The 115343-nt window shown below is 72.2% G+C and carries 97 protein-coding genes, 1 tRNA gene and 3 pseudogenes (1 of these 101 running past the window's edge); 45 read left to right on the top strand and 56 right to left on the bottom strand.

Annotated elements, in window-relative coordinates; translation table 11 throughout:
- Both OO47_RS18925 and dapA read left to right on the top strand, forming a co-directional pair.
- Positions 1–847, top strand: the final stretch of a protein-coding gene (locus OO47_RS18925; RefSeq protein WP_030205095.1) for an endonuclease/exonuclease/phosphatase family protein. Its footprint begins 989 nt before the window's first position; only the last 847 of its 1836 coding nucleotides appear in the window; its start codon lies off the left edge, out of view; the stop codon is at positions 845–847.
- Between the two features lie 140 nt (positions 848–987).
- Positions 988–1881, top strand: a complete 894-nt coding sequence (gene dapA, locus OO47_RS18920; protein ID WP_030205097.1) for a 4-hydroxy-tetrahydrodipicolinate synthase — start codon at positions 988–990, stop codon at positions 1879–1881.
- On the opposite strand, the gene OO47_RS18915 is transcribed toward dapA, so the two are convergent.
- Entirely contained in the window at positions 1860–2069 is a 210-nt protein-coding gene (locus OO47_RS18915; RefSeq protein WP_030205100.1) for a hypothetical protein, read from the bottom strand. The two genes, dapA and OO47_RS18915, sit on opposite strands and share 22 nt — an antisense overlap.
- Positions 2070–2464: 395 nt before the next feature.
- Between OO47_RS18915 and OO47_RS33430 the strand changes: the two genes are divergently transcribed.
- On the top strand, positions 2465–3625 hold the full coding sequence (locus OO47_RS33430; protein WP_234323225.1) for an outer membrane protein assembly factor BamB family protein: 1161 nt from the start codon (positions 2465–2467) through the stop codon (positions 3623–3625).
- A gap of 38 nt (positions 3626–3663) precedes the next feature.
- On the opposite strand, the gene dapD is transcribed toward OO47_RS33430, so the two are convergent.
- Genes dapD through OO47_RS18895 form a run of 3 tightly spaced genes read right to left on the bottom strand, consistent with a single transcriptional unit; the run spans position 3664 to position 5629 of the window.
- Positions 3664–4647: a 2,3,4,5-tetrahydropyridine-2,6-dicarboxylate N-succinyltransferase gene (dapD, locus tag OO47_RS18905; RefSeq protein WP_030205103.1), complete on the bottom strand. Its 984-nt coding sequence runs from the start codon at positions 4645–4647 to the stop codon at positions 3664–3666.
- A gap of 44 nt (positions 4648–4691) precedes the next feature.
- Positions 4692–5309, bottom strand: coding sequence for a TetR/AcrR family transcriptional regulator (locus OO47_RS18900; protein ID WP_078489733.1), 618 nt, complete (start codon positions 5307–5309; stop codon positions 4692–4694).
- Positions 5309–5629, bottom strand: a complete 321-nt coding sequence (locus OO47_RS18895) for a DMT family transporter (RefSeq protein WP_030205107.1) — start codon at positions 5627–5629, stop codon at positions 5309–5311. Before OO47_RS18895 ends, OO47_RS18900 begins: the two co-directional genes overlap by 1 nt.
- 107 nt (positions 5630–5736) lie before the next feature.
- Here OO47_RS18895 and OO47_RS18890 point away from each other — a divergent pair, with 107 nt between their 5' ends.
- A complete protein-coding gene (locus OO47_RS18890; RefSeq protein ID WP_030205108.1) occupies positions 5737–6789 on the top strand; it encodes a hypothetical protein in 1053 nt (350 codons plus the stop codon).
- A gap of 40 nt (positions 6790–6829) precedes the next feature.
- On the opposite strand, the gene OO47_RS18885 is transcribed toward OO47_RS18890, so the two are convergent.
- The 9 genes from OO47_RS18885 to OO47_RS18845 are packed head-to-tail and all read right to left on the bottom strand — an operon-like array spanning position 6830 to position 13792.
- Positions 6830–7195 carry a VOC family protein gene (locus tag OO47_RS18885; protein ID WP_030205110.1) on the bottom strand — a complete coding sequence of 122 codons (366 nt, stop codon included), beginning with the start codon at positions 7193–7195 and terminating at the stop codon, positions 6830–6832.
- Positions 7196–7243: 48 nt separating this feature from the next.
- Positions 7244–7582 (bottom strand): metal-sulfur cluster assembly factor, encoded by a 339-nt coding sequence (locus tag OO47_RS18880; RefSeq protein ID WP_030205112.1) that lies wholly within the window; start codon positions 7580–7582, stop codon positions 7244–7246.
- Positions 7579–8049, bottom strand: coding sequence for a Fe-S cluster assembly sulfur transfer protein SufU (gene sufU, locus OO47_RS18875; protein WP_030205114.1), 471 nt, complete (start codon positions 8047–8049; stop codon positions 7579–7581). Before sufU ends, OO47_RS18880 begins: the two co-directional genes overlap by 4 nt.
- A 9-nt stretch (positions 8050–8058) precedes the next feature.
- Positions 8059–9327 carry a cysteine desulfurase gene (locus OO47_RS18870; RefSeq protein ID WP_030205117.1) on the bottom strand — a complete coding sequence of 423 codons (1269 nt, stop codon included), beginning with the start codon at positions 9325–9327 and terminating at the stop codon, positions 8059–8061.
- A complete protein-coding gene (gene sufC, locus OO47_RS18865; protein ID WP_030205120.1) occupies positions 9324–10088 on the bottom strand; it encodes a Fe-S cluster assembly ATPase SufC in 765 nt (254 codons plus the stop codon). The genes OO47_RS18870 and sufC overlap by 4 nt, the downstream gene beginning before the upstream one ends.
- Before the next feature lie 7 nt (positions 10089–10095).
- Entirely contained in the window at positions 10096–10413 is a 318-nt protein-coding gene (locus OO47_RS18860; RefSeq protein ID WP_030205123.1) for a bifunctional 3-phenylpropionate/cinnamic acid dioxygenase ferredoxin subunit, read from the bottom strand.
- The gene (gene sufD, locus OO47_RS18855; RefSeq protein WP_030205127.1) at positions 10413–11594 is read right to left on the bottom strand and encodes a Fe-S cluster assembly protein SufD; all 1182 of its coding nucleotides are present in this window, start codon (positions 11592–11594) and stop codon (positions 10413–10415) included. The genes OO47_RS18860 and sufD overlap by 1 nt, the downstream gene beginning before the upstream one ends.
- 60 nt (positions 11595–11654) lie before the next feature.
- Positions 11655–13070: a Fe-S cluster assembly protein SufB gene (sufB, locus tag OO47_RS18850; protein ID WP_030205130.1), complete on the bottom strand. Its 1416-nt coding sequence runs from the start codon at positions 13068–13070 to the stop codon at positions 11655–11657.
- A complete protein-coding gene (locus OO47_RS18845) occupies positions 13067–13792 on the bottom strand; it encodes a helix-turn-helix transcriptional regulator (protein ID WP_030205132.1) in 726 nt (241 codons plus the stop codon). The genes sufB and OO47_RS18845 overlap by 4 nt, the downstream gene beginning before the upstream one ends.
- 180 nt (positions 13793–13972) lie before the next feature.
- Between OO47_RS18845 and OO47_RS18840 the strand changes: the two genes are divergently transcribed.
- The 3 genes from OO47_RS18840 to OO47_RS18830 all read left to right on the top strand — a co-directional run bounded on the left by OO47_RS18840 (position 13973) and on the right by OO47_RS18830 (position 17010).
- Positions 13973–14899 carry an ABC transporter ATP-binding protein gene (locus tag OO47_RS18840; RefSeq protein WP_030205134.1) on the top strand — a complete coding sequence of 309 codons (927 nt, stop codon included), beginning with the start codon at positions 13973–13975 and terminating at the stop codon, positions 14897–14899.
- 272 nt (positions 14900–15171) lie between these two features.
- Positions 15172–15960: an ABC transporter permease gene (locus OO47_RS18835; RefSeq protein WP_030205137.1), complete on the top strand. Its 789-nt coding sequence runs from the start codon at positions 15172–15174 to the stop codon at positions 15958–15960.
- Between the two features lie 90 nt (positions 15961–16050).
- Positions 16051–17010, top strand: coding sequence for a COX15/CtaA family protein (locus tag OO47_RS18830; RefSeq protein WP_030205140.1), 960 nt, complete (start codon positions 16051–16053; stop codon positions 17008–17010).
- Between the two features lie 131 nt (positions 17011–17141).
- Here the strand turns inward: OO47_RS18830 and OO47_RS18825 are convergent, their stop codons facing one another.
- Complete coding sequence (locus OO47_RS18825) at positions 17142–17486, bottom strand: hypothetical protein (RefSeq protein WP_030205143.1); 345 nt, start codon at positions 17484–17486, stop codon at positions 17142–17144.
- 97 nt (positions 17487–17583) lie between these two features.
- Positions 17584–18531 (bottom strand): heme o synthase, encoded by a 948-nt coding sequence (locus tag OO47_RS18820; protein WP_030205146.1) that lies wholly within the window; start codon positions 18529–18531, stop codon positions 17584–17586.
- Positions 18532–18875: 344 nt separating this feature from the next.
- Between OO47_RS18820 and tkt the strand changes: the two genes are divergently transcribed.
- Genes tkt through pgl form a run of 5 tightly spaced genes read left to right on the top strand, consistent with a single transcriptional unit; the run spans position 18876 to position 25510 of the window.
- Positions 18876–20963, top strand: coding sequence for a transketolase (gene tkt, locus OO47_RS18815; RefSeq protein WP_030205148.1), 2088 nt, complete (start codon positions 18876–18878; stop codon positions 20961–20963).
- 36 nt (positions 20964–20999) lie between these two features.
- A complete protein-coding gene (gene tal / locus OO47_RS18810) occupies positions 21000–22118 on the top strand; it encodes a transaldolase (protein WP_030205152.1) in 1119 nt (372 codons plus the stop codon).
- Between the two features lie 4 nt (positions 22119–22122).
- Positions 22123–23655, top strand: a complete 1533-nt coding sequence (gene zwf / locus OO47_RS18805) for a glucose-6-phosphate dehydrogenase (RefSeq protein ID WP_030205155.1) — start codon at positions 22123–22125, stop codon at positions 23653–23655.
- Positions 23652–24734: a glucose-6-phosphate dehydrogenase assembly protein OpcA gene (opcA, locus tag OO47_RS18800; RefSeq protein WP_030205157.1), complete on the top strand. Its 1083-nt coding sequence runs from the start codon at positions 23652–23654 to the stop codon at positions 24732–24734. Before zwf ends, opcA begins: the two co-directional genes overlap by 4 nt.
- Positions 24731–25510, top strand: coding sequence for a 6-phosphogluconolactonase (gene pgl / locus OO47_RS18795; protein WP_030205158.1), 780 nt, complete (start codon positions 24731–24733; stop codon positions 25508–25510). Before opcA ends, pgl begins: the two co-directional genes overlap by 4 nt.
- Positions 25511–25544: 34 nt before the next feature.
- On the opposite strand, the gene OO47_RS18790 is transcribed toward pgl, so the two are convergent.
- The 16 genes from OO47_RS18790 to OO47_RS18715 form a co-directional block, all read right to left on the bottom strand.
- Entirely contained in the window at positions 25545–27038 is a 1494-nt protein-coding gene (locus OO47_RS18790; protein WP_051736398.1) for a PH domain-containing protein, read from the bottom strand.
- Between the two features lie 273 nt (positions 27039–27311).
- On the bottom strand, positions 27312–27812 hold the full coding sequence (locus OO47_RS18785; protein ID WP_030205164.1) for a PH domain-containing protein: 501 nt from the start codon (positions 27810–27812) through the stop codon (positions 27312–27314).
- Positions 27813–27816: 4 nt separating this feature from the next.
- Positions 27817–29478, bottom strand: coding sequence for a glucose-6-phosphate isomerase (pgi, locus tag OO47_RS18780; protein ID WP_399614957.1), 1662 nt, complete (start codon positions 29476–29478; stop codon positions 27817–27819).
- A gap of 45 nt (positions 29479–29523) precedes the next feature.
- Positions 29524–30738: an MFS transporter gene (locus OO47_RS18775; protein ID WP_030205169.1), complete on the bottom strand. Its 1215-nt coding sequence runs from the start codon at positions 30736–30738 to the stop codon at positions 29524–29526.
- A gap of 151 nt (positions 30739–30889) precedes the next feature.
- Complete coding sequence (locus tag OO47_RS18770; protein ID WP_003957010.1) at positions 30890–31225, bottom strand: RNA polymerase-binding protein RbpA; 336 nt, start codon at positions 31223–31225, stop codon at positions 30890–30892.
- Between the two features lie 77 nt (positions 31226–31302).
- On the bottom strand, positions 31303–31533 hold the full coding sequence (secG, locus tag OO47_RS18765; RefSeq protein ID WP_030205174.1) for a preprotein translocase subunit SecG: 231 nt from the start codon (positions 31531–31533) through the stop codon (positions 31303–31305).
- A gap of 97 nt (positions 31534–31630) precedes the next feature.
- Positions 31631–32407 (bottom strand): triose-phosphate isomerase, encoded by a 777-nt coding sequence (tpiA, locus tag OO47_RS18760; RefSeq protein ID WP_030205177.1) that lies wholly within the window; start codon positions 32405–32407, stop codon positions 31631–31633.
- Between the two features lie 7 nt (positions 32408–32414).
- Positions 32415–33626 (bottom strand): phosphoglycerate kinase, encoded by a 1212-nt coding sequence (locus OO47_RS18755; protein ID WP_030205180.1) that lies wholly within the window; start codon positions 33624–33626, stop codon positions 32415–32417.
- Positions 33627–33732: 106 nt separating this feature from the next.
- Complete coding sequence (gene gap / locus OO47_RS18750) at positions 33733–34743, bottom strand: type I glyceraldehyde-3-phosphate dehydrogenase (protein WP_030205182.1); 1011 nt, start codon at positions 34741–34743, stop codon at positions 33733–33735.
- Positions 34744–34983: 240 nt separating this feature from the next.
- Complete coding sequence (locus tag OO47_RS18745) at positions 34984–37932, bottom strand: M14 family metallopeptidase (protein WP_030205185.1); 2949 nt, start codon at positions 37930–37932, stop codon at positions 34984–34986.
- Positions 37933–38153: 221 nt separating this feature from the next.
- Positions 38154–39143, bottom strand: coding sequence for a DNA-binding protein WhiA (gene whiA, locus OO47_RS18740; RefSeq protein ID WP_030205188.1), 990 nt, complete (start codon positions 39141–39143; stop codon positions 38154–38156).
- Complete coding sequence (locus OO47_RS18735) at positions 39134–40159, bottom strand: gluconeogenesis factor YvcK family protein (RefSeq protein WP_030205190.1); 1026 nt, start codon at positions 40157–40159, stop codon at positions 39134–39136. Before OO47_RS18735 ends, whiA begins: the two co-directional genes overlap by 10 nt.
- On the bottom strand, positions 40156–41064 hold the full coding sequence (gene rapZ, locus OO47_RS18730; RefSeq protein ID WP_030205192.1) for an RNase adapter RapZ: 909 nt from the start codon (positions 41062–41064) through the stop codon (positions 40156–40158). Before rapZ ends, OO47_RS18735 begins: the two co-directional genes overlap by 4 nt.
- Complete coding sequence (gene uvrC / locus OO47_RS18725; protein ID WP_167345312.1) at positions 41061–43163, bottom strand: excinuclease ABC subunit UvrC; 2103 nt, start codon at positions 43161–43163, stop codon at positions 41061–41063. The genes rapZ and uvrC overlap by 4 nt, the downstream gene beginning before the upstream one ends.
- 143 nt (positions 43164–43306) lie before the next feature.
- On the bottom strand, positions 43307–44224 hold the full coding sequence (locus OO47_RS18720) for a hypothetical protein (RefSeq protein ID WP_407696321.1): 918 nt from the start codon (positions 44222–44224) through the stop codon (positions 43307–43309).
- Positions 44221–44823, bottom strand: a complete 603-nt coding sequence (locus tag OO47_RS18715; RefSeq protein ID WP_030205199.1) for a papain-like cysteine protease family protein — start codon at positions 44821–44823, stop codon at positions 44221–44223. Before OO47_RS18715 ends, OO47_RS18720 begins: the two co-directional genes overlap by 4 nt.
- Before the next feature lie 225 nt (positions 44824–45048).
- On the opposite strand from OO47_RS18715, the gene OO47_RS18710 reads away from it, so the two are divergent.
- On the top strand, positions 45049–45978 hold the full coding sequence (locus OO47_RS18710; protein ID WP_030205200.1) for a hypothetical protein: 930 nt from the start codon (positions 45049–45051) through the stop codon (positions 45976–45978).
- 17 nt (positions 45979–45995) lie between these two features.
- On the opposite strand, the gene OO47_RS18705 is transcribed toward OO47_RS18710, so the two are convergent.
- Both OO47_RS18705 and uvrA read right to left on the bottom strand, forming a co-directional pair.
- Positions 45996–46439 (bottom strand): Rieske (2Fe-2S) protein, encoded by a 444-nt coding sequence (locus OO47_RS18705; RefSeq protein WP_030205202.1) that lies wholly within the window; start codon positions 46437–46439, stop codon positions 45996–45998.
- Positions 46440–46799: 360 nt separating this feature from the next.
- Positions 46800–49832, bottom strand: a complete 3033-nt coding sequence (gene uvrA, locus OO47_RS18700) for an excinuclease ABC subunit UvrA (protein ID WP_030205205.1) — start codon at positions 49830–49832, stop codon at positions 46800–46802.
- Positions 49833–49997: 165 nt separating this feature from the next.
- On the opposite strand from uvrA, the gene OO47_RS18695 reads away from it, so the two are divergent.
- The 5 genes and pseudogenes from OO47_RS18695 (at position 49998) to OO47_RS18675 (ending at position 53775) form a co-directional block, all read left to right on the top strand.
- A complete protein-coding gene (locus OO47_RS18695; RefSeq protein WP_030205216.1) occupies positions 49998–50699 on the top strand; it encodes a maleylpyruvate isomerase family mycothiol-dependent enzyme in 702 nt (233 codons plus the stop codon).
- A gap of 9 nt (positions 50700–50708) precedes the next feature.
- Positions 50709–51362 carry an MBL fold metallo-hydrolase gene (locus OO47_RS18690; RefSeq protein WP_030205218.1) on the top strand — a complete coding sequence of 218 codons (654 nt, stop codon included), beginning with the start codon at positions 50709–50711 and terminating at the stop codon, positions 51360–51362.
- A 237-nt stretch (positions 51363–51599) separates the two neighbouring features.
- Positions 51600–51899: a DUF6342 family protein gene (locus tag OO47_RS18685; protein ID WP_030205221.1), complete on the top strand. Its 300-nt coding sequence runs from the start codon at positions 51600–51602 to the stop codon at positions 51897–51899.
- A gap of 262 nt (positions 51900–52161) precedes the next feature.
- Positions 52162–52362 (top strand): annotated as a pseudogene (locus OO47_RS35180) (MBL fold metallo-hydrolase); the annotation flags it as partial.
- 132 nt (positions 52363–52494) lie between these two features.
- Positions 52495–53775 (top strand): MFS transporter, encoded by a 1281-nt coding sequence (locus OO47_RS18675; RefSeq protein ID WP_030205224.1) that lies wholly within the window; start codon positions 52495–52497, stop codon positions 53773–53775.
- A gap of 83 nt (positions 53776–53858) precedes the next feature.
- On the opposite strand, the gene OO47_RS18670 is transcribed toward OO47_RS18675, so the two are convergent.
- From OO47_RS18670 to OO47_RS18650, 5 genes are all read right to left on the bottom strand, one after another.
- Positions 53859–54866 carry a TerC family protein gene (locus OO47_RS18670; RefSeq protein ID WP_030205227.1) on the bottom strand — a complete coding sequence of 336 codons (1008 nt, stop codon included), beginning with the start codon at positions 54864–54866 and terminating at the stop codon, positions 53859–53861.
- A 233-nt stretch (positions 54867–55099) separates the two neighbouring features.
- Complete coding sequence (locus tag OO47_RS18665) at positions 55100–57193, bottom strand: TerD family protein (protein WP_030205229.1); 2094 nt, start codon at positions 57191–57193, stop codon at positions 55100–55102.
- A gap of 165 nt (positions 57194–57358) precedes the next feature.
- Complete coding sequence (locus tag OO47_RS18660; protein ID WP_030205232.1) at positions 57359–57937, bottom strand: TerD family protein; 579 nt, start codon at positions 57935–57937, stop codon at positions 57359–57361.
- 139 nt (positions 57938–58076) lie between these two features.
- Positions 58077–60206, bottom strand: a complete 2130-nt coding sequence (gene uvrB / locus OO47_RS18655; RefSeq protein WP_030205235.1) for an excinuclease ABC subunit UvrB — start codon at positions 60204–60206, stop codon at positions 58077–58079.
- A 71-nt stretch (positions 60207–60277) separates the two neighbouring features.
- On the bottom strand, positions 60278–61183 hold the full coding sequence (locus tag OO47_RS18650; RefSeq protein ID WP_030205240.1) for an MHYT domain-containing protein: 906 nt from the start codon (positions 61181–61183) through the stop codon (positions 60278–60280).
- A 229-nt stretch (positions 61184–61412) separates the two neighbouring features.
- Here OO47_RS18650 and OO47_RS18645 point away from each other — a divergent pair, with 229 nt between their 5' ends.
- Together OO47_RS18645 and OO47_RS18640 are read left to right on the top strand one after the other, a co-directional pair.
- Positions 61413–62003 carry a methylated-DNA--[protein]-cysteine S-methyltransferase gene (locus OO47_RS18645; protein ID WP_078489740.1) on the top strand — a complete coding sequence of 197 codons (591 nt, stop codon included), beginning with the start codon at positions 61413–61415 and terminating at the stop codon, positions 62001–62003.
- Positions 62004–62183: 180 nt separating this feature from the next.
- Entirely contained in the window at positions 62184–63512 is a 1329-nt protein-coding gene (locus OO47_RS18640; protein ID WP_030205245.1) for an MFS transporter, read from the top strand.
- Between the two features lie 146 nt (positions 63513–63658).
- On the opposite strand, the gene OO47_RS18635 is transcribed toward OO47_RS18640, so the two are convergent.
- Positions 63659–64015 (bottom strand): cupin domain-containing protein, encoded by a 357-nt coding sequence (locus OO47_RS18635; protein WP_030205248.1) that lies wholly within the window; start codon positions 64013–64015, stop codon positions 63659–63661.
- Between the two features lie 264 nt (positions 64016–64279).
- Here OO47_RS18635 and OO47_RS18630 point away from each other — a divergent pair.
- Both OO47_RS18630 and OO47_RS18625 read left to right on the top strand, forming a co-directional pair.
- Positions 64280–65182: pseudogene (locus OO47_RS18630) on the top strand (pseudouridine-5'-phosphate glycosidase); the annotation flags it as partial.
- A 161-nt stretch (positions 65183–65343) separates the two neighbouring features.
- Entirely contained in the window at positions 65344–66270 is a 927-nt protein-coding gene (locus OO47_RS18625) for a carbohydrate kinase family protein (RefSeq protein WP_030205254.1), read from the top strand.
- 21 nt (positions 66271–66291) lie between these two features.
- Here the strand turns inward: OO47_RS18625 and OO47_RS18620 are convergent, their stop codons facing one another.
- Together OO47_RS18620 and OO47_RS34040 are read right to left on the bottom strand one after the other, a co-directional pair.
- Positions 66292–66927: a nucleoside/nucleotide kinase family protein gene (locus OO47_RS18620; protein ID WP_030205256.1), complete on the bottom strand. Its 636-nt coding sequence runs from the start codon at positions 66925–66927 to the stop codon at positions 66292–66294.
- A 4-nt stretch (positions 66928–66931) separates the two neighbouring features.
- Positions 66932–67405, bottom strand: coding sequence for a hypothetical protein (locus OO47_RS34040; RefSeq protein WP_051715139.1), 474 nt, complete (start codon positions 67403–67405; stop codon positions 66932–66934).
- A gap of 43 nt (positions 67406–67448) precedes the next feature.
- Here OO47_RS34040 and OO47_RS18610 point away from each other — a divergent pair, with 43 nt between their 5' ends.
- Positions 67449–68201: an SDR family NAD(P)-dependent oxidoreductase gene (locus OO47_RS18610; RefSeq protein WP_030205259.1), complete on the top strand. Its 753-nt coding sequence runs from the start codon at positions 67449–67451 to the stop codon at positions 68199–68201.
- A gap of 48 nt (positions 68202–68249) precedes the next feature.
- Complete coding sequence (locus OO47_RS18605) at positions 68250–68606, top strand: MerR family transcriptional regulator (RefSeq protein ID WP_030205261.1); 357 nt, start codon at positions 68250–68252, stop codon at positions 68604–68606.
- Here the strand turns inward: OO47_RS18605 and OO47_RS18600 are convergent.
- The gene (locus OO47_RS18600; protein ID WP_234323224.1) at positions 68596–69318 is read right to left on the bottom strand and encodes a winged helix-turn-helix transcriptional regulator; all 723 of its coding nucleotides are present in this window, start codon (positions 69316–69318) and stop codon (positions 68596–68598) included. The genes OO47_RS18605 and OO47_RS18600 overlap by 11 nt on opposite strands.
- Before the next feature lie 100 nt (positions 69319–69418).
- On the opposite strand from OO47_RS18600, the gene OO47_RS18595 reads away from it, so the two are divergent.
- The 3 genes from OO47_RS18595 to OO47_RS18585 all read left to right on the top strand — a co-directional run bounded on the left by OO47_RS18595 (position 69419) and on the right by OO47_RS18585 (position 71893).
- Positions 69419–70630, top strand: a complete 1212-nt coding sequence (locus OO47_RS18595) for a pyridoxal phosphate-dependent aminotransferase (protein ID WP_030205265.1) — start codon at positions 69419–69421, stop codon at positions 70628–70630.
- Positions 70631–70733: 103 nt separating this feature from the next.
- Positions 70734–71192, top strand: a complete 459-nt coding sequence (locus OO47_RS18590; RefSeq protein WP_030205267.1) for a hypothetical protein — start codon at positions 70734–70736, stop codon at positions 71190–71192.
- Positions 71193–71215: 23 nt separating this feature from the next.
- Positions 71216–71893, top strand: coding sequence for a DUF2293 domain-containing protein (locus OO47_RS18585; protein WP_030205269.1), 678 nt, complete (start codon positions 71216–71218; stop codon positions 71891–71893).
- A gap of 47 nt (positions 71894–71940) precedes the next feature.
- Here the strand turns inward: OO47_RS18585 and OO47_RS38610 are convergent, their stop codons facing one another.
- The 3 genes from OO47_RS38610 to OO47_RS18570 all read right to left on the bottom strand — a co-directional run bounded on the left by OO47_RS38610 (position 71941) and on the right by OO47_RS18570 (position 77036).
- Positions 71941–72744 (bottom strand): chaplin, encoded by an 804-nt coding sequence (locus OO47_RS38610; RefSeq protein WP_030205271.1) that lies wholly within the window; start codon positions 72742–72744, stop codon positions 71941–71943.
- A gap of 162 nt (positions 72745–72906) precedes the next feature.
- Positions 72907–74175 carry an SWIM zinc finger family protein gene (locus tag OO47_RS18575; RefSeq protein ID WP_030205272.1) on the bottom strand — a complete coding sequence of 423 codons (1269 nt, stop codon included), beginning with the start codon at positions 74173–74175 and terminating at the stop codon, positions 72907–72909.
- On the bottom strand, positions 74172–77036 hold the full coding sequence (locus tag OO47_RS18570) for a DEAD/DEAH box helicase (RefSeq protein WP_030205273.1): 2865 nt from the start codon (positions 77034–77036) through the stop codon (positions 74172–74174). Before OO47_RS18570 ends, OO47_RS18575 begins: the two co-directional genes overlap by 4 nt.
- Before the next feature lie 261 nt (positions 77037–77297).
- Between OO47_RS18570 and OO47_RS18565 the strand changes: the two genes are divergently transcribed.
- Together OO47_RS18565 and OO47_RS18560 are read left to right on the top strand one after the other, a co-directional pair.
- A complete protein-coding gene (locus OO47_RS18565) occupies positions 77298–77633 on the top strand; it encodes a hypothetical protein (RefSeq protein ID WP_030205276.1) in 336 nt (111 codons plus the stop codon).
- Positions 77634–77725: 92 nt separating this feature from the next.
- Complete coding sequence (locus OO47_RS18560; protein ID WP_030205277.1) at positions 77726–77995, top strand: DUF6343 family protein; 270 nt, start codon at positions 77726–77728, stop codon at positions 77993–77995.
- Positions 77996–78040: 45 nt separating this feature from the next.
- On the opposite strand, the gene OO47_RS18555 is transcribed toward OO47_RS18560, so the two are convergent.
- The 4 genes from OO47_RS18555 to rpsA all read right to left on the bottom strand — a co-directional run bounded on the left by OO47_RS18555 (position 78041) and on the right by rpsA (position 82007).
- The gene (locus OO47_RS18555) at positions 78041–78409 is read right to left on the bottom strand and encodes a tetratricopeptide repeat protein (protein WP_030205279.1); all 369 of its coding nucleotides are present in this window, start codon (positions 78407–78409) and stop codon (positions 78041–78043) included.
- A 79-nt stretch (positions 78410–78488) separates the two neighbouring features.
- A complete protein-coding gene (coaE, locus tag OO47_RS18550) occupies positions 78489–79091 on the bottom strand; it encodes a dephospho-CoA kinase (RefSeq protein ID WP_030205282.1) in 603 nt (200 codons plus the stop codon).
- A gap of 31 nt (positions 79092–79122) precedes the next feature.
- Complete coding sequence (locus OO47_RS18545) at positions 79123–80061, bottom strand: PAC2 family protein (protein WP_030205285.1); 939 nt, start codon at positions 80059–80061, stop codon at positions 79123–79125.
- Between the two features lie 443 nt (positions 80062–80504).
- A complete protein-coding gene (gene rpsA / locus OO47_RS18540) occupies positions 80505–82007 on the bottom strand; it encodes a 30S ribosomal protein S1 (RefSeq protein WP_030205288.1) in 1503 nt (500 codons plus the stop codon).
- A 346-nt stretch (positions 82008–82353) separates the two neighbouring features.
- Here rpsA and OO47_RS18535 point away from each other — a divergent pair, with 346 nt between their 5' ends.
- Positions 82354–83193 carry a class I SAM-dependent methyltransferase gene (locus tag OO47_RS18535; protein WP_030205290.1) on the top strand — a complete coding sequence of 280 codons (840 nt, stop codon included), beginning with the start codon at positions 82354–82356 and terminating at the stop codon, positions 83191–83193.
- A 129-nt stretch (positions 83194–83322) separates the two neighbouring features.
- Positions 83323–85947, top strand: a complete 2625-nt coding sequence (gene hrpB, locus OO47_RS18530; RefSeq protein ID WP_030205293.1) for an ATP-dependent helicase HrpB — start codon at positions 83323–83325, stop codon at positions 85945–85947.
- 200 nt (positions 85948–86147) lie between these two features.
- On the opposite strand, the gene OO47_RS18525 is transcribed toward hrpB, so the two are convergent.
- Positions 86148–88016, bottom strand: a complete 1869-nt coding sequence (locus OO47_RS18525) for a lytic transglycosylase domain-containing protein (RefSeq protein ID WP_078489729.1) — start codon at positions 88014–88016, stop codon at positions 86148–86150.
- Between the two features lie 258 nt (positions 88017–88274).
- Here OO47_RS18525 and OO47_RS35175 point away from each other — a divergent pair, with 258 nt between their 5' ends.
- Positions 88275–89186 (top strand): DUF4184 family protein, encoded by a 912-nt coding sequence (locus OO47_RS35175; RefSeq protein ID WP_051715140.1) that lies wholly within the window; start codon positions 88275–88277, stop codon positions 89184–89186.
- Positions 89187–89445: 259 nt separating this feature from the next.
- On the opposite strand, the pseudogene OO47_RS37865 reads toward OO47_RS35175, so the two are convergent.
- Together OO47_RS37865 and polA are read right to left on the bottom strand one after the other, a co-directional pair.
- A pseudogene (locus OO47_RS37865) lies at positions 89446–89784 on the bottom strand (serine hydrolase); the annotation flags it as partial.
- Between the two features lie 623 nt (positions 89785–90407).
- Entirely contained in the window at positions 90408–93119 is a 2712-nt protein-coding gene (polA, locus tag OO47_RS18505) for a DNA polymerase I (RefSeq protein WP_030205310.1), read from the bottom strand.
- Between the two features lie 122 nt (positions 93120–93241).
- Between polA and OO47_RS18500 the strand changes: the two genes are divergently transcribed.
- The 7 genes from OO47_RS18500 to OO47_RS18470 all read left to right on the top strand — a co-directional run bounded on the left by OO47_RS18500 (position 93242) and on the right by OO47_RS18470 (position 102527).
- Entirely contained in the window at positions 93242–95524 is a 2283-nt protein-coding gene (locus tag OO47_RS18500) for an FdhF/YdeP family oxidoreductase (protein WP_030205313.1), read from the top strand.
- A 114-nt stretch (positions 95525–95638) separates the two neighbouring features.
- Positions 95639–96130, top strand: coding sequence for a PaaI family thioesterase (locus OO47_RS18495; protein WP_030205315.1), 492 nt, complete (start codon positions 95639–95641; stop codon positions 96128–96130).
- Positions 96131–96666: 536 nt separating this feature from the next.
- Positions 96667–97905 carry a branched-chain amino acid ABC transporter substrate-binding protein gene (locus OO47_RS18490; protein ID WP_030205318.1) on the top strand — a complete coding sequence of 413 codons (1239 nt, stop codon included), beginning with the start codon at positions 96667–96669 and terminating at the stop codon, positions 97903–97905.
- Between the two features lie 106 nt (positions 97906–98011).
- Positions 98012–98941, top strand: a complete 930-nt coding sequence (locus OO47_RS18485; protein WP_030205321.1) for a branched-chain amino acid ABC transporter permease — start codon at positions 98012–98014, stop codon at positions 98939–98941.
- A gap of 5 nt (positions 98942–98946) precedes the next feature.
- Positions 98947–100779, top strand: a complete 1833-nt coding sequence (locus OO47_RS18480) for a branched-chain amino acid ABC transporter permease (protein ID WP_030205324.1) — start codon at positions 98947–98949, stop codon at positions 100777–100779.
- Between the two features lie 3 nt (positions 100780–100782).
- Positions 100783–101814, top strand: a complete 1032-nt coding sequence (locus OO47_RS18475) for an ABC transporter ATP-binding protein (RefSeq protein ID WP_033209552.1) — start codon at positions 100783–100785, stop codon at positions 101812–101814.
- Entirely contained in the window at positions 101811–102527 is a 717-nt protein-coding gene (locus OO47_RS18470) for an ABC transporter ATP-binding protein (RefSeq protein ID WP_030205326.1), read from the top strand. Before OO47_RS18475 ends, OO47_RS18470 begins: the two co-directional genes overlap by 4 nt.
- Before the next feature lie 81 nt (positions 102528–102608).
- Here OO47_RS18470 and OO47_RS18465 read toward each other — a convergent pair whose 3' ends face one another.
- The gene (locus OO47_RS18465; RefSeq protein ID WP_030205329.1) at positions 102609–103268 is read right to left on the bottom strand and encodes an ANTAR domain-containing response regulator; all 660 of its coding nucleotides are present in this window, start codon (positions 103266–103268) and stop codon (positions 102609–102611) included.
- A gap of 100 nt (positions 103269–103368) precedes the next feature.
- Here OO47_RS18465 and OO47_RS18460 point away from each other — a divergent pair.
- The 5 genes from OO47_RS18460 (at position 103369) to OO47_RS18440 (ending at position 109528) form a co-directional block, all read left to right on the top strand.
- A tRNA-Leu gene (locus tag OO47_RS18460) sits at positions 103369–103441 on the top strand.
- Positions 103442–103550: 109 nt separating this feature from the next.
- Positions 103551–104330 carry a helix-turn-helix domain-containing protein gene (locus OO47_RS18455; protein WP_030205333.1) on the top strand — a complete coding sequence of 260 codons (780 nt, stop codon included), beginning with the start codon at positions 103551–103553 and terminating at the stop codon, positions 104328–104330.
- Positions 104331–104657: 327 nt separating this feature from the next.
- Positions 104658–106838 carry a transglycosylase domain-containing protein gene (locus OO47_RS18450; RefSeq protein WP_033209599.1) on the top strand — a complete coding sequence of 727 codons (2181 nt, stop codon included), beginning with the start codon at positions 104658–104660 and terminating at the stop codon, positions 106836–106838.
- A 54-nt stretch (positions 106839–106892) separates the two neighbouring features.
- Positions 106893–108179 carry a polysaccharide deacetylase family protein gene (locus OO47_RS18445; RefSeq protein WP_033209548.1) on the top strand — a complete coding sequence of 429 codons (1287 nt, stop codon included), beginning with the start codon at positions 106893–106895 and terminating at the stop codon, positions 108177–108179.
- 170 nt (positions 108180–108349) lie between these two features.
- A complete protein-coding gene (locus OO47_RS18440) occupies positions 108350–109528 on the top strand; it encodes an amidase domain-containing protein (RefSeq protein WP_030205337.1) in 1179 nt (392 codons plus the stop codon).
- 81 nt (positions 109529–109609) lie between these two features.
- Here OO47_RS18440 and OO47_RS18435 read toward each other — a convergent pair whose 3' ends face one another.
- Together OO47_RS18435 and pyk are read right to left on the bottom strand one after the other, a co-directional pair.
- The gene (locus OO47_RS18435) at positions 109610–110371 is read right to left on the bottom strand and encodes an isocitrate lyase/PEP mutase family protein (RefSeq protein WP_030205339.1); all 762 of its coding nucleotides are present in this window, start codon (positions 110369–110371) and stop codon (positions 109610–109612) included.
- 48 nt (positions 110372–110419) lie between these two features.
- Positions 110420–111847: a pyruvate kinase gene (pyk, locus tag OO47_RS18430; protein ID WP_030205341.1), complete on the bottom strand. Its 1428-nt coding sequence runs from the start codon at positions 111845–111847 to the stop codon at positions 110420–110422.
- 271 nt (positions 111848–112118) lie between these two features.
- On the opposite strand from pyk, the gene OO47_RS18425 reads away from it, so the two are divergent.
- Positions 112119–113927, top strand: a complete 1809-nt coding sequence (locus OO47_RS18425) for a bifunctional metallophosphatase/5'-nucleotidase (protein WP_030205344.1) — start codon at positions 112119–112121, stop codon at positions 113925–113927.
- Positions 113928–113935: 8 nt separating this feature from the next.
- On the opposite strand, the gene OO47_RS18420 is transcribed toward OO47_RS18425, so the two are convergent.
- Positions 113936–115343, bottom strand: a 1408-nt coding sequence (locus OO47_RS18420; protein WP_033209544.1) for a lysine N(6)-hydroxylase/L-ornithine N(5)-oxygenase family protein, incomplete at its 5' end; no start/stop codon positions are given.

The raw sequence follows: 115343 nt of genomic DNA, 5'->3' as shown, positions 1-115343 counted from the left end.
CGCGAAGGCGGTCGTGGAGAACCTCGCTTCGCCGGACGTCGTCGCCCTGGAGGAGATCCAGGACGACAACGGCGCCAAGAACGACGGCACGGTGGGCGCGGGTCAGACGGTGAAGAAGTTCACCGACGCGATCGTGGCGGCCGGCGGCCCGGCGTACGAGTGGCGCTCGGTCGACCCGGAGAACAACAAGGACGGCGGCGAGCCCGGCGGCAACATCCGTCAGGTCTTCCTCTTCAACCCCGCGCGGGTCTCCTTCACGGACCGCCCGGGCGGCGACGCCACCACCGCGACCGGCGTCACCGGCCGCAAGGGGCACGCGGCGCTGACCGTCTCCCCCGGCCGGATCGACCCGGCGAACGCGGCCTGGGCGGACAGCCGCAAGCCGCTCGCGGGCGAGTTCGTCTTCCGGGGCCGTACGGTCTTCGTGATCGCCAACCACTTCGGCTCGAAGGGCGGGGACGAGTCGATCGTCTCCCACCACCAGCCGCCGAACCGTTCCTCCGAGGCGAAGCGCCTGCTCCAGGCCCAGGCCGTCAACGGCTTCGTGAAGCAGCTCCTCGCGGTCGAGAAGCAGGCCGACGTGCTGGTGGTCGGCGACATCAACGACTTCGAGTTCTCCGGCACCACGAAGGCGCTGACGGACGGCGGCGCGCTGTACCCGGCGGTGAAGTCGCTGCCGCGCGGCGAGCGCTACTCGTACGTCTACCAGGGCAACAGCCAGGTCCTCGACCAGATCCTGACCAGCCCGGGAATCCGCCGCTTCGCGTACGACAGCGTCCACATCAACGCGGAGTTCGCCGACCAGGACAGCGACCACGACCCGCAGGTCCTGCGCTTCCGCCCGTAAGCGTCTCCCGCACCCCGAGCCGCACCCCCGCGCCGCACCCCGGCGCGGGGGTGCGGAACCCCACCCTTCAGCAGCCCTTACCTTTCCGCCCAAGAAGATCTAAGTGGACCTTCAGCGTCCACCCCGCCCAGACTTCCGGCATGACCACCGCACCGCCTTTCGGCCGCGCGCTCTGCGCGATGATCACCCCGTTCGCGCCCGGCGGCGCGCTCGACCTCGACGCGGCGGGCGCCCTCGCCGTCCGGCTCGTGACGGAGGGCTGCGACGGCCTCGTCCTCAACGGGACCACCGGCGAGTCCCCGACCACCACCGACGCCGAGAAGACCGCGCTCGTCCGCGCCGTCCGGGAGGCCGTCGGCCCCGGCCCCTCGGTCCTCGCGGGCGTCGGCACCGCCGACACCGCGCACACCGCCGGGCTGGCCCGCGCGGCCGAGGAGGCGGGCGCGGACGGGCTGCTCGTCGTCACCCCGTACTACAGCCGCCCTCCGCAGGAGGCCGTCGAGGCGCACTTCCTGAAGGTGGCGGACGCGACCGGTCTGCCGGTGATGGTCTACGACATCCCCGGCCGCACCGGGACCCGCGTCGAGCCCGCGACGATGCGGCGGCTCGCCGCGCACCCGCGGATCACGGCGGTGAAGGACTGCGCGTACGACCTGCTGGGCTCGGCCCGGCTGATCGCGGAGACCGGCCTCGCGTACTACTCGGGCTCCGAGGAGCTGAACCTGCCGCTGTACGCGGTGGGCGGCGCCGGCTACGTCAGTACGGTGGCGAACGTGGCGCCCCGTCAGCTGCGGGCGGTGCTCGACGCCTTCGACGCGGGCGACACCGCCGGGGCGGCCCGGCTCAACGCCCGGCTGCTGCCGCTCGTCGAGCGGATGACGGCCTCGGGCCTGCCGGGCACGGTGACCGCGAAGGCCCTCCTCGGCGGCCCGCTCCGGGAGCCGCTGCTGCCCGCCGACCGGGAGACGGCCGACGGGCTGCGCGCGCTCCACGAGGAGCTGCTGCGACCGGCTCAGGCGGAGTCGGCGCTGTAGGTCCTCCCGAGGATCGCCGCGTGCTCCAGGACGTCCTCCAGGGGGTCGTCGATCTGGCCCGTGGAGACGAGCGAGACGTGCGGACCGTTGTGCGAGTGGAGGTGCGTCTCGTCCGCCGCCGCCGACCCGGCGGTCAGCAGGACCGCCGTCGCCGCGAACACCCCGGTGGCCATGGCCCTCGTCCTCATGTCGACTCCTCGCCTCGTCTGCGTAAGGGGCCCTGCGCCCCGCCCTGATAACGCAGCGTCACCGAATCGGTTGCCGCCCCCGTCACGCGGGTGTTGCCGTGTGACGGGGACTTCACGGCGGTGTCCGGAGTTCCACGGCCCCGTCCCCGTCGCGTACCGCCCCGGGGCGGCGCCTGGTCCCCCGGTCAGCCCGGGCCCGCTCCGGGCGCCGGACGGTCACCCGGCCGTGGGACGACGGAGGGCCCTGGAGCGACAGAGCGGGGAAGGGGAGCGGACGCATGCCGATACGTGGGGGGCGCGGCCGGGACGACGGCCGGGGAGCGCGGGCCGCCCCGCGGGCACCTGGTCCGGCTGGCGGGGACCGGTCTCGGCCTGGCGGTGCTCGGCGCGGGCGCGTGGGGCTGCGGCCCGGCGGAGGAGCCCGCCGCCGACGCCACCGCGCCCGGCGGGAACGGGAAGGACCCGTCGGCCGGCGAGGGCGCTCCGGGGACGCCTTCACCACCCCGCCGCCCGGCACCGCCCCGCGCCCGCTGTGGCAGGACGGCGCCGCGCTCGGGGCGCTCGGCGCGATGGACGCGCCGGCCGTCTCCGGGGACGTGGTCATGGTCTCCGGCGATCCGCTGACGGGCCGCTCCCTCACCACCGGCAAGCGGCTCCGGTCCCGCGAGAAGGCCGCCGTGCCGGGCGCGAAGCTGCTGGTCGCCGGCGGCGCGCTGTACCTGGCCAGTGTCCGGTACGACGGGGACGTGGTCGGCCTCGACCCGGCCACCGGCGAGGAGACCTGGCGCAGCGGGCTCGGCGGGAAGAAGTACGCGCAGCCCCGCACGATCGCCGTCGACGAGCGGCGGGTCTACGTCCTCGCCGGCATCCTGGAGGCGGATCACGGCGTCGAGGACGACGTGATCGCGGCCCTCGACATCTCCTCCGGCAAGGTGGTCCGGCAGGAGCGGCGCGACCGGGGCACCCAGGAGTTCGGCATCACCGCCGCCGTCTCCGGCCGCCGCCTCGTCCACACGGACTTCCGGGAGAACGTGACGGTCCGCGACACCGCCACGGGCCGGCAGGTGTGGACGAAGAAGATCGGCCGCTCCAACGGCGAGCGGATCGCCGTCCACGGGGACCTGGTGGTCGTCGCCGACGGCGGGCGGCTGCGCGCCTTCGCCCTGGCCGACGGCGCGGAGCGCTGGTCGCCGGCCGGCGACGAGTCGTACGTACGCTTCCACGGCCCGGCCGTCCTGGACGGGGTGCTCCACGTCTCCGACCCGGCCCGCGTCCTGCGGGCGGTGGACCCGTCGACCGGCAGGGAGCGCCGGCGCGACGAGGAGCTCCTGGAGGTCGCGCACCCCTGGCAGTTCGTCGGGGCCGGCGGGAACCTCCACGCGGCGACGGAGCTCGACCCCGAGGGCGGGATCCTCGCCTTCGACGCCCGGGACGGCAGGCTGCGCCGGACGTACGACGACGGCACGGGCGCGCTCGACAAGTGGTACGTGGCGGCCTCGGGCAAGCGCCTCGTGGCCCTCCGCGGAAAGCGGCTGACCGCCCTGCCGGCCATCTGACGACGGACGGACGAGGGCGGCCGCTCGCTCACGGGGCCTCAGTTGTGGCTGTGCAGGATCTCGTTGAGGCCGCCCCAGACCGCGTTGTTCGGGCGGGCCTCGACGGCGCCGGTGACCGAGTTGCGGCGGAAGAGGATGTTCGAGGCGCCGGAGAGGTCGCGGGCCTTGACGATCTCGCCGTCGGGCATCGTGACCCGGGTGCCGGCCGTGACGTACAGGCCGGCCTCGACGACGCACTCGTCGCCGAGGGCGATGCCGACGCCCGCCTCGGCGCCGATCAGGCAGCGCTCACCGATGGAGATGACGACGTTGCCGCCGCCGGAGAGGGTGCCCATGGTGGAGGCGCCGCCGCCGATGTCGGAGCCGTCGCCGACGACGACGCCGGCGGAGATGCGGCCCTCGACCATGGAGGTGCCGAGGGTGCCGGCGTTGAAGTTGACGAATCCCTCGTGCATGACGGTGGTGCCGGCGGCGAGGTGGGCGCCGAGGCGGACGCGGTCGGCGTCGGCGATCCGGACCCCGGCGGGCGCGACGTAGTCGGTCATGCGGGGGAACTTGTCGATCGAGGTCACCTGGAGGTGCAGGCCCTCGGCGCGCGCGTTGAGCCGGACCTTCTCGACGTCCTCGACGGCGACCGGGCCGAGCGAGGTCCAGGCGACGTTGGCGAGGAGGCCGAAGAGGCCGTCCAGGCTCTGGCCGTGCGGCTTGACCAGGCGGTGGCTGAGCAGGTGCAGACGCAGGTACGCGTCGTGGGCGTCGAGCGGCTTCTCGTCCAGCGAGGCGACGACGGTGCGGACGGCGACCACCTCGACGCCCCGGCGGGCGTCCACGCCGAGGGCCTTGGCGGCGCCCTCGCCGAGGGCGTTGACGGCCGCGTCGGGGTCGAGCCGCTCGGTGCCGGCGGGGCCGGGCGCGTCGGTCAGCTCGGGGGCGGGGAACCAGGTGTCGAGGACGGTGCCGTCGCCGGCGATGGTGGCGAGGCCGGCGGCGACGGCGCCGGTGGTGCGAGGAGCAGTGGTCATGACGGAAAACCTAACCGGCGGGCCCCCGCCCGGGCCAACCGGTCTCAGGTGTCGGTCGGGCGCGCCGTCGGTTCGGACGAGCCGTGACGAGGGGGTTTCGGTGCTTCGTCCGGGGCGCCGGGGCGCAGGACGCGGCCCAGCATCGCGCGCGCGTACTCCTCGTCGTACTCCCCGTCGGTGAGCAGGACCTGGAGGCAGACGCCGTCCACGAGGGCGACCAGGGCGCGGGCGGTGGCGGGGTCGGTGCGGTGGGCCAGGGCGGCGGTGGCGGCCTCGGTCCACTCGGCGGCGACCGGGCGCAGGGCGGGGCGGCGCAGGGCGGCGAGGTAGAGCTCGTACTCCAGCTCCACGCCGGTGCGTTCGCCGCCCAGCCACTCCCCCAGGAAGCGGGCGAGGACGGCGGCGAGGTCGGCGTCCGGGCCCAGGAGGGCGGACCGCTCGCGGAGTCGGCACCCGAAGTTCTCGTTGGCCCTGCGGAGCGCCGCGACGAGGAGTTCGTCGAGGGAGGCGAAGTGGTACGTGGTGGAGCCCAGCGGCACGTCCGCCTCGGCGGCCACCGCGCGGTGGCTCAGCCCGGCGATGCCGGAGCGTCCGACGACCCGGAGGGCCGCGTCCACGAGGCGGTCGCGGCGGTCGGGGTCGTGGCGGCGGGGGCGGGCCATCAGTGGGCGCCGCCGAGGTTGAGGACGGCGACCCCGGCGACGATGAGGAGGATCCCGGCGACCTTGGCGAGGCTGAGGGCCTCGCCGAGGAAGAGGACGCCGATGGCGGCGATGGCGGTGGTGCCGACGCCGGACCAGATGGCGTACGCGGTGCCGACCTGGAGCGTCTTGAGCGCCTGCGCCAGGAGCGCGAAGGCGACCAGGTAGCCGACGCCGGTGACGAGCGAGGGCCAGAGCCTGCTGAAGCCGTCGCTGTACTTCATCGAGGTGGTGGCGAGGATCTCCGCCGCTATGGCGCCCGCCAGCAGTCCGTAACCCATGCGTACGAGCGTACACATCGTTGCGTACGTCCGTACACATCGATGCGTACGGACGCACGTACCGTTCCGTACGGGTGTTCGGGATGCCGACCGATACGGTGTCGCCCATGACCTATCCCACGGGGCCCTACGGCTACGGCCACACTCCCCCGCCCCCACCGCCGAAGCCCGGCGTGATACCCCTGCGGCCGCTCGCCCTCAGCGAGGTCCTGACGGCCGCCTTCGCCACCCTCGGACGCCACTGGAAGCAGCTCGTGGGCGTCACGGGCGCCGCCTACGGCTTCGCCCTCCTGCTGGTGGGCGCGGTGTTCGGCGTCGGCTACCTGTTCGTCGCGGACCACGTGCCGCGCGTGTTCGACCTGCGGGAGGGCCAGGAGGCGTCGCCGGACGACCTCGTCCCGGTGATGGTCGCCTTCGGCTGCGCCTGGCTGGTCGCGGTGCTCGGGATGCTGGTCGCGACCGCCGTGGTGTCGGCGGCGGTGCCCGTCGTCATCCAGGAGGCGGTCGTGGGCGGTCGGCTCACGTTCGGGACCGTGTGGGGGCGCGCGTGGGCGCGGACGCCCGCGGTCCTCGGCACGCTCCTGCTGACCACGCTGATCGTGCTGGTGCCGTTCCTGCTCGTCATCGGCGTGTTCGCCGCCCTGATGACCCTGCTGATCGCCAACGACGCGGGCCCGGCCGCGACGCTGCTGCTGTTTCCGCTCCTCGTCCTGATCCTCCTCCCGCTCGGCACCTGGTTCTGGGTGAAGCTCGCCTTCGCCCCGACGGTGACGGTGATGGAGCGCCAGGGCCCCATGGCCTCCCTGCGGCGCTCCTGGCACCTGGTGACCGGCGCCTGGTGGCGGACCTTCGGCGGTCTGCTGGTGGCCTTCGTGCTCACGAGCGTCGTCAGCCTGGTGTTCCAGCAGGTGCTCGGCGTGCTGGCGGCCGCGCCCCTGTCCCTCCACGACGGCCCGGCGCCGGAGTCGGCCGGGGAGGTCCTCGCCCTGGTCGCGCCGATGCTGATCGTCATGATCGTCGGATCGCTGATCGCCCAGGTGTTCGCCGCGCTCTTCCCGCCGCTGGTGTCCGGACTGCTCTACGTCGACCAGCGCATCCGCCGGGAGAACCTGGCGCCGGCGCTCGCCCTGACGGCGGAGGCACGGGCGTACGGCTCCTGACGACCCGACAGGAACTGCACGCCGGCGGAACCCGGTCCGCTCAGTCCGTGAGCGACCGCTTCGGCCGCAGCACGCAGAACTCGTTGCCCTCGGGGTCGGCGAGGGTCGTCCAGGTCGCGTCCTCGCCCTGCCCGACGTCGATCCGGGTGGCCCCGAGGGCGAGGATCCGCTCCACCTCGGCGTCCCGGTCGTCGGGCGTCAGGTCGATGTGCAGCCGGTTCTTGACCGTCTTGGACTCGGGCACGGGCAGGAAGCACATCCCGGGCAGGGCGTGCTCGTCGGCCCCGATCACGACCTCGTGCGCGTCCTCGTAGAGGACCTTCCAGTCCAGGACCCCGGCCCAGAAGCGGGCCTGGGCGGAGATGTCGTGCGCGTCGACGGCGAGGTGGTACATGCGAACGGCCATGCTCCCCATCCTGTCGGGGGAGCACGGCCGTTCGCGCGAAGAGCCCGCTCAGACGTTGAAGCCGAGCGCGCGCAGCTGCTCGCGCCCGTCGTCCGTGATCTTCTCCGGACCCCACGGCGGCATCCAGACCCAGTTGATCTTCAGCTCGCTGACGATGCCGTCCGTCGCGGACTTCGCCTGGTCCTCGATCACGTCGGTCAGCGGGCAGGCCGCCGACGTCAGGGTCATGTCCAGCGTCGCGACGTTGGAGTCGTCGATGTGGATGCCGTAGATCAGGCCCAGGTTGACGACGTCGATGCCCAGCTCGGGGTCGACGACGTCGTACAGCGCCTCGCGGACTTCTTCTTCGGAGGCCGGCTTCATGGTGGCCCCGGCGTTCTCGGTCATGCCGACTTCCTCTCGGACTTCTCGTCGCCCCCCAGTGCCTGGGCGGTCGCGTCCTTCCACGCCATCCAGCTCAGCAGGGCGCACTTCACCCGGGCGGGGTACTTGGAGACCCCGGCGAACGCGACCGCGTCCTCCAGGACCTCCTCCATCGCGTCGTCCGGCTCGATCCGGCCCTTGGACTGCATCAGCTCCAGGAAGGTGTCCTGGATCCGCTGCGCCTCGGCCAGCTCCTTGCCGACGAGCAGCTCGTTGAGGACGGAGGCCGAGGCCTGGCTGATGGAGCAGCCCTGTCCCTCGTACGACACGTCCTCGACGCGCGAGCCGTCGTACTTCACGCGGAGCGTGATCTCGTCGCCGCACGTCGGGTTGACGTGGTGCACCTCGGCGTCGCCGTCCCGCAGACCGCGCCCGTGCGGGTGCTTGTAGTGGTCCAGGATGACGTCCTGGTACATCGAATCCAGCTTCACGAGCGTCCCCTAGCCGAAGAAGTTCCGTACGTGCTCCAGTCCCTCGACCAGGGCGTCGACCTCGGCCGGAGTGGAGTACAGATAGAACGACGCCCGCGTGGTCGCGGGAATTCCGTAGCGGAGGCAGACCGGCCGCGCGCAGTGGTGGCCGACCCGGACCGCGATGCCCTGCTCGTCGAGGACCTGGCCCACGTCGTGCGGGTGGATGTCGCCGAGCGTGAAGGAGATCGCCGCGCCGCGGTCCTCGGCCGTGGTGGGACCGATGATCCGCAGGTCCGGGACCTCCTGGAGGCGCCGGACGGCGTACTCGGTGATCGCGTGCTCGTGGCGCTGGATGTTCTCCATGCCGATCGCCGACAGGTAGTCCACGGCCGCGCCGAGGCCGACGGCCTGCGCGATCGGGGGCGTGCCCGCCTCGAACTTGTGCGGGGCCGGCGCGTACGTCGAGGAGTGCATCGAGACGGTCTCGATCATCTCGCCGCCGCCGAGGAAGGGCGGCAGGTCCTCCAGGAGCTCCTGCCGTCCCCACAGCACGCCGATGCCGGTCGGACCGCACATCTTGTGGCCGGTGAAGGCCACGAAGTCGGCCTGGAGCGCCTGCACGTCCAGGACCATGTGCGGGGCCGCCTGGGAGGCGTCGATGCAGACGAGCGCACCGACCTCCTGGGCGCGGCGGATGATCGTCTCGACCGGGTTGAACGTGCCGAGCAGGTTCGAGACCAGGGTGAAGGAGACGATCTTCGTCTTCTCGGTGATGACCTCTTCGATGTTCGAGAGGTCGAGGCGCCCGTCGTCGGTGAGGCCGAACCACTTCAGCTTCGCGCCCGTGCGCTGCGAGAGCAGCTGCCACGGCACGATGTTGGAGTGGTGCTCCATCTCCGTGATGGCGATCTCGGTCTCGTGGTCCACGCGGTAGGGCTCGTCGGCCCAGCCCAGCATGTTGGCCACGAGGTTGAGCGACTCGGAGGCGTTCTTGGTGAAGATCACCTCGTCGCGGCTCGGCGCGTTGACGAAGGCCGCGACCTTGTCACGGGCGCCCTCGTAGAGCGCCGTCGCCTCCTCGGCGACCGTGTAGACGCCGCGGTGGACATTGGCGTTGTGGCGCTCGTAGTACGTGTTGAGCGCGTCGAGCACCTGCCGCGGCTTCTGCGAGGTCGCCGCGGAGTCGAGGTACACGATCTTCTTGCCGTCGTGGACCGTGCGATCCAGGAGGGGGAAGTCCTTGCGGATCGCCTCGGTGTCGAGGAGGCCGGAGAGCCCCTGATGGGCAGAAGTCACGCGGACGCGCCACCCTTCACGTACTTGTCGTAGCCCTCGTTCTCCAGCTGGTCGGCGAGCTCGGCGCCACCGGACTCGGCGATGCGGCCGTTCGCGAACACGTGGACGAAGTCAGGCTTGATGTAGCGCAGGATGCGCGTGTAGTGGGTGATCAGCAGGGTGCCGACCTCGCCGGTCCCGCGGACGCGGTTGACGCCCTCGGAGACGATGCGGAGGGCGTCGACGTCGAGGCCGGAGTCGGTCTCGTCGAGGATCGCGATCTTCGGCTTGAGGAGCTCCAGCTGGAGGATCTCGTGGCGCTTCTTCTCACCGCCGGAGAAGCCCTCGTTGACGTTGCGCTCGGCGAAGGACGGGTCCATCTGGAGCTCCGCCATGGCCTCCTTGACCTCCTTCACCCAGGTGCGCAGCTTGGGCGCCTCGCCGCGGACGGCGGTGGCGGAGGTGCGCAGGAAGTTGGAGACCGAGACGCCGGGGACCTCGACCGGGTACTGCATGGCCAGGAAGACGCCGGCGCGGGCGCGCTCGTCGACCGACATCTCCAGGACGTCCTCGCCGTCGAGGGTGACGGTGCCGCCGGTGACCGTGTACTTCGGGTGGCCGGCCAGCGAGTACGCCAGGGTCGACTTGCCGGAGCCGTTGGGGCCCATGACGGCGTGGGTCTCGCCCTGCTTGATGGTCAGGTCGACGCCCTTGAGGATCTCGCGGGGGCCGTTCTCCGCCTCGACGGAGACGTGCAGGTCGTGGATTTCAAGCGTAGCCATGGGTGACTCAGGACTCCTGGGTGACGGAGACGAGCACATCGTCCCCTTCGATCTTTACGGGGTATACGGGGACGGGGCGCGTCGCGGGAAGGCCGGAGGGCTTGCCGGTGCGCAGGTCGAAGCTGGAGCCGTGCAGCCAGCACTCGATGGCGCAGTCCTCGACCTCGCCCTCCGAGAGGGAGACGTTCGCGTGCGAGCAGATGTCGTTGATCGCGAACACCTCGCCCTCGGTGTGCACGACCGACACCGGCGTGCCGTCGACCTCGACCCGCTTGGGGGTGTCGGTCTCCAGCTCGCTCAGCGCGCAGACTCGGACGAAGGCCATCAGACGGAGGCCTCCAGCTCGGCCTCGATCTTGGCGATCAGGCGCTCCTGGACGTCGGGCAGGCCGATCTGCTGGACCAGCTCGGCGAAGAAGCCGCGGACGACGAGGCGGCGGGCCTCGGTCTCCGGGATGCCGCGGGCCATCAGGTAGAAGAGCTGCTCGTCGTCGAAGCGGCCGGTGGCGGAGGCGTGACCGGCGCCGGCGATCTCGCCGGTCTCGATCTCCAGGTTCGGCACGGAGTCGACCCGGGCGCCGTCCGTGAGGACCAGGTTCCGGTTCAGCTCGTACGTGTCGGTGCCCTCGGCGGCGGCCTGGATGAGCACGTCGCCGATCCAGACGGCGTGCGCGCCCTCGCCCTGCAGCGCGCCCTTGTAGGCCACGTTGGACTTGCAGTGCGGGGTGTTGTGGTCGACCAGGAGGCGGTGCTCCTGGTGCTGGCCCGCGTCGGTGAAGTACAGGCCGAAGAGCTCGGCCTCGCCGCCGGGGGCCGCGTACGCCACGCGCGGGTGGATGCGGACGACGTCGCCGCCGAAGGTGACGACGACCGACTTGAAGGAGGCGTCGCGGCCGACGAGCGCGTTGTGCTGGGCGACGTGGACGGCCTTCTCGTCCCAGTCCTGGACGGAGACGACGGTGAGCTTGGCGCCGTCGCCGAGGACGTAGTCGACGTTGGCGGCGAGGACGGCGTCACCGGTGTGGTCGATGACCACGACGGCCTCGGCGAAGGCGCCGAGCTCGATCACCTGGTGGCCGAAGGCGGTGCCGCCCCGGCCGTGCACGGCGATGCGGATCGGCTCGGTGAGGACGGCGTCCTTGGCGACGGTGACGACCGAGGCCTTCTCGAACGAGGAGTACGCCTGGGCGGCGACCCGGTCGACGGGCTTGCCCGCCTTGCCGAGGCGCTCGTCGTCGCGGCCGACGGTCTCGACGGTGACGCCCTCGGGGGCCTCGATGTCGACCTTGACGCCCTCGCCCGAGGCGACGGCGGTGCCGTCGTGCAGGCCGCGCAGGCGCTCCAGCGGGGTGAACCGCCACTCCTCCTCGCGGCCGTGCGGGACGGGGAAGTCCGCGACGTCGAAGGACGGGGGCGCGCTCATGCGCGTGGCGACGGTGGACTCGGCGGCCACCGCGATCGAGCCGGCGGTGGTGGATCCCGCCGGGATGTTCTGAGCCTCAGCCATGGCTGTCGTGTTGCTCTCTTCCTGCGTACGTGGAAACGGTCGCTGCTGGTGCGGCGGGTCTTAGCCGACCGCGCCTTCCATCTGCAGCTCGATCAGCCGGTTGAGCTCCAGGGCGTACTCCATCGGGAGCTCCTTGGCGATGGGCTCGACGAAGCCGCGGACGATCATCGCCATGGCCTCGAACTCGGTCAGGCCGCGGCTCATCAGGTAGAAGAGCTGGTCCTCGGAGACCTTGGAGACGGTGGCCTCGTGGCCCATGGAGACGTCGTCCTCGCGCACGTCCACGTAGGGGTACGTGTCGGAGCGGGAGATGGTGTCGACGAGCAGCGCGTCGCAGAGCACGTTGGACTTGGCGCCCGGGGCACCCTCGCCGATCTCGATGAGACCGCGGTAGGAGGTGCGGCCGCCGCCTCGCGCCACCGACTTGGAGACGATGTTGGAGGAGGTGTTCGGGGCCATGTGGACCATCTTGGCGCCGGCGTCCTGGTGCTGGCCCTCGCCCGCGAAGGCGATGGACAGGGTCTCGCCCTTGGCGTGCTCGCCCATGAGGTAGACGGCCGGGTACTTCATGGTGACCTTGGAGCCGATGTTGCCGTCGACCCACTCCATGGTGGCGCCCTCGTAGGCGACGGCGCGCTTGGTCACCAGGTTGTAGACGTTGTTCGACCAGTTCTGGATGGTCGTGTAGCGGCAGCGGCCGCCCTTCTTCACGACGATCTCGACCACGGCGCTGTGCAGCGAGTCCGAGGAGTAGATCGGGGCGGTGCAGCCCTCGACGTAGTGGACGTAGGCGTCCTCGTCGACGATGATCAGCGTCCGCTCGAACTGGCCCATGTTCTCCGTGTTGATGCGGAAGTAGGCCTGGAGCGGGATCTCGACGTGCACGCCCTTCGGCACGTAGATGAAGGAGCCGCCGGACCACACGGCCGTGTTCAGGGAGGCGAACTTGTTGTCGCCGACCGGGATGACGGTGCCGAAGTACTCCTTGAAGAGCTCCTCGTGCTCCTTCAGGGCGGTGTCGGTGTCGACGAAGATCACGCCCTGCTCCTCCAGGTCCTCGCGGATCTGGTGGTAGACGACCTCGGACTCGTACTGGGCGGCGACGCCGGCGACGAGGCGCTGCTTCTCCGCCTCGGGGATGCCGAGCTTGTCGTACGTGTTCTTGATGTCCTCCGGCAGGTCCTCCCAGGACTCGGCCTGCTTCTCGGTGGACCGCACGAAGTACTTGATGTTGTCGAAGTCGATGCCGGAGAGGTCGGAGCCCCAGGTCGGCATGGGCTTCTTGTCGAAGAGCCGCAGACCCTTGAGACGCAGCTTCAGCATCCACTCGGGCTCGTTCTTCTTCGCGGAGATGTCGCGGACGACGTCTTCGTTCAGACCGCGCTTGGCGGCGGCACCGGCCGCGTCCGAGTCGGCCCAGCCGTACTCGTACCGACCCAGGCCCTCAAGCTCGGGGTGGCTGATCTCGGTGGTCATGCGGGGTTCCTCCCGGCCGTACGTGCGGATGCTGATTCGGTGGTCTGTGGTGTGCCGTGCGGGATGAACGTGGTGCAGACGCCGTCACCATGCGCGATGGTGGCCAGACGCTGGACGTGCGTTCCCAGGAGGCGGGAGAAGAACTCCGTCTCCGCCTCGCACAGCTGCGGGTACTGCTCGGCGACGTGGGCGACCGGGCAGTGGTGCTGGCAGAGCTGCTCGCCGACCGGCGCGTTCCGCGCAGTGGCAGCGTACCCGTCCGCGGTGAGGGCCTTGGCGAGCGCCTCGGTCCGCCGCGCGGGCTCGGCCGCCTCGACGGCCTCGCGGTACGCCCGGCCCTGGCTCTCGATCCGGTCCCGGGCGAAGGCGGCGACGGCCTCCTCGCCCCCGGCGTTGCGCTCGATCCAGCGAAGCGCCTCGACGGCGAGGGAGTCGTACGACTGGTCGAAGGCGTCCCGGCCGCAGTCGGTCAGCGCGAAGACCTTCGCGGGGCGGCCGCGGCCGCGGTTGCCGTAGACGCGCTTCTCGCGCGCCTCGACGACGTTCTCCGCGACCAGCGAGTCGAGGTGGCGGCGGACGGCGGCCTGGGTGAGGCCGAGCCGTTCGGCCAGGTCGGCGACGGTCGACGGCCCGTGGTCGAGGATTGACCGCGCGACCCGGTTGCGCGTGGAGCGCTCCCGGGTAGCGAGTTCCTCCACCGGAGCCGCTCCCACGTTTTTCACAACACCATTGTTGCGTAATTAATCCAGGAGTGACAAGCCGCGCCCGGAGGGCGGACGGTGCCGTGCGTCACTCAGGTAAGCCTTACCTGACCTGCGGAAACGATCATTCGTGGGATGAATTCGACCACTCTTCGGGACCCGCGGCCGGAGGACCCCCGGGCGCTCTCTAGACTTCCGGACATGCGAGAAGAGTCCGTCGTCCAGGTCCGCGGCCTGGTCAAGCGGTACGGGGACAAGACCGCCGTCGACGGCCTCGACCTCGACGTGCGGGCCGGCACCGTCACCGCCGTCCTCGGCCCCAACGGGGCCGGCAAGACCACCACGATCGAGACCTGCGAGGGCTACCGCAGGCCCGACGGCGGCACCGTCCGGGTCCTCGGCCTCGACCCGGTCGCCGACGCGGCCGCCCTGCGCCCCCGGATCGGCGTCATGCTCCAGTCCGGCGGCGTCTACTCCGGCGCCCGCGCCGGCGAGATGCTCCGCCACACGGCGAAGCTGCACGCCCACCCGCTGGACGTGGACGCCCTGATCGAGCGCCTCGGCCTCGGCTCCTGCGGCCGTACGACCTACCGGCGCCTCTCCGGCGGCCAGCAGCAGCGTCTCGCGCTCGCCATGGCCGTCGTCGGCCGCCCCGAGCTGGTCTTCCTGGACGAGCCCACCGCCGGGCTCGACCCGCAGGCCCGGCGCGCCACCTGGGACCTGGTCCGCGAGCTGCGCGCCGACGGGGTGACCACGGTCCTCACCACGCACTTCATGCAGGAGGCGGAGGAGCTGGCCGACGACGTCGCCATCGTCGACGCCGGCCGGATCGCCGTCCAGGGCAGCCCCGAGGAGCTGTGCCGCGGCGGCGCCGAGAACACCCTGCGCTTCACCGGCCGCCCCGGGCTCGACCTGGGCTCCCTGCTCAAGGCGCTCCCGGACGGCACGGCCGCGGCGGAGACCCTGCCGGGCACGTACCGGATCACCGGCGACGTCGATCCGCAGCTCCTCGCCACGGTCACCAGCTGGTGCGCCCAGAACGGCGTGATGCCGGACGGGATCTCGGTCGAGCGGCACACCCTCGAAGACGTTTTTCTTGAGCTCACCGGCAAGGAGCTGAGGCCATGAAGCGGACCACCGACGAGATCAGCCGGGGGTCCGGGGGTCGCCCCCCGGGTCGGCACAGCCTTGAGCTCACCGGCAAGGAGCTGAGGTCATGAAGCGGACCACCGACGAGACCTGCCGGGGGTCCGGGGGTCGCCCCCCGGGACGGCACAGCCTTGAGCTCACCGGCAAGGAGCTGAGGTCATGAAGCGGACCACCGACGAGACCTGCCGGGGGTCCGGGGGTCACCCCCCGGGCCGGCACAGCCTTGAGCTCACCGGCAAGGAGCTGAGGTCATGAACACGGGGACCCCCCTCCCGACGTCCGCCGGCACCTACTCCCCCCGGCCCGGCGCCGCCCCCGTCGGGCGGATGATCGCCGCGCAGACCGCCCTGGAGACCAGGATGCTGCTGCGCAACGGCGAGCAGCTGCTCCTGACGGTGATCATCCCCTCACTGCTCCTGGTGCTGTTCTCCACCGTCGACGTGGTCGACACCGGGGCCGGGAAGCCCGTCGACTTCCTCGCCCCCGGCGTCCTCGCGCTCGCCGTGATGTCCACCGCCTTCACCGGCCAGGCCATCGCGACCGGTTTCGAGCGCCGGTACGGGGTGCTCAAGCGCCTGGGGGCCTCACCGCTCCCCCGCTGGGCCCTGCTGACGGCCAAGACGCTCTCCGTCCTGGTCACCGAGGTCCTCCAGGTCGCGCTCCTGACGACGATCGCGCTCGCCCTCGGCTGGTCCCCGCACGGAAACCCGCTCTCGGTGCTGCTGCTCCTGGTCCTCGGCACGGCCGCCTTCTCCGGCCTCGGCCTGCTGATGGCCGGCACGCTGCGGGCCGAGGCCACCCTGGCCGCCGCCAACCTGGTCTTCCTGCTGCTCCTGGTGGGCGGCGGGGTGATCGTGCCCCTGGAGAAGTTCGGCGCCGCGGGCGACGTGCTCGCCCTGCTGCCGATCGCGGCCCTCTCGGACGGCCTGCGGGACGTCCTCCAGGGCGGGGCGCCGATGCCGTGGGGCGACGCGCTGGTCCTCGCGGTCTGGGCGGTCCTGGGCCTGGGGGCGGCAGCGAAGTTCTTCCGCTGGGAGTGACCCGCCCCGGGGAGTAACCGTAAGGTTCCGTTCGGCCACATACGCCCCCCTCGTGAAAGCGCGCACAAGCGCCGTCCTACGATAGGGCCCGTGCTGAACCCCCTCGCCTCCATCGCCCGGCGCTGGACCCCGTCCCCCCGGACGCTCCGGCGCGCCGCGCTCTCCGCCGTCGTGATGAGCGTGCTCATCATCGTCACGGGCGGCGCGGTCCGGCTGACCGGTTCCGGCCTCGGCTGCGACACCTGGCCCAAGTGCACGGACGACAGCCTCTTCGCCACGCCCGAGCAGGGCCTCCACGGCGCCATCGAGTTCGGCAACCGGCTGCTGACGTACGTCCTGTCGGCCGCCGTCGGCTGGTCCATCGTCGCCGTGCGCTCGGTCAAGCCGCGCCGGCGGGGCCTCACCCGGCTCGCCTGGTTCCAGTTCTGGATCGTGCTGAGCAACGCCGTCCTCGGCGGCATCACGGTGTGGATGGGCCTCAACCCGTGGACGGTCGCCGGCCACTTCCTCGCCGCGAACGCGCTCCTCACGGTCGCCGTCGTCACCTGGCACCGGACCGGCGAGGGCGACGCCGCCCCCCGCCCGCGCGTGCCCCGCCCGGTCCGCAGGCTGTCCTGGACGATCGTGATCACCTCGGGCCTGCTGATCGCGCTCGGCACCACCGTGACCGGCTCCGGCAAGCACGCCGGCGACAGCAGCGACGTCCCGCGCATGCCCTGGGACTGGACGAACGCCGCGCACCTGCACGCCATCGCCGCCTGGATCGTCTGCGCGCTCGCGATCGCGATGTGGCTGGTCCTGCGCGCGGTGGACGCCCCGGACGACACCAGGGCCCGCGCCCGCGACCTGCTGGTCGTGCTGCTCCTCCAGGGCGGCATCGGCTACGTCCAGTACTTCACCGGGGTCCCCGAGCTCCTGGTCGGCGCCCACATGCTCGGCTCCTCGCTGATGTGGATCGCGGTCGTGCGGCTCGCCCTGAGCATGCGCGAGCGCCCGCTGGACACGCCGGCGATCCCGGCCCAGGCGGACCCGGAGCTCGCGAAGGCCTGAGGCTCCCCCGTACGCGCACGCAGAAGGGCCCACCGGTTCCCGCGAACCGGTGGGCCCTTTCGTACGCGCGCGCGTACGGGCGCGTACCTGTGCCCGGACGCGTACCTGTGCTCACGTAAGCGTCCGCCGCTTCAGCGGTCGGAGGGGCCGCCGATCTGGATGCCCGCCATCCGGGACCACTCGTACGGACCGGTGACGACCTTCGCGGCGAACTCGCCGTCGAACTCCTCGTGGAGCGTCAGGCCGGCCTTCTCGGCCGCCCGCTCGGCGATCGCGTACGTCGGGGCGACCAGGTCGCCCCAGAGGCCGTCCGTGCCGACGAGGACGATCCGGGTGCCCGCCTGGCCGATGTGCTCCAGGTGTCCCTCGGAGCCGCCGTGCTCCTCGGCAAAGGCCCGGATCTGCTTGGTGAGCCGGGCGACCCTGCGCTCGTCCTTCTTCGTGTCTGCCTTCGTATCTGCCTGCGTGTCTGCCATGGCAAGGATGCTACCGACGGGTAGATCGAACGGCGACGGCCGGGCCGCGTGGCGTTTCCCACGCGGCCCGGCCGTCGGCCGAGCGGTCCTGCGGAGGTCAGCGGAGGAAGGGGTCCACCGCGACCGCGACGAAGAGCAGCGAGACGTAGGTGATGGACCAGTGGAAGAGGCGCATCTCCTTGAGCTTGGCGCCCGTCGCGCCCTCCTTGGCCCGGTTGAGCAGCCCGTGCGCCTCCCAGAGCCACCAGCCGCCGGTCAGCAGCGCCACGGCCGTGTAGAACCAGCCCGTGTAGCCCAGCGGGGTGAGGAGCAGCGAGACGGCGACCATGACCCAGCTGTAGGCCACGATCTGCTTGGCGACGACCTTGTTGGAGGCGATCACCGGGAGCATGGGGACGCCCACGCGCGCGTAGTCGTCCTTGACCTTCATCGACAGCGGCCAGTAGTGCGGCGGCGTCCAGAAGAAGATCACCATGAAGAGGACGACGGCGGCCCAGGACATCGAGTTCGTGACCGAGGACCAGCCGATGAGGACGGGCATGCAGCCGGCGATGCCGCCCCAGACGATGTTCTGCGCGGTCCGCCGCTTCAGGATCATCGTGTAGACGACCACGTAGAAGAGGAGCGCGCCGAGCGAGAGCCAGGCGGAGAGCCAGTTGACCAGCAGGCCGAACCAGAGGGTGGAGACCACCGCGAGGGTGAGGCCGAAGACCAGGCCCTCGCGCGGCGAGACCATGCCGGTGACCAGCGGACGCTGGGACGTGCGGTCCATCAGGGCGTCGATGTCGCGGTCGATGTACATGTTCAGCGCGTTCGCGCCGCCCGCCGACAGGTAGCCGCCGAAGCAGGTGGCGAGCACCAGCCAGAGGTTCGGCACGCCCTGCTCGGCGAGGAACATCACCGGGACGGTCGTGATGAGCAGCAGCTCGATGATCCGCGGCTTGGTCAGCGCCACGAATGCCTTGACGCGGGCCCCGAACGGCCGATGGCCCCCCGGGCTGGGAGTCAAGACGACCCCTGCGGGTCGGGACTCGACGGCCGTCACGCACACCCCTGACAGAGAAATCCCAGCAAGCTCCCCGGATGAAAGCGGGGTGAAGCTTGCGCGTACCACGCCACTCTAGACGTTGCCCAGACGCCGATCTTCGCGGGGGTGGGGTCGTGTTGAAGGGGTACGCCCCCAAGGGTGGGGTCGTGTCGAAGGGGCACGTCCCACGCGGTGGACCCGTTCGGGAGGCGAAGTCCCACGGCCACCGGCAGTCTTGCCGTGTGCGCTCATTTGAGGGGCATGAGCACGAAAAGAGGGCCGTCCGACGGGGGTAGGCTCGACACCGCCGGTACACCCTCAGTCACCGGCTTCAGACATGTGGAGAGGAGCCCTGACCCAGGGTGAGCACTAAGCCGACCACCACAGACCTCGAGTGGACCGAATTGGACCAGCGGGCCGTAGACACCGCCCGCGTCCTGGCCGCGGACGCCGTACAGAAGGTCGGCAACGGCCATCCCGGTACGGCGATGAGCCTGGCGCCCGTCGCGTACACCCTCTTCCAGAAGGTGATGCGCCACGACCCGGCCGACCCCGAGTGGGTCGGGCGCGACCGGTTCGTGCTCTCGGCCGGCCACTCGTCCCTGACCCTCTACACCCAGCTCTACCTGGGTGGCTTCGGTCTCGAACTGGACGATCTGAAGGCCTTCCGCACCTGGGGTTCGAAGACCCCCGGTCACCCGGAGTACGGTCACACCGCCGCGGTGGAGACGACCACGGGCCCGCTGGGCCAGGGCGTCGCCAACGCGGTGGGCATGGCGATGGCCGCCCGCTTCGAGCGCGGCCTGTTCGACCCGGAGGCGCCGGCCGGCACCTCGCCGTTCGACCACCGCGTCTACGCGATCGCCGGTGACGGCTGCCTCCAGGAGGGCATCTCCGCCGAGGCGTCCTCGCTGGCCGGCCACCAGAAGCTCGGCAACCTGATCCTGCTGTGGGACGACAACCACATCTCGATCGAGGGCGACACCGAGACGGCCGTCTCCGAGGACACGCTCAAGCGGTACGAGGCGTACGGCTGGCACGTGCAGCGGGTCGAGCCGCAGGCCAACGGCGACCTGGACCCGGCCGGGCTCTACGCGGCGATCCGCGCCGCCGAGGCCGAGACCGAGCGCCCCTCGTTCATCGCGATGCGCTCGATCATCGCCTGGCCCGCGCCGAACGCGCAGAACACCGAGGCCGCCCACGGCTCGGCGCTCGGCGACGAGGAGGTCGCGGCCACCAAGCGCGTCCTGGGCTTCGACCCGGAGAAGACCTTCGAGGTCTCCGACGAGGTCATCGCGCACACCCGCGCGCTGGGCGAGCGGGGCCGCGAGGCGCGCGTGGAGTGGGAGAAGCAGCTCTCGGAGTGGCGTACGGCCAACCCGGAGCGCGCGGCGGAGTTCGACCGCATCCAGGCCAACGAGCTGCCCGCGGGCTGGGCGGAGAAGCTGCCGGTCTTCGAGCCGGGCAAGGGCGTGGCCACCCGTGCCGCCTCGGGCCAGGTCCTCAAGGCGCTCGGCGCGGTCATCCCCGAGCTGTGGGGCGGCTCGGCCGACCTCGCCGGCTCGAACAACACGACGATCGACAAGGACTCGTCGTTCCTGCCCGAGGGCAACCCGCTGCCGGAGGCCGACCCGTACGGCCGCACGATCCACTTCGGCATCCGCGAGCACGCGATGGCCGCGGAGATGAACGGCATCGCGCTGCACGGCAACACGCGCATCTACGGCGGCACCTTCCTGGTGTTCTCCGACTACATGCGCAACGCGGTGCGCCTCTCCGCCCTGATGCACCTGCCGGTCACCTACGTCTGGACCCACGACTCGATCGGTCTGGGCGAGGACGGTCCGACGCACCAGCCGGTGGAGCACCTGGCCTCGCTGCGCGCGATCCCGGGCCTGAACCTGGTCCGCCCGGCCGACGCCAACGAGACGGCCCTGGCCTGGCGCGAGATCATGCAGCGCCACACCAAGGTCTACGGCAAGGGCGCCCCGCACGGTCTGGCGCTCACCCGCCAGGGCGTGCCGACGTACGCGCCGAACGAGGACACGGTCAAGGGCGGCTACGTGCTGTTCGACGCCGAAGGCGGCGAGGCGGAGGTGGTGCTGATCGCGACCGGCTCCGAGGTGCACCTGGCCGTCGAGGCCCGCGAGCAGCTCCAGGCCGCCGGCACGCCCACCCGGGTGGTGTCGATGCCGTCGGTGGAGTGGTTCGAGGAGCAGGACCAGGCGTACAAGGACTCCGTCCTGCCGCCGTCGGTCAAGGCGCGGGTCGCGGTCGAGGCCGGCATCGGCCTGACCTGGCACCGTTACGTCGGTGACGCCGGCCGGATCGTCTCCCTGGAGCACTTCGGCGCCTCCGCGGACGCGAAGGTCCTCTTCCGCGAGTTCGGCTTCACGCCCGAGGCGATCGTCGCCGCCGCGCGGGAATCGATCGACGCCGCCGCGCGCTGACCCCGATACGTACGACTTATTGGAGATGCAACTCTCATGACAGACGCACTCAAGCGCCTCTCCGACGAAGGCGTCGCGATCTGGCTGGACGACCTCTCGCGCCAGCGGATCACCTCCGGCAACCTGGCGGAGCTGATCGACCAGAGCCACGTGGTCGGGGTCACCACCAACCCGTCGATCTTCCAGAAGGCGATCTCCGAGGGCCACGGCTACGACCAGCAGGTCTCCGACCTCGCGGCCCGCCGGGTGACCGTCGAGGAGGCCATCCGGATGATCACGACGGCGGACGTCCGCGACGCCGCCGACATCCTGCGCCCGGTCTTCGACGCGACCGACGGCCAGGACGGCCGGGTCTCCATCGAGGTCGACCCCCGCCTGGCCCACGACACCAAGGCCACGGTCGCCGAGGCCAAGCAGCTGGCCTGGCTGGTGGACCGCCCGAACACGCTGATCAAGATCCCGGCCACCGAGGCGGGTCTGCCGGCCATCACCGAGGTCATCGGCCTGGGCATCAGCGTCAACGTGACGCTGATCTTCTCGCTGGAGCGCTACCGCCTGGTCATGGACGCCTACCTGGCGGGCCTGGAGAAGGCCCGCGAGCGGGGCCTGGACCTGGCGAAGATCCACTCGGTGGCCTCCTTCTTCGTCTCCCGCGTGGACACGGAGATCGACAAGCGCCTGGACGGCATCGGCACCGACGAGGCCAAGGCGCTCAAGGGCAAGGCCGCCCTGGCCAACGCCCGCCTGGCCTACGAGGCGTACGAGGAGGTCTTCTCCTCCGAGCGCTGGGCCGCCCTGGACAAGGCGCACGCCAACAAGCAGCGTCCGCTGTGGGCCTCGACCGGCGTGAAGGACCCGGCGTACAAGGACACCCTGTACGTGGTGGACCTGGTCGCCCCCGGCACGGTCAACACCATGCCCGAGGCCACCCTGGAGGCCACCGCCGACCACGGCGAGGTCACCGGCAACACCGTCGAGGGCACGTACGACGACTCCCGCGCGGTCCTCCAGGCCGTCGCGAAGCTGGGCATCGGCTACGACGAGGTCGTCCAGCTCCTGGAGGACGAGGGCGTCCAGAAGTTCGAGGCGTCCTGGAACGACCTGCTCACGTCCACCGAGGCGGAGCTGAAGCGCCTCGCACCTTCGGAGGCGTAACACCTTGAGCGCAGCACACGGAGCCAACCCGCTCCGTGACGCCGCAGACCGACGGCTCCCGCGCATCGCGGGGCCGTCGGGTCTGGTGATCTTCGGCGTCACGGGCGATTTGTCCCGAAAGAAGCTGATGCCCGCCGTCTACGACCTGGCCAACCGCGGCCTGCTGCCGCCGGGCTTCTCGCTCGTCGGCTTCGCCCGGCGCGAGTGGCAGGACGAGGACTTCGCGCAGGAGGTCTACGAGGCCGTCAAGCAGCACTCACGCACCCCCTTCCGCGAGGAGGTGTGGCAGCAGCTGATCCAGGGCATGCGGTTCGTCCAGGGCGACTTCGACGACGACGAGGCCTTCGAGCAGCTCAAGACCACCGTCGAGGAGCTGGACAAGGCCCAGGGCACCGGCGGCAACTTCGCCTTCTACCTGTCGGTCCCGCCGAAGTTCTTCCCCAAGGTCGTCCAGCAGCTCAAGAAGCACGGGCTCGCCGACCAGAAGGACGGCTCCTGGCGCCGCGCGGTCATCGAGAAGCCCTTCGGGCACGACCTGGCCTCCGCCAAGGAGCTCAACGAGGTCGTCCACGAGGTCTTCCCGCCGCACGAGGTCTTCCGGATCGACCACTACCTCGGCAAGGAGACCGTCCAGAACATCCTGGCGCTCCGCTTCGCCAACACCCTCTTCGAGCCGATCTGGAACCGGTCGTACGTCGACCACGTGCAGATCACCATGGCCGAGGACATCGGCATCGGCGGCCGCGCCGGCTACTACGACGGCATCGGCGCCGCCCGCGACGTCATCCAGAACCACCTGCTCCAGCTGCTCGCGCTGACCGCCATGGAGGAGCCCGCCTCCTTCGACGCCGACGCGCTGGCCGCCGAGAAGACCAAGGTCCTCGGCGCGGTGAAGCTGCCCAGGGACCTGGGCGCCTCCACGGTCCGCGGCCAGTACGCGGCCGGGTGGCAGGGCGGCGAGAAGGCCGTCGGCTACCTCCAGGAAGACGGCATCGACCCGCAGTCGAAGACCGACACCTACGCGGCCGTGAAGCTGGAGATCGACAACCGCCGCTGGGCGGGCGTCCCCTTCTACCTGCGCACCGGCAAGCGCCTGGGCCGCCGCGTCACCGAGATCGCGGTCGTCTTCCAGCGCGCCCCGCACTCCCCCTTCGACCACACCGCGACCGAGGAGCTCGGCCGCAACGCCATCGTCATCCGGGTGCAGCCGGACGAGGGCGTGACGGTGCGGTTCGGCTCCAAGGTGCCCGGCACGCAGATGGAGATCCGGGACGTGTCGATGGACTTCGCGTACGGCGAGTCCTTCACGGAGTCCAGCCCGGAGGCGTACGAGCGGCTCATCCTCGACGTCCTGCTCGGCGACTCGAACCTCTTCCCGCGCGTGGAGGAGGTCGAGCTGTCCTGGAAGATCCTCGACCCGATCGAGAGGTTCTGGGACGAGCACGGCAAGCCCGCGCAGTACCAGTCCGGGACCTGGGGTCCGGTCGAGGCGGACGAGATGCTCGCACGAGACGGCAGGAGCTGGCGCCGGCCATGAAGACCGACCTGACGGACACCACGTCCTCCAAGATCAACAAGGCGCTGGTGCTCGGGCGGCGGGCGATCGGCGCGCCGGCCGTCGGCATGGTGCTCACCCTCGTCATCGTCACCGACGAGGAGAACGCCTACGACGCGCTGAAGGCGGCCAACGAGGCGTCCCGCGAGCACCCCTCGCGGACCCTCGTCGTCATCAAGAGGGTCTCGCGCTCGCCGCGGGACCGTGCCAAGGCGCGGCTCGACGCCGAGGTCCGCCTCGGCGCCGACGCCAGCGCCGGCGAGACGGTGGTGCTCCGGCTGTACGGCGAGGTCGTCGACCACGCCCAGTCGGTGGTGCTGCCGCTGCTGCTCCCCGACGCCCCGGTCGTCGTCTGGTGGCCGGTGGACGCGCCGACCGACCCGGCGAAGGACCCGCTGGGCGCGCTCGCCCAGCGCCGGGTGACCGACACGTACTCCGCCGAGCAGCCCATCGAGGAGCTGACGGCGCGGGCGGAGACGTACACCCCGGGCGACACGGACCTGTCGTGGACCCGGATCACCCCGTGGCGTTCGATGCTGGCCGCCGCGCTCGACCAGGTCGTCTGCCGGGTCTCCGCCGCCGAGGTGGAGGGCGAGGAGTTCAACCCGAGCGTCGAACTGCTCGCGATGTGGGTGGCGGACCGGCTGAAGGTGCCGGTGCGGCGCTCGAAGTCGGCGGGGCCCGGCCTCACCTCCGTACGCCTGGAGACCGACTGCGGGCCGATCGTGCTCGACCGGCCGGACGGGTCGCTCGCCACGCTCTCCATCGAGGGGCAGCCGGACCGGGGAGTGGCGCTCAAGCGCCGCGACACGGCCGAGCTGATCGCGGAGGAGCTGCGCCGGCTCGACCCGGACGACACCTACGCGGCGGCGCTGAAGTTCGGCGTCGGGCGGCTCGACGAGCGGGCGGCGGTCACGGCGCCCGAGCCGGAGGAGGAGGTGGAGGCCGCCGTGGTGGAGACCGCGCCGGAGACCTCCCCCGACGCCTCCCCCGCCGAGGAGGAGCCCGCCGCCAAGCCGGCGGCGAAGAAGGCCCCGGCCAGGAAGGCGGCGGCCAAGTGAGCGCCCCGCAGCTGGTCGTCCACCGCGACAAGGAGCTGATGGCACAGGCCGCCGCGGCCCGGCTGATCACCCGGATCGTGGACGCCCAGGCCTCCCGGGGCTCCGCCTCGGTGGTGCTGACCGGCGGGCGCAACGGCAACGGGCTGCTCGCGGCCCTCGGTGCGGCGCCCGCGCGGGACGCGGTCGACTGGTCGCGGCTCGACCTGTGGTGGGGCGACGAGCGGTACCTGCCGGACGGGGATCCGGAGCGGAACGTCACCCAGGCCCGCGAGGCGCTGCTCGACCGGGTGCCGCTGGACCCCGCGCGGGTGCACGCGATGCCCGCCTCCGACGGGCCGTACGGCGACGACGTCGAGGCCGCCGCCGCTGCCTACGCGGAGGAGTTGGCCGCCGCGGCCGGTCCCGGCGACGGCGGGGTGCCCGCCTTCGACGTGCTGATGCTGGGCGTCGGCCCGGACACGCACGTGGCCTCGCTCTTCCCGGAGCTGCCCGCCGTGCGCGAGACCGGGCGGACGGTGGTCGGGGTGCGTGGCGCGCCGAAGCCGCCGCCGGTCCGGATCTCGCTGACGCTCCCGGCGATCCGGGCGGCGCAGGAGGTCTGGCTGCTCGCGGCCGGCGAGGACAAGGCGAAGGCGGCGGCGCTCGCGCTGTCGGGCGCGGGCGAGGTGCAGGCCCCGGCGGCCGGCGCGCGCGGTCGCTCGCGCACGCTGTGGCTGCTGGACTCGGCGGCGGCATCGGAGCTGCCGCGGAGCCTGTATCCGCCGGCCACGGCCTGATCCTCGCCGGTCGGTACGGCCCCGGAGGCCCGGTTCATCCCTCGGTGGACCGGGCCTCCGGCGTTTCCCGGTTCTCCGGCGCGTCCACGGGCTGCTCCAGGAAGGGCGTGAGGAGCCCCGGTACGGCCTCGGCGGCGAAGGCCAGGCCCTGGCTCCGGCCGGCGTCGAGGATCGCGTACGCGCCCGATCCGGCCGCCGTCGTGACGGTCAGGGTGAGGAGGCCGGCGCGGCGCTGGAAGTACGACTGCTTGACCGTCCAGCCGATGACGCCGGAGCGCTGGAGGGCGACCGTGGTCCGCCGGACCGTGCCCGAACGGGTCACCAGGTACGCCCCGCTGACGGCGTGTCCGAGGTTCCGGTGGGCGTCGCGGGCGAGGAGCAGGGCGAGCGGGGTGAGGACGGCGGTCCAGCCGGCCGCCACGTACAGCAGGACCGGGGTGAGCAGGAGGCCGAGGAGGGCGAGGAGCGCGGCGGGGGCCAGGACGCTCCACAGGGCCCAGCGGATCCGCCGGTTCCGGGCGGCCCGGGGGTGGGGGGCGAGCGGCGTGCCGGTGGGCGGTCCGGGCTCGCGCAGGACCTGGGCGGCGACCCGGTCGGCGAGCGGGCGGGGGACGGCCGGCATCAGGTTCTTGAGGTCGCCGTGCTTGTCCTCGTCCTTCTCGGCGAGGCCGGTGGCGACGGCGTCGACGCGGGCCGCCCCGAAGAGGCGCACGCCGAGCGGTTCGACCAGTTCGACGCCGCGCAGCCGCCGCTCCTCGATGGAGACCGAGCGGGCGGTGAGCAGGCCCCGGGTGACGCGCAGGGTGCCGCCGGGCTCGCGCTCCAGGCGGTAGTTCCACCACATCTCGATCCAGAGGCCGAGGGCCCCGACGGCCCCGACGGCGGTGGCGGCGAGGACCAGCCAGAGGATCATCCAGGGGATCGCGACGGAGCTGAAGCGCTCCCCTATCCAGTCGATGACCTCGCCCTGGGCGCCGAACCACTCGCTGACCTGCATGACCGCTCCGGCGGCGGCGCCGCCGATGGCGGGGGCGACGAAGGAGACGGGGGCGTAGCGGATCCAGCGCGGGTCGAGGGCGGCGAGGGCGCCGTCGTGGCGGGGGTCCTCGGGCGCGGCGGCGCGGGCGAGGAGTTCGCGGCGGAGCCGTTCGCCCTCGGCGCGGGCGACCAGCTCCAGTTCGAGGGCGGCGTCGCCGCCGCTCCGCTCGCCGGTCCCGATGCGGACCTTGACCAGTCCGAGGAGGCGCTGGAGGGGGTTGGCGGTGAGGTCGACGCTGCGGATGCGCTCGCGGGCCAGGGAGCGGCGCTTGAGGTGGAGCAGGCCGGTGTGGAGGTCGACCCGGTCGGGGCCGACGCGGTAGCGGGTGCGGCGCAGCCGGACCCGGTCGGCGCCGGTGCCGCCGAGGAGCAGGAGGAGGGCTCCGGCGAGGACCCAGGAGAGGGCCTGCCAGAGCGGCCGGGAGCCGGCGAGGCCGAGGGCGACGGGGAGCCCGGCGCCGCCGGCCACGCCGCACAGGACGGCAGGCATCGGGCCGCAGCCGCTCCCCTTCGGAGACGTCGGGCCGTCGCGGCTCCCCTTCGGGCGTGCCGGAGCGCCACAGCTCTCCTTCGGAGACGTCGGGCCGTCGCCATTCCGTCTCGGGGACGTCGGTCCGCCGCTCTCCCCCGGTCGCGGCGGGTCGTTGGGGCTCGTCCTCCGGCGCGTCGCGGCGCCGCCGCTCTCCTTCCGGCGCGTCGGGCCGCCGCGGCTCTCCCCCCGGCGCCTCGGGCCGCCGTCCCTCGGTCCCGGGTGCCGGCTCGCTCATGTGGCGTCCCCGGGGGTGGCCTGGGTGACGGCGGTCAGCCGTTCGGCAAGGTCGGCGGCCCGTTCGTGGTCCAGGCCCTCGATCCGGACCGCGCCCGCGGAGGAGGCGGTGGTCACGGTGACCGTGGCCAGCCGGAAGTACTGCTCCAGGGGGCCGCGCGAGGTGTCGACGGTCTGGATCCGGGACATCGGGGCGATCCGCCACTCCTGCCAGAGGGCCCCGGTGCGCACGTAGACGGCCTCGTCGGTGACCTCCCAGCGGTGCACCCGGAACCACCAGGCGGGGAGGAACGCGGCACAGGCCAGGCCCGCGGCCGCCACGGCCCCGGCCGCGACGAGCAGCCAGGCCCTGGCGGGTCCGACGAGCGCGCCGAGGACGGCGAGGACCACCACCGGTACGGCGGTGGTCACCAGGAGCTGGGTCCGCCACCAGGTGACGGCCCGCCCGTCCACGGCGTTCCTCGGCGGTCGCAGCCGCACCGCGTCCTCCCCCCTCATGCCCCTACCGTCCGCGCAGCGAGCGGTAGGCGGCGACGAGGCCGGCGGTCGAGCTGTCGAGCCCGTCCGCGCCCTCCCCGGTCGTCAGGACCGGCTCGATCCGCTTGGCGAGTACCTTGCCGAGTTCGACGCCCCACTGGTCGAAGGAGTCGATGTTCCAGATCGCGCCCTGGACGAAGACCTTGTGCTCGTAGAGCGCGATCAGCTGTCCGAGGACGGACGGGGTGAGCGCGTCGGCGAGGATCGTGGTCGTGGGGTGGTCGCCCCGGAAGGTCTTGTGCGGGACGAGCTCCTCGGGGACGCCCTCGGCCCGTACCTCCTCGGGCGTCTTGCCGAAGGCGAGCGCCTGCGTCTGGGCGAAGAAGTTGGCCATGAGCAGGTCGTGCTGGGCGACCAGGCCGGGCTCCAGGTCGTCCACGGGCCGGGCGAAGCCGATGAAGTCGGCCGGGATCAGCTTGGTGCCCTGGTGGATCAACTGGTAGTACGCGTGCTGGCCGTTGGTGCCGGGGGTGCCCCAGACCACGGGCCCGGTCTGCCAGTCGACCCGGTTCCCCTCCCGGTCCACCGACTTGCCGTTGGACTCCATGTCGAGCTGCTGGAGGTAGGCGGTGAACTTCGACAGGTAGTGGGAGTACGGCAGGACGGCGTGCGACTGGGCGTCGAAGAAGTTGCCGTACCAGACGCCGAGGAGGCCGAGGAGCAGGGGCGCGTTCTCCTCGGGCGGGGCGGTGCGGAAGTGTTCGTCGACGAGGTGGAAGCCGTCGAGCATCTCGCGGAAGCGCTCCGGACCGATGGCGATCATCAGGGAGAGGCCGATGGCGGAGTCGTAGGAGTAGCGGCCGCCGACCCAGTCCCAGAACTCGAACATGTTCGCGGTGTCGATGCCGAACTCCTCGACCTTCTCCGCGTTGGTCGACAGGGCCACGAAGTGCTTGGCCACGGCCTCCTGGCCGGCGTCGAGGCCGGTGAGGAGCCAGTCGCGGGCGGAGGTGGCGTTGGTGATGGTCTCGATGGTGGTGAAGGTCTTCGAGGCCACGACGAACAGGGTCTCGGCGGGGTCGAGGTCGTGCACGGCCTCGTGGAGGTCGGCGCCGTCGACGTTGGAGACGAAACGGAGCGTCAGGTCCCGCCGGGTGTAGGAGCGCAGGACCTCGTGGGCCATGGCGGGGCCGAGGTCGGAGCCGCCGATGCCGATGTTCACGACGTTCCTGACCGGCCTGCCGGTGTGGCCGGTCCACTCGCCCGCGCGGACCTTGTCGGCGAAGTCGCCCATCCGGTCGAGGACGGCGTGGACGCCGGGGACGACGTTCTCCCCGTCGACCTCGATCACGGCGTCGCGGGGGGCGCGCAGCGCGGTGTGGAGGACCGCCCGGTCCTCGGTGGTGTTGATCTTCTCGCCGCGGAACATGGCGTCGCGCAGCTCGGCCACGCCGGTGGCGGCGGCCAGCTCACGCAACAGGGTCAGCGTCTCGCCGGTGACGAGGTGCTTGGAGTAGTCCAGGTAGAGGTCGCCGACCCTCAGGGTGAGGTCGGTGCCGCGCGTCGGGTCGGCGGCGAACAGCTCGCGCAGGTGGGGCTCGCCCAGCTGCTCGCGGTGCTTACCGAGGGCCGCCCACTCGGGCAGCCGGTTGAGCCTCGTGCGTCCTTCGCCAGTCATCTCGGACATCGCCCTCTTCTTCTTCGTACGTATCTGCCCCGCTGCCCCTCCAACCTAATTGATCAGGGGGGCGAGTGACGCGACGGCGAGCGCGAACAGCGCCGCGCTGACGAGGAGGGGGGCGTGCGGCCCCCAGCCGGCGGCCGCGGCGCCGCCGAGGAGGGCGCCCAGGGGGGCGCCGGCGACGGCGAGGGTGCGGAAGGCGGCGGCGACGCGGCCGAGCATGCCGTCGGGGGATCTCTCCTGCGTGAGGGTGGTCAGCTGCACGTTCCACACCATCCCCATGAGGCCGAAGACCGCCAGGGCCCCGATCGACGCCGCGAGCAGGGGCACCGTCCCCGCCAGGACCAGGCAGCCGGTCTGGACGGTCCCGGCGAGGAGGACCGCGCGCACGCGTCCGGTCCGCTCGGCGATCCGCCGGGCGAGGAACCCGCCGGCGACGCCGCCGGCCGCGTAGGCGGTGAGCGCGGCCGCGTATCCGCCGTTCCCCGCGCGCAGGCCGTCGGTGACGTGGACGACGAGGGTGGCGAGGAGGACGCCCATGCCGATGTTGCAGAGGGTCGTGGCGGCGCAGAGCCACCGCAGGGTCCGGTCGGCGCGCAGGGCGGCGATCCCCTCGGCGGTCTCGGCGCGGAGGGTGGATCCGGCGGGGCGGGGCGGCCGCTCGGGTGCTCCGGTCCGCAGCGAGGCGACGAGGAGCGCGGCCAGGACGTAGGTGGCGGCGTTGGCCCCGTACGGCACGGCGGGTCCGGCGAGGAGCAGGGCGGGCACCAGGGGTGCGGCGAGGAGGCCGCCCGCGAACTGCTGACCGGTCATCAGGCGCGCGTTGGCCGAGGCCAGGGCACCGGTGGGGACGACGGCGGGGAGCAGGGCGGTGGCGGCGTTGTCGAAGAGGGTCTGCAGGGTGGTGAGGGCGAAGGCGAGGACGAGCAGCAGGGCGATCCCGGCGTGTCCGAGCGCGACGGCGACGGCGAAGGCGCCCATGAGGGCGGCGCGGACGAGGTCGACGGCCCTCATGGCCCGCCGCTGGTCGACGCGGTCGGCGACGGCTCCGCCGAGGAGTCCGAAAAGCAGCCAGGGCAGGAAGCCGCAGGCGGTGACGGAGGCGATGAGCAGGGGGTCGTCGGTGAGCGAGGCGGCGAGCAGGGGCAGTGCGGCGGTGCGCAGGGAGTCGCCGAAGCGGGAGACCACGGCGGCCGCCCACAGACGTCCGAAGCCGCCCCGCCAGGCGGGCGAGGTCCCGCCGCCCACTGCCACCGTCGTCGCCATGCCGCCCCCTCGGTCCGGTTCTTCCCCGTCCGACCGACGGTAGGGGGTGCCACTGACAAAGGCGCCGGGGCGGTGGACGGGACGGCGAACGGGCCCGGCCCGCGAATCGAGTTCGCGGGCCGGGCCCGTCCGTCACACCGTCACGCCGTGCTCAGATCTCGCCGCGCAGCTTGGCGAGGGCTTCGGCGAGGATCGCCTCGCCGTCCGCGTCGCTGCGCCGCTCGCGCACGTAGGCGAGATGGGTCTTGTACGGCTCCGTGCGCGGCGGGTCCGGCGGGTTGTCGCGGTCCTGGCCGGCCGGGAAGCCGCAGCGCGGGCAGTCCCAGGTGTCGGGGACCTGTGCGTCGCTGGCGAAGCTCGGCTGTGTCTCGTGCCCGTTCGAGCACCAGAAGGAGATGCGGAGGCGCGGCGCCGACTCGCCCCGCTCGGCCTCGCCCATCGGCCCCGCTCCGACCCGGCTTCCCCGGATCGCGTTGCCACTTGCCACGGTCGTAACTCCCTGCGTGATGGTGCTCGAAGATGCCCCAGTCTACGTAAGGCCCAACGCGCGTCCAGTGATTGGAGTTACCCGTCCAACTTCATCAGCAGACCGAGCACCACAATGCAGGCGAACCAGAGCAGACCGACCACGACGGTGATGCGGTCCAGGTTGCGCTCGGCGACCGAGGAGCCGCCGACGGAGGACTGCATGCCGCCACCGAACATGTCGGAGAGGCCGCCACCCTTCCCCTTGTGCATCAGCACGAGCAGCATCAGCAGCGCGCTGAAGACGATCAGGGCGATCGAGAACCCCATAACCACGGCTGGACCAACTTCCTCGGACTTATACGGACGGGGGCCGGGCGCCTGCCCGACCCCCGCAAGGGTACGACGTAACTCCGCTACCGCATACTCACTGGTCGCGGAAGCGGACGATCTTGACGAACTCGTCGGCGTCCAGCGCGGCGCCGCCCACCAGGGCTCCGTCGACGTCCGGCTGCGCCATGATCGCGGCGACGTTCCCGGACTTGACCGAGCCGCCGTACTGGATGCGGACCTTGTCGGCCAGCTCCCGGGAGTACAGCTCGGCGAGGCGGCCGCGGATCGCCCCGCAGACCTCCTGGGCGTCCTCGGGGGTGGCGACCTCGCCGGTGCCGATGGCCCACACCGGCTCGTACGCGATCACGATCGTCTCGGCCTGCTCGGCCGGGACGTCCTTGAGGCCGCCGTCGAGCTGGGCGAGGGTGTGCTCGACCTGCCGTCCGGCCTTGCGGACGTCCAGGCCCTCGCCGACGCAGAGGATCGGGGTGATGCCGTGCTTGAAGGCGGCCTTCACCTTGGCGTTGCAGACCTCGTCGTCCTCGGCGTGGTACTGGCGGCGCTCGGAGTGGCCGACGGCCACGAAGGCGGCCTTCAGCTTGGAGAGCATGAGGCCGGAGATCTCGCCGGTGTAGGCGCCGGAGTCGTGCGCCGAGATGTCCTGGGCGCCGTACTTGATCTTCAGCTTGTCGCCGTCGACCAGGGTCTGGACGGACCGCAGGTCGGTGAAGGGGACCAGGACGGCGACCTCGACCGCGTCGTAGTCCTTGTCGGTGAGGGCGAAGGCGAGCTTCTGGACGTGGGCGATGGCCTCCAGGTGGTTGAGGTTCATCTTCCAGTTGCCCGCCATCAGCGGGGTGCGGGTGCTCATAAGGGGGTCAGTCCTCCAGTGCGGCGAGGCCGGGAAGCGTCTTGCCCTCGAGGTATTCGAGGGAGGCGCCGCCGCCGGTCGAGATGTGTCCGAACGCGTTCTCGTCGAAGCCCAGGGTGCGGACCGCGGCGGCGGAGTCGCCGCCGCCGACCACGGTGAAGGCCGGGGAGTCGACGAGCGCCTGGGCGACGGCCTTGGTGCCCTCGGCGTAGTCGGGGTGCTCGAAGACGCCCATCGGGCCGTTCCAGAAGACGGTGGCCGCGTCGGCGAGCTTCGAGGCGTAGAGCTTGCGGGTCTCGGGGCCGATGTCGAGGCCCTCCTCGTCCGCCGGGATGGCGTCCGCGGCGACCGTGGTGGGGTTCGCCGGAGCCTTGGTCTTCAGGTCCGGGAACTCGCGCGAGACCAGGACGTCGACGGGGAGGACGAACTCCACGCCGCGCTCCTTCGCGCGGGCCAGATACTCCTGGACCGCCGGGACCTGGTCCTCCTGGAGCAGGGAGATGCCGACCTCGTGGCCCTGGGCCTTGAGGAAGGTGTACGCCATGCCGCCGCCGATGAGGATGCGGTCGGCCTTCTCCAGGAGGTGGTCGATCACGCCGAGCTTGTCGGAGACCTTGGCGCCGCCGAGGGCGACCACGTACGGCCGCTGCACGTCCTCGGTCAGCTTCTTCAGGACGCCGACCTCGGTGGCGATGAGGTGGCCCGCGGCGTGCGGGATGCGCGCCGGGAGGTCGTAGACCGAGGCGTGCTTGCGGTGCACGGCACCGAAGCCGTCGCCGACGTAGAGGTCGGCGAGGGCGGCGAGACGGTCCGCGAAGGCGCCGCGCTCGGCGTCGTCCTTGGAGGTCTCACCGGGGTTGAAGCGCAGGTTCTCCAGGACGGCCACCTGGCCGTCCCCCAGGCCCGCGACGGTCTCGGTGGCGGAGTCGCCGACCGTGTCGGTCGCGAACGCCACGTCGGCGCCGAGCAGTTCACCGAGGCGCGCGGCGGCCGGGGCGAGCGAGAACGCCGGGTCCGGGGCGCCCTTGGGGCGGCCCAGGTGCGAGGCGACCACGACGCGGGCGCCGGCGTCGGCGAGCGCCTTGACCGTGGGGACGACGGCGCGGATGCGTCCGTCGTCGGTGATGGTGGTGCCGTCGAGCGGCACGTTGAGGTCGGCGCGGACGAACACCCGCTTGCCTTCGACGCCCTCGTGGAGAAGCTCGTCGATCGTCTTCATCTGTTAACTGACTCCTTGGTACGCGGTGGAGCACACGAACAGGGCTCGCGCAGCGCGGCGTTGCGCTGCCCGAGCCCTGCTCACCATCGAAGGTCCGCCCTGAAGCTTAGAGCTGACCGCCGACGAAGGCGGTGAGGTCGACGAGACGGTTGGAGTAGCCCCACTCGTTGTCGTACCAGCCGAGGATCTTGACCGACTTGCCGTCCTGGACCATCGTCAGGGAGGCGTCGAAGGTGCAGGACGCCGGGTCGCCCACGATGTCGGAGGAGACGATCGGGTCCTCGGTGTAGAAGAGCACGCCCTTGAGGTCGCCGTCCTCGGCGGCCTTCTTGAACGCGGCGTTGACCTCGTCCTTGGTGACCTCGCGGTCCAGGGTGACGACCAGGTCCGTGGCGGAGCCGGTCGGGACCGGGACGCGCATGGCGATGCCGTCGAGCTTGCCCTTGAGCTGCGGGAGGACCAGGGCGGTGGCCTTGGCGGCACCGGTCGTGGTCGGGATGATGTTCTCCGCGGCGGCGCGGGCGCGGCGCAGGTCCTTGTGCGGGAAGTCCAGGATGCGCTGGTCGTTGGTGTACGCGTGGACCGTGGTCATCAGGCCCTTGACGATGCCGAAGTTCTCGTTGAGGACCTTGGCCATCGGCGCCACGCAGTTGGTGGTGCAGGAGGCGTTCGAGATGACGTGGTGGTTCGCCGGGTCGTACTTGTCCTGGTTGACGCCCATCACGATGGTGATGTCCTCGTCGCTGGCCGGAGCCGAGATGAGGACCTTCTTGGCGCCGCCGGCGAGGTGCTTCTCGGCGTCGGCCTTCTTGGTGAAGATGCCCGTCGACTCGATGACGATGTCGACGCCCAGCTCGCCCCAGGGGAGGTCGGCCGGGTTGCGCTCGGACAGCACCTTGATGGTGTGGCCGTCGACGGTGATGGTGTCCTCGGTGTGGGTCACCTCGGCCTTGAGGCGGCCCAGGATGGTGTCGTACTTCAGCAGGTGGGCCGTGGTCGCGGTGTCACCCAGGTCGTTGACAGCCACGATCTCGATGTCGGCACCCTGCTCAAGGAGCGCGCGGAAGTAGTTCCGGCCGATGCGGCCAAAGCCGTTGATGCCTACGCGGATCGTCACGAACCGATCTCCTCGTTAGGTACGCCGGTGTTGTTCGACGCCGGCGAGATTTTTGTTTTTGGGATGTCCCCGACCGCTTACGACCCTACCTCCCCGGGGCCGCCGGAGTGACATCGGCCGCATCCGCACGAGCTCGGAAAGTGAGGGAAAACGGTCGGCGGCCCGTACCTACCAGCGGGTAAGGGCCGCCTTGAACCGTTTGTCCCGACTACTCTCCGTTAAACGGTCGAGGTGCCCCCCTCAGCGGTGGAGGGCCTTGAGGGCGCGGCCGAGGAGCCGTGCCCGTTCCGCCGTGCCGGGCACGTGCTCCAGGCCGAAGCCGAGGAGGACGGTGTCCCGGGTGGTGACCGCCGCCTGCGAGTGGAAGAGGGCGGCGGAGCGCGTCCAGTCGGAGCCGTTGCCGGGGCTGCCGGCCGGGGCGCCGGGCGTGGACCAGGCGCCGAGGGAGGTCTCGAAGCCCTCGGCCTCGGTGGTGGTCCCGGTGACGAGCCGGACGTCGTCGACGAACGCGCCCGTCTCGCCCGTACCGGGGTCGGAGACGTACGAGAGGGAGACCTCGACCTTCCCGCCCGCCCAGGCGCTCAGGTCGACGGAGGCCTGGCGCCAGCCGTTGGAGGGGCCGGTGAAGGCGTTCCAGGAGCCGGTGGCGCCGGTGGGCGCGCAGCCGTCCTCGCCGACGGTGAGGTAGTGGGCGAGGAAGGGGTGGCCGCGGACGTAGTAGCCCTCGCCGCAGTCGGCCGGGGGCTCGGTGGAGGTGCCGCCGTTGGTGTCGGGCAGGGTGGTCCAGTCGTCCCGGCCGACGGTGTGGGCCTCGACGACGAGGTTGTCGTAGCCGGGCTCGGTGTCGTGGCTGACCTGGAAGTCCAGGCGGGGCTTCGCGGACGCCGGGACGCCGGTGAGGTCGATGGTCCTGCTGAGCCGGGCCCAGGTGCCGTCGGCGTGCTTCACCGCCGCGAAGGCGGTGCCCTCGGCGGGCTCGAAGGGGGTGCGGACGCCCGGGTAGTCGCCGGCGGAGGCGCTGCTCGCGAACTGCGGGAAGTCCTTCGGCTTCAGGATGTCGGAGGTGACGGTGTACGCGCCGGCGTCGTCCAGCGGGTTGCCCGGGGCCGCGCCGAGACCGGCCCGTACGCCTCCGAAGGCGCCCGCGCCGGCGAAGGCGGACGGGTCCTTCAGGCCGGCGCGGTGGTGGGCGCCGAGGTAGTACTGGGCGAAGTCGTTGGTCTCGGCCGCGCCGACCCGGGTGAGCCCGCCGGCCTTCTCCCCGGCGTTGACCAGCTTGCCGCCCTCGTTGAGGTAGGAGCGGACGGCGAGCTCGGCGCCCCCGGAGGGGCGCTGGGCGCCGGTGTACCAGACGACGGCGTCGAAGTGGGAGAGGACGCCGAGGGCGTCCGGGGCGCCCTGGACGGCGACGTCCCAGACGGCGGCCCTCCGGCCGTTGTCCGCGAGCGCCTTCACGTAGGCGGCGGTGTGGCGTCCGGCGGTGGTGCCGCCCTCGTCGGCGAGGACGAGGACGTCGCCGCGGGCCCGTTCGGCCACCTCGTAGGTGAAGGGGGCGGAGGCGGTGGCGCGGCCCTCGCGGGTGCGGGCGGTGAACCGGACCTCGACGGAGTCGCCGGGCCGGGCGCCCCCGACCTCGGCGCGGTACTCGTCGAAGTAGAGGTTGTCCTCGCCGCCGTAGGTCTCGCCGCCCTTCCAGGCACGGAGTTCCTCGCGGTGGACGCGGCCGCCGTTGATCCGGTATTCGAGCGTCTTGCCGCGCAGCGACTTGCGGGCGGTGACGGCGACCTCCTGCTCCCCGCCGCGGGCGTAGGAGGTGGCGAAGGCCTTCGGGGTGAAGTCGGGGGCCTCGACGCCGACCGGGGAGACGGGCCGGTCCGGGCGGGCGGAGGACTCGGCGACGGCGAGCGCGAAGGGCACGTTCTTGGCGAACTCCGCCCGGATCAGCTTCTCGTCGTCGGGGAAGGTGAAGACGGAGGCGCAGTCGGCCGGGTTCCAGGCGTCGTTCGGGTCGACCCGGGAGGCGGTGGCGCAGGTGGACATCTCCGGGGTGAACATCTGCATGCCGTTGACGTTGGCGGCGTGACCGTCGGCCTCGCCGTTGGTGGTGTACAGCTCGGAGGAGACCTGCGGCCGGTAGCCGGGCACGGCGGAGTTCTCCGGGGTGCCGGCGAGGGCCCTGAGGGCCACGTCGTCGGGGGTGTCGGTGGCGACCTGCCAGCCGACGCCGTACAGCAGGAGCTGGGCGGCGGAGTGGTAGTTGATGCCGTACGCGAAGCCGATGCGCTTCTGGAAGGCGTCGACGGCCCTGGTCTCGGGCTCCGACATGGGGCCCTTGCCGCGGAAGGTCTCGTCGGCCGGGTCGGGGGACGAGCCCTCGTTGTCGTGGCCCCACTTGTAGGCGAAGTTGCGGTTGAGGTCGACGCCGTCACCGGGGCCGGTCCGCCCGTCGCCGTCGTTGTCGCGGAGGTTCTTGCGCCACTGGCGGTTGGCGGGGTCGGCGTGGGTGTGGTCGTAGCCGTCCGGGTTGGCGGAGAGCACGAACCACAGCTCGGTGGTGTCGACGATCCGGGTGATCCGCTCGTCCTTGCCGTAGCCGTCGAGGTAGTGGTGCATCAGCCGCCGGGTCATCTCGGGGGTGATCCACTCGCGCGCGTGCTGGTTGGACATGTAGAGCGTGGCGGGCTTCGACCCGTCCCCGGCGCGCCGGGCGCCCTTGCTGACCTTGAGGGCGAGGATGTCCTGCCCCTTGAGGGTCTTGCCGATCGAGACGACCTTGGTGAGTCCGGGGTGGGTCCGGGCGGTGTCCAGGATCTCCTGCTTGAGACCGCCGGGGCCGCCGTACGGGCGGAAGACGCCGTCGCCGGCGGCGGCGACCCGCTTCTCGGCCCGGTCCGACAGGGCGTGCTCGGCGAGCTCGACGCCCCGGCCGCGCAGCTGTCCGGCCTGGTCGCCGGTGAGGAAGAGCTCGACCGTGGCGGTGCCCTTCGCGGGCACCCGCTCGGTCAGCTCGTGGGCGTCGGCCCCGGCTTCGAGGAGGAGCGGAACCTGCTCCTTGGTGACCTCGGCGTGCCATACGGAGAGGGCGTCGGCGTTCCGGTCGTCCGGCCGCGCTCCGGCGACGGGCGCCGCCGCGGCTCCGGCGATCAGCAGTGAAGCCGCGGCGAGGATCGATCCCGCTCTGCGTCTCATGGGCTCCCCTTGGTGTCGGGTGTCGTCCGTCTCGAAGGTGAACAGGTCTCGCGGGTGGGACGGGTCTCACGGAAGAACAGACGACAGACTCATCGGCGCCCGGAGGGGCGTCAAGGGTGCCTCCCGGCGCGTCGCGCACGCCGGGAAAGGAAACTGCCGGTGCGTCAGAAACGCACCGGCAGTGAAGGGTTGACCGGAAATCGATCAGGATCCGCCCGGGCTCAGCCGACCAGGCTGTCGTCCAGCTCCTCGGTGAGGTTGGACTCGGTCCCGGGGATGCCCAGGTCCTGCGCCCGCTTGTCGGCCATGGCGAGCAGCCGGCGGATCCGGCCGGCCACCGCGTCCTTGGTCAGCGGCGGGTCGGCGAGCGCGCCCAGCTCCTCCAGGGAGGCCTGCTTGTGCTCCATGCGGAGCCGGCCGGCGGCGGCGAGGTGCTCGGGCACCTCCTCGCCCAGGATCTCCAGGGCGCGCTGCACCCGGGCCCCGGCGGCGACCGCGGCGCGGGCCGAGCGGCGCAGGTTGGCGTCGTCGAAGTTGGCCAGACGGTTGGCGGTGGCGCGGACCTCGCGCCGCATCCGCCGCTCCTCCCAGGCGAGCACCGACTCGTGCGCGCCGAGCCGGGTGAGCAGGGCGCCGATCGCGTCGCCGTCGCGGACGACGACCCGGTCCACGCCCCGTACCTCGCGGGCCTTCGCCGCGATGGAGAGCCGGCGGGCGGCGCCGACCAGGGCGAGGGCGGCCTCCGGGCCCGGGCAGGTGACCTCCAGGGAGGAGGACCGGCCGGGCTCGGTCAGCGAGCCGTGCGCGAGGAAGGCCCCGCGCCAGGCGGCCTCCGCGTCGCAGGTCGCGCCGGAGACCACCTGCGGGGGGAGGCCCCGGATGGGGCGGCCCCGGCCGTCCACCAGACCCGTCTGGCGGGCGAGCTGGTCGCCCCCGGCCACCACCCGCACCACGAAGCGCGAGCCGCGCCGCAGTCCGCCGGGGGCCATCACGATCAGTTCGGAGCTGTGCCCGAAGATCTCCAGGATGTCCCGCTTGAGGCGGCGGGCCGCCATCGCGGTGTCGAGCTCCGCCTCGATCACGATGCGTCCGCTCACCAGGTGCAGCCCGCCCGCGAACCGCAGGATCGACGAGACCTCTGCCTTCCTGCAGCAGGTCCGGGTGACGGGGAGCCGGGAGATCTCGTCCTTCACCGCTGCCGTCATCGCCATGGGCCGATCCTTCCATGCATCCGAAAAATACGGTCGTACGCGGCGGCCAGCAGCTCCGGGTCGTGCTTCGCGGAGCCGTCGGGCCGGGCGACCGGCGCCAGCTCGACCGCGGCGCCGAACCGCTTGGCGGCGTCGGCGAGGGAGTCGCGGTCGGGCACGGCGGCCTCGTCGGCCAGCACCACGTCCAGGGCGAGTTTAGGGGCGTGTCGCCCCAAAACCTCCAAATGACGCTGCGGGGAGAAGCCGTCGGTTTCTCCGGGCTGCGGCGCGAGGTTCAGGGAGAGCACCTTCCGGGCCTTGGTCTCGGCGAGGGCGTCGAGGAGTTCGGGGACCAGGAGGTGCGGGATCACCGAGGAGAACCAGGAGCCGGGCCCCAGGACGACCCAGTCGGCGTCCAGGACGGCGGCGACGGCCTCGGGGACGGCCGGCGGGTCGTTCGGCACGAGGTGCACGGACTGCACCTCGCCGGGGGTGAGCGCCACGGTCGCCTGGCCGGCCACGGTGTCCACGTCGTCCGGCCGCTCCGGGTCGTGGCCCTTGACCAGGGCCTGGAGCTCCAGGGGCACGGCGGACATGGGCAGCACCCGGCCCTGGGCGCCGAGCAGCAGGCCCACCAGGTCGAGGGCCTGCACGGGGTCGCCGAGCTGCTCCCAGAGGGCGACGATCAGCAGGTTGCCGACGGCGTGCCCGTTGATCTCGCCCTTGGACTGGAAGCGGTGCTGGATGACCCGGGCCCAGGTCTGGCCCCAGTCGTCGTCGCCGCAGAGCGCGGCGAGCGCCTTGCGCAGGTCCCCGGGAGGGAGTACGCCCAGCTCCTCGCGGAGCCGGCCGCTGGAGCCGCCGTCGTCGGCGACGGTGACGACGGCGGTGAGGTCGCCGGTGATCCGGCGGAGGGCGGCGAGGGAGGCCGAGAGGCCCATGCCCCCGCCCAGCGCGACGACCTTCGGCTGGGCGCCGCGTCTGCGGAGCGTGCGCCGCACCGTGAGGGTGGAGGCACGCCGGCGGTACGGCTTCACTCGCGCCCCATGTCCCGGTGCACGACGACGGTCTCGACCCCTTCGGCGGCGAGGCGGGCGGCGAGGCGCTCGGCGGTGGCCACCGAGCGGTGCTTGCCGCCCGTGCAGCCGACGGCGATCGTCACGTACCGCTTGCCCTCGCGGCGGTAGCCCGCGGCGATCAGCTGGAGCAGCTCGGTGTAGCGGTCCAGGAACTCCTTGGCGCCGGGCTGGTTGTAGACGTAGTTCGACACCTCCTCGTTGAGGCCGGTGAAGGGGCGCAGCTCGGGGACCCAGTGCGGGTTCGGCAGGAAGCGCATGTCCACGACGAGGTCGGCGTCGACGGGGAGGCCGTACTTGAAGCCGAAGGACATCACGGTGGCCCGCAGCTCGGGCTCCTCGTCGCCGGCGAACTGGGCGTCCATCTTGGCGCGCAGCTCGTGGACGTTGAGGCTGGAGGTGTCGATCACCAGGTCGGCGTCGCCGCGCAGCTCGCGCAGCAGGTCGCGCTCGGCGGCGATGCCGTCGGTGATGCGGCCGTCGCCCTGGAGCGGGTGGGGCCTGCGGACCGACTCGAAGCGCCGGACCAGGGCCTCGTCGGAGGACTCCAGGAAGACGATCCGGCGGGTGACCTGCTTGGCGTCGAGGTCGGCGAGGGACTCCCGCAGGTTGTCGAAGAACTGCCGGCCGCGGACGTCCACGACGACGGCGATCCGGGCGACGTTGCCCTGGGAGCGGGCGCCGAGCTCCACCATGGTGGGGATCAGCGCGGGCGGCAGGTTGTCCACGACGAACCAGCCGAGGTCCTCCAGACACTTCGCCGCGGTGGACCGGCCGGCCCCCGACATGCCGGAGATGATCACCAGCTCGGGGATGGCCGCCTCGGCGCCGTTGTCGCCGGGGGTCTCCTTGGTGCCCGTACTCACGTGTCCTGCTCCGTCTTCTCGGTGGTGCTCGTCGTGCCGTGCGCGCGCGGCCGTGCCGTGACGTCCGCGTCGTCCTCCATGATCTCCCCCGTCGCCGTGTCGACGGCGGGGGCGGGGGCCGGCGGGGCGGGAGCCGCGTCGTCCTCCATGATCTCCCCCGTCGCCGTGTTCACGGCGGGGGCGGCGGGGGTCGCCCGGGCCAGGGCCACGACGACCGCCTCCGCGGTCTTCCGGCCCATGCCGGGGACCTCGCAGATCTGCTCGATTGTCGCCTGCCGGAGCCGCTTCACCGAGCCGAAGTGCTTGATCAGGGCCTGTTTCCGGGTCTCCCCGAGGCCGGGGACGGCGTCGAGGGGCCCGGTCCTGAGGCGTTTCGTCCGCTTGGACCGCTGGTAGCGGATGGCGAAGTCGTGAGCCGTGTCACGCACCCGCTGGAGAAGGTACAGGCCCTCGCTGGAGCGGGGCAGCACCACCGGGTCGTCGTCGCCGGGCAGCCAGACCTCCTCCAGGCGCTTGGCGAGGCCGCAGACCGCGACGTCGTCGATGCCCAGCTCGTCCAGGGCGCGCTGCGCTGCGGCGACCTGGGGCTGTCCGCCGTCGACCACGACGAGCTGCGGCGGGTACGCGAACCGCTTGGGCCGCCCGTCGTCCTCGGGGTCCTCGGCCGGGACCTCGCCGTCCCCCCACTCCCCCGTCCGCTCCTTCTCGGCGAGGTAGCGCTTGAAGCGGCGGCCGATCACCTCGTGCATGGAGCGGACGTCGTCCTGACCTTCGAAGCCCTTGATCTGGAAGCGGCGGTACTCGCTCTTGCGGGGCAGTCCGTCCTCGAAGACGACCATGGAGGCGACGACGTCCTCGCCCTGGAGGTGCGAGATGTCGAAGCACTCGATCCGCAGCGGCGCCGAGTCCAGGTCCAGGGCCTCGGCGATCTCCTCCAGGGCCCGGGAGCGGGTGGTGAGGTCGCTGGCCCGCTTGGTCTTGTGGAGCACGAGGCCCTGCTGGGCGTTGCGCGCGACGGTCTCCATCAGGGCCTTCTTGTCGCCGCGCTGGGGCACGCGCAGCGAGACGAGGGAGCCGCGGCGGCCGGAGAGCCAGGAGGAGACGGCGTCGGCGTCCTCGGGGAGCGCCGGGACCAGGACCTCCTTGGGGACCGCCTCGCCGCTCTCCTCGCCGTACAGCTGCTGGAGGGCGTGCTCGACGAGCCCGGCGGTGTCGACGGCCTCGACCTTGTCGGTGACCCAGCCGCGCTGGCCGCGGACGCGTCCGCCGCGCACGTGGAAGATCTGGACGGCGGCCTCCAGCTCGTCCTCGGCGAGGGCGATCAGGTCGGCGTCGGTGGCGTCGGCGAGGACGACCGCGCTCTTCTCCATGGCCCGGCGCAGGGCGGCGATGTCGTCGCGGAGCCGGGCGGCCCTCTCGTACTCCATGTCCTCGGCCGCGATCGTCATCTGCTTCTCCAGACGACGGATGTACGTGCCGGTGCGGCCGGCCATGAAGTCGCTGAACTCCTCGGCGAGTTCCCGGTGCTCCTCGGGGGTGACCCGGCCGACGCAGGGCGCCGAGCACTTGCCGATGTAGCCGAGGAGGCAGGGGCGGCCGGCCGAGGAGGCGTTCCGGAAGACACCGGCCGAGCAGGTGCGGACGGGGAAGACCCGCAGCATGAGGTCGACGGTCTCGCGGATCGCCCACGCGTGCGCGTACGGCCCGAAGTAGCGCACGCCCTTCTTCTTGTGGCCGCGCATGACCTGGACGCGGGGGAACTCCTCGTTCATGGTCACCGCGAGGTACGGGTAGCTCTTGTCGTCCCGGTACTTGACGTTGAACCGGGGGTCGAACTCCTTGATCCAGGAGTACTCCAGCTGGAGCGCCTCGACCTCGGTGGACACGACGGTCCACTCCACGGAGGCGGCCGTGGTCACCATGGTGGCCGTGCGCGGGTGCAGGCTCGTGAGCGGCTGGAAGTAGTTGGCCAGGCGCTGGCGCAGGGACTTCGCCTTGCCGACGTAGATCACCCGGCGGTGCTCGTCGCGGAACTTGTAGACCCCCGGGGAGTCGGGGATCTGACCCGGCTTGGGGCGGTAGCTGGAGGGGTCTGCCATGCTCCCCACCCTACTGGCGGGGACCGACACTCCGACCGGGCGCGCGACCGCGCCCGGGCCCCGTGCGGGCGGGGCGGAGACCCGCCCGCACGGGGGCGTCAGGGCCGGGGCGCGGGCCCGGGGGACCGGACCCGCGCCCCGGGTCAGGCCGCCGGGCCGCTCCCGGCCGCCCGGCGGCGGCGTATCGCGGTCCCGGCCGTCAGGGCGAGGACCAGGGCGGCGCCGACGCCGGCCACGGTGGCGGCGGACGCCCCGGAGGCGTCCGTACGGGGCCCGGAGGCGTCCGTACGGGATCCGGAGGCGTCCGTACGGGATCCGGGAGCGGCCAGGGGCGCGGGAGCCGCCTGCACCGGGGCCCCCTGCGGCCCGTACCCGCCCGCCGCGCCCTTCCTCGCATAGGCGGAGCCGGGGAGCTTGTCGCCGTACGCCCGGGCGACCCGCTCCCGGTACGCGGCGAGGCTCGTCCCGTTCTTCCCCACGGCCCGCACCGCGTCCTCGTCCAGCGGGAGCACCTTCGCGCCCTTCTGGACGTACCAGGCGTCGATCTGGGGCTCGCGGAAGACGAGGCCGCCGGGCAGCAGGCGCCCGCCCCGCTCCGCGTACCGGATCTCGTCGTCGCCGGTGGCGATGTTCACCACCTGCCAGCCGTCCGCCCCCTCGACCGTCCACAGGGAGGCCTTCCGCCCGTCCGGGGCGACGGCCCGGCTGGCGCGGAACTCGACGCGGGCGATCGGGGCCCCGGCCTTCCCGGCGACGAAGTCCGGGGAGAGGATCCGGACGGGGACGGAGGAGCCCTCGACGCGCGGGGCGCCCCCGGCGTCCGGGACGCCTGCCGTACGTGCGGCCCCTGCCCCGGCGCCGTCACTGGCGAAGAACCGGGACAGCGTGTCCAGGGTCCCCGGCGCGGAGGCGGCCCGCTCGGGGGTGGGGGCGGACGGCAGGCTCTCGGCCGCGGTGGCCGGGACGGTCCCGAGGGCGACGAGGGCGGCGGCCGTCAGGAGCCCGGCGGCGGCGGCACGCGCGTGCGTGGTCGCGGCGATCACGGTGGTCACGGTCGTCACGCCCCGATCCGGTAGAGCGAGTGGGTCCAGGAGAAGGAGTTGTTGTCGACGTACCAGGCGTGCGAGGCCCAGTTGTAGCGGTCGCTGGAGGGCCAGGGGTCGCCCCAGTAGACCCAGCTGCTCGCGTCGTCGTAGCCGTAGATCACGTGCATGTGCCCGCCGCCGCTGGACCACTGGATGCGGGTCTCGATCGGCCGGTCGGCGTTGATCTCGGTCTGCACGGTGGGGTAGCGCAGCCAGCCGGTGACGTACGAGCCGGGGCGGACGCCGGCCCAGCTCAGTCCGGTCTGGACGTTGCCGAGGGTGGCCTGGTTGTTGGGGCAGTCGTAGCCCTGCTGCCGGTTGAAGGCGGCGTTGCAGAACTGGTTCTGGCTGTAGCCGCGGCCGAACCAGGTGGCGATGGTGTTGCCGGCCGCCGCCCAGCACCAGTTGCTCTTCTGCTGGGCCTGCATGGTGATGTTCAGGCGCTTGGAGGCGAGGGCCGCCTGGGCGAGGGCCGAGGCGCCCTCACCGGCCGGCGCGGCGGACGCCGAGGTGGTGGGGACGAGGAAGAGGGCGGCCGCGGCGAGCGCCGCGAGGTTCAGCTTTCTTCTGCGCATCGCGTTCCTCCCGGGTGGGGTGGGGGTGTGGAGGAGCGCGTCCGGACGCTGGTCAGGAGCATCTGCCGTTGTCCGGTCGGGGTCAACACGCTTCAATGCGGGGTGACATCGGACTGTGAACGGTGTGACCCGGGTGTGAACGGACGCCCTCGCCCCACCTGCCCGCCCGTCCCCGGCGGTACGACGGTCCGCTCCCCCACCGTGAACGTTCACCGAGGAGTCCTCGTGAGCCACACCGAGGCCGATCTTGCGCAGCTCCTGCACACCGGTCCCTTCCATCTGGCGCTGCGCACCGCGCTCGCCGTGCGCGGGCTGCCGCTCCAGCGGGTCCAGCACCATCTGGCGCACCGGGGCGTCCGGGTCGGGGTGACGAGCCTGAGCTACTGGCAGCAGGGCGCCCGCCGCCCGCAGCGTCCGGAGTCCCTGAAGGCCGTCCGGGCCCTGGAGGAAGTGCTCCAGCTCCCCGGGAACTCGCTGCTGCGGCTGCTGTCGGAGGACACGGCCGCCCGGTCCGAGGCGGAGCGCCCGGCGGGCCGCTCGTACCGCTCGCTGGTGGAGGCGTCCGGCTCGGTCGAGGAGCTGCTCGCGGAGCTGGAGTGCCCGACGGACGGGGGGCTGCACACGGTGGGGCACCACGAGCGGGTGCGGATCGGGGCGGGGCGGGAGCTGGTGGGGCGCGAGTCCCAGCACGTGGTGCGGGCGCACCGGGACGGGGTGGACCGCTATCTGGCCATCCACCACGGGGACCCGGGCTGCGACCCGTCGCGGGTGGTGGTGCGGGCGGTGGAGAACTGCCGGACCGGGCGGGTGCGGTGGCACGCCGGGACGGGGGTGCTGGTCGCGGAGCTGCTCTTCGACGCGCGGCTGCGGGCCGGGGACACGTACCTCTTCTCGTACGGCTTCGAGGACGGTACCGCGGGGGCGAGCGGCGAGTACGTGCGCGGGTTCAGCTTCGCGGGCGGGCAGTACGTGCTCCAGGTGCGCTTCGACGAGGCGGCGCTTCCGGTGCGGTGCCGGAGGTTCGCGCAGGCCTCGGCGGGGGCGCCGCGCGGCGGCCGTGCGGAGCTGACCCTGAGCGGCCGGCACCGCACGGTGCACGTGGTGGAGCAGGGGGTGCGTCCGGGGATCCTGGGGATCGACTGGGACTGGTCCTGAACCGTCCGTCCCGTCGGTCAGGCCTTGGGGGTCTCGGCGGCCTCGGGGCCGGCGACGAGCCTGCCGCCCTCGACGCGGATCGGGACCTCGGGGAGCGGGACGGTGGCCGGGCCCCGGAGCGCCTTGCCGGTCGTGGTGTCGAAGCGGCTGCCGTGGCAGGGGCAGTTGCCCTCGTTCGCCTCGACCTTGTCGAGGACGCAGCCCGCGTGGGTGCACTGGGCGCTGAAGGCCTTGTACTGGCCTTCGGCGGGACAGCTCACCACGAGGCGCTGCTCGCGGTAGAGCTTGGAGCCGCCGACCGGGACCTCGTCCGGGGCGCCGAGGGGGACCGGGGCGGTCGGGGTCGGGACCTCGGCGTGGCCGAGCTTGGACTCGGTGGAGCAGGCGGCGACCCCCAGCCCGGCGGCACCGGCGAGGGCGGCGCCTTTCAGTACGGTGCGACGGCTGGACTGGCCGGACATGAGCGCTCCACGGTGAGATCGGCGAGGACGACGGATCGGGGACAAGACACCCCAGCGGTGACCGAACCGACGATACCGGCGGGCCCCGCGCACGGGTCGCGGGGGCCGTGGGTACGAGCGGGGCCTCCGGGGCGGCGGCCCGCCCGTACCGGAGGAGCCCGACCTGGTACGGCTGGTGCCGGGCGAGCGGCCGGCGACGGCCCGCCCGTACCGGAGGAGCCCCGTACGCGTGGAGCGCGGGTACGACGACGCCCCCGGCACGGAGCCCCGCCGGGTGGGGCGGGGGTCCGTGCGCGGGGGCGCACCGGTCCGGCGGGGGCCCGGCGGGGCCCTGCCGGGTGACCCGGGTGGCGGTTCGGGTCAGGCCTTGCGGGCCCGGGTCGCCGTCTTCTTGGCCGCGGTCGCCCTGGTCGCGGCCGCCGTCTTCGCGGTGGCCGTCTTCTTGGCCGGGGCGGCCTTCGTGGTGGCGGCCTTCTTCGCCACCGCCGTCTTCCTCGCCGCCGTCTTCTTCGTGCCGCGCGCCGCCGGGATCACCGCGTCGCTGATCCGGTCGGCGCCGAGGATCTCGCGGAGGAACTTGCCGGTGTGGCTCGCCGGGACCGAGGCGACCTCCTCCGGTGTGCCCTCGGCGACCACCACGCCGCCGCCGCTGCCGCCCTCCGGGCCCATGTCGATGACCCAGTCCGCCGTCTTGATGACGTCGAGGTTGTGCTCGATGACGATCACCGAGTTGCCCTTGTCGACCAGACCGGAGAGGACCTTGATCAGCTTCGAGATGTCCTCGAAGTGCAGACCGGTGGTCGGCTCGTCCAGGACGTACACCGTGCGGCCCGTCGAGCGCTTCTGGAGCTCGGAGGCGAGCTTCACGCGCTGCGCCTCGCCGCCGGAGAGCGTCGGCGCCGGCTGCCCGAGGCGGACGTAGCCGAGGCCGACCTCGGTGAGGGTGCGCAGGTGGCGGGCGATGGTCGGGACGGCCTCGAAGAAGTCGAGGGCCTCCTCGATCGGCATGTTCAGGACTTCGGCGATGGACTTGCCCTTGTAGTGGACCTCCAGGGTCTCCCGGTTGTACCGGTCGCCGTGGCAGACCTCGCACGGGACGTACACGTCCGGGAGGAAGTTCATCTCGATCTTGATCGTGCCGTCGCCGGAGCAGTTCTCGCAGCGGCCGCCCTTGACGTTGAAGGAGAAGCGGCCGGGCAGGTAGCCCCGGACCTTGGCCTCCATCGTCTCGGCGAAGAGCTTGCGGACGTGGTCGAAGACGCCGGTGTAGGTCGCCGGGTTCGACCGGGGGGTGCGGCCGATCGGGGACTGGTCGACGTGCACGACCTTGTCGACGAGCTCGTCGCCGTCCACGCGCGTGTGCCGCCCGGGCACCGACTTGGCGCCGTTCAGCTCGCGCGCCAGGTGGGTGTAGAGGATGTCGTTGACCAGGGTCGACTTGCCGGAGCCCGAGACGCCGGTGACGGCGGTGAGGACGCCGAGCGGGAAGGAGACGTCGATGTCCCGCAGGTTGTTCTCGCGGGCCCCGTGCACGGTGAGCCGGCGCCCGGGGTCCACGGGCCGGCGGACGTCCGGGGTGGTGATCGACCTGCGGCCGGACAGGTACTGCCCGGTCATCGACTCCTCGTTGGCGAGGAGTTCCTTCAGGGAGCCGGAGTGGACGACCTTGCCGCCGTGCTCGCCTGCGCCGGGGCCGATGTCCACGACCCAGTCGGCGACCTTGATGGTGTCCTCGTCGTGCTCGACCACGATGAGCGTGTTGCCCATGTCGCGGAGCCGCACCAGGGTCTCGATCAGCCGGTGGTTGTCGCGCTGGTGGAGGCCGATGGAGGGCTCGTCGAGCACGTAGAGCACGCCGACCAGGCCGGAGCCGATCTGGGTGGCGAGCCGGATGCGCTGGGCCTCGCCGCCGGAGAGCGTCCCGGCGGCCCGGTTGAGCGAGAGGTAGTCGAGGCCGACGTCCACGAGGAAGCGCAGCCGCTCGTTGACCTCCTTGAGGACCCGCTCGGCGATCTTCTTGTCCCGGGCGTTGAGCGTGAGCCGGGAGAGGAACTCGGCGCAGTCGCTGATGGACATCGCGGAGACCTCGGCGATGGACTTGTCCATGACCGTGACCGCGAGGACGATCGGCTTGAGCCGGGTGCCCTCGCAGGTGGGGCAGGGCACCTCGCGCATGTAGCCCTCGAAGCGCTCGCGGCTGGAGTCGCTCTCGGCCTCGGTGTGGCGCCGCTTGACGAAGGAGACGGCTCCTTCGAAGGCCGGGGTGGTGTACGCCCGCTCCCGCCCGTACCGGTTGCGGTAGCGGACCTCGACCTGGGTCTTGTGGCCGTGCATCAGCGCCTTCTTGGCGCGCTGCGGCAGCCCCGCGTACGGGATGTCCGTGCGGAAGCCGAGGGCCTGGGAGAGGCCGCCGATGAGCCGGCCGAAGTACTCCTTGGTGTGGCCGTGCGACCAGGGGTGGATGGCGCCCTCGTCGAGGGACTTGTCCTCGTCGGGGACGATCAGCTCCGGGTCGACCTCCATGCGGGTGCCGATGCCGGTGCAGTCGGGGCAGGCGCCGAAGGGCGAGTTGAAGGAGAAGGAGCGCGGCTCCAGCTCCTCGAAGGAGAGGTCGTCGTACGGGCAGTAGAGGTGCTCCGAGTACATCTTCTCGCGCTCGGGGTCGTCCTCGGGGAGGTCGACGAAGTCGAGCACGACCATGCCGCCGGAGAGACCGAGCGCGGTCTCGACGGAGTCGGTGAGCCGGCGCTTGGCGCTGTCCTTGACGGTGAGGCGGTCCACGACCACCTCGATGGTGTGCTTCTCCTGCTTCTTGAGCGTCGGCGGCTCGCTGAGCTGGACGGTCGCGCCGTCGACCCGGGCGCGGCTGTAGCCCTTGGTCTGGAGGTCGGCGAAGAGGTCGACGAACTCGCCCTTGCGCTCGCGCACGAGCGGGGAGAGCACCTGGAAGCGGCTGCCCTCGGGGAGCTCCAGGACCCTGTCGACGATGGCCTGCGGCGACTGGCGCGAGATGGGGCGGTGGCACGCGGGACAGTGCGGCTTGCCGATGCGCGCGAAGAGCAGGCGGAGGTAGTCGTAGACCTCCGTGATGGTGCCGACCGTCGAGCGCGGGTTGCGCGAGGTCGACTTCTGGTCGATGGAGACGGCGGGCGACAGACCTTCGATGAAGTCGACGTCCGGCTTGTCCATCTGGCCGAGGAACTGCCGGGCGTACGAGGAGAGCGACTCGACGTACCGGCGCTGCCCCTCGGCGAAGATCGTGTCGAACGCGAGGGAGGACTTGCCCGACCCCGAGAGCCCGGTGAAGACGATGAGGGAGTCACGCGGGAGATCGAGGGAGACGTTCTTGAGGTTGTGCTCGCGAGCGCCACGGACGATGAGACGGTCGGCCACGCCGGTCCGCACCTTTCTTGAGAGAGCGGATGTGCCTACACACCAACAACCGGGGACGCCGGATGCTTCCATCGAGCGTATAGCACGCACATTCGATTTCCGGTCTTCCGGAGACCTCTTCACCCGAACGAGTGGTCCGGCCCGGTCGGCGCTAAGGTCGGCGCCATGATCGACCACGAGCGTGACCTTGTTTCCGTACGGGAGGCGACCGATCGGCTCCTGGACGCCGCCGCCTCCTGGGACAACGCCGCGACGGCCGAGCCGTCACGGCTTCCGGGCTGGACCCGCGGCCATGTCCTCGCCCATCTCGCCCGCAACGCCGACGCCCTGGTGAACGTCCTCGAAGGACGCCCCATGTACCCGGACGCCGCGACCCGCGAGGCCGACATCGAGCGCGACGCGTACCGCCCGCTCGACGTGCAGCTCGCCGACGTGCGCGAGAGCGCGGAGCGGCTGCGGGCGGTGTGCGAGAAGCCCGCCGACTGGAGCCGGACGGTCGAGCTGCGCAACGGCGTCACCGACAGCGCCTCCCGGGTCCCCTTCCGCCGCTGGGTGGAGGTGGAGCTGCACCACGTCGACCTCGGCGCCGGCTACGACCTGGAGGACCTGCCGGAGGAGTTCGTCCTGCGGGAGACCGAGTTCCTGGCCGACCGCTGGTCGGGGCGGCCGGAGGTCCCCCCGGTGACGCTCGGCCTCGGACAGGACGGGTCCGGCCCCACCTGGCGGACCGGCGGCACCGAGGGGACTCCCGTCGTCCTCGCGGGCACCGGCCCCGAACTCCTCGGCTGGCTGTCCGGCCGCGGCGACAAGGGCGCCCGCCTCGTCATCCTCTCCGGCGACGGCCTCCCGGAGCTGCCCCCGCTATAGGCTGAGCGCATGACGTACAGCGGAGTGGTGAAGGTCGGCGGCCCTGCGGACGTGCACGAGCTGGCGGACCTGATGATCTCGAAGGTCGCGGTCGGTCCGATGGAGAACAACGCGTACCTGCTGCGCTGCCGGGCCACCGGCGAGCAGCTGCTGATCGACGCGGCGAACGACGCCGGGACACTGCTCACGCTGATCGGTGACGACGGCGTCGGCGCCGTCGTCACCACCCACCGGCACGGCGACCACTGGCAGGCCCTGGCCGAGGTGGTCGCCGCGACCGGCGCGCGCACCTACGCGGGCGCGTACGACGCGGAGGGCATCCCGGTCGCGACCGACGTGCCCGTCGAGGACGGCGACACGATCCGGGTGGGCCGGGTCGAGCTGACCGCCCGCCGGCTCGTCGGCCACACCCCGGGCTCGATCGCCCTCGTCTACGACGACCCGCACGGCCACCCCCACGTCTTCACCGGCGACTGCCTCTTCCCCGGGGGTCCTGGCCGGACAACGAACCCGGAGGAGTTCGGCTCCCTCATGGGCGATCTGGAGACCAAGGTGTTCGGCGCCCTCCCGGACGAGACCTGGGTCTACCCCGGCCACGGCAACGACACCACCCTCGGTGCGGAGCGCCCCCACCTGGCGGAATGGCGCGCGCGAGGCTGGTAGTCGCGGGGCCCGTTGCGCAGCCGACGGCACACCCGCACCGAGGTGAAGCCGAAAGCCCTCGGCTGTCTCTATGAATTCCGGACGTTTCTCCCATTGATGGCCTGAACGCCGATTCAGGACTGTTCAGGTGACAAACCGGTCATCCACGGAACTCCCAGTGACTTCGCCATCACGCTCCGCCTAGATTCAGCCGTGGCCCGGGCCAAAGGCCCATTCACCGCATTTGGGGGGACTCGCATGCCCGACATCGACCTCGGAGTGGCGACGGACTGGGACGAGGGGGACACCCACGGCCGAGTGAAGCTGCGGCAGAACCAGGTCTACCCGAACTCGCCCAAGAAGGACGTGCTCATCAGTTCTCCCGTGAGCATCGAGCTCTCGGTGAACTCGAACCACTCCACCTCCCAGGAGGCGGACAAGATCTACTTCACGACCCATCACGGCTCGACGAAGAAGATCATCGCGGTGCTCGACTCCGACGGCAACCTGCACATCGCCGGCCGCCTGATCACCGAGCAGAAGGACCTCCGCTACTAGCGGCTGTCCGCTCTGCGCCAGGCGACGGGGCCGCGCTCCAAGCAAGCTGGCATCCGTCCGCCACCCGCACGGCAAAGGTCCCGCTCGACCCGACACGGTCGCGCGGGCCCCTCTCGTGTCCGCGACTCGACCGGGGTCCACGGATCCGTCCGGACAGAAGTGGCGGAGCCGGCCGGCCCCCGCCCCCAGGCGACGGCTGAGGGCTGACAGCCGACGGCTGACGGCTGGTGGCTGACGGCTGACGGCTGACGGCTGACGGCTGACGGGGAAGCGCCCCTCCCCCGGCGGCGTGGGCAACACCCACCAGGACCCGGCGGCCTTCGCGAGCCTCCTTCACGACGTGGAGACCAAGCTCTTCGAGGTCCTTCCGGACGAGTCCCGGGTCTATCCGGGCCACGGCAAGGGCATCACGCTCGGTGACGAGCGTCCCCGCCTCGGGGAGTGGCGCGAGCGCGGCTGGTGACCCGAGGGCGGACGGAGGGCGCGCGCCCCATCAGCGGCGCGCTCCCGCACGCCCCCGTAGCCGGGGTGATCGGCGGGTAGATCGCGGGACATGCACCGCCGTCACTCTCCGTCGCCCCCCACCGGCCCTTCGATGGGCCGGATCGCCGCCGCCTCGCTGGTCGGCACCGCCATCGAGTTCTTCGACTTCTACGTCTACGGGACCGCCGCCGCCCTCGTCCTGGGGCCGCTCTTCTTCCCGAGCTTCTCCCCGCTCGCCGGGACCCTGGCCGCCTTCGGCACCTTCGCCGCCGGGTTCGTGGCCCGGCCGCTCGGCTCGGTCCTCTTCGGCCACGTCGGCGACCGGTACGGCCGGCGCCCGGTCCTCTTCGCCTCCCTGCTCCTGACCGGCTGCGCCACGGTCGCGGTCGGCTGCCTCCCCACGTACGCGACGCTCGGCATCGCCGCCCCCGTGCTGCTGCTCCTGCTCCGCTTCCTCCAGGGGCTCGGCCTGGGCGGCGAGTGGGGCGGTGCGGTGCTGCTCACCGCCGAGCACGCTCCGAAGGGCCGGCGCGCGCTGTGGGCGAGCTTCCCGCAGATCGGCCCGGCGGTCGGCTTCCTCCTGGCGAACGGGGTGATGCTGGGGCTCACGGCCGGGCTGAGCGACGCGGAGTTCCGCTCCTGGGGCTGGCGGGTGCCGTTCTGGGCGGCGGGGCTGCTCGCGGCGGGCGGACTGCTGCTGCGCTCCTCGCTCGCGGAGACCCCGCAGTTCGAGGAGCTGTCCGCGTCCGGGCGGCGCGCGGGCGCCCCGCTGGCCGAGGTGGTCCGGGACCACTGGCGGCTGGTGCTGCTGACGGCGGGCGCCCTCGCGGTCGGGTACGCGGTCTTCTACGCGGTCTCCACCTGGGCCCTGGCCTACGGCACCGGGCGGCTGGGTCTGAGCGGTCCGGTGATGCTGGGCTGCGTCATGGCGGCGGTGGCGGTGATGGGCGCGGTCACCCCGCTCGCGGCGCTCCTCGCCGACCGCTGGGGCCGCCGGACGCTCTGCCTGGCCGGGTGCACGGGCTGTGCGCTCTGGATGTTCCCCATGGTGGCGCTGCTGCACACCGCGCGGCCGCCGCTGATGTTCCTCGGCTTCCTGGGCGCGCTGCTGGCCTTCATCACGATGTTCGCGGTGGTCTCCGCGTACCTGCCGGAGCTGTACGAGCCCCGGGTCCGCTGCACGGGCGCGGCCGTCGGCTACAACCTCGCGGGCGTCCTCGGCGGCGCCCTGACTCCCCTCGCGGCCACCGCGCTCTCCGAGGGCGCTCCGGGTCCGCCGTGGGGCGTGGCGGCGTATCTGACGCTGGTGGCCCTGGTCAGCCTGGGCTGCTTCGCGCTCCTTCCGGAGACCCTGCCGGCGCGCGCTCCGGCGAAGGAGCCCGCGCCCGCCTGAGACCGACCGGGACCGGGGCGCGGAAACGGCGAAGGCCGGCCGGGGAGGGGGTTCCCGGGCCGGCCGTCGCCGTGTGCGTCGCGTCAGGCGCCGATGCTGTCCTTCTCGGTGCCGTCGGCGTCGGCCACGCTCTGGGCGGCCTCCCGCTCGGCCTGCCGCTTGGAGGCGATCAGGCTGGTGATCGTGGTGATGATCAGAACACCGCAGATGACCGCGAGGGAGACCGGGATGGAGATCTCCGGGACGTGGACCCCGGACTCGTGCAGGGCGTGCAGCACCAGCTTGACGCCGATGAAGCCGAGGATCACCGACAGGCCGTAGCTGAGGTGGACCAGCTTCTTGAGCAGGCCGCCGATCAGGAAGTACAGCTGCCGCAGACCCATGAGGGCGAAGGCGTTGGCGGTGAAGACGATGTACGGGTCCTGGGTGAGGCCGAAGATCGCCGGGATGGAGTCGAGGGCGAAGAGGATGTCGGTGGTGCCGATGGCCAGCATGACGACCATCAGCGGGGTCATCACCCGCTTGCCGTTGACCCGGATGAAGAGCTTGGTGCCGTGGTACCGGTCGGCGACGCCGAACTTCTTCTCGATGCTCTTGAGGAGGCGGTTCTCCTCGAACTCGTCCTCCTCCTCGTCGGAGCGCGCCTCCTGGATGAGCTTCCAGGCGGTGTAGATCAGGAACGCGCCGAAGATGTAGAAGACCCAGGAGAAGCTGGCGATGATCGCGGCGCCGGCGGCGATGAAGATCGCGCGGAGCACCAGGGCGATCAGGACGCCGATCAGCAGCACGCGCTGCTGGAGGTGCGAGGGCACCGAGAACTTCGCCATGATCAGGACGAAGACGAAGAGGTTGTCGACACTGAGCGACTTCTCGGTGATGTATCCGGCGAAGAACTCTCCGGACGCCTGGGCGTTGCCGAAGAACAGCAGACCGATACCGAAAAGTACCGCGAGCACGATCCAGACGATCGTCCAGATCCCGGCTTCCTTGACCGACACGTCATGGGGCTTGCGCCCGATGAAGAAGTCGGCACCGATCAGGGCACACAGACCGAGAATGGTCAGGACCCACATGGTCGTTGAAACGTCCATTGCGCCTCCGGCGTCGTACGGCTACTTGATCAGCGTCGTCGCTGCCGGAGGTCTCTTCCACCCGAGCGGCGGGCTGACCGCCGCCGGGCCGACGCCCCGGGATCGGATCACTGGGATCCCTCCGTACTGACGGGCACGCCGCGCTTGGGGAGTACTCCCCTCCGCGTGAAGAACACTACCCGAAACACCAAGAGAAGGTAAAGGGCAGGCTAAAGGGCCATCAAAATGCCAGGTCAGAACCTCTTTCCCCGGCGGGCGGCCGCCACCTCCGCGAGGACCTGCCGCAGGACCCCGCTGCCCGGCGGGAGCACCGGCGGTTCGTACGACCAGGCGTGCCCCACCCACGGGTCGGCGAGGTGGTCGTCGGGGACGGGGGTGAGCCGCAGCAGCGAGCGCCACAGGGGGTCGAGGAGCGGCCCGTACGCGGCCGCGTCCGCCCGGTCCGCCACCATCAGCAGATGGACGCCGACCGAGGGCCCCTCGTCGGCGAGGTAGCGGAGCCGGGTGACCGCACGGTCGTCGAAGCCGTGCGGGAAGTCGTGCACGACGAGGAGCTGCCGGGCCGTGTCGAGGCCGGGCGGCAGCGCGTCGGCCGCGCCGGCCCGCACCGCCATCTGGAGCAGGTCGACCCGCTCGGTGAGCTGCTCCAGGACCGCCGAGACACCGGCCGCGCCCCGGGCCGGCGGGGCTGCGAGGACGCCCGAGTCCACGAGCGGCGCGAGGGACGCGGCACCCGCCCCGGCCGCGTCGAGGACGTGGACGGTGAAGCCGCCCGCCGGGTGCCCGGCGAGCAGCCGGGCCGTGTGCGCGACCGCGCTGTCCAGGGCGAGCCGCCGCAGCTCGGTCTCGTCGAGGAGACCGGCCGCCTCGGAGTGGCCCCGGCCGCTGTCCACCCACAGCCCGCGCTCCAGCGGCAGCCGGACGAGCATGGGGATCCGCAGCTCGGCCCGCTCGGGCAGGTGGAGGTCGCCGAGCCGGACGGCCATCGGCTCCTCGGTCGGGACGCGGTAGGCGTGCCAGACGGGGTTGTCCCAGCGGGCGTAGGCGGCCGGCAGGGCCGGCTCGACCACCTCGGACTCGGCCGCGAGCTGGGCGAGGTCCCGGTCGAGGACCGTCCGGGCCCGCTCCACCAGTTCGTCGTGCCGGGCCCTGGCGGCCGCCCGGGCGGCGTCGTTCGCACCCCCGTTTCGCGCGCGGTAGTCGGAGAGGGTCTGGTCGAGCTCGCGGTCGAGCCGGGACTCCGCGAAGTCACAGGCGCTGCGGTAGGCGGCGGCGGTACGGGCCAGGTCCTCGAACATCCCCCACACCTGGTTGTACAGGCGCTCGTCCATGGACCAGCCGGAGGCGTCCCCGGCGACCGGCGCGGGCGGGGCCTGCGGCGGGGACTGCGGGGGCTCCTGCGCGGCGGCGGGCCCGCGGCGGGGGTGGGAGTAGTCGATGGGGCCGCCCGGGGCCCGCGCGCCCGTGTCCGTACCTTGCGGCGGGGTCACCGGCACGGTCGGCGTCGGGTCGGAGACGACCGGCGGGAGCGGCGGGAGCGGGGGCTCTGAGGCCACCGGGGAGGCGGGGGCCGGGACGACCGGGGTGGCCAGGGGCGTGGGGTGGTCCGAACCGGCCGGAAGCTCCGGGGCCGGGACGACCGGGAGGGCGGGGTCCGGGGCCGCGGGGACCGCCGGGACTGCGGAGTCCGCCGGGCCTGCGGAGTCCGGGGCCGGGGGCGTCGACCGCGGCACCCGCTCCGGCTCGGGGACGCGCGGCTGCGGGGCGGTCACCGCGGGAGCGGGTCCCGACGCCGCCGCCAGGATGGCCGCGGCCGCGTCGGCGGGCCGCTCCAGGCCCTGGTCGCCGAGGAGGGCGGCGAGTCCGCCCTCGTACCCCTGGCCCATGGCGCGCACCTTCCAGGCGCCCTGGCGGCGGTACAGCTCCAGGGCGACGACGGCGGTCTCGCTGTCGAGCCCGGTGACGGTGTAGCTGGCGATCTCGCTGCCGTCGGGCCCCGCGACGGCGACGAACGGGGCGGCGACGGCTCCGAAGCGGGCGGCTCCGCCGTGTCCGGTCAGTGCCAGGAGGACCGAGATCCGGTGGACGGTGCCGGGCATCGCCCCGAGGTCGACGGAGAGGCGGTGGTCGGCCGCGGCGGCCCGGGGGACGTCGACGCCGGGAAGCGAGGGCGCGCCGGGGTGGGCGATCCACTCCGTGCCGGGGACCCTGCCCTCCCCGTCGGCGAGGGTGGCTCCGGCGAGGACCGGATGACCGGCCGACACCCGGATCTCCAGTCGGGTGTCGGGCAGGGGGTGGTTCTGCCCCCGGACCAGCTCGGCCGTCATCGACTCTGTCCCCTCGGTGCTTCCCCGGTGCGTTCTCGCGTGTCCGGTGCGGTTCCAACGGATCGTTCACGGGCCGTCCGGATGCAGGGCACCGGACGGGTCATGCGGGACAGCTCCCGGCGGCGGCTGCCTCCGGGAGCTGTGGGTGCGTGGTGCGCGGAGCGCCTACAGGTGCGGCAGGATCGCCGGCATCAGGTCCTGGAAGGTGCGACCGTTGGCCGGGTTGCCCAGGGCCGTCATCTGCCAGCCGGAACCGGCCCGGTGCACCTTCGCCATGATCTGGGCGGTGTAGCGGCCGCCGCCGTCGAGGGTGTAGCGCGCCAGCTCCTGTCCGTTCGTCTCGTCGACGAGCCGGCAGAAGGCGTTCTGCACCTCCTGGAAGGTCTGACCGGTGAAGGAGTTCACCGTGAAGACGATCTGGTCGATGTGGACCGGGATCCGCTCCAGGTCGACCAGGATCGCCTCGTCGTCGCCGCCCTGCCCGGCGCCGCCCACCAGGTTGTCGCCGGTGTGCTTGACCGAGCCGTCGTCGCTGACCAGGTGCCGGAAGAAGACCACGTCGACCGGCTGCTTGTCGGCGAAGAGCACGGCCGAGGCGTCCAGGTCGATCTCGCGGGTGCGCGAGCCGAACAGACCGCGGCGCGGCGCCGCCTGCCAGCCGAGCCCCATCCGCACCTGGGTGAGGCTGCCCCCGCCCTTCTTCTCCAGGCTGATGGCCTGACCCTTGGTCATGTTCACGGTCACGCGCGTGCCCCTCTCGTTGCGTTCCCCGCGCCCGCTGTCCGGTGCGTGCGGTTGTTCCGCACCCTACGCAGGGTCACTGACACCGCGGAGGGGCGGTCCGGTTTTGTGTCGGTCTTGCAACACACCGGGCCGCCCGCGGTCAGGCGAGGCCCGCCTCCTTCATCTGGCGCAACTCCTTCTTCAGCTCTCCCACCTCGTCGCGGAGCCGGGCGGCCACCTCGAACTGGAGCTCCACGGCGGCGGCGCGCATCCGGTTCGTCATGTCCTCGATGATCGCGGCCAGTTCGGTGGCGGGCCGGTCGCCGAGCTCGACCGTGGAGCCGGCCCCGCCCCGGCCCTTGGGCGCGTGCGCGGCGAGCGAGGGGACGGGGGCCTTGGCTCCCTTGCCCTCCTTCTCCTGCCGGTAGCCGGTGCCGAGCAGTTCCTCGGTGTCGATCTCCTCGCGCGCGATGGTCGCCGCGATGTCGCTGATCTTCTTGCGGAGCGGCTGCGGGTCGATGCCGTGCTCCGTGTTGTACGCGATCTGCTTCTCGCGGCGCCGGTTGGTCTCGTCGATGGCCTGCTCCATCGCCGGGGTGATCCGGTCCGCGTACATGTGGACCTGGCCCGAGACGTTCCGCGCGGCACGGCCGATCGTCTGGATGAGGGAGGTCCCGGAGCGCAGGAAGCCCTGCTTGTCGGCGTCCAGGATGGCGACCAGGGACACCTCGGGGAGGTCGAGGCCCTCCCGGAGGAGGTTGATGCCGACCAGGACGTCGTACTCTCCGGCGCGCAGCTCGCGCAGCAGCTCGATGCGGCGCAGGGTGTCGACGTCGCTGTGCAGGTAGCGCACCTGGATGCCGAGCTCCAGGAAGTAGTCGGTGAGGTCCTCGGCCATCTTCTTGGTGAGGGTGGTGACGAGGACCCGCTCGTCCCGCTCGGTGCGCAGCCGGATCTCGTGGACCAGGTCGTCGATCTGGCCCTCGGTGGGCTTGACGACGACCTCGGGGTCGACGAGGCCGGTGGGGCGGATGATCTGCTCGACGAAGCCGTCGCCGCGCGAGAGCTCGTACGTGCCGGGGGTCGCGGAGAGGTAGACGGTCTGGCCGATCCGCTCCTGGAACTCCTCCCACTTCAGCGGGCGGTTGTCGAGGGCCGACGGGAGCCGGAAGCCGTGGTCGACCAGGGTCCGCTTGCGGGAGGCGTCGCCCTCGTACATGGCGCCGATCTGCGGCACGGTCACGTGGGACTCGTCGATGACGAGCAGGAAGTCCTCGGGGAAGTAGTCCAGGAGCGTGTTGGGCGCGGAGCCGGGCTCGCGTCCGTCGAAGTGCATCGAGTAGTTCTCGATGCCGGAGCAGGAGCCGATCTGGCGCATCATCTCGATGTCGTACGTGGTCCGCATGCGCAGCCGCTGGGACTCCAGGTGCTTGCCCTGCTTGTCCAGCTCGGCGAGGCGGCCCTCCAGCTCGCGCTCGATGTCGTTGACCGCGCGCTCCATGCGCTCGGGTCCCGCCACGTAGTGGCTGGCCGGGAAGACGTACAGCTGTTCGTCCTCGCTGATGACCTCGCCGGTGAGCGGGTGGAGGGTGGAGAGGGCCTCGATCTCGTCGCCGAACATCTCGATGCGGACGGCCAGCTCCTCGTACACCGGGAAGATCTCGATGGTGTCGCCGCGGACCCGGAAGGTGCCGCGGGTGAACGCCAGGTCGTTCCGGGTGTACTGGATGTCGACGAAGCGGCGGAGGAGCTGGTCGCGGTCGATCTCCTCGCCGACCTTGAGCGGGACCATCCGGTCCACGTACTCCTGGGGGGTGCCGAGGCCGTAGATGCAGGAGACGGAGGCGACGACCACCACGTCCCGGCGGGTGAGCAGGGAGTTCGTCGCGGAGTGGCGGAGCCGCTCCACCTCCTCGTTGATCGAGGAGTCCTTCTCGATGTAGGTGTCCGACTGCGGGACGTACGCCTCGGGCTGGTAGTAGTCGTAGTACGAGACGAAGTACTCGACGGCGTTGTTGGGCAGGAGCTCGCGGAACTCGTTCGCCAGCTGGGCGGCCAGCGTCTTGTTCGGCGCCATCACCAGGGTGGGGCGCTGGAGCTTCTCGATCATCCAGGCGGTGGTCGCCGACTTGCCGGTGCCGGTGGCACCGAGGAGCACGACGTCCTTCTCGCCCGCGCGGATCCGCCGCTCGAGGTCGGCGATGGCCGTCGGCTGGTCACCGCTGGGCTGGTAGGAGCTGACGACCTCGAAGGGCGCCACCGTACGTTCGATCTTGGAAACGGGCCGCATGCAACCACCGTACGACCCGGCACTGACACTCGGGCGGTGATCGGCTCACCGCCCGGCCGCCGGGTGCCTCCTCACCAGTCCTGGGAGCGGTGCACGCCGTGGACCGCGGCGGCCCTGCGGGTGGCGCGGCGGGCGGGGCGGGCCGACCGGCCGGCGGGCACTCCGTAGTGGGTCGGCACGTGGCGCGGGGCGGGCACGCCGGGGCGGTGCACGGCCCGGACGGGGGTCCGCCGCCACTCGGGGTCGCCCATCACGAGCAGCGGGTCGAACATGACGACGACGGCGGCGAGGATGAGGAAGACGGCCGGGCCGATCAGCATCGGCAGGAGCAGCGAGGCGGCGGGCGCGGTGGAGGCGGCGGGGACCGCGGCTCCGTTCAGGTGGACGGTGACGGCGGCCATGGCGGTGTAGTGCATACCACTGACGGCGACGCCCATCACCAGGCTCGCGCCGAGACTGGCCAGAAATCCATGCACGGAGACGGCCGCCCAGAGGGCCGTGGTGGCGGCCACGACGGCGATGACCACGGAGAGGGCCACGGTCGCGGTGTCGTACTCGACGCGCCCGTGGAGGCGCATGCCGGCCATGCCGAGGTAGTGCATGGTGGCGATGCCGAGGCCGGTGATGGTGCCGCCGGTGACCAGGGTGAGGGCGGTCGCCCCGCGGTATCCGACGATGAGGATGCCGATGCCGACCATGAGGATGGCGACGCCCAGGCTGGCGAAGGTGATGGGCCGGTCGTAGTCGACCGGGGCCTGCTGGACCGAGAAGCCCATCATGGCGATGAAGTGCATGGTCCAGATGCCGGTGCCGATCGAGGTGGCGCCGAGGACGAGCCAGCCCGCCTTGAAGGTGTCGCGGTGGCGGAGGGATCTGGTGGTGCACCTCAGGCCGAGGGCGCCGCCGAGGCAGGCCATGAGGAAGGAGGCCACCGGAGTGACGAGCCCGTAGCTGAATCCGTCGACCGTGCCCTGCATGAGCGTGTGCCCTCCACCCCTGGTGCGACGTCGGCCGAAAACAGTCGGTCCCGCCGCCTTTTACTCCCCGGGGCGAGATTATGGCGCGCGGAAGTCGCGGCGACCATGTGACCGGGGATTCTCCCTCCGTGAGTCCGGAGCGAGACCGGTCCGTGATCTCGGTGGCGGTCCCGGGCGGTTCCCCGCGGCCGTGACCGGGTTGTCGGTGGGGGGTCGTAGCGTGGTCGGCATGGACATCGAAGCGGTGCCGGAGACGGGTCCGGCGGCGGGGGCGGAGGGCCGGGAGCGGGCCGTCCCGGTGGAGTGGGCGGTCGTGGGGAGCGCCGTCGGGCCGCTCTTCCTGGCGGCGACCGGGCGGGGGCTCGTGCGGGTCGAGTTCCACGCGGACGCGGCACGACGGGAACAGATGCTCGAACGGTTGGGGGCCCGGCTGGGCGCGGAGCCGGTGGAGTGCGCGTCGGGGCTGCTCGCGGAGCCGATACGCCGGCTGGAGCGGTACTTCGCGGGCGCTCCGGACGCGCTCGACCTGCCGCTGGACTGGAGCCTGACGAGCGGGTTCAACCGGCAGGTGCTGCGCGAGCTGGCGACCGGCGTCCCGTACGGGACGGTCGTCGGGTACGGGGAGCTGGCCAGGCGCGTGGGGCAGCCGGGCGCCGCACAGGCGGTGGGGGCGGCGATGGGTTCCAATCCGCTGCCGGTGGTGGTGCCGTGCCACCGGGTGGTGGAGAGCGACGGGGGGCTCGGCGGCTTCGGAGGCGGCCTGGAGACCAAACGGCGGCTGCTGGAGCTTGAGGGCGTGCTGCCGGCGCCGTTGTTCTGAGGGGCGCGGCGGGGACGTTCGTTCCGGGGGACGTGGCGGGGCGGGGGCGTTCGTTCCGGGGGCGCGGTGGGGCGGAGGTTTGCCGCGGGAGCCGTGCCGGGGACGGAGGCGTTTGTTCCGAGGGTCGCGCCGAAGGTGGGGACGTTCCCATCAGGTGGGACGGCTGGCACACTCTCGTAAGTGACCCAGACCCCCGGCGCCCCTGACTCCGCTCTGCCCGGCCACATACCCGGCCCCGGCCCCGCAACCGGCTCCGCCTCCACCTCCGTCACCACCGCCGAGCTGCCGGCGCTGCGTCGGCGCGTCCAGGCCGTGCTGATCGCCACCCAGATCCTCGGCGGCCTCGGGATCGCCATCGGGGTCGCGCTCGCCGCCGTCCTGGCCACGGAGGTCGGCGGCACCGAGGCGCTGGCCGGTCTGGCGTCGACGGCGACGGTGGCCGGACCCGCGCTGCTCGCCATGCCGCTGGCCGCCCTGATGGCCTCGCGGGGGCGCCGGGCGGGGCTCGTCCTCGCGTATCTGCTCGGGGCCGTGGGCGCCGGTGTGGTGGTGCTCGGGGCGGTCGTCGGGAGCTTCGCCCTGCTGCTCGCCGGGCTCGTCGGCTTCGGCGCCGGTTCCTCGGCCAACCTGGCGGCCCGTTTCGCCGCGGCCGACCTGGCCGAGCCGGACCACCGGGCCCGGGCGATCTCCACGGTGGTGTGGGCGACCACGATCGGGGCGGTGCTCGGGCCGAACATCGCGGCGCCCGCCGGGAAGAGCGTCGCGGGCCTGGGCGTACCGGCCACGGCGGGACCCTTCGTCTGGGCGGCCGGAGTCTTCGTGGTCGCGGCGGCCGTGGTGGCCCTGCTCCTCCGCCCGGACCCGCTCCTCACCGCCCGCGCGCTGACCGACGCGGACCCGGGCGGGAAGGAGGCGGTCGAGAGCCGCTCCCTGCGGGCCGGAATGCGGGCGGTACGGGAGTCCCCGCGGGCCCGCCTCGCCCTGGTCACCGTCGCGGGCTCGCACACCGCCATGGTGTCGATCATGTCGATGACCCCGGTGGCGCTCACCCACCACGGTGCGGACATCGAGCTGATCGGCCTCGTCATCAGCGGGCACATCGCGGGCATGTACGCCTTCTCCCCGCTGATGGGCCGGCTCTCCGACCGGCTGGGGCGCCTTTCGGTGATCGGGCTCGCGGTCGGCCTCATCGGCGCGGCGGCGCTCGTCGCGGGCACGGCGGGGCCGAGCCACGGCCGGGTCGCCCTGGGGCTCTTCGTCCTCGGCCTGGGCTGGTCGGCGGGGCTCGTGTCCGGTTCGGCGCTGCTCACGGACTCGGTGCCGCAGGCCGCCCGGGCCGCCGCCCAGGGGCTGTCCGACTTCATCATGAACACGGCCGCAGGGGTCGGCGGTCTCGTGGCGGGCCTGATCGTCTCCCGGGCGGGCTACGGGCCGCTGAACGCGATCGCCGCCTGTCTGCTCCTTCCGATGGCGGCGCTCGCCCTGCGAGGCGTCCTCAAGAAGGCCTGAACGGGTCTTCCGCGAGGGACGTTCCGTCAGCGCGGTGCCGCCGGGGATGAGGCTCCGGCGGCGCGGCGACGCGGGGCGCCCGTGCCGTAGGCCGGGGGTACCAGCGGATCGGAAGGTTTCCCACCAGACTCCGGCTCCCGGACGTCTCAGAGGCTGATGTGGTACGCCTTGCGCAGGGTCTCGTGGACGGTCCAGGTGGTCCGGTCGCCCTCGCGCAGCACGCAGGCGTCGCCGGGGCCGATCTCCAGGGTGTCCCCGCCCTCGACGGCGACGGTCGCCCGCCCGGAGACCACCACGAACAGCTCGTTGGCCTCGGTGTCGGTGACGACGCCGGGCGTGATCTGCCAGATGCCGCGCACCTGCTTGCCGTCGGCGGACTCCCACAGCACCTTGCCCGTCACCTCGGGCGTGCCGGAGACGATCTGGGCGGGGTCGAGCGGCTCCGCTTCGAGCTCCGCGTCGGGGATGTGGACGGCGAAGGAGGGCAGGTCATGTGTCGTCATGGGCGGTGACTGTAGCGGGGATCCCGGGGTCGTCCGAGGGCGGGACCACATGAAGGGCACGGCTCCCACCAGGGACGATGCCCGGGGCCGACGCTGTCGACGGAATCCGCACCGACGCTCCGGGGCGGCGGCGCAAGGGCGTCGCGACGGTCCGGGGCGGTGACCGGGGGCGGTCCGTGACGGATTCCGCAGGGGCTTCCGGAGGAACTGGCAGGAGGTCGCCAACAAGGTTTGCGGGGTTCGCGGGTGCGCCAGGAATGAGGCATGTCCACACACGTGTCCGAAGAGGTACGGGAAGCGCTCCACGAGGGCCGTCCCGTCGTCGCCCTGGAGTCGACGCTCGTCGCCCACGGCCTGCCGCGCCCGCGCAACCTCGCGGTGGCCCGTGAGCTGGAGGAGTTGGTACGGGCCGGGGGCGCCGTCCCCGCCACGGTCGCCGTGGTGGACGGCAGGGCCAGGGTGGGCCTGGACGAGGCGGCGCTGATACGGATCGCCGAGGACCCGACGGTGCGGAAGCTGGGCCACCGCGACCTGGCCCCCGCCCTGGCGACGGGCGCGACCGGCGCGACGACGGTCTCGGCGACGGCCTGGCTGGCGGACGCGGCGGGCGTCCGCGTGTTCGCGACGGGCGGCCTCGGCGGGGTGCACCGCGCGTGGACCGAGACGCAGGACGAGTCCGCCGACCTGCGGCTGCTCGCACGGGTCGGCACCGCCGTCGTCTGCGCCGGGGTCAAGTCGATCCTCGACGTGCCCGCGACGCTCCAGCGCCTGGAGACGCTGGGGGTGACGGTCGTCGGGTACGGCACGGAGCACTTCCCCGGTTTCTACCTCTCCTCCTCGGGCGAGCCCGTCGACTGGACCCTGCGGACGCCGGAGGAGGTGGCGGCGGTGATGCGCGCGCAGGACGGCCTCGAAGGCCCCCGGGCGGCGCTCGTCGTGGCCAACCCGGTTCCGGAGGCCGAGCAGTTGGACCCCGTGCTGCACGACCGGGTGCTCGCGGACGGCCTGGCGGCGGCGAAGGAGAAGGGCGTCACGGGCCAGGCGGTGACGCCGTTCCTGCTCGAATACCTGACGGTCCACACGGAGGGTGCGTCCCTGGAGGCCAACCTGGCGGCGATACGGGGGAACGTGCGGCTGGCGGCGAGGATCGCGAGGGCGTACGGGGCGGGCATGTCCGGCGCGGGAGGAGCGGGCGGCGGCACGCGCGGGGTAAGGCACGGTACGGAGGCGTACGACGGGGAGAGCGGCACGGAGGCGCACGCCGGAGAGGTGGGTGCGGAGGCGCAGGGCGGGGAGGCGGGTACGGGGGCGCACGGCGCGGGCCGCCGGTGAACCGGGCCGGGCGGGCGCTGCTCGTCGTCGGGGACGTGGTCACGGACGTCGTGGCCCGGCACGGGACCCCGCTCGCGCCGGCCACGGACACGGCGGCGGAGATCCGGACCCTGCCGGGCGGCGCGGGGGCCAACGCGGCCTGCTGGGCGGTGCGTTCCGGCGCCGGGGAGGTGCGGCTGCTCGGCCGGGTGGGGACGGACGCGGCCGACTGGCACGAGCGGGCGCTGCGGGCGGCGGGCGTGCGTCCCCTGCTCGTCCGGGACGCGGAGGCGGCGACGGCCACCGTCATCGCGCTCGTGGACGCCTCGGCGGAGCGCACCTTCCTGACCGACAGCGGTGCCGCGTTGCGCCTCTCCCCCGCCGACTGGTGTCCGGAACTGCTCGACGGCGTGGCCCGGCTGCACCTCTCGGGGTACCTGTTCTTCGCCGGTCCGAGCCGCGGGGCGGCCCGGCGGGCGCTGCGGGACGCCGGGGAGGCGGGGGTCGCGGTGAGCGTCGACCCGGCTTCGGCGGGGTTCCTGGCGGCGCTGGGCACCGACCGGTTCCTGGCCGCCGCGGAGGGGGCCGAGGTGCTGCTGCCCAACGCCGACGAGGCCCGGGTGCTCACCGGACACGCCGACCCGGAGCGGGCTGCGGCGGAGTTGAGCCGGCGCTTCCCGCTGGTCGTGGTCACCCTCGGGGCTGCGGGCGCGCTGGTCGCCGAGGACGGCGGGGTCACCGCGCGGGTGGCGGCGCCCCGGGTGCGGCCGGTGGACTCGACGGGCGCGGGCGACGCGTTCACCGGGGCGTTCCTGGCGGCCCGGCTCGCGGGTGCGGACCCGGCGAAGGCGGCGGAGGCGGGGTGCGGGGCGGGTGCGGAGGCGGTCACGGCGGTGGGCGGCAGACCACCGGTGCCGCCGACGGACGGCCGATCGGCCTCCTGAGGGGCGGCAGGTCCGGGGCGCCTACCGCCCGAGCCCCGTCCAGGCCGGGTGGCGCGGGTCGTCGGCACGCACGACGACGTCCGCCGTCCCGGCCGGGTCGACCTCCGTCTCGTACCGGGCGAAGGCGGGAAGCGTCCAGGGCTCCTCCGTGCGCCGGGCGAGGGCGGCGGGCGAGAGCCGCAGGTGCACGGCGAGGTCGAAGGGGAACCAGTGGCCGAGCAGGAAGGGGCCGTGCAGGACGAGAACGCCGCCGGGCGGCAGCGTGACGTACGGGCTGCGGGTGGCGCGGTCCGTGGCCGGGTCCCACAGGTCGGGCAGTACGCGCCCGGTGCCGCCGGGCTCCAGCGGGCCGAAGACCTCCCGCCACAGGGCGCCGGTGTCGGTCCATCCGCCGTAGTACGCGTCGGGGTCCTGCTTGCCGTACTCGTACCGGAGGGACGCGGGTCGCAGGAAGCCGTCCGTGCCCGCCAGGTGGACGGGGCGCCCGCGCGCCCGCAGGGCCTCGGCCAGCGCGGCGGCGAGTTCGGCGCCGGGCGCGGCGGGCGGCCCGTCGATGCCGACCTTGAGCCATGTGCCGCCGTCGCCGGGGGCGGACGCGTCGACGTGTCCGGCGAGCGCCTCCGCCAGCCGGTCCCAGGTGATCGCCTCGTACCGCATGCCCTCACTCTGCCCGTACGCACGGCGGACCGTCGTCACCGGGGCCGCGCAGCGGCACGCCGAGCCGGTCGGCGAGGGCCCGTGCGGTGGTGAGGGGTTCCGTCCAGGTGGCCTGCTGCCACTGTGCCAAGGGGAGCGGGCGCCCGGCCGGACCCGTGAGGGCGGCAGCGAGCACAAGGATCCAGCCCTGCGTGTCGCCGTCCCACTCCAGTTCCAGGGCGACGGGCGGCTCGGGCAGCGCGGCAGCCTTTCCGGCGAGGGCGTCCACGTCCTGGGGCGGCAGCGGTACGAGCCGGTCGGCGAGGATCTGCGTGCGTACGGCGGCGAGGTCGGCGCAGTCGTACAGGCCGGGCCGGGGCACGAGACCGGCGTCCCTCATCTCCTTGACCGCGTGCACCCTCATCCGCCGCACGACGAAGGCGTCCACGCGCTCGCGCGCTTCCTGGGGCAGGGCCGTCCACAGTTCGTGCGGTGTCATGGCTTGACCTTGCCATTGGCGTCAGCGTTCGACCATCGGATTCATGGACACCACCACACCCGCCAGGGTCGTCGTCGTCACGGGTGCGGGCACCGGCATCGGCCGGGCCACCGCACGGGCCTTCGCCGGACAGGGGGCGACCGTCGTCGCCGTCGGCCGCAGGGAGGGGCCGTTGCGGGAGACCGCCGGGGGCCGGCCCGGGATCCACCCGTTCGCCGCCGACGTCACGGCGGAGGGCGCAGCCGAGGAGATCGTCCGGGCCTCCCTGGACGCCCACGGCCGCCTCGACGTCCTCGTCAACAACGCCGGGATCGCCACGGGCGGCCCGCTCGGCACCCTCGACCGCTCCGTGATCGTCCCGCTCCTGGAGACGAACCTCGTCGCCCCGGTCCTGCTCACCCGGGCCGCCGTCCCCGCCCTCCGGGAGTCCCGGGGCGTGGTGGTGAACGTGTCGACGACCGTCGGGCAGCGCGGCTGGCCCGCCAACTCCCTCTATCCGGCGACCAAGAGCGCCCTGGAGACGCTGACCCGCTGCTGGGCGGTGGAGCTCGCGCCGGCCGGGGTCCGGGTGGTGGCGGTCGCCCCCGGACCGGTCGACACCCCGATCGGCCTGCACACGGGCCTGACCCCGGAAGAATCGGAAAAGGTGCGGGCCTGGCAGCTCGCGCACGTTCCGATGGGGCGGCTCGGCAGGCCCGAGGAGGTCGCGTGGGCGATCACCTCCCTCGCCGCGCCCGAAGCCTCCTTCACGACCGGCGCGGTGCTGCCCGTCGACGGGGGCGCGCTGGTCTTCTGAACGACCGGCCGCCGGGCCGTGGTACGACTGTGCGGGGAGGTGGCGCCCTTGCGCATCGGCGAACTGGCCCGGCTGACCGGGGTGTCGGCCCGGGCCCTGCGGCACTACGAGCAGGCGGGTCTGCTCACGTCGTCCCGGGCGGCCAACGGCTACCGGGTGTACGAGGAGGGCGCCGTCACGCGGGTGGCGAACGTCCGGTACCTGCTGAACGCCGGGCTCACCCTGGACGACGTGTCCGCCTTCCGCTCCTGCCTGGACGGGGACATGCCCTCGGCCCCGCCGTCCGCCCGCGGCCTGGAGATCGCCCGCGAGCGGCTGGCCGTGCTCGACGCGCGGATCGCGGCGCAGACCGCGGCCCGCGACCGCCTGGCGAAGGCCCTGGAGGCGGAGTCCGTCAGGACGTGAGGCCGGGGGCCGCGATCGAGACCGGCTTCGCCCCTTCGCGCTCCGACCCCGTCCCCGCCCCTTCGCGCTCCGTCCCCGCCCCCGTCCCTTCGAGTGCGGACCCCGTCCCCGCCCCTTCGAGTTCCGCCCGTCCCGACGCCACCGCCTCGGCGAGTGTCAACTCCCCGCCCGCGAGCGCCCGGCACGTCGCCGCGTCGGTCCGCAGCCGGGCGCCGGGCGCCTCCGCCGGGCCGTCCCCGTACGCCACGTCCCCGTCGGCCCCGACCCGTACGTGGAACTCCCCCTCGTCCAGGGTGACCTGGACGGTCCCCGCGCCCAGCTCCGCGAGCGCTCCGAGGAGCGGGATCGCGTACCAGTGCGCGCGCACGGCGTCGGTCGGGCGCGGCTCTCCCAGGTCGGGCGCGCCCCACGCGGCGAGGGCGCGCAGGACGGGCAGCAGGTCACGGCCGCGCGGGGTGAGTTCGTACACGGACGCCGAGGCGGGCGGGGGCAGTCGGCGGCGGGTGACGAGTCCGGCGCCCTCCATGTCCTTGAGGCGGCCGGCCAGCATGTCCGTACTGACGCCGGGCAGATCGGCGTGGAGGTCGGTGTAGCGGCGCGGCCCGGCGAGGAGTTCACGGACGACGAGCAGGGTCCAGCGGTCGCCGACGAGGTCGAGGGCGCGCGCGGCGGCGCAGTGCTGGTCGTAGCTGCGGCGTGACTGACGTGGCATGCGACGCAGTCTAGACATGTCGTTGGACTTTCCAAGCTCCAACTTGGTAAAACCAAGCAGCAACGAGCGGTGCTGGTTCCGGGAACTGGGGAGGTCGGACATGGAGTTCCGGCAGTCGAGCAAGCTGAACGAGGTCTGCTACGAGATCCGCGGCCCGGTGATCGAGCACGCCAACGCCCTGGAGGAGGCGGGCCACAGCGTCCTGCGCCTCAACACGGGCAACCCGGCCCTCTTCGGCTTCGAGGCGCCCGAGGAGATCGTCCAGGACATGATCCGGATGCTCCCCAAGGCCCACGGCTACACCGACTCGCGCGGCATCCTCTCCGCCCGCCGCGCGGTGGCCCAGCGCTACCAGGAGATGGGCCTCCCCGAGGTCGACGTGGACGACGTCTTCCTCGGCAACGGCGTCTCCGAACTGGTCTCCATGGCCGTGCAGGCCCTCCTGGAGGACGGCGACGAGGTCCTGATCCCCGCCCCCGACTTCCCGCTCTGGACCGCCGCCACCACCCTCGCGGGCGGCAAGGCCGTGCACTACCTCTGCGACGAGTCGGCCGACTGGTACCCCGACCTGGACGACATGGCGTCGAAGATCACCGACCGGACCCGGGCCGTGGTCGTCATCAACCCCAACAACCCCACCGGCGCGGTCTATCCGAAGGAGATCGTCGAGGGCATCCTCGACCTCGCCCGCCGCCACGGCCTGATGGTCCTCGCCGACGAGATCTACGACCGGATCGTCTACGACGACGCCGTCCACCACCCCGCCGCCTCCCTCGCCGACGACCTGGTGATCCTCACCTTCGGCGGCCTCTCCAAGACCTACCGGGTGGCGGGCTTCCGCTCCGGCTGGCTGGTCGTCACCGGCCCGAAGCGACACGCCGCGAACTACCTGGAGGGCCTGACCATGCTGGCCTCCATGCGCCTGTGCCCCAACGCCCCGGCCCAGTACGCCATCCAGGCCGCACTCGGCGGCCGCCAGTCGATCCACGAGCTGACCGCCCCGGGCGGCAGGCTGCGCGAACAGCGCGACCGCGCCTGGGAGAGGCTCAACGAGATCCCCGGCGTCTCCTGCGTGAAGCCGAAGGGCGCCCTGTACGCCTTCCCGCGCCTCGACCCGGCCGTGCACAGGATCCACGACGACGAGAAGTTCGTCCTCGACCTGCTGCTCCGGGAGAAGATCCAGGTCGTCCAGGGCACCGGCTTCAACTGGCCGCGCCCGGACCACTTCCGCATCCTCACCCTGCCGTACGCCGACGACCTCGACGCCGCGATCAGCCGCATCGGCCGCTTCCTGAGCGGATACCGGCAGTAATGGACGCGGGTACGCGGGTACGGACACGGGCCGTGACGCGAGCCCTCCCGGCTGTCATGATCAAGGGGTCGGACGGTCGAGGGAAACGGGAGGGCGGCCGGTCATGGACGCCGCACTGATAGCCGTGGCGGGAACCCTGCTGGGTGTCGTCTTCACCCACTGGTTCCAGGGGCGGGCCACCGAGCGCACGGCCGCGCTCGCCCGGTCCGAGCAGCTCCGGCAGGAGCGGATCGCGACCTACAGCGCCTTCGCCGGCGCGGTCGTCGACTACCGGCACAGCCAGAACGACCGCTGGTTCCGGGCCGCCGAGGAGCCCGGCTCGGAGGAGGCCGAGGAGTCCCGCTACGCCTCCTACCGGCAGCGCACCGCCGCCCGGCAGGCCCTCTTCCGCGTGCAGTTGGTGTGCGACGACCCCGAGACCCGGCGCCTGGCGGAGAAGGCCTTCGAGGAGACCCACTGCATGCACGAGGCGGTGGGGACCGCGGACCGCGCCCGCCGCTCCGAGCAGGCGAAGGAGGCCCTCGCCCTGTTCGTCGCCGCCGCCGCGCCCGGCGTCCGCTGACGGCGGCGGGGACGGGGACGGGCATGGACCTGGTCGCACCGGTCGTCGTCGAACCGCTCAAGCGCCGCCGCTGCTCGGAGTGCCACCGGGGGCCGCTGGAGCGGATGATCCTCGAGTTCAACGCGCCGGTCTGCCTGGACTGCGCCGACCTCGGGCACCTGGTCTTCCTGCCCCGGGGCTCCACGGCCCTCACCCGGCGCGCCCGCGAGGGCAGCACCCTCTGGGCGGTGGTGGTACGGCACAACCGGCGCCGCACCCGGTACGAGCGGCAGGGCCTCCTCGTCGAGGAGGCGGCGCTGGCGGCGGCAGAGCGCGCCTGCCTGGCGGACGCGGAGGCGCGCGCCAGGCGGCGGGTCCGGGACGCGGAGCGGCGCGCGGTCCTCGACGCCGAGGTCACCGCGGCCCTCCGGGCGGAGATCCTGCGGCTCTTCCCGTCCTGCCCGGCGGACCGGGCCGGGGAGATCGCCGCCCACGCCTCGGCGAAGGGCAGTGGGCGGGTGGGGCGCACGGCCGCGGGCCGCTCGCTCGACCGCGGTGCGGTGACCGCCGCGGTACGGGCCGGCGTACGGCACGTGGACACCCCGTACGACACCCTGCTGATGCAGGGGGTGCCCCGCCACCAGGCCCGGACGAGGGTGGCTCCCGCCATCGAGGCGGTGCTCCGGGCCTGGCGCGGCGACGGCGGGGACGCGCGCGGCTGACGGCTCGGGCGTCAGTGGGCGCCGGTCCCGCCGCGCGGGACGTTCCCTCAGGCCCGGTCCCCGGCGCGGCGCGCGCGGCGGTACAGCAGGGCGCCGCCGAGGAGCAGCGCGGCGCTTCCCGAGGCGGCGTAGCCGATGCCGTCCGACGAACCGGTGTGGGCCAGCGCGGCCTCGCCCGTCTCGCCCTGCGCCGCGGGGGCCGGAGCGGGCACGGGGGCGGGCGGCACGGTCTGCGGGGCCGGGGGGATGTTCCGCACGGGGGTCTGCGGGCGCGGCGTCGGCGTCTCGATCGGCTGGGGCGGCTTCGCGGGGCCGTTGACCGCGGTGTTGCCGAAGGACGGGTTGCCGATGCCGACCACGTTGACCGAGTTCCCGCTGACGTTCACGGGGACGTCGACGGGGAGCTGGAGGCCGTTCCCGGAGAGGACGCCGGGCGAGCCCGCGGCGTGGCTCTCGGCGGTGGAGCCGCCGCCGTTGGAGGAGCCGCCGCTCTGGGAACCGCCCCCCTGGGAACCGCCGGCCTGCTCTCCGCCGCGCGGGGTGCCGGGCTGGTCCTTGTGGGAGTGGGAGCGGCCGTCGTCGTCCGATCCGTAACCCGTCGGCTCGTCCGAGACGTTGGCGCAGCTGTTGCCGAAGGCCGGGTTGAGCAGCCCGACGACGTTGACCGTGTTGCCGCAGACGTTGACCGGGACGTGCACCGGCAGCTGAACCGTGTTGCCGGAACCGACTCCCGGCGAACCGACCGCGGCGCCCTGGGCGCCGGCGTCGGCGTGCGCGGCGCCCGCCGAGAGGGCGAGCGCCCCGCCCGTGACCAACAGTGTGGCCAGACCACTTCGGCGAATCTGCCTCATGGCTTCCTGCCTTCCGGAGGTGTGCACGGGCAGTTGCCCGTACCCGAATCAACGCGGCGGACGTGCGCGCCGGATCCGGCCCCCGGAGGGTTTCACCCCAACGAGTGGGACCTGTTCGAGTGTGGACGGCCCGCGGGTTCGTCCGCCGGGCCGAGCGCGGGATCAGCGTCCGAGGAGGCCGTCGAGCGTGTCGACCGGGTCGTGGTCGGGGTCGCCGCGCGGCCACCAGTCCTCGCGGTCGGCGTCCGACTCGTAGCCGTACCAGAGGCCGTCCCGGCCCAGACGGAGCTGGAGGGACCTGCCGGAGAGGCGGTTGCGCCAGGGGCGGAAGGCGGGGAGGCCGGCGGCGAGCAGCGCGGGTCTGGCCCGGTCGAACGGGCCCGCCGGCGGGTCCCAGGGCTCCTCCAGGACCGCGAGGCCCTCGGCGCCGCCCTGCCGCCAGGCGGCGACGGCGCGGGCCAGGTCCGTGGGGGTGCGGTCGAGGGCGCGGGCCAGGTCGCGGTAGAGCGCGCGGGTGGAGGCGGTGAGGCCGGAGCCGGGGTGCACGGCGGCGAGCCGGACCGCGTCCTGCCAGGGGGTGAGGGCGGCGACCGGGTCGAGACCGGTGGTGAGGAACGCGTGGGCGCGGGCGGCGGCCTCGGTGGCGAGGAGGTCGAGCGCGAGCGGATCGGGGGCGTCGGGGTCGGGGGGGAAGACGGCCGGGCGGCCGGGCCGGTCGGGGAACGGCAGCGGGGCGGGCAGCGGCAGGAGTCCGGCCCCGGTGGCGTCGAGGGCGGTGCGGGCGGGGACGGTGGGCATCGGCGGCGCGGCGGCGCCCGCCTCGGCGGCGGACCGGGCCGCGTTGCGCCGGGTCAGTTCGGCGAGCAGCTCCTGCTCCCCGCGGCCGCGCATCAGGAAGAGGACGAACGGGTCCTCGTCGAGGAGCCGCGCGGCCTGGTAGCAGAGGGCGGCGGCGTGCTTGCAGGGGTGGCCGTCGTCCGGGCAGGAGCAGTCGGGGACGAGGTCGCCCGGCGCGGGGAGCAGCCCGGCGACCGCCTCCAGGGCGTGCGGCACGTCCTTGTCGAGGAGGGCGGCGATGTGGTCGGGGCGCGCGGTGGCCCCGTCGAGGAACTCCTCCCAGCCGTCGTCGCCGAGGGTCCGCATCCTGATCTCGGTGCGGTACGGGCGGGGCCGGCTGCCGTGGACGTAGGCGACGACCCGGCCGGGGGTGACCGTGATCGCGTCGACGTGGCCGCGTCCCGCGTAGGTCTTGCCGCGGGCGAGCCGGGCCGGGTCGAGGGCGATGTCCTCCAGGGCGTCGACCCAGGCGTTCCCCCACCAGGTGGCGGCGAACCGCCCGTCGGGGGCCTCGCGGGGCGCGACCTGCGGGAAGGAGCGGCGGCGGTCGTCGTGGCGGGCGACGGTGCCGAGCGCGGCCCGGGCACGGTTCACGAGGGCCTCCTCAGGGACACCAGGTCGGCGAGCTCCCGGTCGGTGAGTTCGGTGAGGGCGGCCTCGCCGGAGCCGAGGACGGCGTCGGCCAGGGCCCGCTTGGCGCGGAGCATCTCGGAGATCCGGTCCTCGACCGTGCCCTCGGCGATCAGCCGGTGGACCTGCACCGGCTGGGTCTGGCCGATGCGGTAGGCGCGGTCGGTGGCCTGCTCCTCGACGGCCGGGTTCCACCAGCGGTCGTAGTGGATCACGTGGCCGGCCCGGGTGAGGTTGAGGCCGGTGCCGGCGGCCTTCAGGGAGAGCAGGAAGACGGGGACCTCGCCGTCCTGGAAGCGGTCGACCATCCGCTCGCGCTCGGCCACCGGGGTGCCGCCGTGCAGGAGTTGGGCGGGGACGCCGCGTGCGGCCAGGTGGTCGGCGAGGAGCCGGGCCATCGCCACGTACTGGGTGAAGACGAGCACGGATCCGTCCTCGGCGAGGATCGTGTCGAGGAGTTCGTCGAGGAGGGCGAGCTTCCCGGAGCGGCCGGCGAGGCGGGCGGTGCCGGGACCGCGCGGGGCCTCCTCCCTGAGGAACTGCGCGGGGTGGTTGCAGATCTGCTTGAGGGAGGTCAGCAGCTTCATGACGAGGCCGCGCCGTGCCATGCCCTCGGACTCCTCGATCCGCGCCATGGTCTCGCGGACGGTCGCCTCGTAGAGGGAGGCCTGCTCGCGGGTGAGGGGGACGGGGTGGTCGGACTCCGTCTTGGGCGGCAGCTCGGGGACGACGCCGGGGTCGGACTTGCGGCGGCGCAGCAGGAAGGGCCGGACGAGCCGGGCGAGCCGCTCGACGGCCTCGTCGTGCTCGATCTCCTCGTGGTTCTCCACGGCCCTGGCGTGCCGGGAACGGAAGGCCTTGAGCGGCCCGAGGAGCCCGGGGGTGGTCCAGTCGAGGAGGGCCCACAGCTCGGAGAGGTTGTTCTCGACGGGGGTGCCGGTCAGGGCGACCCTGGCGGGCGCGGGGATCTCGCGCAGCGCCCTGGCGGTCGCGGAGAACGGGTTCTTGACGTGCTGCGCCTCGTCGGCGACGACCATCCCCCACTCGTGCGCGGCCAGTCGGGCGGCGCTGGTGCGCAGGGTGCCGTAGGTGGTGAGGACGAAGCCGCTTTCGGTGCCGTCCAGGTCCCGGTCGGCGCCGTGGAAGCGCCGCACGGGCACGTCGGGGGCGAACTTCCGTACTTCCCGCTGCCAGTTGCCGAGCAGGGACGCCGGGCAGACGACGAGGGTGGGGGCGCGGCGGGCGCGGCGCAGGTGGAGGGCGATGAGGGTGACGGTCTTGCCGAGGCCCATGTCGTCGGCGAGGCAGCCGCCGAGGCCGAGGGAGGTCATCAGGTCGAGCCAGGCGAGGCCGCGGAGCTGGTAGTCGCGCAGGGTGGCGGTGAGGCCGGGCGGGGCCTGTACGTCCTCGGGGCCGGCCAGGAGTCGGTCGCGGAGGGCGGCGAGCGCGCCGACGGGGACGGCGGGGACGGTCTCGCCGTCCACCTCGGCGGTGCCGGTGAGGGCGACGCCGAGGGCGTCGACCGGTTCGAGCAGGCCGAGCTCCCGCTTGCGGGCCTTGCGGACCAGGTCGGGGTCGACGACGACCCACTGGTCGCGCAGGCGCACGACGGGCCGGTGGGCCTCGGCGAGGAGGTCCATCTCGCGCTCGGTGAGCGGGTCGCCGTCGAGGGCCAGCTGCCAGTCGAAGCGCAGCAGCTCCTCGCTGTCGAAGAAGGAGGTGCCGTCGGTCGCGGAGCCGGGCGCGGCGAGCGCCGGGCGGACGACGGCGGAGGCGCTGAGCGAGCGGGCCAGCTCGCGCGGCCAGTGGACGGCGACCCCGGCGTCGGCGAGCCGGGCGGCGGCGGGGCCGAGCAGCTCGTACAGCTCGTCCTCGGTGACGGCGAGGACGTCGGGAACGTCCCGCTCCAGGAGCCGGGCGAGCGGGGGCCAGACCCGGGCGGCGCGGCGCAGGGCGAGGACGGCGTCGATCCGGGCGCGGGGGCCGAAGTGCTCGCCCTCCCCCGCCCACAGGGCGGTGGCGTCGATGACGAGGGTGGGGTCGGCGAGGCTGTGGACCTGGAGGAGCGCGGCGGCGGCGTGGCGCTCGCCGCCGCCCTTTCCGTCGCCCCCCTCCTCGGAGGCGCCGACGTCGAAGAGTTCGTACGCCGACAGGTCGAGGCGGAGCGAGACCCGGACCCCGGCGTCCATCCCGGCCGCCGCCTCGGCGGCCCAGGCACGCGCGCGGGGCAGGTGCTGCGGGGCGCGGGCGGCGAACGGCGCCCCGACCGCGTGGGCGGCGGCCGGGGTGCGGGGCAGGGTGTCGGCGACGGCGTCGAGGAAGGCGCGGACGAGGGCTTCGGGATCGGGAAGGCGCAGCGGTCCGCGGCCGGGAGCGGGGACGGGGACGGCGTACGCCTCGGCCGGCAGGGCGGCGGCGACGGCTCGCAGGTGGGCGATGTCGTCGGCGTCCAGGGGTCCGGCCCGCCAGGCGTCCAGGTCGTCGGCGGTCAGGCCGGGCAGGAGCCGTCCCCGGGCGGCCAGGTGGAGGGCGTGCAGGGTGGCGGCGCCCCAGCCGGCGGTGGCGGGGTGGGCGGCCGGGTGGTGCCGGGCGGCGACGAGGTGGGGCAGGGCGGCCTCGACGGGGAGCGTGACGGCGGGGACCTCGCGGCTCCGGGCGCCGCCGCCGTGCCGCCGGGCGACGGTCAGCGCGACGCGCTCCGCGCCGGGCACCGTCTCCGGGTCCGGCAGCGCGCCGCCGTCGGGGGCCCAGAAGGCGACCCGGCCCTCACGGGGAAGGGCGGCGGGCAGGAAGACGGCGGCACCGGTGGTCCAGGTGTGTGTCACGGCTCCGCTCTCCTCCCCCGGCTCTCCGCCGCGTGACGGAACTCCGACCTGTTCCGACGTGGACCTCCGACCTTACGGGCGGGGTCTGACAACGGCCCCCGGCCACCGGGTGCGGCCCGGCCGCCGGGTGGTTCCCCCGGGCGGCCCAGCAGCGGATGACACGGGGTCCGGCGGGCGGGAGGGTGGGCCTGGACCGGGGTCGGACCCGAGGGGCACCGCCCATCGCCGTACTCGATAGAACCCGACAGAAGAGGAACCGCCATGTCCGTTCGCCGGCGTCTCACGACCGCCACCGGGGCCGTGCTGCTCACCCTCGCCGTCGCCGGCTGCTCGGGCCTCGGCCGCACCGCCGTGGGCACGATCGAGTACGAGACGGAGCGCGAGGTGGGGGTGATGGTGACCAGCCCCTCGGTGAAGGGCTGCCACCACCTGGCGCCGTCCGGCGCGACCAAGGTCGAGAACAACACCATGGTGGACATCGTGCTGTACCCGACCCCTGATTGCCGGGGCAAGGACTCCACCTACCTGCCGGCCGACACCGGGGACGAGATCGTCCCGGACACCGCGCCCTGGCGCAGCTACAGCGTCATCCACTGAGCGTTCCCCGGCTGCGCTCTCCTCTTCGCTTTCCTCCGGGACGGGTCCATGCTGGAAGGGGCCGGAGAAGTCCCACGGAGGGCGTGACCGTCATGCGGACCGGGAGTGAGCCGGTGACCGCGCGCAGTCCCTTGCGGATGCGGTTCTGGCTGAGCGTGTGGGGGCTGCTGTGGGCGGCCTTCGGCACGGTCGCGTTCGCCCTGGTGGGCCGGCCCGGCTGGGCGGCGGCCTGCGGGGCGCTGTTCCTGGTGGTCCTGGTCGACCTGGTCCTCGTGGTGCGCCGGATGCGGCAGGGCCCGCACTGGCAGCCGGGCCGGGACGTCCCTCCGTACGACCCCGGTCGCGGCGGCGGGAGGCGCTGAGCGCGGCCGGTTCCGTACCCGTATCCGTACACCCGCCCTACACGCTCAGTTGCGCGAGTCGAAGTCCGCCGCCTCCAGGTACTCCGGCTTGGGGTCGAGCGCGGCGGCGAGGCGGAAGTGCCGGGTGGCCCGGTCGGTCTGTCCGGAGCGCTCCAGGGTGCGGGCGAGGGCGAAGTGGGCGAACGCGTTGTCCGGCTCGCGCTCCAGGACCAGTTCGAACTCCAGCTGCGCGGGGCGCAGCTGGGCGGCGGCGAAGAAGGCCCGCGCGCGCAGCAGGCGCGCGGCCGTGTTCTCGGGGTGGGCGGCGATCACCGAGTCCAGCAGCTTCACGGCGCCACGGGGGTCCCGCGCGGCCAGCAGTTGCTCCGCGGCGCGGAAGTCGATGACGTGCGTTTCCGGATTGCTGTCGGCCACGATGGCATCCTTCCCCTCGCTCGGTGGTTGAACACCGGACCCGGTGGCCGCATTCCGTCCGCTCGCCCCCGCGGGGGCCTCAGGAGGACGCGGCCCGCCGGGCCAGTTCGTCCCAGACCTTCCGGACCTGCGGCTCCAGCTCGTCGAGCGGTCCGTCGTTGTCGATCACGAGGTCCGCGACGGCCAGCCGCTGCGCGCGCGTGGCCTGGGCCGCCATCCGGGCCCGCGCCTCGGACTCGTCCATGCCCCGGAGCCGTACGAGCCGGTCGAGCTGGGTCTCGGGGGACGCGTCCACGACCACGACCAGGTCGTAGAGCGGCGCGAGTCCGTTCTCGGTGAGCAGGGGGACGTCGTGGACGACGACGTCCCCGGCCCCCGCCCGGGCCTCCAGCTCGGCCGACCGGGCTCCGACCAGGGGGTGCACGATGGCGTTGAGGGTGGCCAGGCGCTCGGCGTCGGCGAACACGACGGATCCGAGCTTCGGCCGGTCGAGCGTCCCCTCCGCGGTGAGGACGCCGTCGCCGAAGGCCTCCACGACGGCCGCGAGCCCCGGAGTGCCGGGCTCCACGACCTCCCGGGCGATCCGGTCCGCGTCGATCAGCACGGCCCCGTACGAGACGAGCAGCCGTGACACTTCGCTCTTGCCGGCGCCGATCCCGCCGGTCAGGCCCACCTTCAGCATGAGCGGCAGCTTAGGGCCTGCCCCGGCGGGGCTACGCGTCGCCCTCCCGCTCCGCGAGGAAGCGCTCGAACTCGCGGCCCAGCTCGTCGGCCGACGGCAGGTCGGCGGGCTCCGCGACGAGGTTGCCGCGGGTCTCGGCCCCGGCCACCGCGTCGTACTGGTGCTCAAGGCCCTGCACGAGCGCCACCAGTTCCTCGTCGCCCTCGCCGATCTGGCGGTCGATCTCGGTCTGGGTGCGGCGGGCCTCCGTCCGCAGAGAGTGGGCGACGCCGGGGAGGACGAGGCCGGTGGCGGCCGTGACGGCCTCCAGGGCGGTCAGGGCCGCGTCCGGGTACGACGAGCGGGCCACGTAGTGCGGGACGTGGGCGGCGACGCCGAGGGTGTCGTGGCCGGCCTCGGTGAGCCGGTACTCGACGAGCGACTCGGCGCTGCCGGGGACCTGGGCCTCGTCGAAGGGGCTGCGGTGTCCGGGCATGAGGTCGGTGCGGCTGCCGTGCGGGGTGAGGCCGACCGGGCGCGTGTGCGGCACGCCCATGGGGATGCCGTGGAAGTTGACGGAGAGGCGCACGCCGAGGCGCTCGACGATCTGCCGGACGGCGGCGGCGAACCGCTCCCACTCCACGTCCGGCTCCGGACCCGACAGGAGGAGGAAGGGGGCGCCGGTGGCGTCCTGCACGAGGCGGACCTCGATGGACGGCGTCTCGTACGCGGTCCAGCGGTCGCGCCGGAAGGTCAACAGCGGGCGGCGGGCCCGGTAGTCCACGAGCCGGTCGTGGTCGAAGCGTGCCACCAGCTGGTGCGGAAGGGTGTCGAGCACGCGCTCGACGATCTGCTCGCCGGTCTCGCCCGCGTCGATGTAGCCGTCGAAGTGGTACAGCATGACCAGGCCGGCCGACTCCTGCGCCAGAGCCATGTCGACGACGGCCACGCCCTTCGGGTCCCATTCGTACAAATCCTGCGGATCAAGCACGATTACCGCTCCTCCTCGTGTTCTCTCTGGGAACGCGCCGGGCCGTGCCCCCATTCCCGGGACGCGTGATCTTCCGCTGGGACGGCGTGAACTCCGGCCACTGGTCCGGACCTTGACACGGTCAGGGCGTCTCCCCACCGTCTCCGCACGGCGTCGCGTTCAGCCTCTCGCTCCCCGCGCACGTACAGGGGCGGCCCCCGTTCCTGTACAGGAACACCCCCGTTCCTGCCCCGGAAAGCGTCCCCCCTGCGCTCCCGAACGCTGCTTCCTCCCCCTCCTCTCGGCGCTCCTCGCCGTCCCCTCGCGACCTCCCCGGCCGCTGCGGCGACCGTCGCGGTCACGCCCCGAGGGGGCGGGGTGCCCGGGAAAACGCCGAGGCCCGCTCCCCTGGAGGGGAACGGGCCTCGGTCTCGCTAGCGGCTAGCGCTCAGCGGAGAGCCTGTTCAGCTCTGGCCGCCGGCCAGCTTCTCGCGCAGGGCGGCAAGCGCCTCGTCCGACGCCAGGGCGCCGGAGTTGTCGTCCGACTCCGAGGAGTAGGAGCCACCCGACACGCCCGCCGGGGCACCGGCCGGAGCGGCGGCGCCACCCTCGGCAGCGGCGGCCTCGTCGGCCTCGCGGGACTTGATGACCTGGGCCTGGTGCTGCTCGAAGCGAGCCTGCGCCTCGGCGTACTGGGTCTCCCAGGCCTCGCGCTGAGCCTCGTAGCCCTCGAGCCAGTCGTTGGTCTCGGGGTCGAAGCCCTCGGGGTAGATGTAGTTGCCCTGGTCGTCGTAGGACGCGGCCATGCCGTACAGGGTCGGGTCGAACTCGACCGAGGCCGGGTCGGCACCGAAGGACTCGTTGGCCTGCTTCAGCGAGAGGCTGATGCGGCGGCGCTCGAGGTCGATGTCGATGACCTTGACGAAGATCTCGTCGTTGACCTGGACGACCTGCTCCGGGATCTCCACGTGGCGCTCGGCCAGCTCGGAGATGTGGACCAGACCCTCGATGCCCTCGTCCACGCGGACGAACGCACCGAACGGAACCAGCTTGGTGACCTTACCCGGGACGACCTGACCGATCTGGTGGGTCCGGGCGAACTGCTGCCACGGGTCCTCCTGGGTCGCCTTCAGCGACAGGGAGACGCGCTCGCGGTCCATGTCCACGTCGAGAACCTCGACGGTGACCTCCTGGCCGACCTCGACGACCTCGGACGGGTGGTCGATGTGCTTCCAGGACAGCTCGGAGACGTGCACGAGACCGTCGACGCCGCCCAGGTCCACGAAGGCACCGAAGTTGACGATCGAGGAGACGACGCCGGAGCGGACCTGACCCTTCTGGAGGGTCGTGAGGAAGGTCTGGCGGACCTCGGACTGGGTCTGCTCCAGCCAGGCGCGGCGGGACAGGACCACGTTGTTGCGGTTCTTGTCCAGCTCGATGATCTTCGCCTCGAGCTCCTTGCCCACGTAGGGCTGGAGGTCGCGGACGCGGCGCATCTCGACCAGGGAGGCCGGGAGGAAGCCGCGGAGGCCGATGTCGAGGATGAGACCACCCTTGACGACCTCGATGACGGTACCGGTGACGATGCCGTCCTCTTCCTTGATCTTCTCGATGGTGCCCCAGGCGCGCTCGTACTGGGCGCGCTTCTTCGAGAGGATCAGGCGGCCTTCCTTGTCCTCCTTCTGGAGAACCAGGGCCTCGATCTCGTCGCCGACCTTGACGACCTCGTTCGGGTCGACGTCGTGCTTGATCGAGAGCTCGCGGCTCGGGATGACACCTTCGGTCTTGTAACCGATGTCGAGCAGGACCTCGTCCCGGTCGACCTTCACGATGACGCCGTCGACGATGTCGCCGTCGTTGAAGTACTTGATCGTCTCGTCGATCGCGGCGAGGAAGGCTTCCTCGTTACCGATGTCGTTGACCGCAACCTGCGGGGTGGTGGCGGTGGTCTCGGTGCTGCTCGTCATGTGGGAAAGGGCTCCGGTTACGGACAGAAAGTCGTAGGTACTGCTACGCCGTGAGCCCGTATCGCACCAAGAAGCCGGACAGCCAAGGAAACTCCCTGCCCGCGGACGGGAGGAGCCTCGAAAACCGAGGGGACATACACCAGGTACGAGCGCGGCCTGCTCCGTCTGAGGCACGCAGACCCGCAGCGCAACCTTTAGCATACGGAAGCGGCCGGACAGGGTCAATGCGCGAAGCACGCACCCGGGGCAGATCGGCTCAACTCCGGCACCACTCATGTCCATCCACGCCGTGTCGGCGTGGTCCGCCGCACGGCGGTACTGAGCGCAAACTACATCGGCGGGCGAGATGAACCAAGAGTACGGACGCGAAGACGCGGTCGAAGGCGGGTACGACGGGGCGGAGGCGACCCGGCGTGACGCGGGGGACGCGGAGAGCAGCCGGGCGAGCCGCGGATGGTGGGACCGGAACGCCGACGAGTACCAGAGCGAGCACGGCTCCTTCCTGGGCGACGACCGGTTCGTGTGGGGCCCCGAGGGACTCGACGAGGCCGAGGCGGGGCTGCTCGGCCCGGCCGCCTCGCTGAAGGGCCTCGACGTCCTGGAGATCGGCGCGGGCGCGGCGCAGTGCTCGCGGTGGCTGGCGGCGCGGGGGGCGCGGCCGGTGGCGCTCGACCTGTCGCACCGGCAGCTCCAGCACGCGCTGCGCATCGGCGGCGAGGTGCCGCTGGTGGAGGCCGACGCGGGGGCGCTGCCGTTCCGGGACGGCTCCTTCGACCTGGCCTGCTCGGCGTACGGGGCGGTGCCGTTCGTCGCCGATCCGGTACGGGTCTTCCGCGAGGTGCGCCGGGTGCTGCGGCCGGGCGGGCGCTGGGTGTTCTCGGTGACGCACCCGATCCGCTGGGCGTTCCCCGACGAGCCGGGGCCCGAGGGGCTCTCGGTCGCGGCCTCCTACTTCGACCGCACGCCGTACGTCGAGCAGGACGAGGAGGGGCGGGCGGTGTACGTGGAGCACCACCGGACGCTCGGGGACCGGGTGCGGGACGTGGTGGCCGGCGGGTTCCGGCTCGTGGACCTGGTCGAGCCGGAGTGGCCGGCCTGGAACGGTCAGGAGTGGGGCGGCTGGTCCCCGCTGCGGGGGAATCTGATCCCGGGGACGGCGATCTTCGTGTGCGAGCGGGACGAGTAGCCGCCTCCCCGTTCTCCGATCCCCTCTCCTCCCTGCTCTCCCCTATCCCTTCTCGCATCAGTCGTACTTACAGGTGGGCCCTGTGGACAACGAGGCCCACCTTTTTCCTGCGCGTACGAGACTGAGTGCGTGATCCGAAACGAAGCGCTCGACCGTCTCCCCGTCCGCCATGCCGTCCCCGAGCTGCTCTCCGCGCTCGCGGAGCGCGGCACGGCGGTGCTGTCCGCTCCTCCCGGCACCGGCAAGACGACGCTGGTGCCGCTGGCCCTCGCGGGGCTCATAGGGGACGGTCCCGAGCGCCGGGTGCTGGTGGCCGAGCCGCGCCGGATGGCGGTGCGGGCGGCGGCCCGGCGGATGGCGTGGCTGCTCGGCGAGGAGGTCGGCGGCGCGGTCGGCTTCTCGGTGCGCGGCGAGCGGCGGGCCGGACCGGCGACCCGGGTCGAGGTGGTGACCACGGGCGTCCTGCTCCAGCGGCTCCAGCGCGACCCGGAGGTGGCGGGGGTCGACGTGGTACTGCTCGACGAGTGCCACGAGCGGCACCTGGACGCCGATACGGCGATGGCGTTCCTGGTGGACGTACGGGCGGCCCTGCGGCCGGAGCTGAAGCTGATCGCGGCCTCGGCGACGGGCGACGCCGAGGCCTGGGCCCGGCTGCTGACCGCCCTGGACGGCGGCGGGCCCGCGCCGATCGTGCGGAGCGAGGGGGAGGGGCACGGGTACGAGGTGCGGTTCGCCGCGCCGCCCGCCGGGATCAGGCCCGCGCACGGCACCTGGGTGGATCCGGCGCTGCTGCGCCACGTGGCGGCGACGGTCCGGCTCTCCCTGGAGCGGCACGAGGGCGACGTCCTCTGCTTCCTGCCGGGCACGGGGGAGATCGCGCGGACGGCGGGGCTGCTGTCCGGTCTGGACGCCGAGGTGCTCCAGCTGCACGGGCGGGCTCCGGCGGCGGTGCAGGACGCGGTGCTGCGGGGCGTCGAACCGGGCGGGCGGCGCCGGGTGGTGCTCTCGACGTCGGTTGCGGAGTCGAGCCTGACGGTTCCGGGGGTGCGGGTCGTGGTCGACTCGGGGCTCGCGCGGGAGCCCCGGACGGACCACGCCAGGGGGCTCGGGTCGCTGGCGACGGTGCCGGTGTCGGCGGCCGCGGCGACACAGCGGGCCGGGCGCTCGGGGCGTGAGGCGCCCGGCGTGGTCTACCGCTGCTGGGCGGAGGCGGAGGACGGGAGCAGGGCGCGTTTTCCGTCACCCGAGATCAGGATCGCGGACCTGGCGGACTTCGCCCTGCGGGCCGCCTGCTGGGGCGATCCGACGGCCGGGGGGCTCGCGCTGCTCGACGCGCCGCCGGCCGGGGCGATGGAGGCGGCCCGTGCGGTCCTCGGGTCGATCGGGGCCGTGGACGCGGCGGGGCGGGTCACGGAGCGGGGGGTGCGGCTGTCCCGGCTGGGGCTCCACCCCCGGCTGGGCCGCGCCCTGCTGGACGGTGCGCCGGAGGTGGGGGTCCGGCGGGCCGCCGAGGTGGTCGCGTTGCTCGGCGAGGAACCGCCGCGTGACTACGGGGACGACCTGGCGGAGGCCTGGCGGGCGGCCCGCCGGGGCTCGGACGGGTACGGCGCGCGGTGGAGGACGGAGGTGCGCCGACTGGAGCGGGCGGTCGGTGGAGTGGTGACCGGGAGGGAGGGTGGTACCGGGGGCGCCGGGAGCACCGGTGCCCGGGGCGGGGGCGCCGTTGCGTCGGTCGGGGAGGACGGTGGCGCCATGACGGCGGTCGGGGGCGGCGAGGACGCCGTGGCCGGGCTGGTGACGGCGCTCGCGTTCCCGGAGCGGGTGGCCAGGGCCCGGGAGCAGGGGGGCTTCCTGATGGTGTCGGGGAGCGGGGCGCGGCTCGCCGGGGGTTCCGGGCTGCGGTCCGCTCCGTGGCTGGCCGTGGCGGTGGCGGACCGTACGGCGCGGGACGCCACGGCCCGGGTGCGGCTCGCGGCGGTGGTGGACGAGGCCGTGGCGCGGCGGGCGGCCGGGCATCTGCGGTCCACCGGCGAGGAGGTCCGCTGGGAGGACGGTGACGTGGTCGCGCGCTCGGTGGACCGGCTGGGCGCGGTCGAGCTGGCGGTCCGGCCCCTGGGCGCCGGGGCCGACCGCGCGCTGGTCCGGGAGGCGCTGCTCGACGGTCTGCGGCGCGAGGGGCTCGGGCTGCTGCGGTGGAGCCGGGAGGCCGAGGAACTGCGCGAGCGGCTGGCGTTCCTGCGCCGGGAGGTGGGCGATCCGTGGCCGGACGTGTCGGAGGAGTCGCTGGTCGACCGGGCCGGGGAGTGGCTGGAGCCGGAGCTGTCCCGGGCCGGGCGCCGCGCCGACCTGGGGCGGATCGATGCCGGTGAGGCCCTGCGGCGGCTGCTGCCGTGGGCGTCGGGCGAGGCGGGCCGGCTGGACGAGCTGGCGCCGGAGCGGATCGAGGTGCCGAGCGGTTCGCGGATACGGGTGGAGTACGGGGGCGACCGGCCGGTGCTCGCGGTGAAGCTCCAGGAGATGTTCGGCCTGGCCGAGACGCCCCGGGTGGCGGGGGTTCCGGTGCTGGTCCACCTCCTCTCCCCCGCCGGGCGGCCGGCGGCGGTGACCGCCGACCTGGCGTCGTTCTGGCGGGACGGTTACCGCGCGGTGCGGGCGGAGCTGCGGGGGAGGTACCCGAAGCACCCGTGGCCGGAGGACCCGTCGGAGGCGGTGGCGACCCGGCACACCGCCGCGCGGCTCAGAAGGGAGCGGTGACGCCGGGCCGGTCGGACCCGCCGGGCGCGGACGTGCTCGGCGGTGGGGTTCGGGGAAGACGGAGCGCCGCCCCCTCGTCCGGTACGGACGGATCCGGTGTGGACGGATCCGGTGTGGACGGATCCGGTGTGGACGGATCCGGTGCGGACGGATCCGGTGCGGACGGAGAGGGCGGCGCGGGGAAGGAGTGGTGCGGCCGGTCAGGCCTTGGAGGCGGTGGTGGAGGTCTTGGAGGCGGTGGCGGAGGGAGAGGACGTCGGCGCGGAGGCGGACGGGGAAGGCGAGGCGGACGGCGAGGGGGAGGCCCCGGGCGTGCCGGGCTCGGAGGGCTCCGGCTCCGGAGTCGGGGTGGGCGCGGTGACCTTGAGCTCGACGAAGAGGGTGCCGCCGCCGGGCGCGGTCAGCTTGAGGAAGTACGTCTTCGCCTTGTCGCCCGCGAGGAGGTCGCCCGCCTTGAGGGTCAGGGTGCCGTCCGTGGCGGTCGTGAAGGTGGCGGTGCGGGAGGAGGTGCTCTTGAAGGTCGGCCCCTCGGTGACCGGCTTCGGGTCCGTCTTCGAGTCGACTATCTCCGCGGTGACGAGCACGCCGGGGGCGAGGGTCCCCTTGTCGGTGGCCTTCACCTGGAGCTGCTGCTCGAAGGCGGTGCCGGTGGTGGCCGACAGCGGGTCCCCGTCGACGCGGACGAGGGTGTCCGCCTGCCGCTCGGTGACGGAGACGGCGAAGTCGGCCGCGGCCAGGGTCCGGCCCACGACGGTGGCCCGGATCGTGAACGATCCCGTCTCCTCGCCGGCCCGCAGCGCCGGGGAGGAGGCGATGCCGGACGCGGTGGTGGTGGCGGTGACCACGGTCCTGCCCCCGGCGAACCGGGTGTCGGTGCTCCCGACGATCTCGAAGCGGACGCTCACCTTGGCGACCGGCTTGCCCGAGGCGTCGAGCGCCGCGGCGCGGGGGACCCCTGTGAAGTCGCTGTCGGTGACCGCGGTCAGCTGCCGGTTGCCCGCGACCGCGAGCACCGCGACCTTGCCGGCCGGCGAGGTGACGGGCGGCTTCGGGTCGGGCGTGGGCTTGGTCGGGTCGGGGGTGGGCTTGGTCGTCCCCGGCGTGGACGGCTTCGGGTTCTGGGTGCCCGGCTTCGGCGCGGGGGACGTCGGGGAGGGAGACGTCGGCACGGACGGGGCCGGTGTGGTGGGGCCGGGGAAGACGCCCGGGCGCCGGTTGTCGCCGCGGTCGATCGGCAGCACGCCCGTGCCGTCCGGGACCTGGTGGGTGCCGCGCTTGTAGTACTCGAACCAGGACAGAACGGTGTTCAGGTACTCGTTCGAGCGGTTGTAGCTGAGGATCGCGCGGTCGAGGTCGGCCTTGAGCGCGAGGTTGCGGTCGTTGGCGCAGAGGTAGAGGCCGGCGGCCTGCGCCGCGTCGTAGATGTTGTTCGGGTCCTTCTTCCCGTCGCCGTTGGCGTCCTGGCCCCAGGTGGCCCAGGTGGACGGGATGAACTGCATCGGTCCGACGGCGCGGTCGTGGACCCTGTCGCCGTCGTAGGCGCCGTCGTCGGTGTCGGAGATGTTGGCGAAGCCGACGCCGTTGAGGGCGGGGCCGAGGATCGGTCTGAAGGTCGTGCCGTTGGCGTCGACCCGGCCGCCGCTCGCCTGCCCGGACTCGACCTTGCCGATGCCGGCGAGCAGTTGCCACGGCAGGTTGCAGCCGGGGGCGGTCGAGCGGATCGACTGCTCGGCCCGCTTGTAGGCGGAGAGGACGGTCGCGGGTATGCCGGCCTCGGCGGGCCCGGTGACCACCAGCGGACCGGCGCCCGCCCCGGGCGTGCCCGGCTGCTTGGGCGGCGTGTTCAGCGGCGGCAGCTCCGTGTAGTACGACGAGTCACCGGTCGCGGAGCCCTCGCCGGGCGGCGGAGCGCTCTCCCCGGTCCCGACGGCGCGGTCACCGCCGGTGTTGTCCGTGGTCGGCTGGATCGCCTCCGGCGCCTGCGAGGCGGCGAGCGCGGCGACCGCCGCGGCCACCACCGCACCGCTGGTGGCTCCCCTGCGCAGCAGGCGGCCGATGTCCGGTGCCATATTCGTCGTCCCTCCCCGATTCGACGGTCCCGCGCTCCCCGCGCGTGGCCTCCGGCGAGACCTTATGCCAAGTCCGTACCGACGAGTACCGGGCCCTGACCGTGTTTCACGCTTTCGTCACCTCTTGGCCGCCTCCCGACCAGACGGGAACGGGAACCGGCCGGGGTACCGTACGCCTCTTGCACTGCGGCCGATCATGGACCACCGGCCCGCGCCCGTCTCCGCGGGCCGTCGCCGTCCGAACCCCGGGAGCCCCCCTTGCCGTTCACGCTGAGCCATGCCGCCGCCGTGCTGCCCGGGCTGCGCCGGGACGGGACCGCGCGCGGGCCGCTGGTCGCGTCCGCCCTCGTCGCGGGTTCCTTCGCGCCCGACATGACCTACTTCGCGGCCACGGCCGTTCCCGGGGCGATGGCCTTCGGCGACGTCACCCACTCCCCCGCCGGGATCGTCACGGCCGACGTCCTGATCACGGGCGTGCTCGTCGCCCTGTGGCTGACCGTGCGCGAGCCGCTGGTGGCGCTGCTGCCCGCCCGGTGGCGGGGCAGGGTGTACGGGCTGGTCGCGGGCCGCCGGAGGGAGCGGCGTCCGGTCGCGTTCGCCGGATGGTTCTTCCTCTCGGCGGTGCTGGGCGCCGCGACCCACGTGGTGTGGGACTCGTTCACCCACCTCGACCGCTGGGGCACCCGCGCGCTCCCGTTCCTCGGCGAGATCGTGGCCGGTTTCCCGTTCTACCTCTACGTGCAGTACGGGAGTTCGGCGCTGGCCCTGGGGCTGCTCTGCTGGTTCGTGTTCCGGGCGCTGCGCGCCACCGCGCCCGGGGCGGAGCTGCCCGCCGGTGTGGCGGTCCCGGACCGGCGCGGGCGGCTCGTCGCGGTCGGCCTCGTCGGCGGCTGCGTCCTCGCCGGGGTCGCCCACCGGGTGCTGCGCTGGGCCGCGTACTGGGGCTGGGACCGGATCGAGACGCCCCTGGACATCATTCCGACGGCGTGCTTCGGGGCCGGGGCCGGGCTCGCCGTCGGGCTCGTGCTGTACGGGGCGGGGGTGCGGCTCCTCGGAGGGTCGCCCGCTCGGCGGGCGGGGCGTCCGGCCGGCGCCCCTCCGACCCCGGAGCGGGAGGAGCGGGAGGCGCGGGAGGAGCGGGAGCACCGGCCGGAGCACTCCCGTCCGTGACCTCGTCGACCTTCTCGGCGGGGGTGAAGCCGCGGGCCGCCGCGCCGGCGGAGAGCCTGCGGTGCACGGCCAGGGCGACCCCTTCCAGGGTGCGGATGCCGTACCGCATGGTGGGGTTGCCGTGGCTCAGGAGGGCGAGCCGGTAGTCGGTCGCGGAGGCCGCGCCCGCCGCCCGGCCGCTGCCCTTCCCCTTGCCGCCGTCCCTCCCCTTGTCGGCGGCCTTCCCCTTGCCGCCGCCCTTCCCCTTGCCGGCGGCCGGGCGCACCACGCCGACGCTGTGGACGCGCCAGGCGTGGGTGGCGCGGGGCAGCCAGCCGTTCTTGAGGTGGACCTTGACCGTGCGGGGCGCGCCCGAGGTGACGCCCCAGGCCTGGTCGCGGACGACCTGGCCCATCAGGGACAGCGCCTCGGCGCGGCGGGACACCGCGGCGAGGAGGGCCAGTTGGTCGCGGGCGGTGGTGCGGGTGAGGCCCCAGTAGCCGCCGTGGCCGGGGACCGTGTCCCGGGCCCCGACGTCGCGCAGCACCCTGTCGAGGCGGGCGCGGGAGAGCCCCTTCCACAGCTCGCCGGCCGCCTTGTTGTCGGAGCGGGTGATCATCGCCCTCATCCGCTGGGACTCCAGGCGGGTGGGCGCGCGCCCGAGCTCCGCGGCCCGTCCGAGGACGGCCTCCAGGATGAGGACCTTGGCGACGCTGGCGGAGTCGTACGCCCGGGTGTCGTCGAGGCGGCAGCGCAGTCCGCGTCCGGGGTCGTGCAGGGCGACGGAGACCGTGCCGTCGCGGCCCTTGAGGGCCGTCGTGATGTCCTGGGACAGCCGGGCGGCGAGGGACGGTTCGCGGGACGAGGTGCAGAGTGCGGGCGCCCGGTGTGCCTCGACGGGCCAGGCGGTGCCCGACGCCCCGAGCAGGGCTCCGAGCAGGGCCCAGGCGCGGAGGCGGGCGCGACGGCTCGTGATCATGATGCTCAGTTTCATGAGCCGGGCCGCCGGAACGCCCTCCGGAGTGGTCCATCCGGCGCAAACGGCCCGCCCCGGGGCCCGTACGACCGCTGATCACCCTCCGGGACCCGACGGCGACCGGTCCGCCCGCCCTCGGATCCGTACGGCCGCCGAACGCCTCCCCCGACCCCGTACGACCGCCTCCCCCCGACCCGTACAGCCGCCCGCCCCCGGCCCCGTACGACGGCCGTACGGGTCGGGGGCGGGCGGTGTCGGCCGGGGGATCAGTGCGCGGCGGAGTCCCAGTCCCGGCCGACGCCGACGGAGACGTCGAGCGGGGCGCGCAGATGGGCCGCGCCGGACATCTGCTCGCGGACCAGGGCCTCGACCTGCTCGCGCTCGCCGGGGGCGAGTTCGAGCACGATTTCGTCGTGGACCTGGAGGAGCATCCGGGAGGTGAGGCCCGCCTCCGTGAGCGCCCGGTCGACGTTCAGCATGGCGACCTTCACGATGTCGGCGGCCGTGCCCTGGATCGGGGCGTTGAGCGCCATCCGCTCGGCGGCCTCGCGGCGCTGCCGGTTGTCGCTGTTGAGGTCGGGCAGGTAGCGGCGGCGGCCCAGCATCGTCTCGGTGTAGCCGGTGGCGCGGGCCTCGTCGACGACCCGGCGCAGGTAGTCCCGCACCCCGCCGAAGCGCTCGAAGTAGGTCTCCATCAGGATCCGGGCCTCGGCCGGGTCGATGGTGAGCTGCTGGGCGAGGCCGAAGGCGGAGAGGCCGTAGGCCAGGCCGTACGACATGGCCTTGATCTTGCGGCGCATCTCGGCGTCGACGGCGGACCGCTCGACGCCGAAGACCTGGGAGGCGACGGTGGTGTGCAGGTCCTCGCCGGAGGTGAAGGCCTCGATGAGGCCCTCGTCCTCGGAGAGGTGGGCCATGACGCGCAGCTCGATCTGGCTGTAGTCGGCGGTCATCAGGGCCTCGAAGCCCTCGCCGACGACGAAGCCGTGCCGGATGGCCCGGCCCTCGTCGGTGCGCACCGGCACGTTCTGCAGGTTCGGGTCGGTGGAGGAGAGGCGGCCGGTGGCGGCGACGGTCTGGCTGAAGGTGGTGTGGATCCGGCCGTCGGCGGCGACGGTCTTGATCAGGCCCTCGACGGTGGAGCGGAGCCGGGCCTGCTCGCGGTGGCGGAGCATGATCACGGGCAGTTCGTGCTCGGTCTGGCCGGCCAGCCAGGCGAGCGCGTCGGCGTCGGTGGTGTACCCGGTCTTGGTCTTCTTGGTCTTCGGGAGGTTCAGCTCGCCGAAGAAGACCTCCTGGAGCTGCTTGGGCGAGCCGAGGTTGAACTCGTGGCCGACGGAGGCGTGCGCCTCCTTCACGGCCTGCTGGACGGCGCCGGCGAACTGCTGCTCCATGGCCTCCAGGTGCTCGCGGTCGGCGGCGATGCCGTGCCGCTCCAGGCGGGCGAGGAGGGCGGAGGTGGGCAGCTCGACCTCGTGGAGGAGCTCGCGGGCCCCGACCTCGCCGAGCCGCTCCTCGAAGGCCCCGCCGAGGTCGAGGACCGCGCGGGCCTGGGCCATGAGGGCCTCGGCCTCGGCGGTGTCGTCGGCGCCGAAGGCGAGCTGTCCGTCGGAGGCGGCCGCGGGGGCGAGCTCGCGCCCGAGGTACTCGATCGAGAGCGCGTCCAGGGCGAAGGAGCGGCGGCCGGGCTTGACCAGGTAGGCGGCGAGGGCGGTGTCCATGGTGACGCCCGCGACGCTCCAGCCGTGCTCGGGGAAGACCCGCATGGCGCCCTTGGCGTTGTGCATGACCTTGGGGCGCTCGGGGTCGGAGATCCACGCGGCCCAGGCCCGCTCGTCGGCCTCGTCGAGCTCGCTGGGGTCGAACCAGGCGGCGGCTCCCCCGGTGGCGGCGAGGGCGACCTCGCTGACGTTTCCGGTGCCGAGCGCCCAGCTGTCGACGGTGGCGACGCCCAGGGGTTCGGTGCCGTGCTCGGCGAGCCAGGGGGCCAGCTCGCCGGCGGAGAGGACGGAGGCGTCGAGCTCGACGCCCGCGGCGGGCGGCGGGGCGGTCTCCTCGGCGGAGCCGGGGTCGACGGCGAGGAGCCGCTCGCGCAGGGAGGGGTTGCGGATCTCCAGGGTGTCGAGGACGAGGGCGACGGCCGTCCGGTCGTAGGGCTCGCGGGCCAGGTCGGCCACCGTCTTCGACAGCTCGACGTCCCGGACCATCTCGGTCAGGCGCCGGTTGAGCCGCACCGACTCCAGGTGGTCGCGGAAGTTCTGCCCGGCCTTGCCCTTGACCTCGTCGGCGCGCTCGACGAGCTGGTCGAAGGAGCCGAACTGGTTGATCCACTTGGCGGCGGTCTTCTCGCCGACGCCGGGGATGCCGGGCAGGTTGTCCGACGGGTCGCCGCGCAGGGCCGCGAAGTCGGGGTACTGGGAGGGGCTCAGACCGTACTTCTCCTGGATCTTCTCCGGGGTGAAGCGGGTCAGCTCGGAGACGCCCTTGGTGGGGTAGAGCACGGTCACGTGGTCGGTGACGAGCTGGAAGGAGTCCCGGTCGCCGGTGACGATCAGGACGTCGAAGCCCTCGGCCTCGGCCTGCGTGGCGAGGGTGGCGATGACGTCGTCCGCCTCGAAGCCGTCGACGGCGAAGCGCTGCGCGTGCATCGCGTCGAGCAGCTCGCCGATCAGCTCGACCTGTCCCTTGAACTCGTCGGGGGTCTTCGAGCGGTTCGCCTTGTACTCCGGGAACTCCTCGGACCGCCAGGTCTTGCGGGACACGTCGAACGCCACCGCGAAGTGCGTGGGCGACTCGTCGCGCAGCGTGTTCGCCAGCATCGAGGCGAACCCGTAGATCGCGTTCGTCGGCTGCCCGGTCGCGGTGGTGAAGTTCTCCGCGGGCAGCGCGAAGAACGCCCGGTACGCGAGCGAGTGCCCGTCCATCAGGAGCAGGCGGGGGCGGGTGTCTGCGGTGTTCTTCGATGCTGTCTGGGCCACGGGACGATCCTGCCACGGCCCACCGACAATCCCCTCCTCACCGGCCGGGGTGCCGGGCTGTCGGTGGCGCGTGACAGGATCGGAGACGTACGCCGAAGGACGACCGCTCAAGGGAGAGCGCGATGGTCAGCAAGCCGCCGGCCGGTGACCCGGTCCAGGACGCACCGCAGGTCACGCCGCCGCAGCACGCCGCCGCCGGGCTGCCCGCCGTCGGGCACACGCTGCGGATCGCCCGGGAGCAGATGGGGTCCGTGCGCACCGCGCGGACCCTCCTCAAGGTCAACCAGAAGGACGGCTTCGACTGTCCGGGCTGCGCCTGGCCCGAGGAGGACAGGCGGCACGTCGCGGAGTTCTGCGAGAACGGCGCGAAGGCCGTCGCCGAGGAGGCGACGCTGCGCCGGGTCACCCCGGAGTTCTTCGCCGCGCACCCGGTCGCGGACCTGGCGGAGCGCAGCGGTTACTGGCTGGGGCAGCAGGGCCGCATCACGCAGCCGATGCTCCTCCCCGAGGGCGGCGACCGGTACGAGCCGGTGACCTGGGAGCGGGCCTTCGGGATCCTCGCCGAGGAGCTGCGGGCCCTGGACTCCCCCGACGAGGCGCTCTTCTACACCTCGGGCCGCACCAGCAACGAGGCGGCGTTCCTGCTCCAGCTCTTCGCCCGCGAGTTCGGCACCAACAACCTGCCGGACTGCTCCAACATGTGCCACGAGTCCTCGGGTTCGGCCCTGACGGAGACCATCGGCGTCGGCAAGGGCAGCGTCTCCCTGGAGGACCTGCACCGGGCGGACCTGATCGTCGTGGCCGGGCAGAACCCGGGCACGAACCACCCCCGGATGCTGTCCGCCCTGGAGAAGGCGAAGGCCGCGGGCGCCCGGATCATCTCGGTCAACCCGCTGCCGGAGGCCGGCCTGGAGCGGTTCAAGAACCCGCAGACCCCGCGCGGCATGCTCAGGGGCGCCGCGCTCACCGACCTCTTCCTCCAGATCCGGATCGGCGGCGACCAGGCCCTCTTCCGCCTCCTCAACAAGCTGGTCCTGGAGACCCCGGGCGCGGTCGACGAGGAGTTCGTACGCGAACACACCCACGGGTACGAGGAGTTCGCGGCGGCCGCGAAGGAGGCCGACTGGGACGAGACCCTGGCGGCGACCGGTCTGGAGCGCGCCGAGATCGAGCGGGCCCTGGAGATGGTCCTCGCATCGGAGCGGACGATCGTCTGCTGGGCGATGGGCCTCACCCAGCACAAGCACTCCGTGCCCACCATCCGCGAGGTGGTCAACCTGCTGCTGCTGCGCGGGAACATCGGGCGGCCGGGCGCGGGCGTCTGTCCGGTGCGCGGTCATTCGAACGTGCAGGGCGACCGGACGATGGGCATCTTCGAGCGCCCCGCGCCCGCGTTCCTCGACGCCCTGGACGAGGAGTTCGGGATCGTCTCGCCGCGCCACCACGGCTTCGACGTGGTCCGCTCGATCCAGGCGCTGCGCGACGGCGAGGCGAAGGTCTTCTTCGCGATGGGCGGCAACTTCGTGGGGGCGACGCCCGACACGGAGGTGACGGAGGCGGCGATGCGCCGGGCCCGGCTCACCGTCCACGTGTCGACCAAGCTGAACCGCTCGCACGCGGTGACGGGCACGCGCGCGCTGATCCTGCCCACCCTCGGCCGCACCGACAAGGACGTCCAGGAGGCCGGGCGGCAGTTCGTGACGGTCGAGGACTCGATGGGCCTGGTGCACGCCTCCCGGGGCAACCTGCCCCCGGCGAGCCCGCACCTGCTGTCCGAGCCGGCGATCGTGGCCCGGATGGCCCGCGCCGTCCTGGGGGACGGATCGGCCACGCCGTGGGAGGAGTTCGAGGCCGACTACGCCCGGATCAGGGACCGCATCGCGCGCGTGGTGCCCGGTTTCGAGGACTTCAACGCCCGGCTCGCGGCGGACCCGGGCGGCTTCGCGCTGCCGCACGCCCCGCGCGACGAGCGCCGCTTCCCCACGAAGACCGGCAAGGCCAACTTCACGGCCGCGCCCGTCGAGTACCCGAGGGTGCCGGAGGGCCGGCTGCTCCTCCAGACGCTGCGCTCGCACGATCAGTACAACACCACGATCTACGGCCTGGACGACCGCTACCGGGGCATCAAGGGGGGCCGCCGGGTCGTCCTGGTGCACCCGGCGGACGCGGCGGCCCTCGGCCTGGCCGACGGGGCGTACGCGGACCTGGTGAGCGAGTGGACGGACGGCGTCGAGCGGCGGGCGCCCGGCTTCCGGGTGGTGCACTACCCGACGGCCCGGGGGTGCGCGGCGGCGTACTACCCGGAGACGAACGTCCTGGTGCCGCTGGAGTCGACGGCGGACGTCAGCAACACCCCCGCGAGCAAGTCCGTGATCGTCCGTCTGGAACAATCCCCTTCCACCTGAGCGAACGCTTAGTACGCTCAGGCGGAAGCAACGCGATCGGCGGATCGGCGTGACCGACACGACCGGCGGGACCGCGCCGATCAGCAGCCGTACGAAGACGAACGGAGCCGGGCCATGGGTGAGCAGCAGCACGTGAAGTTCCCGCAGGAGGTCATCGACGAGTACGCGGCGCTCGGCGTCGACCTCCCGGCCCTCTTCTCGGCGGGGCACCTCGGCAACCGGATGGGCGTGCAGATCCTGGAGGCCTCGGCCGAGCGGGTCGTCGGCACCATGCCGGTGGAGGGCAACACGCAGCCGTACGGGCTGCTGCACGGCGGGGCGTCGGCGGTCCTCGCCGAGACCCTGGGCTCGGTGGGCTCGATGCTGCACGGCGGGGTCTCCCGCATCGCGGTCGGCGTCGACCTCAACTGCACCCACCACCGGGGGGTCCGCAGCGGCCTGGTGACCGGCGTGGCGACCCCGGTGCACCGCGGCCGGTCCACCGCCACGTACGAGATCGTGATCACCGACGAGCAGGACCGGCGGGTCTGCTCGGCGCGACTGACCTGCATGCTGCGCGAGGTCACCGCGAAGGACGCGGAGAACGTGCCGGGCGCGAGCGCCTGAGGCCCGCGCGGGCGGTACGACGGAGGGGCGGCACCCGATGGGTGCCGCCCCTCCGTCGTACCACTCGCGCTCTCCACCACCCCACCTTTCGTCACTCTGCGTGATCTTCGTGCGATGCGGGACCCCCCGAAGCGGAAGAGCCGGTTCGTCCGCTGAGCTTTCTGACGCTGTCCGATATCCGGAGAGTCACGGAAGGCGTTCGTCAGGAGCAAGAATCACTCAAGCCCCTTAGCGGAACTGCACGTTCTCATTATGTGAACACCGCGTAAAGAACCCTTACGTCCCGTTTTGCCCACCCGCCGCACACACTCTTCCCCCGTCGGCATAACAAGACAGTCACATCCTGACCTCGCCGCTCCCCGACCCACCCCACCTGCGCTTAGAGTCACCGCCAGTCACCGCGCCGCCGGGCGCGTCCTACTGCACGGCCCTGTACCAACTCCAGTACGGCCCGGCGTTCCAAAACGGCACCCCTCGCTCCGCAGCTTCACGGCACCACCTCGTCCGAGGGGGCCGCGCCAGGGAAAGGACCCTTCGTGCGAAACCGTTCGTTGCTCATACTCACCACCGCGGTCACCGCGGGAGCGCTCACCCTCACTGCCTGTGGTTCGCGCGACGACAAGGGCGGCGCCGGGAACGGCGACAGCGGCAACGTCACCGTGACCATCGGCCTCGACGCGCCGCTCACGGGTGAGCTGTCCGCCCTCGGCCTCGGCATCAAGAACTCCGCCGACCTCGCGGTCAAGACGGCCAACAAGAAGGAGTACGTCAAGGGCGTCACCTTCAAACTGGAGTCCCTCGACGACCAGGCCCAGCCGTCCTCCGGCCAGCAGAACGCCACCAAGCTCGTCGCCGACAAGACCGTCCTCGGCGTGGTCGGCCCGCTGAACTCCGGCGTCGCCGAGTCCATGCAGAAGGTCTTCGACGACGCCAAGCTGGCCCAGGTCTCCCCGGCCAACACCAACCCCTCCCTGAGCCAGGGCACCAAGTGGGCCTCCGGCGACAAGAAGCGCGGCTACAAGTCGTACTTCCGCACCGCCACCACGGACGCCATCCAGGGCCCGTTCGCCGCCCAGTACGTCGTCAACGAGGCCAAGAAGACCAAGGCCTTCATCATCGACGACAAGAAGACCTACGGCGCCGGCCTCGCGGGCACCTTCAAGGGCGAGTTCGAGAAGCTCGGCGGCAAGGTCGTCGGCACCCAGCACATCGACCCCGAGACCAAGGACTTCTCCGCGGTCGCCACCGAGGTCAAGAGCTCCGGCGCCGACGTCGTCTACTACGGCGGCGAGTACCCGGCCGCCGGCCCGCTGGCCAAGCAGATCAAGGAGGCCGGCGCCAAGGTCACCGTCGTCGGCGGCGACGCGATCTTCAGCCCCGAGTACGTCAAGCTCGCCGGTGCCGCCGCGGCCGAAGGCGACTTCGCCACCTCCGTCGGCGCCCCGATCGAGCAGCTCCCGTCCGCCAAGGAGTTCCTGGCCAACTACAAGGCCGAGAACTACAAGGAGACCTTCGAGGCCTACGGCGGCTACGCCTACGACTCGGCCTGGGCCATCATCGAGGCCGTCAAGAAGGTCGTGGACGGCAACGGCGGCAAGCTGCCCGACGGCGCCCGCGCCAAGGTCGTCGAGGCCCTCCAGGGCGTCTCCTTCGAGGGCGTGACCGGCAAGGTCGCCTTCGACGAGTTCGGCGACACCACCAACAAGCAGCTGACCGTCTACAAGGTCGAGGGCGGCGCCTTCAAGCCGGTCAAGTCCGGCACCTTCGGCGGCTGACCCCACCACCCCAACCCCACTTCCAGCACCACCTTCACCGCGCGGGGCGCCGCACCAGGCTCCCCGCGCGGTGTCACATCCGTCGAAAGTCTCGGAGGACAATGCGGTGAACGAACTGCCGCAGCAGCTGGTCAACGGCCTGCTACTGGGATCCATGTACGGGCTGGTCGCCGTCGGCTACACGATGGTCTACGGCATCGTCCAGCTCATCAACTTCGCCCATGGCGAGATCTTCATGACCGGCGGCTTCGGGGCGCTCACGGTCTGGCTCATCCTGCCCGGCGGCACCAGCCTCTGGATCGCCCTGCCCCTCATGATCATCGGCGCCGTCATCGTCGCCACGACGATAGCCGTCGGAGCGGAACGTTTCGCCTACCGACCGCTCCGCGGCGGACCACGCCTCGCCCCCCTCATCACGGCGATCGGCCTCTCCCTCGCCCTCCAGCAGGCCGTCTGGGCCTGGTACCCCGAGGCGAAGTCCGCCCGCACCTTCCCGCAGATCCCCGGCGGCCCGATCGAACTCGGCCCCGTCACCATCCAGACCGGCGACGTCTTCCTCGTCCTCGCCGCCCCCGTCTGCATGGCCTTCCTCGCCTTCTTCGTCATGCGCACCCGCACCGGACGCGGCATGCAGGCCACGGCACAGGACCCGGACACCGCCAAGCTCATGGGCATCAACACCGACCGCATCATCGTGGTCGCCTTCGCCCTCGGCGCCGCGTTCGCCGCCGTCGGAGCCGTCGCCTACGGCCTCAAGTACGGCGTCGTCGACTACAAGATGGGCTTCCTCCTCGGCCTCAAGGCGTTCACCGCCGCGGTCCTCGGCGGCATCGGCAACATCTACGGCGCCATGATCGGCGGAGTCGTCCTCGGCGTCGCCGAGACCATGGCCACCGCCTACATCAACCACATCCCCGGCATGGAACAGCTCGGCGGCCAGTCCTGGGCCAACGTCTGGGCCTTCGTACTCCTCATCGTCGTACTCCTCGCCCGGCCCCAAGGCCTCCTCGGCGAGCGCGTCGCGGACAGGGCGTGAGCACCATGACCACCATCTCCGAGAACCCCACGGCACCCGCGACGCCCGCGACCACCGAAGCCACCGGCCTCATCGGCTTCATCCCGGTCCACATCGCCCGCGCCCTCACCCTGGGCGGCGGCGCGCTCACCGTCGCGAGCTGCTTCCTCGCCTGGACCTGGACCGCCCGCTTCCCCGGCGACCTCACCGTCTACGGCTACCCGGGCGGACTCCAGCTCCAGGTCCTGGTCGCCGGCCTGCTCACCACCCTCTTCGCCCTCTCCTCCTACGGGATCAAGGGCACCCGCTGGCTCACCCCGGCCGGCGCCGACGGCGCGATCAAGCTCGCCGCCCTCGCCGCCTTCGCCACCGCCTGGTACACCGTCGCCGCCATCAGCATCCAGCTCGGCGGCCCGGTCAACCTGGAGCCCGGCGGCGCGGTCGTCGCCGTCGCCACCCTGCTCGCCCTGGTCGGCGCCCTCGCCCTCCCCTTCGAGCGACCGGCCACCCACCCCGCCGACCCCGAGGACAACGGCTGGGACCAGTTCAAGCACCGCGCGAGCAACGGCCTGACCTCCTTCAAAGCCGCCTTCGGCACCACCGGCACCCCCCGCAGGCTGCCCCCGCTGCCCACCCCCGTCGAGATCCTCATCATCGCCGGCGTCCTCGCCGTCGCCCTCGGCGTCTTCACCTACGGCATCGGCACCGAATACGACGAGCTGTTCATCGGCTTCCTGATCACGGCCGGCTTCGGCTTCGCCGCGGTCAACAAGTCCGGACTGCTCCAGCAGGCCACCCAGCTCACCGGCAAGCACCAGAACCTGACCATCGCGGGCGCGTTCATCGCGGCGGCCCTGTTCCCCTTCACCCAGACCGACGACCAGTACGCGACGCTCGGCGTCTACATCCTGATCTTCGCCACGGTCGCCCTGGGCCTGAACATCGTCGTCGGCCTCGCCGGCCTCCTCGACCTCGGCTACGTCGCCTTCCTCGGCGTCGGCGCCTACGCGGCCGCCCTCGTCTCCGGCGCCCCGACCTCCCCCTTCGGCGTCCACCTCCCCTTCTGGGCCGCCATCCTCGTCGGCGCCGCCGCCTCCCTCGTCTTCGGCGTCCTCATCGGCGCCCCGACCCTGCGCCTGCGCGGCGACTACCTCGCCATCGTGACGCTCGGCTTCGGCGAGATCTTCCGCATCGCCGTCATGAACACCGACGGCACCTCCGGCCCCGACATCACCAACGGCTCCAACGGCATCGCCTCCATCCCGAACCTCGACTTCTTCGGGTTCGACTTCGGCGCCGAACACACCATCGCCGGCTTCACCATCGGCCGCTTCGCGAACTACTTCTTCCTGATGCTGCTGATCATGGCCGTCGTCGTGCTGGTCTTCCGGCGCAGCGGCGACTCCCGCATCGGCCGCGCCTGGGTCGCCATCCGCGAGGACGAGACCGCAGCCCTCGCCATGGGCATCAACGGCTTCCGGGTCAAACTGATCGCCTTCGCACTCGGCGCCGCCCTCGCCGGCCTGGCCGGCACCGTGCAGGCCCACGTCACCTACACCGTGACCCCCGAGCAGTACCTCTTCGCCGGCCCCATCCCGCCCAACTCCGCCTTCCTGCTCGCGGCCGTCGTCCTCGGCGGCATGGGCACGATGAGCGGACCTCTGGTCGGCGCCGCGCTCCTCTTCCTCATCCCGAACAAACTCCAGTTCATGGGCGAGTACCAGCTCTTCGCCTTCGGCCTCGCGCTCGTACTGATCATGCGCTTCCGCCCCGAGGGGATCATCCCCAACCGGCGCAACCAGCTGGAGTTCCACGAGAAGGACGAGACGCCCGCCACGCTCGCCAAGGCAGGTGCCTGAACCATGACGACCACCACCACCAAGGCCGACGCCACCACGGAACCGGCCACCCCCGAGACCGTCCTCGACGCCCGCGGCGTGACCATGCGCTTCGGCGGCCTCACCGCCGTCCGCGACGTCGACCTGACCGTCCGGAGCGGCGAGATCGTCGGTCTGATCGGCCCCAACGGCGCCGGCAAGACCACCTTCTTCAACTGCCTCACCGGCCTGTACGTCCCCACCGAGGGCGAGGTCCGCTACAAGGGCCAGGTCCTGCCGCCGAAGTCCTTCAAGGTCACCGCGGCCGGCATCGCCCGCACCTTCCAGAACATCCGTCTCTTCAACAACATGACGGTCCTGGAGAACGTCCTCGTCGGACGCCACACCCGCACCAAGGAAGGCCTCTGGTCCGCCCTCCTCCGCGGCCCCGGCTTCAAGAAGGCCGAAGCGGCCTCCGAGAAGCGGGCCATGGAACTCCTGGAGTTCATCGGCCTCCAGGACAAGGCCCAGCACCTCGCCAAGAACCTCCCGTACGGCGAACAGCGCAAGCTGGAGATCGCCCGCGCCCTCGCGAGCGACCCCGGCCTGATCCTCCTCGACGAACCCACCGCCGGCATGAACCCGCAGGAGACCCGGGCCGCCGAGGAACTCATCTTCGCCATCCGGGACATGGGCATCGCCGTCCTCGTCATCGAGCACGACATGCGGTTCATCTTCAACCTCTGCGACCGGGTCGCCGTACTCGTCCAGGGCCAGAAGCTGATCGAGGGCGACAGCCAGACCGTCCAGAGCGACGAGCGGGTCATCGCCGCGTACCTGGGCGAACCCATCGAGGGCGACGCCCCGACCGACGCTCCGGCCGACACCCCGGCCCCGGCCGGCACCCCGAAGGCCCCCGCCACCGAGGCCGGCGCCCCGGAAGAGGCGGCCGCTCCGAAGGAGACCACCGGGAAATCCCCGGAGAAGCCCTCGGAGAAGCCTTCGGAGAAGTCCTCGGAGAAGCCCTCGGAGGACACCCCGCACGACCCTGCTTCGGGCAAGGAGAACGACGCATGACCGCACTGCTCGAAGTCGAGGACCTGCGCGTCGCCTACGGAAAGATCGAGGCCGTCAAGGGCATCTCCTTCTCCGTCGAGGCCGGTGAGGTCGTCACCCTCATCGGCACCAACGGCGCCGGCAAGACCACCACCCTGCGGACCCTCTCCGGCCTCCTCAAGCCGGTCGGCGGCCAGATCAAGTTCGAGGGCAAGTCCCTCCGCAAGATCCCCGCGCACAAGATCGTCTCGCTGGGCCTCGCCCACTCCCCCGAGGGACGGCACATCTTCCCCCGGATGTCGATCGAGGAGAACCTCCTCCTCGGCGCCTTCCTCCGGAAGGACGGTGCCGGCATCACCAAGGACGTCCAGCGCGCCTACGACCTCTTCCCCATCCTGGGCGAACGCCGCAAGCAGGCCGCCGGCACGCTCTCCGGCGGCGAGCAGCAGATGCTCGCCATGGGCCGGGCCCTGATGTCCCAGCCCAAACTGCTCATGCTCGACGAGCCCTCCATGGGCCTCTCCCCGATCATGATGCAGAAGATCATGGCCACCATCGCCGAGCTGAAGGCCCAGGGCACCACCATCCTGCTCGTCGAGCAGAACGCCCAGGCCGCACTCGCCCTGGCGGACCACGGCCACGTCATGGAGATCGGCAAGATCGTGCTCTCGGGCACGGGGCAGAACCTGCTCCACGACGAGTCGGTCCGCAAGGCGTACCTCGGCGAGGACTGACCCTCCCCGCCCGCACCGAGACGGAAGGCCCGCCCCACAGTGCCGTGGGGCGGGCCTTCTCCTCTGCCGTACGAAGCGGAGCTACTGCTCCTTGCCCTTGGCCGCCTTCTTCTCCTCGGCGTCCTCGATGACCGCCTCCGCGACCTGCTGCATCGACATGCGGCGGTCCATCGACGTCTTCTGGATCCAGCGGAACGCGGCCGGCTCCGTCAGGCCGTACTGGGTCTGCAGGATCGACTTGGCCCGGTCCACCAGCTTGCGGGTCTCCAGCCGCTGGGAGAGGTCGGCGACCTCCTTCTCCAGCGCCCGCAGCTCCGCGAACCGGGAGACCGCCATCTCGATGGCCGGCACCACGTCGCTCTTGCTGAACGGCTTCACCAGGTACGCCATGGCGCCGGCGTCCCGGGCCCGCTCGACCAGCTCGCGCTGCGAGAAGGCGGTGAGCATGAGGACGGGGGCGATGGACTCGCCGGCGATCTTCTCGGCGGCCGAGATGCCGTCGAGGACGGGCATCTTGACGTCGAGGATGACGAGGTCGGGGCGGTGTTCGCGGGCGAGCTCGACGGCCTTGGCACCGTCCCCGGCCTCGCCGACGACCGTGTAGCCCTCTTCCTCGAGCATCTCTTTGAGGTCGAGGCGGATCAGGGCCTCGTCCTCGGCGATGACGACACGGGTCGTCAGCGGCGGGACGTGCGGCGCCTCGGCGTCGTCGGCGGGCTGGGGCGACTCGGGGGCGGTCACGGGGGCTCCTCGTTGCGGGGCAGCTACTGCTACATGAGCCTACCTAGGTCCTGTATGTTTGAGGCACAGCAGGTTGCCAATGACCTTCGTTTCGAAGGATGCCCCGGTAGCCCAGCGGAAGAGGCAGTGGTCTCAAACACCATACAGCGTGGGTTCGAATCCCACCCGGGGCACTCTACCTTCGATTCCAAGGACTCCAAGGGTGCTGTTGATCTTCACTCGTCACAGTGAACATCTCTTCGGCTTCGTCCATACGGGTTGCGGTTCGACAAGGCTGCCGTCATGGAGCAGCACAATCCTTCGATTCGCGAAGAAGCACTCGCACTCCTCCACCGGGGCTTGACCAACCGGGCAGTCGCTGAACGGCTCAACGTGCCACGGGGCACGGTCGGTTGGTGGCTGTCCGAAGATCGCCGGAAGCGTGGCGTCCGATTCGAGCGGCCCACGGACTGTACCCGGTGCACGGACAGTGCGCTCGACGCACCGGCGTACGCCTACCTCCTGGGGCTCTACCTCGGCGACGGCCACATCACGTCGAGGGCCAAGCAACACCACCTGTCGATCTTCTGCAGTACTTCGTGGCCGATGCTGATCGACGCCACCGAGGCGGCGATGCGCAGAGTGATGCCCCTGCCGACCATTCGGCGAAGGACCAGGCAGGGGTGCACCGAGGTGAAGTCCTACACCAAGCACTGGAAATGCCTCTTTCCCCAGCACGGCCCCGGCAAGAAGCACGAACGCGCGATCGTCCTCGAATCCTGGCAGCAGGAAGTCGTCGACGCGCACCCCTGGGAATTCGTTCGTGGGCTCGTGCACTCCGACGGGTGTCGGATCACCAACTGGACCACCCGCGTCGTGAACGGCGAGCGGAAGCGGTACGAGTACCCCCGGTACTTCTTCACCAACGTCTCGGACGACATCCGGCGGCTCTACACCGGCACCCTCGACCGGCTCGGCGTCGAGTGGACGCACTGCAGTCGCGGCGGGAGGCCCTACAACGTCTCCGTCGCCCGCAGGACCTCCGTCGCGCTCATGGATCTTCATGTGGGGCCCAAGGGCTGAGAAGGCAGGTCTCGACCGATCCCGGTGTGACCGATTCGTCCGAACACCCCGTGGAGATCGTGCGAAGGGCGCTGGTAATTTGGGGGCGCCGCGGTCACGTGGGGTCGGGGGGAGTCAGGGTTTGCGACCGCCGTAACGGCAACCGGATCAAGCCCTCCTGCATCCGTACTGCCTGCCTGCGCGCACAACGGGGAGCATGGAGGGAGGCCGGTCGTGACCGAGACGGGGCGGGGAGGGCACGCGCGGGGTGGCGACGAGGACGCCTCGGAGCCGGGGTCCCCGGGGGCCGGGCGTTTCCTCGGGCAGGGGTTGTTTCCCAACGAGACCATGCAGCTCCGCATACCCGAGGGCGGGATACCCGGCGGGGGGCGTGAGGGGGTCGCCGGCGCGCCCTCCGCTGCGGGAGATCCGGAAGGGGCCGGATCGTCCGGCGGTTCCCCGGCGGCTTCCCCGGCGGCTTCCTCCGGTTCCCGTGCGTCCCGTCGGACGGGTGCGGGGCGTCGGCGGAAGGCGCCCGAGTCGACGCTCGTCGCCCGTCTCGTCGCCGTCGCCGTGGTGTTCGGGTCCTGGCTGCGCCGTGTGCGGCCGCGTTATCCCCGGCCCGGGCGGGCGGGCTGGAAGCGCTGGGTGCCCTCCTGGCGGCAGACCGGGGGTGCGGTTCTCGCCTCGTTCGGGTTGGGTTTCCTGTCGTTGTCCTTCGCGTATGCCGTCACGGACATTCCGGAGAACCTGAACTCTTACGCCACTCAGCAGGACAACGTCTATTTCTGGGCCGACGGGACGCCCATGGCGCGTACGGGCTGGGTGCAGCGGCAGGCGGTGGAGCTGGAGGACGTGCCCGAGGACGTGCGCTGGGCGGTGCTCGCGGCCGAGAACGAGAGTTTCTACAGCGATCCGGGCATTTCGTTCAAGGGGATCAGCCGTGCGGTCCTGCGGACGGTCGGGCAGGGCAGTACCCAGGGCGGCTCGACGATCACGCAGCAGTACGTCAAGAACGTCTATCTCACTCAGGAGCAGACCTACAGCCGCAAGTTCACCGAGGCCATGATGGCCCTCAAGCTCGACAACAAGATGAGCAAGGACGAGATCCTGGAGGGTTATCTCAACACCAGTTGGTTCGGTCGTGGCACCTACGGGATCCAGCGTGCGGCGCAGGCGTACTACGGCAAGGACGTCAGTGGGCTGAACGCCAGTGAGGCGGCTTTCCTCGCTTCGCTGCTGAAGGGGGCCGGGTTGTACGATCCGACGCTCAGTGCGAACAACCGGGCGCGTGCGGTGGAGCGGTGGCGGTGGACGCTCGACCGGATGGTGGAGATCGGCAGGCTGACGCCGGAGGAGCGGGCGGGTTACCGGGATTTCCCGGAGCCGTTGGAGAGCAATCCGCTCTACAACACCGGTGAGCAGAGCGATTATCTGGTGGAGCTCGCCACCCAGTACGCCAAGAAGGCGGCGCACATCTCCGACAAGGATTTCGACCGTGGTGGTTATCAGATCTACACCACGTTCGACAAGAAGCGTGTGGATGCGCTCACCAAGTCCGTCAACAAGGCTCGGGACGAGGCGCGCAGGAAGAATCCCGGGGCTGCGAAGCATGTTCATTACGGTGCTGCTTCCGTGGCCGCCGACGGGCGGATCCTGGCCATTCACGGCGGTCCCGACCATCGCAAGCAGGGTTACAACGAGTCGAATGCGACCACGGTGCGGGCGGGGTCGGCGTTCCAGCCGTTCGTGTACGCGGCCGCTCTGGAGCACGGGGTGCGCAAGAGTCGGGACGGTGCTCCCGAGCGGGTGACGGGCGAGACGTTGTACCCCGGTGACGACGGGGTGCCGGTCACCACGCCGGAAGGGCCGTACTGGGACCGCAGTGGCCGGAAGGTGGCTGCGAAGAACGACGGCGGGCGGTCCTACGGGCGGATATCGCTGCACCGGGCGCTCGCGCTGTCGGTCAACACGACTTTCATGCAGCTCGGTATGGACACCGGTCTGGACAAGGTCCGTGCGACCGCCGCGGCGGCCGGGTTGCTGCCCTCCAGTCTGGGTGCCCAGGTGCCCGCGTTGTCCGCGGGCAGTTCGACGCCCAGTGCCATCCGCATGGCGGGTGGGTACGCCACGTTCGCCGCGGAGGGCCGGCACACCGAGCCGTACGCCGTTCTCAAGGTCACCCGCAACGGTCATGAGGTGGCCGTGGACGTTCCGGGTGCGCGGCGGGCGGTGGACGTCGAGACCGCCGCGGCGGTGCAGTCGGCTCTGACCGATGCCTTCCGTGCGGCCCATCCGGGGGCTGCCGCGGCTGCCGGCGGCGCGGTGGCGGGGAAGGTGGGCACCACCGAGGACGACACCGCCGCCTGGTACGTGGGCACCGAGAAGAAGGTGTCCACGGCGGTCGTCGTCTACCGCATCGATCTGGCCAGGAGTCTTGAGCCCCTGCCGTTGGAGGGGTTGGGCGGTACGGCCGCCGACAGTGTTCCGTATCGCGTCTGGGCGCGGGCCCTGGGTCATGCCGGCTGACCGCCTTCGCGTTCGATGCCGTCCGCTTTCCGCCTTCGAAGGATGAAGCCGCAGATGAACAAACCGTCGGGTCGTCGCCGCAAGGCTCCCGCGCGCCGCCGTCTCCCCGTCGGTGCCGGGGTGCTCGCGGTGGCGGCGTTTCTCGTCGTCGTCTCCGTCCTCGCCGGTTATCTGGTGCTGTCCGGCGGGGACGGTGCGGCCCCGGCGGGGTCCGTGGCGGGTGGCGCGTCGCAGAAGCCGTTGCCCGGGGCCTCGGGGGAGGCGGCGTGGGACGGTCGGGTCGAGGTGATCGGTGACGGTTCGACTTCTTATACCGGTCCGCAGAAGGGGCAGCTCGAGGCGCGGCCCCTCAAGCCCGGTGAGAAGCCGCCGCAGTTCGTCGTCTTCTCCTGGGACGGTGCCCTGCAGGGTGACGACGGGTTGTTCGCGCACTACCGGGAGATGGCCAGCAGGCACAAGGCCCACATGACCTTCTTCCTGACCGGCATCTATCTGTTGCCGAAGAGCAAGAAGGAGTTGTACGACCCGCCGCAGCACGAGCGGGGCAGTGCGGCCATCAGTTTTCCCACGGACGAGCACGTCTATACGACTCTGGAGCAGCTCGCCGGGGCCTGGAAGGACGGGAACGAGATCGGTACCCACTTCAACGGGCACTTCTGTGGTGCGAAGGGGGGTGGCGATTGGAGCGTGTCGGAGTGGAAGAGCGAGATCGAGCAGTTCTACGGCTTCGTGGAGAAGTGGAAGACCAACACGGGTAGGACGGACCTGGCGCCGTTGCCGTTCGACATCCGTCGCGAGGTGGTCGGTGGTCGTGCTCCCTGTTTGGAGGGCCAGGCCAATCTGCTTCAGGCGGCGAAGGGTTTCGGTTGGCGTTATGACGCCAGTTCCGCGGGTGACTTCCAGATATGGCCGAAGAAGAAGAACGGCATATGGGACTTCCCGTTGCAGATGCTCCCGTACGAGGGGGGCAAGTACCAGGGTCTGTCGATGGACTTCAACTTCCTCTACAACCAGTCCAAGGGTGAGACCGACGGCGATCCGGCCATGTATCCGCAGTGGCAGCAGGAGACGTTGGACACCTATATGGCGGGGTTCAACCGTGTGTACTACGGCAGTCGTGCCCCGTTGTTCATCGGCAACCACTTCGAGGAGTGGAACGGCGGCATCTACATGAAGGCCGTCGACCGGATGATCGAGGAGGTGTGCACCAAGAAGGACGTCAAGTGCGTGTCCTTCAGGGAGCTCGCCGACTGGATGGACGTGCAGAAGCCTTCCACGCTGGAGCGGTTGCGCAGTCTGGATCCGGCCCAGTCGCCGGACTGGTCCAGCGTCGTGAAGTGACCGGGGCGGCCCGGGGGCGGGTGGCCGGTGACCGTGCGGTAGCACGTGGGGCGCCGGTTCGGCGGTCCGCCCGTTCCGAGGGCGCCACCTCCTTCACAAGAGCTGCACAGGGCGTGTAAAAATGCCGCTTACCTCGGCCGTTCTGCGTCGGGGGCGAAGGGGAAACGCCAGTGAAATCAAGAAAACTGAAGCACACTCGACGACGGGCTTCGATACTCACGGCGGCCGCCGCATCGGCCGTCGCGGGTGCCGCGCTGCTGCCCAACTGGAACGCGGGCGCCTCCACGGCGGCCGAGCCCCAGGTCGACGCCAAGACCAGGGCCGCCTTCCAGAGCCTGGCCGACGCGGTCTTCACCGACCGCACCAACGCCCTGGTCGACCAGCCGCGTCACGGCGGCGGCAGGAAGGCCCTGGCCAAGGGCTTCTCCGGCGAGGTGGAGCTCTCCTCGGACATCGGCCGCACCGAGGACACCGCCCGGAAGCAGCTGGACGACCGCAGGAACCGGCTGGCGGGCAACGGCGAGAAGTACAGCGCCGGCAGCACCACGGTCACTCTGGACCGCACCGACGTCAAGGGCCGCACCGCCGTCGTCGCGGTCACCGAGAACACCACGCTGACCTATGCGAAGGTCACCGGTGGCGAGCCGGGCACCACCGGTTTCCAGGCCCGTCACGAGCTCACCTTCAAGGCGGACAAGAAGGGTTCCTGGAAGCTCACGAAGATCCGTGAGACCGGTGACGGCTACCTCGCGGTGAACCAGCTCGCCCAGCCGATGACGGCCACCGTGGCGGCCACGACCACCACCACTCCGTCGGCTCCCCGCGCCGCCATCACCAAGCGTCCACCGGCCGCTCCCAAGAAGCTCACGGGCGGCGAGTACGACTACAAGGCGATGGCCGCGTACGCGGAGAAGTACTGGAGCAAGTACAACCCGGCCTACCCCAACTTCAACGGGGCGGGCGCGGGCGGCGACTGCACCAACTTCGTCAGCCAGTCCCTCAAGGCCGGCGGCTGGAAGCACGTGCCCGGTTACGTGTACGACTACACGCGCTGGTTCGGGACCGCCGACATCCAGTCGCACTCCTTCATCGGCGTCAACGAGTGGTCCTGGTTCGCGCAGAACTCCAAGCGGACCACCAGTCTGGCGAACGTCTACCAGTTGGACGTCGGTGACGTCCTCCAGGTGGACTTCAACAAGGACGGGTCCAAGGACCACACGATGATCGTCACGTCGCGCCGGAACGGCGTGCCGTATCTGACGTACCACTCCACCAACACCCTGCGCCGGTCGGTGACGAGCATCATCTCGTCCTACCCGAACGCCGCGTACTACGCCTACCGCACCTGACGGAGGCCGCACCCCGTGCCACCGCGCCCCGCGTCCCGACGGACGCGGGGCGCGGTGGCGTTCGGTCTCCGCGGGCGGGTTCTAGGGGGCCCAGGGCTTCAGCAGGTCCTTCATCGCGTCCGTCAGGGCGAACTGGAGCAGGGGGCCATAGGTGACGCGGCCGACGCCGAGGCGGCGGAAGCGGGCGAGGTCGTGCTTGACGGGGTGGGCCGTGGAGTTGACGGGGACGGTGACGGCGCCGACGACCGCCGTGAGGAGGTCGTCGTCGTCCTGGATGCCCACCGGGTAGACGCTGTCGGCGCCGGCCCGTTCCATGGCCCGCAGGCGTTCGATCGCCTGGTCGAGGGCGGTGGCGGGGTCGTCCGCGTGCATGAAGAGGTCGGTGCGGCCGTTGATCCAGACGGGGATGCCCGCGGCGTCGGCCGCGGCGCGCAGGTCGGCGATGTAGTGCGCGTGTTCCTGCGTGTCGCGTACGCGTCCGCCGTCCGAGTGGACGGTGTCCTCGATGTTGAGGCCGACGCCGCCGGCCTCGGTGAGGCCGGCGATGAGGTCGGCGGGCTTCTGGCCGTAGCCGGCCTCCAGGTCGACGGAGACGGGGACGTCGACCGCGGCGGTGATCGGCCGGACGGCGGCGAGGACGTCTTCGAAGGTCTGGCCCTCGTGGTCGTCGGCTCCCCGGGAGTCGGCGAGGGGGTGGCTGCCGATGGTCAGTGCGGGGAATCCGGCGTCGGCCGCCGTCCGTGCGGACCAGACGTCCCAGACGGTCGGCAGTACGAGCGGCTTGTGGTCGGCGTGCAGCTGCTTGAGGCGCTGGGCGCGCTCGGTGGTGGTGCGAAGGTCCATGCCGGGACGCTACCCCCGGATCGCCGTGTGCAACGTGGGGGCGCGGGGCTATGTCAGCGGCTCTCCGATGTGGTGGACGCGGACGAGGTTGGTGGAGCCGGCGACGCCGGGCGGGGAGCCGGCGGTGATGACGACGATGTCGCCCTTGGCGCAGCGGCCGATGCGGAGGAGTTCTTCGTCGACCTGGGCGACCATCGCGTCGGTGGAGTCGACGTGGGGGCCGAGGAAGGTTTCGACGCCCCAGGTGAGGTTGAGCTGGGAGCGGGTGGCGGGGTCGGGGGTGAAGGCGAGGAGGGGGATCGGGGAGCGGTAGCGGGAGAGGCGTTTGACGGTGTCGCCGGACTGGGTGAAGGCGACGAGGAACTTGGCGCCGAGGAAGTCGCCCATTTCGGCGGCGGCGCGGGCGACGGCTCCGCCCTGGGTGCGGGGCTTGTTGCGTTCGGTGAGCGGGGGGAGGCCCTTGGCGAGGACGTCCTCTTCGGCGGCTTCGACGATGCGGCTCATGGTGCGGACGGTCTCGACGGGGAAGCGGCCGACGCTGGTCTCGCCGGAGAGCATGACGGCGTCGGTGCCGTCGATGACGGCGTTGGCGACGTCGGAGGCCTCGGCGCGGGTGGGCCGGGAGTTGTCGATCATGGAGTCGAGCATCTGGGTGGCGACGATGACCGGTTTGGCGTTGCGCTTGGCGAGTTTGACGGCCCGCTTCTGGACGATCGGGACCTGTTCCAGGGGCATTTCGACGCCGAGGTCGCCGCGGGCGACCATGATGCCGTCGAAGGCGGCGACGATCTCGTCAATGTTCTCGACGGCCTGGGGCTTCTCGATCTTGGCGATGACGGGGAGGCGGCGGCCTTCCTCGTCCATGACGCGGTGGACGTCCTCGATGTCGCGGGCGCTGCGGACGAAGGAGAGGGCGATGACGTCGGCGCCGGTGCGCAGGGCCCAGCGGAGGTCTTCGATGTCCTTGTCGGAGAGGGCGGGGACGGAGACGGCGACGCCGGGGAGGTTGAGGCCCTTGTGGTCGGAGACCATGCCGCCCTCGATGACGCGGGTGCGGACGCGGGGTCCGTCGACGGCGGTGACTTCGAGGGTGACGCGGCCGTCGTCCACGAGGATGCGTTCGCCGGTGGTGACGTCGTCGGCGAGGCCGGTGTAGGTGGTGCCGCAGGTGTGGCGGTCGCCTTCGACGGGTTCGACGGTGATGGTGAATTCGTCGCCGCGTTCAAGGAGTACGGGGCCTTCGCGGAAGCGGCCGAGGCGGATCTTCGGGCCTTGAAGGTCGGCGAGGACGCCGACGCTGCGGCCGGTTTCGTCGGAGGCTTTGCGGACGCGCTGGTAGCGCTCCTCGTGTTCGGCGTAGGTGCCGTGGCTGAGGTTGAGGCGGGCCACGTCCATTCCGGCCTCGATCAATGCCTTGATCTGGTCGTATGTTTCGGTGGCGGGCCCAAGGGTACAAACGATTTTCGCTCGGCGCATGGGACGAGCCTAGGGCTTACCCGTGAGTAGTGAATCGGGCTGCCATGACTACTCAACGTCCTTTCCGTGAAAGGTTGTTGACAATACTTGAATCTGTGCGCCGGGGTGCTCCGATGAGCGTTTTCGGCTTCTTTTCCGGGCGCTTCCGGCCCGTGCGCATCGAACACTTTTCCACTCCGTAACCCGCGAGACCTGTTGCGGAGGGGCCTCCTGGGCCAGAATCTACGCGCGTTGTGCACCTGAACGACGCCACTGAACCGAGGAGAAGCACATGCCGTTGAACCGCCGGACGTTCCTGGAGGGCTCCGTGGCCGTCGGGGCCGGGGCCGCCCTCACCGCCGGGGCCGTCGCCCCCGCCGAGGCGCACGGACCCGGGCACGGGCACCGCCCGAAGCCGGCCGTGCGGTACTCCTTCACCGTCATGGGGACGACCGATCTGCACGGCAACGTCTTCAACTGGGACTACTTCACGGACAAGGAGTTCGACGACAAGGCGCACAACGACGTCGGCCTCGCCAAGATCTCCACGCTGGTCGAGCGGGTGCGGAAGGAGAAGGGGAGGCGCAACACCCTCCTCATCGACGCCGGCGACACCATCCAGGGCACCCAGCTGTCGTACTACTACGCCAAGGTCGACCCGATCACCGCGCGCCGCGGCCCGGTCCACCCGATGGCGCAGGCGATGAACGCCATCGGCTACGACGCCGCCGCCCTCGGCAACCACGAGTTCAACTACGGCATCCCGGTGCTGCGCAAGTTCGAGGAGCAGTGCGACTTCCCGCTGCTCGGTGCCAACGCGCTCGACGCGAAGACGCTGCGGCCGGCGTTCGCCCCGTACAGCATGCACCGGCTGCGGACGCCGTGCGGCCGGGGCGTGAAGGTGGCCGTGCTCGGTCTGACCAATCCGGGCATCGCGATCTGGGACAAGGCGAACGTCGGCGGGAAGATGGTCTTCCCGGGCCTGGAGGAGCAGGCGGCGAAGTGGGTGCCGAAGCTGCGCTCGATGGGCGCGGACGTGGTGGTCGTGTCGGCGCACTCCGGTTCCAGCGGCACGTCCTCGTACGGTGACCAGCTGCCGTACGTCGAGAACGCGGCCGGGCTCGTGGCCGAGCAGGTGCCGGGCATCGACGCGATCCTCGTCGGGCACGCGCACACGGAGATCCCCGAGTACCGGGTCGCGAACAAGGAGACCGGCAAGGAGGTCGTGCTCTCCGAGCCGCTGAAGTGGGGCCAGCGGCTCACCCTCTTCGACTTCGACCTGGTGTGGGAGCGGGGCCGCTGGAGCGTCGAGAAGGTCGGCGCGCAGGTCCTGAACTCCAACACGGTGGAGGAGGACCGGAAGATCGTGCGGCTGCTCTCCGACGAGCACCGGAAGGTGGTCGCGTACGTCAACCAGGTCATCGGCACCTCGACCGGGGCGATGACCACGGCCGACGCGCCATGGAAGGACGAGCCGGTCATCGACCTGATCAACGTGGTGCAGACGGAGACGGTGAAGGCGGCGCTGGCCGGCGGTGCCCACGCGGGTCTGCCGGTGCTGTCGCAGGCGTCCTGCTTCTCGCGCACGGCCCGGATTCCGGCCGGTCAGATCACGATCAAGGACGCGGCGGGGCTGTACCCGTTCGAGAACACCCTTGAGGCGCGGCTGCTGACGGGCGCGCAGCTGAAGGACTACCTGGAGTTCTCGGCGCGGTACTACGTACGGACCCCGGCGGGCGCTCCGGTCGACACGGCGAAGCTGACGAACGCGGACGGCACGCCGGACTACAACTACGACGCGGTGTCGGGCCTGACGTACGAGATCGACATCGCGAAGCCGGCCGGGTCGCGGATCGTGAACCTGTCGTTCGGGGGGAGGCCGCTGGACCCGGCGGCGAAGTTCGTGCTCGCGGTCAACAACTACCGGGCGAGCGGCGGCGGCGCGTTCCCGCACGTGGCGAACGCGCCGCAGCTGTGGGCGGACTCGGACGAGATCCGCAACACGATCATCCGGTGGGTGCAGGCGAAGGGGACGGTCGACCCGGGGCGGTTCGCGTCGGTGGACTGGAAGCTGACCCGGGACGGCGTGCCGGTGTTCTGATCCGCACGTCAGTGCTGGACGAGGGGCGTCAGCTTCCGGCCCTGGGCCGGGAAGCCGGGCGCCTCTCGCGCTTCCAGGCCGAAGCTGGTGAAGGCGGTGCGGCGCGGCAGGGGGTAGGGCTCCTTGCCGGTGATCGCGTTGAGGATGGTGGCGCTGCGCCAGGCGGCGAGGCCGAGGTCGGGGGCGCCGACGCCGTGGGTGTGGCGCTCGGCGTTCTGGACGTGGACGGCTCCGGTGACGGAGGGGTCGAGGACGAGGCGGTAGTGCTCGTCGACGCGGGGGCGTCCGGCGGAGTCGTGGCGGACGTAGGGGTCGAGGCCGGTGAGGAGGCGGTCGAGGGGGCGTTCGCGGTAGCCGGTGGCGAGGACGACGGCGTCGGTGGTGAGCCGGGTGCGGGCGTTCTGCTGGACGTGTTCGAGGTGCAGTTCGACGCGGGTGGTGGCGACGCGGCCGGCGGTGCGGACGCGGACGCCGGGGGTGAGGACGGCGTCGGGCCAGCCGCCGTGGAGGGTGCGGCGGTAGAGCTCGTCGTGGATGGCGGTGATGGTGGCGTCGTCGATGCCCTTGTGGAGCTGCCACTGGCGGGGCACGAGGCCGTCGCGGACCTGCTCGGGGAGGGCGTGGAAGTAGCGGGTGTAGTCGGGGGTGAAGTGCTCCAGGCCGAGCTTGGAGTACTCCATGGGGGCGAAGGCCTCGGTGCGGGTGAGCCAGTGGATGCCCTCGGCCCCGGCGGGGCGGGCGCGCAGGAGGTCGAGGAAGATCTCGGCGCCGGACTGGCCGGAGCCGACGACGGTGACGTGTCCGGCGGCGAGGAGGGTCTCGCGGTGGGCGAGGTAGTCGGCGGAGTGGACGACGGGGACGCCGGGGGCGTCGGCGAGGGGCCGGAGGGGTTCGGGGACGTACGGTTCGGTGCCGACGCCGAGGACGACGTTGCGGGTGTAGGTGCGGCCGAGCGCCTCGGTCTCGCCGTCGGGGTCGAGCTGGGTGTAGTCGACCTCGAAGAGGCGGCGTTCGGGGTTCCAGCGGACGGAGTCGACCTGGTGGCCGAAGTGGAGGCCGGGGAGGCGTTCGCTGGCCCAGCGGCAGTAGGCGTCGTACTCGGCGCGGTGGATGTGGAACTTCTCGGCGAAGTAGAAGGGGAAGAGGCGTTCGCGGCTCTTCAGGTAGTTGAGGAAGGTCCAGGGGCTGGCGGGGTCGGCGAGGGTGACGAGGTCGGCGAGGAAGGGGACCTGGAGGGTGGCGCCGTCGATGAGGAGTCCGGGGTGCCAGTGGAAGGCGGGGCGCTGTTCGTAGAAGGCGGTGGAGAGGCCGCCGGGGACGCCGTGGGCGAGGGCGGCGAGGGAGAGGTTGAAGGGGCCGATGCCGATGCCGACGAGGTCGTGGGGGCGGTCGGGGGCGGGGTCCTGTCCGTGGGGG

It is taken from the genome of Streptomyces bikiniensis, from assembly GCF_000716625.1.
Taxonomy (GTDB): Bacteria; Actinomycetota; Actinomycetes; order Streptomycetales; family Streptomycetaceae; genus Streptomyces; species Streptomyces bikiniensis.
The sequence above is the reverse complement of the archived record's forward strand: the minus strand, read 5'-3'. Positions and strand labels throughout refer to the sequence as shown.

Coding starts and splice junctions, on each gene's coding strand:
- OO47_RS18745 (WP_030205185.1), bottom strand. CDS start 37,932: ATGAGACGCAGAGCGGGATCGATCCTCGCCGCGGCTTCACTGCTGATC.
- OO47_RS18840 (WP_030205134.1), top strand. CDS start 13,973: ATGCGAGAAGAGTCCGTCGTCCAGGTCCGCGGCCTGGTCAAGCGGTAC.
- pgi (WP_399614957.1), bottom strand. CDS start 29,478: ATGTCCGAGATGACTGGCGAAGGACGCACGAGGCTCAACCGGCTGCCC.
- OO47_RS18620 (WP_030205256.1), bottom strand. CDS start 66,927: ATGCGGTACGAGGCGATCACCTGGGACCGGCTGGCGGAGGCGCTCGCC.
- OO47_RS18560 (WP_030205277.1), top strand. CDS start 77,726: ATGCGGACCGGGAGTGAGCCGGTGACCGCGCGCAGTCCCTTGCGGATG.
- OO47_RS18475 (WP_033209552.1), top strand. CDS start 100,783: ATGACGACCACCACCACCAAGGCCGACGCCACCACGGAACCGGCCACC.
- OO47_RS18535 (WP_030205290.1), top strand. CDS start 82,354: ATGAACCAAGAGTACGGACGCGAAGACGCGGTCGAAGGCGGGTACGAC.
- OO47_RS18595 (WP_030205265.1), top strand. CDS start 69,419: ATGGAGTTCCGGCAGTCGAGCAAGCTGAACGAGGTCTGCTACGAGATC.
- OO47_RS18915 (WP_030205100.1), bottom strand. CDS start 2,069: ATGAGGACGAGGGCCATGGCCACCGGGGTGTTCGCGGCGACGGCGGTC.
- OO47_RS18635 (WP_030205248.1), bottom strand. CDS start 64,015: ATGACGACACATGACCTGCCCTCCTTCGCCGTCCACATCCCCGACGCG.
- dapD (WP_030205103.1), bottom strand. CDS start 4,647: ATGACCACTGCTCCTCGCACCACCGGCGCCGTCGCCGCCGGCCTCGCC.
- OO47_RS18860 (WP_030205123.1), bottom strand. CDS start 10,413: ATGGCCTTCGTCCGAGTCTGCGCGCTGAGCGAGCTGGAGACCGACACC.
- tal (WP_030205152.1), top strand. CDS start 21,000: ATGACAGACGCACTCAAGCGCCTCTCCGACGAAGGCGTCGCGATCTGG.
- OO47_RS18425 (WP_030205344.1), top strand. CDS start 112,119: ATGCCGTTGAACCGCCGGACGTTCCTGGAGGGCTCCGTGGCCGTCGGG.
- OO47_RS18705 (WP_030205202.1), bottom strand. CDS start 46,439: ATGTCCGGCCAGTCCAGCCGTCGCACCGTACTGAAAGGCGCCGCCCTC.
- OO47_RS18880 (WP_030205112.1), bottom strand. CDS start 7,582: ATGACCGAGAACGCCGGGGCCACCATGAAGCCGGCCTCCGAAGAAGAA.
- sufC (WP_030205120.1), bottom strand. CDS start 10,088: ATGGCTACGCTTGAAATCCACGACCTGCACGTCTCCGTCGAGGCGGAG.
- OO47_RS18835 (WP_030205137.1), top strand. CDS start 15,172: ATGAACACGGGGACCCCCCTCCCGACGTCCGCCGGCACCTACTCCCCC.
- OO47_RS18895 (WP_030205107.1), bottom strand. CDS start 5,629: ATGGGTTACGGACTGCTGGCGGGCGCCATAGCGGCGGAGATCCTCGCC.
- OO47_RS18825 (WP_030205143.1), bottom strand. CDS start 17,486: ATGGCAGACACGCAGGCAGATACGAAGGCAGACACGAAGAAGGACGAG.
- dapA (WP_030205097.1), top strand. CDS start 988: ATGACCACCGCACCGCCTTTCGGCCGCGCGCTCTGCGCGATGATCACC.
- OO47_RS18695 (WP_030205216.1), top strand. CDS start 49,998: ATGATCGACCACGAGCGTGACCTTGTTTCCGTACGGGAGGCGACCGAT.
- OO47_RS18590 (WP_030205267.1), top strand. CDS start 70,734: ATGGACGCCGCACTGATAGCCGTGGCGGGAACCCTGCTGGGTGTCGTC.
- OO47_RS18450 (WP_033209599.1), top strand. CDS start 104,658: ATGCAGCTCCGCATACCCGAGGGCGGGATACCCGGCGGGGGGCGTGAG.
- OO47_RS18565 (WP_030205276.1), top strand. CDS start 77,298: ATGTCCGTTCGCCGGCGTCTCACGACCGCCACCGGGGCCGTGCTGCTC.
- tpiA (WP_030205177.1), bottom strand. CDS start 32,407: ATGAGCACCCGCACCCCGCTGATGGCGGGCAACTGGAAGATGAACCTC.
- OO47_RS18455 (WP_030205333.1), top strand. CDS start 103,551: ATGGAGCAGCACAATCCTTCGATTCGCGAAGAAGCACTCGCACTCCTC.
- sufB (WP_030205130.1), bottom strand. CDS start 13,070: ATGACCACCGAGATCAGCCACCCCGAGCTTGAGGGCCTGGGTCGGTAC.
- OO47_RS18525 (WP_078489729.1), bottom strand. CDS start 88,016: ATGGCACCGGACATCGGCCGCCTGCTGCGCAGGGGAGCCACCAGCGGT.
- OO47_RS18645 (WP_078489740.1), top strand. CDS start 61,413: ATGGACATCGAAGCGGTGCCGGAGACGGGTCCGGCGGCGGGGGCGGAG.
- whiA (WP_030205188.1), bottom strand. CDS start 39,143: ATGGCGATGACGGCAGCGGTGAAGGACGAGATCTCCCGGCTCCCCGTC.
- OO47_RS38610 (WP_030205271.1), bottom strand. CDS start 72,744: ATGAGGCAGATTCGCCGAAGTGGTCTGGCCACACTGTTGGTCACGGGC.
- OO47_RS18900 (WP_078489733.1), bottom strand. CDS start 5,309: ATGGCCCGCCCCCGCCGCCACGACCCCGACCGCCGCGACCGCCTCGTG.
- OO47_RS18675 (WP_030205224.1), top strand. CDS start 52,495: ATGGGCCGGATCGCCGCCGCCTCGCTGGTCGGCACCGCCATCGAGTTC.
- uvrC (WP_167345312.1), bottom strand. CDS start 43,163: ATGGCAGACCCCTCCAGCTACCGCCCCAAGCCGGGTCAGATCCCCGAC.
- OO47_RS18445 (WP_033209548.1), top strand. CDS start 106,893: ATGAACAAACCGTCGGGTCGTCGCCGCAAGGCTCCCGCGCGCCGCCGT.
- OO47_RS18885 (WP_030205110.1), bottom strand. CDS start 7,195: ATGGCCGTTCGCATGTACCACCTCGCCGTCGACGCGCACGACATCTCC.
- OO47_RS18685 (WP_030205221.1), top strand. CDS start 51,600: ATGCCCGACATCGACCTCGGAGTGGCGACGGACTGGGACGAGGGGGAC.
- OO47_RS18610 (WP_030205259.1), top strand. CDS start 67,449: ATGGACACCACCACACCCGCCAGGGTCGTCGTCGTCACGGGTGCGGGC.
- OO47_RS18500 (WP_030205313.1), top strand. CDS start 93,242: ATGGTCAGCAAGCCGCCGGCCGGTGACCCGGTCCAGGACGCACCGCAG.
- opcA (WP_030205157.1), top strand. CDS start 23,652: ATGAAGACCGACCTGACGGACACCACGTCCTCCAAGATCAACAAGGCG.
- uvrB (WP_030205235.1), bottom strand. CDS start 60,206: ATGCGGCCCGTTTCCAAGATCGAACGTACGGTGGCGCCCTTCGAGGTC.
- OO47_RS18755 (WP_030205180.1), bottom strand. CDS start 33,626: ATGAAGACGATCGACGAGCTTCTCCACGAGGGCGTCGAAGGCAAGCGG.
- OO47_RS18435 (WP_030205339.1), bottom strand. CDS start 110,371: ATGGACCTTCGCACCACCACCGAGCGCGCCCAGCGCCTCAAGCAGCTG.
- OO47_RS18470 (WP_030205326.1), top strand. CDS start 101,811: ATGACCGCACTGCTCGAAGTCGAGGACCTGCGCGTCGCCTACGGAAAG.
- OO47_RS18650 (WP_030205240.1), bottom strand. CDS start 61,183: ATGCAGGGCACGGTCGACGGATTCAGCTACGGGCTCGTCACTCCGGTG.
- pyk (WP_030205341.1), bottom strand. CDS start 111,847: ATGCGCCGAGCGAAAATCGTTTGTACCCTTGGGCCCGCCACCGAAACA.
- OO47_RS18600 (WP_234323224.1), bottom strand. CDS start 69,318: ATGCCACGTCAGTCACGCCGCAGCTACGACCAGCACTGCGCCGCCGCG.
- OO47_RS18585 (WP_030205269.1), top strand. CDS start 71,216: ATGGACCTGGTCGCACCGGTCGTCGTCGAACCGCTCAAGCGCCGCCGC.
- OO47_RS34040 (WP_051715139.1), bottom strand. CDS start 67,405: ATGACACCGCACGAACTGTGGACGGCCCTGCCCCAGGAAGCGCGCGAG.
- OO47_RS18790 (WP_051736398.1), bottom strand. CDS start 27,038: ATGCCTGCCGTCCTGTGCGGCGTGGCCGGCGGCGCCGGGCTCCCCGTC.
- coaE (WP_030205282.1), bottom strand. CDS start 79,091: ATGCTGAAGGTGGGCCTGACCGGCGGGATCGGCGCCGGCAAGAGCGAA.
- OO47_RS18890 (WP_030205108.1), top strand. CDS start 5,737: ATGACCTATCCCACGGGGCCCTACGGCTACGGCCACACTCCCCCGCCC.
- OO47_RS18665 (WP_030205229.1), bottom strand. CDS start 57,193: ATGACGGCCGAGCTGGTCCGGGGGCAGAACCACCCCCTGCCCGACACC.
- OO47_RS18480 (WP_030205324.1), top strand. CDS start 98,947: ATGACCACCATCTCCGAGAACCCCACGGCACCCGCGACGCCCGCGACC.
- OO47_RS18670 (WP_030205227.1), bottom strand. CDS start 54,866: ATGGACGTTTCAACGACCATGTGGGTCCTGACCATTCTCGGTCTGTGT.
- OO47_RS18785 (WP_030205164.1), bottom strand. CDS start 27,812: ATGAGGGGGGAGGACGCGGTGCGGCTGCGACCGCCGAGGAACGCCGTG.
- secG (WP_030205174.1), bottom strand. CDS start 31,533: ATGGGGTTCTCGATCGCCCTGATCGTCTTCAGCGCGCTGCTGATGCTG.
- OO47_RS18495 (WP_030205315.1), top strand. CDS start 95,639: ATGGGTGAGCAGCAGCACGTGAAGTTCCCGCAGGAGGTCATCGACGAG.
- OO47_RS18715 (WP_030205199.1), bottom strand. CDS start 44,823: ATGCGCAGAAGAAAGCTGAACCTCGCGGCGCTCGCCGCGGCCGCCCTC.
- OO47_RS18775 (WP_030205169.1), bottom strand. CDS start 30,738: ATGGCGACGACGGTGGCAGTGGGCGGCGGGACCTCGCCCGCCTGGCGG.
- sufD (WP_030205127.1), bottom strand. CDS start 11,594: ATGGCTGAGGCTCAGAACATCCCGGCGGGATCCACCACCGCCGGCTCG.
- OO47_RS18690 (WP_030205218.1), top strand. CDS start 50,709: ATGACGTACAGCGGAGTGGTGAAGGTCGGCGGCCCTGCGGACGTGCAC.
- rpsA (WP_030205288.1), bottom strand. CDS start 82,007: ATGACGAGCAGCACCGAGACCACCGCCACCACCCCGCAGGTTGCGGTC.